General features: G+C 54.6%; 106 protein-coding genes, 8 tRNA genes and 1 other RNA gene (2 of these 115 cut by a window edge). 31 read left to right on the plus strand and 84 right to left on the minus strand.

Going from position 1 to position 115,343, the window contains the following annotated elements; translation table 11 throughout:
- From VXJ35_RS18325 to VXJ35_RS18335, 3 genes are all read left to right on the plus strand, one after another.
- On the plus strand, nucleotides 1–575 hold the 3' portion of the coding sequence (locus VXJ35_RS18325) for a DUF47 domain-containing protein (RefSeq protein ID WP_064022678.1). 67 nt of this gene lie to the left of the window's left edge; the window shows 575 of its 642 coding nt (coding positions 68–642); its start codon lies off the left edge, out of view; the stop codon is at nucleotides 573–575.
- Nucleotides 576–748: 173 nt separating this feature from the next.
- The gene (locus tag VXJ35_RS18330) at nucleotides 749–1,357 is read left to right on the plus strand and encodes a glutathione S-transferase N-terminal domain-containing protein (RefSeq protein ID WP_221053498.1); all 609 of its coding nucleotides are present in this window, start codon (nucleotides 749–751) and stop codon (nucleotides 1,355–1,357) included.
- Nucleotides 1,354–1,737, plus strand: a complete 384-nt coding sequence (locus VXJ35_RS18335) for a ClpXP protease specificity-enhancing factor (RefSeq protein ID WP_064022679.1) — start codon at nucleotides 1,354–1,356, stop codon at nucleotides 1,735–1,737. Before VXJ35_RS18330 ends, VXJ35_RS18335 begins: the two co-directional genes overlap by 4 nt.
- Before the next feature lie 302 nt (nucleotides 1,738–2,039).
- Here VXJ35_RS18335 and VXJ35_RS18340 read toward each other — a convergent pair whose 3' ends face one another.
- The 9 genes from VXJ35_RS18340 to VXJ35_RS18380 all read right to left on the minus strand — a co-directional run bounded on the left by VXJ35_RS18340 (nucleotide 2,040) and on the right by VXJ35_RS18380 (nucleotide 9,468).
- Nucleotides 2,040–2,381 carry a flagellar protein FliT gene (locus VXJ35_RS18340; RefSeq protein ID WP_064022680.1) on the minus strand — a complete coding sequence of 114 codons (342 nt, stop codon included), beginning with the start codon at nucleotides 2,379–2,381 and terminating at the stop codon, nucleotides 2,040–2,042.
- Nucleotides 2,368–2,748, minus strand: a complete 381-nt coding sequence (gene fliS / locus VXJ35_RS18345; protein WP_231914780.1) for a flagellar export chaperone FliS — start codon at nucleotides 2,746–2,748, stop codon at nucleotides 2,368–2,370. Before fliS ends, VXJ35_RS18340 begins: the two co-directional genes overlap by 14 nt.
- Before the next feature lie 21 nt (nucleotides 2,749–2,769).
- Nucleotides 2,770–4,173, minus strand: coding sequence for a flagellar filament capping protein FliD (fliD, locus tag VXJ35_RS18350; protein WP_064022682.1), 1,404 nt, complete (start codon nucleotides 4,171–4,173; stop codon nucleotides 2,770–2,772).
- A 19-nt stretch (nucleotides 4,174–4,192) separates the two neighbouring features.
- The gene (locus VXJ35_RS18355) at nucleotides 4,193–4,636 is read right to left on the minus strand and encodes a flagellar protein FlaG (RefSeq protein WP_054762674.1); all 444 of its coding nucleotides are present in this window, start codon (nucleotides 4,634–4,636) and stop codon (nucleotides 4,193–4,195) included.
- A 63-nt stretch (nucleotides 4,637–4,699) separates the two neighbouring features.
- Nucleotides 4,700–5,551: a flagellin gene (locus tag VXJ35_RS18360; RefSeq protein ID WP_054762677.1), complete on the minus strand. Its 852-nt coding sequence runs from the start codon at nucleotides 5,549–5,551 to the stop codon at nucleotides 4,700–4,702.
- Nucleotides 5,552–5,685: 134 nt separating this feature from the next.
- Nucleotides 5,686–6,738: a nucleotidyltransferase family protein gene (locus tag VXJ35_RS18365; RefSeq protein ID WP_064022683.1), complete on the minus strand. Its 1,053-nt coding sequence runs from the start codon at nucleotides 6,736–6,738 to the stop codon at nucleotides 5,686–5,688.
- A gap of 5 nt (nucleotides 6,739–6,743) precedes the next feature.
- Nucleotides 6,744–7,382, minus strand: a complete 639-nt coding sequence (locus VXJ35_RS18370; protein ID WP_054762680.1) for an acetyltransferase — start codon at nucleotides 7,380–7,382, stop codon at nucleotides 6,744–6,746.
- Entirely contained in the window at nucleotides 7,379–8,467 is a 1,089-nt protein-coding gene (neuB, locus tag VXJ35_RS18375; RefSeq protein ID WP_064022684.1) for an N-acetylneuraminate synthase, read from the minus strand. Before neuB ends, VXJ35_RS18370 begins: the two co-directional genes overlap by 4 nt.
- A 239-nt stretch (nucleotides 8,468–8,706) precedes the next feature.
- Entirely contained in the window at nucleotides 8,707–9,468 is a 762-nt protein-coding gene (locus VXJ35_RS18380; protein ID WP_157198230.1) for a hypothetical protein, read from the minus strand.
- Between the two features lie 372 nt (nucleotides 9,469–9,840).
- On the opposite strand from VXJ35_RS18380, the gene fba reads away from it, so the two are divergent.
- Nucleotides 9,841–10,848, plus strand: a complete 1,008-nt coding sequence (gene fba, locus VXJ35_RS18385; protein ID WP_064022686.1) for a class II fructose-bisphosphate aldolase — start codon at nucleotides 9,841–9,843, stop codon at nucleotides 10,846–10,848.
- Here the strand turns inward: fba and VXJ35_RS18390 are convergent.
- From VXJ35_RS18390 to VXJ35_RS18430, 9 genes are read right to left on the minus strand one after another with little or no spacing between them, the layout of a single operon-like run.
- On the minus strand, nucleotides 10,842–11,567 hold the full coding sequence (locus VXJ35_RS18390; protein ID WP_064022687.1) for a DUF2231 domain-containing protein: 726 nt from the start codon (nucleotides 11,565–11,567) through the stop codon (nucleotides 10,842–10,844). The two genes, fba and VXJ35_RS18390, sit on opposite strands and share 7 nt — an antisense overlap.
- Nucleotides 11,564–12,739, minus strand: a complete 1,176-nt coding sequence (gene neuC, locus VXJ35_RS18395; protein WP_064023591.1) for a UDP-N-acetylglucosamine 2-epimerase — start codon at nucleotides 12,737–12,739, stop codon at nucleotides 11,564–11,566. The genes VXJ35_RS18390 and neuC overlap by 4 nt, the downstream gene beginning before the upstream one ends.
- A complete protein-coding gene (locus VXJ35_RS18400; RefSeq protein ID WP_064022688.1) occupies nucleotides 12,739–13,953 on the minus strand; it encodes a LegC family aminotransferase in 1,215 nt (404 codons plus the stop codon). The genes neuC and VXJ35_RS18400 overlap by 1 nt, the downstream gene beginning before the upstream one ends.
- Nucleotides 13,946–14,926, minus strand: coding sequence for an NAD-dependent 4,6-dehydratase LegB (locus VXJ35_RS18405; protein WP_064022689.1), 981 nt, complete (start codon nucleotides 14,924–14,926; stop codon nucleotides 13,946–13,948). Before VXJ35_RS18405 ends, VXJ35_RS18400 begins: the two co-directional genes overlap by 8 nt.
- Nucleotides 14,923–15,630, minus strand: a complete 708-nt coding sequence (locus VXJ35_RS18410; protein ID WP_064022690.1) for a cytidylyltransferase domain-containing protein — start codon at nucleotides 15,628–15,630, stop codon at nucleotides 14,923–14,925. Before VXJ35_RS18410 ends, VXJ35_RS18405 begins: the two co-directional genes overlap by 4 nt.
- Before the next feature lie 12 nt (nucleotides 15,631–15,642).
- The gene (locus VXJ35_RS18415; RefSeq protein ID WP_064022691.1) at nucleotides 15,643–18,420 is read right to left on the minus strand and encodes an Hsp70 family protein; all 2,778 of its coding nucleotides are present in this window, start codon (nucleotides 18,418–18,420) and stop codon (nucleotides 15,643–15,645) included.
- The gene (locus VXJ35_RS18420) at nucleotides 18,384–19,715 is read right to left on the minus strand and encodes a TolC family outer membrane protein (RefSeq protein ID WP_064022692.1); all 1,332 of its coding nucleotides are present in this window, start codon (nucleotides 19,713–19,715) and stop codon (nucleotides 18,384–18,386) included. Before VXJ35_RS18420 ends, VXJ35_RS18415 begins: the two co-directional genes overlap by 37 nt.
- A complete protein-coding gene (locus VXJ35_RS18425) occupies nucleotides 19,715–21,031 on the minus strand; it encodes an HlyD family type I secretion periplasmic adaptor subunit (protein WP_064022693.1) in 1,317 nt (438 codons plus the stop codon). The genes VXJ35_RS18420 and VXJ35_RS18425 overlap by 1 nt, the downstream gene beginning before the upstream one ends.
- A gap of 3 nt (nucleotides 21,032–21,034) precedes the next feature.
- Complete coding sequence (locus VXJ35_RS18430; RefSeq protein ID WP_064022694.1) at nucleotides 21,035–22,762, minus strand: type I secretion system permease/ATPase; 1,728 nt, start codon at nucleotides 22,760–22,762, stop codon at nucleotides 21,035–21,037.
- Between the two features lie 718 nt (nucleotides 22,763–23,480).
- Between VXJ35_RS18430 and VXJ35_RS18435 the strand changes: the two genes are divergently transcribed.
- From VXJ35_RS18435 to VXJ35_RS18445, 3 genes are all read left to right on the plus strand, one after another.
- Nucleotides 23,481–31,061 carry an S-layer family protein gene (locus VXJ35_RS18435; RefSeq protein ID WP_064022696.1) on the plus strand — a complete coding sequence of 2,527 codons (7,581 nt, stop codon included), beginning with the start codon at nucleotides 23,481–23,483 and terminating at the stop codon, nucleotides 31,059–31,061.
- A 247-nt stretch (nucleotides 31,062–31,308) separates the two neighbouring features.
- Entirely contained in the window at nucleotides 31,309–35,517 is a 4,209-nt protein-coding gene (locus tag VXJ35_RS18440; RefSeq protein WP_157198231.1) for an FkbM family methyltransferase, read from the plus strand.
- Nucleotides 35,518–35,533: 16 nt separating this feature from the next.
- Nucleotides 35,534–38,053, plus strand: coding sequence for a tetratricopeptide repeat protein (locus VXJ35_RS18445; protein WP_082880995.1), 2,520 nt, complete (start codon nucleotides 35,534–35,536; stop codon nucleotides 38,051–38,053).
- Between the two features lie 49 nt (nucleotides 38,054–38,102).
- On the opposite strand, the gene VXJ35_RS18450 is transcribed toward VXJ35_RS18445, so the two are convergent.
- Both VXJ35_RS18450 and surE read right to left on the minus strand, forming a co-directional pair.
- Nucleotides 38,103–38,765 carry a protein-L-isoaspartate(D-aspartate) O-methyltransferase gene (locus VXJ35_RS18450; RefSeq protein ID WP_064022698.1) on the minus strand — a complete coding sequence of 221 codons (663 nt, stop codon included), beginning with the start codon at nucleotides 38,763–38,765 and terminating at the stop codon, nucleotides 38,103–38,105.
- Nucleotides 38,766–38,767: 2 nt separating this feature from the next.
- The gene (gene surE / locus VXJ35_RS18455) at nucleotides 38,768–39,517 is read right to left on the minus strand and encodes a 5'/3'-nucleotidase SurE (protein WP_064022699.1); all 750 of its coding nucleotides are present in this window, start codon (nucleotides 39,515–39,517) and stop codon (nucleotides 38,768–38,770) included.
- A 64-nt stretch (nucleotides 39,518–39,581) separates the two neighbouring features.
- Here surE and VXJ35_RS18460 point away from each other — a divergent pair, with 64 nt between their 5' ends.
- Nucleotides 39,582–40,148 (plus strand): Smr/MutS family protein, encoded by a 567-nt coding sequence (locus tag VXJ35_RS18460; RefSeq protein ID WP_064022700.1) that lies wholly within the window; start codon nucleotides 39,582–39,584, stop codon nucleotides 40,146–40,148.
- Between the two features lie 439 nt (nucleotides 40,149–40,587).
- On the opposite strand, the gene VXJ35_RS18465 is transcribed toward VXJ35_RS18460, so the two are convergent.
- From VXJ35_RS18465 to VXJ35_RS18480, 4 genes are all read right to left on the minus strand, one after another.
- The gene (locus VXJ35_RS18465) at nucleotides 40,588–41,772 is read right to left on the minus strand and encodes a DEAD/DEAH box helicase (RefSeq protein ID WP_064022701.1); all 1,185 of its coding nucleotides are present in this window, start codon (nucleotides 41,770–41,772) and stop codon (nucleotides 40,588–40,590) included.
- 135 nt (nucleotides 41,773–41,907) lie between these two features.
- Nucleotides 41,908–42,171, minus strand: coding sequence for an RNA-binding protein (locus VXJ35_RS18470; protein WP_054759316.1), 264 nt, complete (start codon nucleotides 42,169–42,171; stop codon nucleotides 41,908–41,910).
- Between the two features lie 308 nt (nucleotides 42,172–42,479).
- On the minus strand, nucleotides 42,480–42,692 hold the full coding sequence (locus tag VXJ35_RS18475; protein ID WP_064022702.1) for a cold-shock protein: 213 nt from the start codon (nucleotides 42,690–42,692) through the stop codon (nucleotides 42,480–42,482).
- 387 nt (nucleotides 42,693–43,079) lie between these two features.
- The gene (locus VXJ35_RS18480; RefSeq protein ID WP_064022703.1) at nucleotides 43,080–45,179 is read right to left on the minus strand and encodes a diguanylate cyclase; all 2,100 of its coding nucleotides are present in this window, start codon (nucleotides 45,177–45,179) and stop codon (nucleotides 43,080–43,082) included.
- Nucleotides 45,180–45,329: 150 nt separating this feature from the next.
- Between VXJ35_RS18480 and VXJ35_RS18485 the strand changes: the two genes are divergently transcribed.
- Nucleotides 45,330–46,052 carry a Tom37 metaxin N-terminal-like domain-containing protein gene (locus tag VXJ35_RS18485; protein ID WP_054759306.1) on the plus strand — a complete coding sequence of 241 codons (723 nt, stop codon included), beginning with the start codon at nucleotides 45,330–45,332 and terminating at the stop codon, nucleotides 46,050–46,052.
- Here VXJ35_RS18485 and VXJ35_RS18490 read toward each other — a convergent pair.
- Nucleotides 46,049–46,969, minus strand: coding sequence for a LysR family transcriptional regulator (locus VXJ35_RS18490; protein ID WP_064022704.1), 921 nt, complete (start codon nucleotides 46,967–46,969; stop codon nucleotides 46,049–46,051). The genes VXJ35_RS18485 and VXJ35_RS18490 overlap by 4 nt on opposite strands.
- 292 nt (nucleotides 46,970–47,261) lie before the next feature.
- On the opposite strand from VXJ35_RS18490, the gene VXJ35_RS18495 reads away from it, so the two are divergent.
- Complete coding sequence (locus tag VXJ35_RS18495) at nucleotides 47,262–47,744, plus strand: tautomerase family protein (RefSeq protein ID WP_054759305.1); 483 nt, start codon at nucleotides 47,262–47,264, stop codon at nucleotides 47,742–47,744.
- A gap of 58 nt (nucleotides 47,745–47,802) precedes the next feature.
- A complete protein-coding gene (locus tag VXJ35_RS18500) occupies nucleotides 47,803–49,209 on the plus strand; it encodes an aldehyde dehydrogenase family protein (protein ID WP_064022705.1) in 1,407 nt (468 codons plus the stop codon).
- A 16-nt stretch (nucleotides 49,210–49,225) separates the two neighbouring features.
- On the opposite strand, the gene zwf is transcribed toward VXJ35_RS18500, so the two are convergent.
- On the minus strand, nucleotides 49,226–50,716 hold the full coding sequence (gene zwf, locus VXJ35_RS18505) for a glucose-6-phosphate dehydrogenase (protein ID WP_064022706.1): 1,491 nt from the start codon (nucleotides 50,714–50,716) through the stop codon (nucleotides 49,226–49,228).
- 167 nt (nucleotides 50,717–50,883) lie between these two features.
- Nucleotides 50,884–51,348 (minus strand): hypothetical protein, encoded by a 465-nt coding sequence (locus VXJ35_RS18510; protein WP_157198232.1) that lies wholly within the window; start codon nucleotides 51,346–51,348, stop codon nucleotides 50,884–50,886.
- 497 nt (nucleotides 51,349–51,845) lie between these two features.
- Here VXJ35_RS18510 and VXJ35_RS18515 point away from each other — a divergent pair, with 497 nt between their 5' ends.
- Nucleotides 51,846–52,448, plus strand: coding sequence for a glutathione S-transferase family protein (locus VXJ35_RS18515; RefSeq protein ID WP_064022708.1), 603 nt, complete (start codon nucleotides 51,846–51,848; stop codon nucleotides 52,446–52,448).
- Between the two features lie 45 nt (nucleotides 52,449–52,493).
- On the opposite strand, the gene VXJ35_RS18520 is transcribed toward VXJ35_RS18515, so the two are convergent.
- The 3 genes from VXJ35_RS18520 to VXJ35_RS18530 are packed head-to-tail and all read right to left on the minus strand — an operon-like array spanning nucleotide 52,494 to nucleotide 57,258.
- Nucleotides 52,494–53,837, minus strand: a complete 1,344-nt coding sequence (locus VXJ35_RS18520) for a Dyp-type peroxidase (RefSeq protein ID WP_064022709.1) — start codon at nucleotides 53,835–53,837, stop codon at nucleotides 52,494–52,496.
- 11 nt (nucleotides 53,838–53,848) lie between these two features.
- Nucleotides 53,849–55,186: a hypothetical protein gene (locus VXJ35_RS18525; RefSeq protein WP_064022710.1), complete on the minus strand. Its 1,338-nt coding sequence runs from the start codon at nucleotides 55,184–55,186 to the stop codon at nucleotides 53,849–53,851.
- 38 nt (nucleotides 55,187–55,224) lie between these two features.
- Nucleotides 55,225–57,258, minus strand: a complete 2,034-nt coding sequence (locus VXJ35_RS18530) for a cytochrome P450 (protein ID WP_064022711.1) — start codon at nucleotides 57,256–57,258, stop codon at nucleotides 55,225–55,227.
- A 376-nt stretch (nucleotides 57,259–57,634) separates the two neighbouring features.
- Here VXJ35_RS18530 and VXJ35_RS18535 point away from each other — a divergent pair, with 376 nt between their 5' ends.
- The 7 genes from VXJ35_RS18535 (at nucleotide 57,635) to VXJ35_RS18565 (ending at nucleotide 64,827) form a co-directional block, all read left to right on the plus strand.
- Nucleotides 57,635–59,233, plus strand: coding sequence for an alkaline phosphatase (locus VXJ35_RS18535; RefSeq protein ID WP_064022712.1), 1,599 nt, complete (start codon nucleotides 57,635–57,637; stop codon nucleotides 59,231–59,233).
- 80 nt (nucleotides 59,234–59,313) lie between these two features.
- Nucleotides 59,314–60,552 (plus strand): glycerophosphodiester phosphodiesterase, encoded by a 1,239-nt coding sequence (locus tag VXJ35_RS18540; protein ID WP_082880997.1) that lies wholly within the window; start codon nucleotides 59,314–59,316, stop codon nucleotides 60,550–60,552.
- Nucleotides 60,553–60,729: 177 nt separating this feature from the next.
- A complete protein-coding gene (locus tag VXJ35_RS18545; RefSeq protein WP_064022713.1) occupies nucleotides 60,730–62,016 on the plus strand; it encodes an RNA polymerase sigma factor in 1,287 nt (428 codons plus the stop codon).
- 129 nt (nucleotides 62,017–62,145) lie between these two features.
- Nucleotides 62,146–64,383 carry a DNA topoisomerase IV subunit A gene (gene parC / locus VXJ35_RS18550; protein WP_064022714.1) on the plus strand — a complete coding sequence of 746 codons (2,238 nt, stop codon included), beginning with the start codon at nucleotides 62,146–62,148 and terminating at the stop codon, nucleotides 64,381–64,383.
- Between the two features lie 187 nt (nucleotides 64,384–64,570).
- Nucleotides 64,571–64,647: transfer RNA gene (locus VXJ35_RS18555), tRNA-Pro, on the plus strand.
- Nucleotides 64,648–64,653: 6 nt separating this feature from the next.
- A tRNA-Arg gene (locus VXJ35_RS18560) sits at nucleotides 64,654–64,730 on the plus strand.
- Between the two features lie 21 nt (nucleotides 64,731–64,751).
- Nucleotides 64,752–64,827, plus strand: a tRNA-His gene (locus VXJ35_RS18565).
- A 481-nt stretch (nucleotides 64,828–65,308) separates the two neighbouring features.
- Here VXJ35_RS18565 and ssrA read toward each other — a convergent pair.
- Nucleotides 65,309–65,689: a transfer-messenger RNA gene (gene ssrA / locus VXJ35_RS18570) on the minus strand.
- Nucleotides 65,690–65,934: 245 nt separating this feature from the next.
- Between ssrA and VXJ35_RS18575 the strand changes: the two genes are divergently transcribed.
- The 4 genes from VXJ35_RS18575 to trxC all read left to right on the plus strand — a co-directional run bounded on the left by VXJ35_RS18575 (nucleotide 65,935) and on the right by trxC (nucleotide 68,682).
- Nucleotides 65,935–66,879, plus strand: coding sequence for a DnaJ C-terminal domain-containing protein (locus VXJ35_RS18575; protein ID WP_064022715.1), 945 nt, complete (start codon nucleotides 65,935–65,937; stop codon nucleotides 66,877–66,879).
- A 2-nt stretch (nucleotides 66,880–66,881) separates the two neighbouring features.
- Nucleotides 66,882–67,193 carry a helix-turn-helix domain-containing protein gene (locus VXJ35_RS18580; protein ID WP_054759292.1) on the plus strand — a complete coding sequence of 104 codons (312 nt, stop codon included), beginning with the start codon at nucleotides 66,882–66,884 and terminating at the stop codon, nucleotides 67,191–67,193.
- A gap of 3 nt (nucleotides 67,194–67,196) precedes the next feature.
- On the plus strand, nucleotides 67,197–68,150 hold the full coding sequence (locus VXJ35_RS18585; RefSeq protein ID WP_064022716.1) for a zinc metalloprotease HtpX: 954 nt from the start codon (nucleotides 67,197–67,199) through the stop codon (nucleotides 68,148–68,150).
- Between the two features lie 97 nt (nucleotides 68,151–68,247).
- Nucleotides 68,248–68,682, plus strand: coding sequence for a thioredoxin TrxC (gene trxC / locus VXJ35_RS18590; protein ID WP_064022717.1), 435 nt, complete (start codon nucleotides 68,248–68,250; stop codon nucleotides 68,680–68,682).
- Between the two features lie 9 nt (nucleotides 68,683–68,691).
- On the opposite strand, the gene VXJ35_RS18595 is transcribed toward trxC, so the two are convergent.
- The gene (locus VXJ35_RS18595) at nucleotides 68,692–69,102 is read right to left on the minus strand and encodes a hypothetical protein (protein ID WP_064022718.1); all 411 of its coding nucleotides are present in this window, start codon (nucleotides 69,100–69,102) and stop codon (nucleotides 68,692–68,694) included.
- Between the two features lie 89 nt (nucleotides 69,103–69,191).
- Here VXJ35_RS18595 and cysD point away from each other — a divergent pair, with 89 nt between their 5' ends.
- The 5 genes from cysD (at nucleotide 69,192) to VXJ35_RS18620 (ending at nucleotide 75,155) form a co-directional block, all read left to right on the plus strand.
- Entirely contained in the window at nucleotides 69,192–70,100 is a 909-nt protein-coding gene (cysD, locus tag VXJ35_RS18600) for a sulfate adenylyltransferase subunit CysD (protein ID WP_064022719.1), read from the plus strand.
- 39 nt (nucleotides 70,101–70,139) lie between these two features.
- The gene (cysN, locus tag VXJ35_RS18605; protein ID WP_064022720.1) at nucleotides 70,140–71,765 is read left to right on the plus strand and encodes a sulfate adenylyltransferase subunit CysN; all 1,626 of its coding nucleotides are present in this window, start codon (nucleotides 70,140–70,142) and stop codon (nucleotides 71,763–71,765) included.
- 83 nt (nucleotides 71,766–71,848) lie between these two features.
- On the plus strand, nucleotides 71,849–73,459 hold the full coding sequence (locus tag VXJ35_RS18610; protein WP_064022721.1) for a 2OG-Fe(II) oxygenase family protein: 1,611 nt from the start codon (nucleotides 71,849–71,851) through the stop codon (nucleotides 73,457–73,459).
- Nucleotides 73,460–73,709: 250 nt separating this feature from the next.
- Nucleotides 73,710–74,762: a type I glyceraldehyde-3-phosphate dehydrogenase gene (locus VXJ35_RS18615; protein WP_064022722.1), complete on the plus strand. Its 1,053-nt coding sequence runs from the start codon at nucleotides 73,710–73,712 to the stop codon at nucleotides 74,760–74,762.
- Nucleotides 74,763–74,771: 9 nt separating this feature from the next.
- Nucleotides 74,772–75,155 carry a DNA-deoxyinosine glycosylase gene (locus VXJ35_RS18620; RefSeq protein WP_231914781.1) on the plus strand — a complete coding sequence of 128 codons (384 nt, stop codon included), beginning with the start codon at nucleotides 74,772–74,774 and terminating at the stop codon, nucleotides 75,153–75,155.
- 248 nt (nucleotides 75,156–75,403) lie between these two features.
- Here the strand turns inward: VXJ35_RS18620 and rplQ are convergent, their stop codons facing one another.
- The 52 genes from rplQ to VXJ35_RS18880 form a co-directional block, all read right to left on the minus strand.
- On the minus strand, nucleotides 75,404–75,784 hold the full coding sequence (gene rplQ, locus VXJ35_RS18625) for a 50S ribosomal protein L17 (protein ID WP_064022723.1): 381 nt from the start codon (nucleotides 75,782–75,784) through the stop codon (nucleotides 75,404–75,406).
- A 17-nt stretch (nucleotides 75,785–75,801) separates the two neighbouring features.
- Nucleotides 75,802–76,809, minus strand: coding sequence for a DNA-directed RNA polymerase subunit alpha (locus VXJ35_RS18630; RefSeq protein WP_054759279.1), 1,008 nt, complete (start codon nucleotides 76,807–76,809; stop codon nucleotides 75,802–75,804).
- A gap of 24 nt (nucleotides 76,810–76,833) precedes the next feature.
- Nucleotides 76,834–77,454, minus strand: a complete 621-nt coding sequence (rpsD, locus tag VXJ35_RS18635) for a 30S ribosomal protein S4 (RefSeq protein WP_054759277.1) — start codon at nucleotides 77,452–77,454, stop codon at nucleotides 76,834–76,836.
- A gap of 15 nt (nucleotides 77,455–77,469) precedes the next feature.
- Nucleotides 77,470–77,856: a 30S ribosomal protein S11 gene (gene rpsK, locus VXJ35_RS18640; RefSeq protein ID WP_020484822.1), complete on the minus strand. Its 387-nt coding sequence runs from the start codon at nucleotides 77,854–77,856 to the stop codon at nucleotides 77,470–77,472.
- A gap of 25 nt (nucleotides 77,857–77,881) precedes the next feature.
- Entirely contained in the window at nucleotides 77,882–78,238 is a 357-nt protein-coding gene (rpsM, locus tag VXJ35_RS18645; protein ID WP_054759275.1) for a 30S ribosomal protein S13, read from the minus strand.
- 75 nt (nucleotides 78,239–78,313) lie between these two features.
- The gene (gene rpmJ, locus VXJ35_RS18650) at nucleotides 78,314–78,427 is read right to left on the minus strand and encodes a 50S ribosomal protein L36 (RefSeq protein ID WP_081607976.1); all 114 of its coding nucleotides are present in this window, start codon (nucleotides 78,425–78,427) and stop codon (nucleotides 78,314–78,316) included.
- Nucleotides 78,428–78,442: 15 nt separating this feature from the next.
- On the minus strand, nucleotides 78,443–79,768 hold the full coding sequence (secY, locus tag VXJ35_RS18655; RefSeq protein ID WP_197495899.1) for a preprotein translocase subunit SecY: 1,326 nt from the start codon (nucleotides 79,766–79,768) through the stop codon (nucleotides 78,443–78,445).
- Nucleotides 79,769–80,203, minus strand: coding sequence for a 50S ribosomal protein L15 (gene rplO, locus VXJ35_RS18660; RefSeq protein WP_054759273.1), 435 nt, complete (start codon nucleotides 80,201–80,203; stop codon nucleotides 79,769–79,771).
- A complete protein-coding gene (gene rpmD, locus VXJ35_RS18665; protein ID WP_064022724.1) occupies nucleotides 80,204–80,389 on the minus strand; it encodes a 50S ribosomal protein L30 in 186 nt (61 codons plus the stop codon).
- A gap of 4 nt (nucleotides 80,390–80,393) precedes the next feature.
- Entirely contained in the window at nucleotides 80,394–80,900 is a 507-nt protein-coding gene (rpsE, locus tag VXJ35_RS18670) for a 30S ribosomal protein S5 (protein ID WP_054759269.1), read from the minus strand.
- Between the two features lie 9 nt (nucleotides 80,901–80,909).
- Nucleotides 80,910–81,263: a 50S ribosomal protein L18 gene (rplR, locus tag VXJ35_RS18675; protein WP_064022725.1), complete on the minus strand. Its 354-nt coding sequence runs from the start codon at nucleotides 81,261–81,263 to the stop codon at nucleotides 80,910–80,912.
- Nucleotides 81,264–81,272: 9 nt separating this feature from the next.
- Nucleotides 81,273–81,806: a 50S ribosomal protein L6 gene (gene rplF / locus VXJ35_RS18680; RefSeq protein WP_064023594.1), complete on the minus strand. Its 534-nt coding sequence runs from the start codon at nucleotides 81,804–81,806 to the stop codon at nucleotides 81,273–81,275.
- 19 nt (nucleotides 81,807–81,825) lie between these two features.
- Complete coding sequence (rpsH, locus tag VXJ35_RS18685) at nucleotides 81,826–82,221, minus strand: 30S ribosomal protein S8 (protein WP_054759265.1); 396 nt, start codon at nucleotides 82,219–82,221, stop codon at nucleotides 81,826–81,828.
- 34 nt (nucleotides 82,222–82,255) lie between these two features.
- Complete coding sequence (gene rpsN / locus VXJ35_RS18690) at nucleotides 82,256–82,561, minus strand: 30S ribosomal protein S14 (RefSeq protein ID WP_082880998.1); 306 nt, start codon at nucleotides 82,559–82,561, stop codon at nucleotides 82,256–82,258.
- 10 nt (nucleotides 82,562–82,571) lie between these two features.
- Complete coding sequence (rplE, locus tag VXJ35_RS18695; protein ID WP_054759263.1) at nucleotides 82,572–83,111, minus strand: 50S ribosomal protein L5; 540 nt, start codon at nucleotides 83,109–83,111, stop codon at nucleotides 82,572–82,574.
- 10 nt (nucleotides 83,112–83,121) lie between these two features.
- Entirely contained in the window at nucleotides 83,122–83,439 is a 318-nt protein-coding gene (rplX, locus tag VXJ35_RS18700) for a 50S ribosomal protein L24 (RefSeq protein WP_064022726.1), read from the minus strand.
- 13 nt (nucleotides 83,440–83,452) lie between these two features.
- The gene (rplN, locus tag VXJ35_RS18705; protein ID WP_054759259.1) at nucleotides 83,453–83,821 is read right to left on the minus strand and encodes a 50S ribosomal protein L14; all 369 of its coding nucleotides are present in this window, start codon (nucleotides 83,819–83,821) and stop codon (nucleotides 83,453–83,455) included.
- A 26-nt stretch (nucleotides 83,822–83,847) separates the two neighbouring features.
- Nucleotides 83,848–84,111, minus strand: coding sequence for a 30S ribosomal protein S17 (gene rpsQ / locus VXJ35_RS18710; protein WP_064022727.1), 264 nt, complete (start codon nucleotides 84,109–84,111; stop codon nucleotides 83,848–83,850).
- On the minus strand, nucleotides 84,108–84,305 hold the full coding sequence (rpmC, locus tag VXJ35_RS18715; protein WP_064022728.1) for a 50S ribosomal protein L29: 198 nt from the start codon (nucleotides 84,303–84,305) through the stop codon (nucleotides 84,108–84,110). Before rpmC ends, rpsQ begins: the two co-directional genes overlap by 4 nt.
- Nucleotides 84,305–84,718: a 50S ribosomal protein L16 gene (rplP, locus tag VXJ35_RS18720; RefSeq protein WP_026602118.1), complete on the minus strand. Its 414-nt coding sequence runs from the start codon at nucleotides 84,716–84,718 to the stop codon at nucleotides 84,305–84,307. The genes rpmC and rplP overlap by 1 nt, the downstream gene beginning before the upstream one ends.
- A gap of 20 nt (nucleotides 84,719–84,738) precedes the next feature.
- Nucleotides 84,739–85,410, minus strand: coding sequence for a 30S ribosomal protein S3 (gene rpsC, locus VXJ35_RS18725; protein ID WP_054759257.1), 672 nt, complete (start codon nucleotides 85,408–85,410; stop codon nucleotides 84,739–84,741).
- A gap of 9 nt (nucleotides 85,411–85,419) precedes the next feature.
- Nucleotides 85,420–85,752 (minus strand): 50S ribosomal protein L22, encoded by a 333-nt coding sequence (rplV, locus tag VXJ35_RS18730; RefSeq protein WP_054759341.1) that lies wholly within the window; start codon nucleotides 85,750–85,752, stop codon nucleotides 85,420–85,422.
- A gap of 9 nt (nucleotides 85,753–85,761) precedes the next feature.
- Nucleotides 85,762–86,034, minus strand: a complete 273-nt coding sequence (gene rpsS / locus VXJ35_RS18735; RefSeq protein WP_064042135.1) for a 30S ribosomal protein S19 — start codon at nucleotides 86,032–86,034, stop codon at nucleotides 85,762–85,764.
- Between the two features lie 12 nt (nucleotides 86,035–86,046).
- Nucleotides 86,047–86,874: a 50S ribosomal protein L2 gene (gene rplB / locus VXJ35_RS18740; RefSeq protein WP_054759255.1), complete on the minus strand. Its 828-nt coding sequence runs from the start codon at nucleotides 86,872–86,874 to the stop codon at nucleotides 86,047–86,049.
- 31 nt (nucleotides 86,875–86,905) lie between these two features.
- Complete coding sequence (gene rplW, locus VXJ35_RS18745) at nucleotides 86,906–87,205, minus strand: 50S ribosomal protein L23 (RefSeq protein ID WP_064022729.1); 300 nt, start codon at nucleotides 87,203–87,205, stop codon at nucleotides 86,906–86,908.
- Complete coding sequence (rplD, locus tag VXJ35_RS18750; protein ID WP_064022730.1) at nucleotides 87,202–87,822, minus strand: 50S ribosomal protein L4; 621 nt, start codon at nucleotides 87,820–87,822, stop codon at nucleotides 87,202–87,204. Before rplD ends, rplW begins: the two co-directional genes overlap by 4 nt.
- A gap of 3 nt (nucleotides 87,823–87,825) precedes the next feature.
- Nucleotides 87,826–88,476: a 50S ribosomal protein L3 gene (gene rplC / locus VXJ35_RS18755; protein ID WP_064022731.1), complete on the minus strand. Its 651-nt coding sequence runs from the start codon at nucleotides 88,474–88,476 to the stop codon at nucleotides 87,826–87,828.
- A 30-nt stretch (nucleotides 88,477–88,506) separates the two neighbouring features.
- Entirely contained in the window at nucleotides 88,507–88,818 is a 312-nt protein-coding gene (gene rpsJ, locus VXJ35_RS18760) for a 30S ribosomal protein S10 (RefSeq protein WP_020484801.1), read from the minus strand.
- A gap of 6 nt (nucleotides 88,819–88,824) precedes the next feature.
- The gene (gene tuf / locus VXJ35_RS18765; protein WP_064022732.1) at nucleotides 88,825–90,015 is read right to left on the minus strand and encodes an elongation factor Tu; all 1,191 of its coding nucleotides are present in this window, start codon (nucleotides 90,013–90,015) and stop codon (nucleotides 88,825–88,827) included.
- Nucleotides 90,016–90,041: 26 nt separating this feature from the next.
- Nucleotides 90,042–92,135, minus strand: coding sequence for an elongation factor G (gene fusA / locus VXJ35_RS18770; RefSeq protein ID WP_064022733.1), 2,094 nt, complete (start codon nucleotides 92,133–92,135; stop codon nucleotides 90,042–90,044).
- Between the two features lie 19 nt (nucleotides 92,136–92,154).
- Nucleotides 92,155–92,625: a 30S ribosomal protein S7 gene (gene rpsG / locus VXJ35_RS18775; RefSeq protein ID WP_054763028.1), complete on the minus strand. Its 471-nt coding sequence runs from the start codon at nucleotides 92,623–92,625 to the stop codon at nucleotides 92,155–92,157.
- A gap of 13 nt (nucleotides 92,626–92,638) precedes the next feature.
- Nucleotides 92,639–93,013, minus strand: a complete 375-nt coding sequence (rpsL, locus tag VXJ35_RS18780; RefSeq protein WP_013820393.1) for a 30S ribosomal protein S12 — start codon at nucleotides 93,011–93,013, stop codon at nucleotides 92,639–92,641.
- Nucleotides 93,014–93,146: 133 nt separating this feature from the next.
- A complete protein-coding gene (rpoC, locus tag VXJ35_RS18785; RefSeq protein ID WP_310750062.1) occupies nucleotides 93,147–97,358 on the minus strand; it encodes a DNA-directed RNA polymerase subunit beta' in 4,212 nt (1,403 codons plus the stop codon).
- 59 nt (nucleotides 97,359–97,417) lie between these two features.
- The gene (gene rpoB / locus VXJ35_RS18790; RefSeq protein ID WP_064022734.1) at nucleotides 97,418–101,494 is read right to left on the minus strand and encodes a DNA-directed RNA polymerase subunit beta; all 4,077 of its coding nucleotides are present in this window, start codon (nucleotides 101,492–101,494) and stop codon (nucleotides 97,418–97,420) included.
- A 126-nt stretch (nucleotides 101,495–101,620) separates the two neighbouring features.
- Nucleotides 101,621–101,992 (minus strand): 50S ribosomal protein L7/L12, encoded by a 372-nt coding sequence (gene rplL / locus VXJ35_RS18795; protein ID WP_064022735.1) that lies wholly within the window; start codon nucleotides 101,990–101,992, stop codon nucleotides 101,621–101,623.
- Between the two features lie 47 nt (nucleotides 101,993–102,039).
- Nucleotides 102,040–102,534: a 50S ribosomal protein L10 gene (rplJ, locus tag VXJ35_RS18800; RefSeq protein WP_064022736.1), complete on the minus strand. Its 495-nt coding sequence runs from the start codon at nucleotides 102,532–102,534 to the stop codon at nucleotides 102,040–102,042.
- A gap of 182 nt (nucleotides 102,535–102,716) precedes the next feature.
- Entirely contained in the window at nucleotides 102,717–103,412 is a 696-nt protein-coding gene (rplA, locus tag VXJ35_RS18805) for a 50S ribosomal protein L1 (protein ID WP_064022737.1), read from the minus strand.
- The gene (rplK, locus tag VXJ35_RS18810; RefSeq protein ID WP_064022738.1) at nucleotides 103,412–103,843 is read right to left on the minus strand and encodes a 50S ribosomal protein L11; all 432 of its coding nucleotides are present in this window, start codon (nucleotides 103,841–103,843) and stop codon (nucleotides 103,412–103,414) included. Before rplK ends, rplA begins: the two co-directional genes overlap by 1 nt.
- A gap of 97 nt (nucleotides 103,844–103,940) precedes the next feature.
- A complete protein-coding gene (nusG, locus tag VXJ35_RS18815) occupies nucleotides 103,941–104,474 on the minus strand; it encodes a transcription termination/antitermination protein NusG (protein ID WP_064022739.1) in 534 nt (177 codons plus the stop codon).
- Complete coding sequence (gene secE / locus VXJ35_RS18820; RefSeq protein ID WP_064022740.1) at nucleotides 104,474–104,854, minus strand: preprotein translocase subunit SecE; 381 nt, start codon at nucleotides 104,852–104,854, stop codon at nucleotides 104,474–104,476. Before secE ends, nusG begins: the two co-directional genes overlap by 1 nt.
- A gap of 38 nt (nucleotides 104,855–104,892) precedes the next feature.
- A tRNA-Trp gene (locus VXJ35_RS18825) sits at nucleotides 104,893–104,968 on the minus strand.
- 34 nt (nucleotides 104,969–105,002) lie between these two features.
- The gene (gene tuf, locus VXJ35_RS18830; protein ID WP_064022732.1) at nucleotides 105,003–106,193 is read right to left on the minus strand and encodes an elongation factor Tu; all 1,191 of its coding nucleotides are present in this window, start codon (nucleotides 106,191–106,193) and stop codon (nucleotides 105,003–105,005) included.
- A 35-nt stretch (nucleotides 106,194–106,228) separates the two neighbouring features.
- A tRNA-Thr gene (locus tag VXJ35_RS18835) sits at nucleotides 106,229–106,304 on the minus strand.
- A gap of 19 nt (nucleotides 106,305–106,323) precedes the next feature.
- Nucleotides 106,324–106,397: transfer RNA gene (locus VXJ35_RS18840), tRNA-Gly, on the minus strand.
- Between the two features lie 20 nt (nucleotides 106,398–106,417).
- Nucleotides 106,418–106,502, minus strand: a tRNA-Tyr gene (locus VXJ35_RS18845).
- Nucleotides 106,503–106,565: 63 nt separating this feature from the next.
- A complete protein-coding gene (gene pth / locus VXJ35_RS18850) occupies nucleotides 106,566–107,123 on the minus strand; it encodes an aminoacyl-tRNA hydrolase (RefSeq protein WP_064022741.1) in 558 nt (185 codons plus the stop codon).
- Nucleotides 107,124–107,139: 16 nt separating this feature from the next.
- A complete protein-coding gene (locus VXJ35_RS18855; RefSeq protein ID WP_064022742.1) occupies nucleotides 107,140–107,736 on the minus strand; it encodes a 50S ribosomal protein L25/general stress protein Ctc in 597 nt (198 codons plus the stop codon).
- A gap of 44 nt (nucleotides 107,737–107,780) precedes the next feature.
- On the minus strand, nucleotides 107,781–108,734 hold the full coding sequence (locus tag VXJ35_RS18860) for a ribose-phosphate diphosphokinase (protein ID WP_064022743.1): 954 nt from the start codon (nucleotides 108,732–108,734) through the stop codon (nucleotides 107,781–107,783).
- A 35-nt stretch (nucleotides 108,735–108,769) separates the two neighbouring features.
- A tRNA-Gln gene (locus VXJ35_RS18865) sits at nucleotides 108,770–108,844 on the minus strand.
- Between the two features lie 9 nt (nucleotides 108,845–108,853).
- A complete protein-coding gene (ispE, locus tag VXJ35_RS18870) occupies nucleotides 108,854–109,705 on the minus strand; it encodes a 4-(cytidine 5'-diphospho)-2-C-methyl-D-erythritol kinase (protein WP_064023597.1) in 852 nt (283 codons plus the stop codon).
- A gap of 20 nt (nucleotides 109,706–109,725) precedes the next feature.
- The gene (gene lolB / locus VXJ35_RS18875; protein ID WP_054762717.1) at nucleotides 109,726–110,292 is read right to left on the minus strand and encodes a lipoprotein insertase outer membrane protein LolB; all 567 of its coding nucleotides are present in this window, start codon (nucleotides 110,290–110,292) and stop codon (nucleotides 109,726–109,728) included.
- A gap of 2 nt (nucleotides 110,293–110,294) precedes the next feature.
- The gene (locus tag VXJ35_RS18880) at nucleotides 110,295–112,019 is read right to left on the minus strand and encodes a tetratricopeptide repeat protein (RefSeq protein WP_064022744.1); all 1,725 of its coding nucleotides are present in this window, start codon (nucleotides 112,017–112,019) and stop codon (nucleotides 110,295–110,297) included.
- Nucleotides 112,020–112,167: 148 nt separating this feature from the next.
- Here VXJ35_RS18880 and hemA point away from each other — a divergent pair, with 148 nt between their 5' ends.
- The 3 genes in view from hemA to prmC are tightly spaced (at most 6 nt apart) and all read left to right on the plus strand, a layout consistent with a single transcriptional unit that may run on beyond the window.
- Nucleotides 112,168–113,418, plus strand: a complete 1,251-nt coding sequence (hemA, locus tag VXJ35_RS18885) for a glutamyl-tRNA reductase (RefSeq protein WP_064022745.1) — start codon at nucleotides 112,168–112,170, stop codon at nucleotides 113,416–113,418.
- 6 nt (nucleotides 113,419–113,424) lie between these two features.
- Nucleotides 113,425–114,510: a peptide chain release factor 1 gene (gene prfA, locus VXJ35_RS18890; protein WP_064022746.1), complete on the plus strand. Its 1,086-nt coding sequence runs from the start codon at nucleotides 113,425–113,427 to the stop codon at nucleotides 114,508–114,510.
- Nucleotides 114,503–115,343, plus strand: the 5' portion of a protein-coding gene (gene prmC, locus VXJ35_RS18895; protein WP_064022747.1) for a peptide chain release factor N(5)-glutamine methyltransferase. Its footprint extends 26 nt past the window's final position; the window shows 841 of its 867 coding nt (coding positions 1–841); its start codon is at nucleotides 114,503–114,505; its stop codon lies off the right edge, out of view. Before prfA ends, prmC begins: the two co-directional genes overlap by 8 nt.

Raw genomic sequence — 115,343 nt, forward strand, 5'->3', positions numbered from 1 at the left:
TTTACCTGCTATTGCACGAGCAATGCCGCCAGGTATGCGTCACGGTCGATAACCTGGCCCGGTTCATGGCCAGCGAATGCATAGCCGCCGGCGAGATGTTGAAGGAAGACGAACACGAAGCCGACCGTCTGCGGATGCGCAATTTGCACGCGCTTAACAGCTCGTTCGCGACGCCGATGGACCGCGAAGACATTTACCGGGCGATTGCGGCGCTGGACAGCATCGTCACCTATTGCAAAAGCACTTACAACGAAATGCAGGCGCTGCAACTGGAGCCGGACCGGCATTCGCTGGCCATGGTGCAGGAGTTGCAAGTCGGCATCAACGCCTTGGAAAAAGGCTTTGCAGTGCTGGGAAAGCAACCGCGCGGCGCCGAGCCGCATGCCTTTGCCGCCCGCCATTCGGAGCGGCGCATCGAGAAAATGTACCGCAAGGCCATCGCCGACTTATTCCAGGGCGACGATTATTTGAATATGTTTAAACAACGCGAGCTCTACCGCCATCTTTCCAATGCCGCCGACAAGGTCCACGCCACCGCCAACGTAATGGAAGACATCATCGTCAAACTCGGTTGAGTTTGACCCGGACCGGACCGGCCAGCCAAGCTGAAACCGGCGAAATACGCCGCTTCCGGGCCGGGCCGCCCAACCCAAAAGCCCGATCATCCATGCTACAATCAGCCGCGATTCAAATACCGTTTCTCAAAGAGGTTCAATTCGTGGCAAACATCTCCAGCCGAAAATCCGCAATGACTCTTTTCAGCTCGGCCAATTGCATAATGAGCCACTGCGCCAGGCTGGTGGTGCATGAGAAAGGCGTACCGGCCGACATCGAATTTTTCGACCCGAACGATCCGCCGGAAGACTTGCTGGAATTGAACCCGAACGGCAACGCGCCCACCTTCGTCGAACGCGATCTGGTTCTGTACGACGCCCGCATCATCATGGAATACCTCGACGAACGCTTCCCCCACCCCGCCCTACACCAGATGGACCCCGTGTCCCGCGCCAACGCCAGGATGTTGATCAAACGCATCGACCAGGAATGGTACCCGTTACTGGAGGAAGTCCAGATTCACGGCGATAAGAAAGCGGCAAAAGCCAAGAAACTGTTGCGGGAAAGCTTGATCGCGGCGGCGCCGGTCTTCGAAGCCACGCCTTATTTTATGAGCGAAGAATATTCCCTGATCGATTGCGCGATGGCGCCGTTTTTGTGGCGCCTGCCGAGCATCGGCATCGACATCGCCGGACTCGGCAAAGGCATCACGGCCTATGCCAATCGTTTATTCGGCCGCAAAGCCTTCCAGGAAAGCTTGAGCCGCGAAGAAAAAGACATGATGCAACTTGCAAGCAAATGACCCCATTAAAACCTTATCTGATCCGCTCCATTTACGAATGGATCGTCGACAACAGCCTGACTCCGCATTTATTAGTTAATGCCGAATATCCCGGTGTCGTGCTACCGACCGATTTCGTCGAGGACGGCCGCATCGTGCTGAACATCCGGCCGGAGGCCATTCAAGGGCTAAATTTGGGTAACGACGAAATACAATTCAACGCCCGCTTTGCCGGCAAAGCCATGCGTATCGTCGCCCCCTGCAAAGCCGTACTGGCGATTTACGCCAAAGAAAACGGCAAAGGCATGATCTTCGATCCGGACGATACCGACGACGAAACCCCACCGGCCCCCACCGAACCCAAACCGCCGCAAAAACCGCAACTGCGCGTTGTGAAATAAAACGATACTGGTTCAGGCAATAAAGCTTGGATCGGCATCCGCTAGGGCTTTGGTTGTGCCGTAGCCGGTTTCCGAACGGCCGATCCGGCTGCGCAAGTTTTCGCCGCGCAGCAAAACTTAGCCGAAATCGATTGAATCGCAGCCCAACCCTTACTGGTATTCGCTTGGATGTTGCCGCTAGATGCGGACGGCAGGCGCCCGGATTTCCGGGGAATATTATTTTTTGGGGCGGGACTCTTTAGTCGCTCCACTCTCTCAAAGGTCCGAGCCTGCGAGAAATCAGTGGCGATTCAACGGGGATGTCAGGTGCTTTTGTAAGCTTGGGTGGCGCGGATTCCGCGTTCCAGCGATTGCTGTTGTTTTGCCATCGCCGATTTGTCGGCTTCGACCTTGCTCAAGAATTCGGCATCGTCGGCTAATGTGGACAAGGCAATTTGCTTGACCCATTCCCGACGCTCGTCGGGTATCGGCTGGCTGGCGATGTGCTCCAAGTAAGCCTGCCTGGAAGCCAAAATGCCCGGAAGCTCGTCCCATTCGGCTTTTGCCAGGCATTGTTGGATCCGGCTTTTGAAATCCAGCAGCACCGCCGCGTAATTGTCGATGCTGCGGTCGGGTTCGTCGCCTGCCGCCTCAGCCGATGACATCCCACGCCTCTTTGATATCTTTCATCAATGACGCGACTTCGTCCAAGATCTGCTCGCTATTCTCGCCGCTGGCTTGCAATAAACGCAGGTTGATATAGTTATACAACTGATTCAGATTGGCAGCGATATCGCCGCCCTGTTCGATGTCGACCGCCTCGTTCAAGCCGCCGATGATGCCCATGGCTTTGGAGATGTAGACGCTCTTGGCTTCCAGATCGCCGTGGGCAATCGCGCCTTTGGCGGAATTGATTCGAGCCAGAAAGCCTTCCATCAGCATTTGTATCAACCGGTGCGGAGACTCCTCTCCCAAACCGCTAGAGGTATGCACATCCGCGTATTGCCTTGCACCGTTTCGAGTTTTCGCCATTGCGTACATGTTATTCCCCTATTACAACGAGTTAATCCAATTGGTCAGAAAAGAACCCGTGCTCTTAAATTGCCCGACCGCACTGTCCATTGCGATAAATTGTTTCTGTAAAGCCGCCTGCACCCGCTGGAACCTGACATTGACGTCGTCTTTTTGGTCGTCCAGCTTGGAAATGGTTTTGTTCAACGAGGTTTGCTGGCTGTCTATCGAGCCGCCGGATTGCAACAGCCCCGACAGCTTGCCAGCCAAGCGGGTCGCGACGCCGTCGGTAGACGAAAACACATCGCTGACCGATTGAAAATTCGCAGCCAAGGCGGTTTTCAATTTGGCACTGTCCAACGACATCACGCCGGCTTTATCGATGGAAACCCCGATCATCGCCAACGAGTTGAAATTGCCGCTGGCGGAAGAAACCGTTCCGGTCGTATTCTGCCGGATTTGAGTCGCTACGTAACGCAAAGTCGAATCGCCGATCAATGCGCCATTGCCGCTACCGCTGCCATCGGTGCTACCACCGTATTTGCCAAGGTTTTTCACCGTGGAATTCAATTTGTTGTACGCGGTGACGAAGGCATTGATGCTATTCGCTATCGCATCGTTATCGACTCCAACATTGATAGTCACCGGAGTATTGACCTCGGTTTGCGCCGCCAAATTTAATGTGACGCCGGGCAATACATCGGTAATGCTATTGCTGCTTCTGGTAGCAACTTGGCCGTCGATGGAGATCACCGCGTCCTGCGCCGGGGTTTTTATATCCAGGTTAGCGTCGGAAAGTTGGGACAGGCTGACGTTGCCGCCGATAGTACCGTCATCGGTGCCGCTTACGGTAAAGCCGCTTGCGGTACCGGTATTTTTTGCGGTCAACACCAGTTTCGAAACCGTTCCGGTATGCGTCGCATTATCGACGTTGACGATACTGGCCGAGACAAAGGTATTGCCGTCGGCTTTATTGATCGCATCGCGCAGTTTTTCCAAGGTATTGTTACTACTGTCTACCGTAACATCGAAGCTATCGCCCGAGGCCGCAGAAAACGATAGCGTGCCCGAGTTCAAAGCACTCGTCACGCCGCCGGTAAACTCGACATTGGCAACCGCTTTTTTCGCTTTGGCCAACTGCGTGATTTCCAACGAATACGTTCCGGTAGCCGCATACGCGTCCGCCGTAATTTTGAGCTTGGACTCATCCGAAGACGAGCTGGTATGCGCGCGAAAGGCACTACCGTCTTTCAACGCATTGATTGCCGTTTGAAAGTCCGATAGTGCGCTCTTTAATGTCCCCAATCCACTCAGCCGGGCACTGGCCGTATCCCGATGCCGCTGTATCGCATTCAATTGCGGCTGGGTTTCGGCCGTTGCGAGTTGCGTTACCAGCGACTGAATGTCGATACCGCTACCAAGGCCAGTCGAAGACACTATGCTCATGACACTCTCCCAAGCTTGACTAGGCTCGATCCTGAATCACCGAACCCTGGTCGCCTTGCAGTTCCTGCATCCGCCTAATAAAAGCCAACATTTCTTCGGATGGAATTTGCCGCACCAGTTCTCCACTCTCGCTATCGACGATTTTGACTACAACTTCCTTGGTGTCGTCGTCGACTTTGAACTGCAAGTTACGTTGAGTCGCTTGCAGTATGGAGTTTCCCTCTTTTGCGGCTTGCCGGACCACCTCTAAAGGCGGCTTCTGATCGGCTTTGTCTTTTTTCTCGTTACCGGACAAAGCATTGGTGGCGCTTTGCTTGTCTTGAGATAAAGCGGCGACATTGTTGTCGCCCCGATCGGTTGCTGCCTTCGCGTTTTGAGGCGGTACTTTACCAGTCTCTTGCTTATCGGTTTTTACGGTAGTCACAGGAACCAGCTTCAACACATTTGTAATTTCACTGTTCATGACATTAACCCTTGTTTAATTAAACATGACGGAAGGCCGCATCAAGCAGCCTTCCTCTCAACCTTATCTAAGCAAGCTGAGCACTGTTTGCGATGATTGGTTAGCTTGCGCCAGCATCGCGGTACCGGCTTGTTGCAGAATTTGGGTACGGCTCAGGTTAGACGTTTCGGATGCGAAATCGGCATCCATGATTCTGGACCGGGCTGCACTTTGGTTTTCGATAGAAGACTGCAAATTACCGATGGTCGTGGTGAAGCGGTTTTGGATCGCACCCAGAGTCGAGCGGAAATTATCGATCTTCTTGATCGCGTTATCAATGGCGTCTATTGCATTTCGGGTATCGGCAGAAGCCGCGCCGGAACCGATCGAGACCGCATTGGTACTGAACAGCGATTGTATACCGGAAGCGGTCGCCAAATCACTGACGTTAATCGAAATCTGGTTATTGGCCGAAGTACCGGCGCCGACTTGGAAGTTAACGTTTTGCAGCGATCCGTTCAACACTTTTTTACCGTTGAACTCGGTATTTTTAATGATACGGCCGATCTCGTCGCCTAATTGTTTGAATTCGGTTTGCAGTTTTTCCCGGTCGCTAGAGCTTACCGCACCGAAGTTGGAAGCCTGGACCGCCAAGTCCCGCATCCGTTGCATGGTTTCGGTGATGGAACCCATCGCACTTTCCGCGGTTTGCGCCATTGAAATACCGTCGTTGGCATTGCGGATCGCAACCGTCATACCTCTGATTTGCGAGGTCATGCCGTCGCTGATCGCCAAACCGGCAGCGTCGTCTTTGGCAGAGTTAACCCGCAAACCGGAAGACAATCTCTCCATCGAGGTTTTCAGCGAGTTGGTTGTGTTGCTCAATAACCGTTGGCTGGTTAAGGAAGCTACGTTGGTATTGATGACCATTGACATGATGTTATCCTCCTAGTACGCCCTGCTGCATAAGCGGAAACGACTGATGTTGGTTAAGTGACTGAAGAAAAATGTTTCATTTCGAACTCGAAGGATGTATCGGCGTCGTTTTGGATAACTTTAACCCCGCAGTTTCAAAAATATTGGGCAAATTCGCCCTGGGCGCGCAAAAAATCGGCTTCGCGGCCGATGTCCAGCCAGTAGTCGTTGACCGCAAACATAGACACCGTCTCGCCTAGAGCGATTTGCTGATTGAAAAGAGTCGGCATGTCCAGCTTTTTTTGCTCGGCAATGCTCTTGATCAAACTGTGATCTAACACATAAATTCCCGCGTTAGCCAGACAGCTCTGCAGCGGTTTTTCCTCAATACCGACGATGCGTTGCTGCTCTGCCGAGACCACGCCGTAAGGAATTTGGTACTCGTATTGCCTGACGCACATCGTGGCGATTGCCTGCTGTTCGTTGTGGTAAGCCAACAGCCGGGAAAAGTCGATCTGGGTCAGAATATCGCCGTTCATCACGATCAACGGCACGTCCGGCAATTCTACCGGCAGCAAGCCGATCGCACCGGCAGTGCCCATCGGCTCGGCCTCGTCGATATAACTGATCGAAATCCCCCAGCGGCCGCCGTCGCCGAAATAGTTTTTGATTTGGTCGGCCTTGTAGTGCACCGCAATGAAAAACTGGCGAAAGCCGGATTTGACGAAATTCTCGATAATGGTCTGCAAAATTGGCTTGCCGCCGATTTCCAGCAACGGCTTCGGGCAATCGTCGGTATAAGGCCGCAAACGCTTGCCGAAACCGCCCGCCATCAAAAATACCGGATTCGGAAACGACGGTTGCTTGTACAAAGCCTGCAGCGACTCCAGCCGCACCACCCGGCCTTGTTCGTCGACCACCGGCAATTGGTAGAGGTGGTGCCCCTCCATCATCGCAATCAACTGAGTTTTGCTATCCAGCAGATTCGCCACCTTCGGCCGCTTGTTCATGACTTCGGCCACCGGATGCTCCAACGACAAACCGCGGATCAGCGCCCGGCGGATATCGCCGTCGGTGACGACGCCGACCAATTTTTCCTGGTCGTCCACCACCAGCGCAATTTGCAGCGCACCGCGGTCGATCACTTCTATTGTCGTCCGCAGGCTCGCTTCCGGCCTGATCAATACCTGTTGCCAATGTTGTTTCATCTCTTCTATAAATCCTGAATCTGAGAACGAGCCGGATACACGATCTGTTGCGCGCCGATGTCCTTTGTCACGACGCTGCCGGCACCAACGATGCTGCCGCTGCCAATATGGATGCCCTGAATCACGACCGCACCGGTGCCAATATGGGCGCCGTCACCGATTTCCACACCGCCGCTCAAAACCGCTCCCGGCGCGATATGCACGTGCCGGCCGATCCGGCATTCATGGTCGACGACCGCTCCGCTGTTGATGATACAGTTCTCAGCAATTAACACGCCAACTTGAATCACAGCTCCGGCCATGACCTGGACTCCGGCGGCCAAACGTACCTGGTCGACCACAAACGCCGCCGGGTCCAACACGCTCTGGAAGCGGTAGCCGGCGGCCGTGAAGTCGTCGAACAGCTTTCGCCGCAAGCCGCCGTCGCGCGGCAAAGAGCCCATGCCGTTGACCAATAACACTCGATCCGGATCGAAGCCGCTTACCGCCTCGTCTCCGCCCAGAATCCGGCAGCCCAGCCATTCGCTGCCGGGTACGCGCGCCGGATCGGTCACGCCGGCTATTTCGTAGCCGCAACGCTGCAACATGCCCAACAACACTTTGGCATGGCCGCCGCTACCGAGCAACACCACCGGCTTTCTCATAGCAGCTCCCGCCGATCGCCAAGCAAATCGTCGATGGCATAGTTTTGCGAGCTGGCAGTACCCAAAAAACGCCAATATTCCATCGGACTCAGTCCGGTGCCGGGACGTTTACACGCCAAATTTTCGACGCTAAACAATTCGCCCGCTGCGATGGGCGCTGCCGCAACCAGGCTCTTGCGGGCCACCTCGCGCGTTTGCAACTCGACCGGCTGCGGTATTTTTAGCGGCGAACCGAGCGCCCGTTCGATACTCCTGACCGCCGCGACCATTTGCTTTAGCTCATCCGGCTCCAGCGACACTTGATGGTCGGGACCTTTCGCCCTCCGGTCCAACGTAAAATGTTTCTCGATCAATACCGCGCCGCGCGCCGCCGCGGCAATCGGCACCGCCAAGCCCTCGGTGTGGTCGGAATATCCAGCCGGCAAGCCAAAAGCTTGGGCCAACGTGTCCATGGCCTTTAAATTTACATGTTCGGGCGGCGTCGGATATTCGCTGGTGCAATGCAGCAGCGTCACTTTTTGCCGCAACATGGCCTGCCCTGGCGCCGATGCGTAAGCTTCGCGAAACCGCGCCAAGCCCGGCCGCTCCCAGCCCAGATAACCGAAGGCCAGCACGCCCAACGCGGTTTCCACTTCGCCCAACGTCGCCATGCCTGTGGAAAGAATGATGTCTTTACCAGTCTCGGCATGCGCCAATAAGAACGGGCCGTTGGTGATTTCGCCGGACGGAACTTTCAGTTTGGCGACCCCGACTTCGTCGGCCAAAAACCGCAAACTGTCGAAATCGAAGGCAGTAGACAAAAACTCGGTATGGCGGCGGCGGCAATAATCGCGCAATTGGACATGAAATTCGTACTTCAACTCCAGCTTACGCAGCATGTCGAGCTGGCTTTCCCCGGCATCGGTGGTTTGCTTTTGGTACTCGGCTTTGGCTGCCGCTTGCGTGACCAGTTTTTCGGCCTTGAATGTCTGGAACTTAACCGCATCGGCACCTGCCGCCGCCGCCGCGTCCACCAGGCGCATCGCAGTTTCCAGACTTCCGTTATGGTTGACGCCCGCCTCGGCGATGATAAAAACCCGGCTCATGCCTTTCTTGACTCCCCGGCCGCATCCGGCCATGACTGGCTAAAGCGTAAAGGTTAGCCCAATCGGCAACGGCCTGCTGCCTCGAACGCGGAAATGGCGGCGAAGAAAGGCTTTAAACGATTGCTTGAACAGGATACAGGCGCGGCCGCACCAAGCGAAGCGGTATGGTCGAGCCGATGGGGGGTTCGGAGCGGAATTCGGTGCGGATAACCGGTTCCTGCTCCGAAACGGGATTGGGTCTAAGCCCGGCGTTTACGCTGATAGGCCAGGAAGCCGGCGATGCCGCTGGCGAAAAACCAGACCGCGCCCGGCAGCGGCACCGGCGGCGCGCATTGGTTGTCTTCGCTGCTAACGCAGACGTTCAGCGCGCCGGTATTGTCGCCGAAGATATCGTCGTTGAAACCGAACTGTATGTGGGTGGCTCCGTCCGGAATGCCGAAACTGGACCCGACCAAAAAGCCCTGTCCTTCGCCGGTATAAACCACGGTACCCAACGTCAACAATTCGATGATACCGCCGTTGTCATCGGTCAATGCGCCGAGCAAGGCCTGCAAAAACAAGCCGTAAGGCGCCGGATCGCTTGGATTCTGGGTTTTGCCCCATTCGCTTTCGTAGTAGTAACTGGGAAATACCTGTCCGCTCGCGCCCAACTCGTCGTCTTTAAAAACGCTGCCGACGTAACCGTTGTTATTGACATCGGGTATATCGCCGAACGCATTGGTCAAACCGCCGAGAAAGAAAATGTGCAGCACATCGCCCGCACCGACGCCGATATCGGACAATTTCAGCCGGGCCGGCGCGGTGTAATCCGGAATCGCGTCGCTGCCGTCCGCACCGACGCCGTAACGGTAAGCGTCGTTCAAACCGCCGACTTCCCACACCCACGGGCCGGCCGTCCCAGCCACGTTCAGTACTTGGTAAGACGCATTCGCCTGGGCGGAAGAAAACGCCAACAACCCGGCCAAACACACTCGACGTAAACAGCCAAAATGATCTTTCATAATCGAACTCCTAAAATATTTTGAATCGCGCGGCCCTTGGTTTTAAAGACCAACCGTTTTTTCAAGCAGGAAGTGCACCAAACCGAATATTGCTTTTTATTCAAAAAGTTATTCCTACTCGGCCGGCGGCGCCGCCAAGACTTGTAAAATTTTTCGACACCAACATTGGACGTTGGCTTGCCACTACCGGACTCGACCAGCCAAGCTTCGTTACCAAACGGCAACTGAAACCGTCTCTGTCTGTACCCTGCCGGGTATCGGTGTTAAACGTGTAAAATTGCGCCTGGGCAATCCGCCGCTCGAGCCGGACCGCACGCTAGCAGCCGGCCCAACGGGTAAACCCGCCATTCAGACCACTCCAGCAAATCGAATATGGCCATCATTTCACTGAAACAACTACTCGACTACGCCGCCGAACACAGCTTTGCCGTCCCGGCCTTCAACATCAGCAACATGGAACAGGTACAGGCCATCATGCAGGCGGCCGACGCTTGCGACAGCCCGGTGATCATGCAGGGTTCGGCCGGCGCCAACCGCTATGCCGGCGAAATCTTCCTGCGCCATTTGATCCAGGCCGCCGTCGAGCAATATCCGCATATTCCGGTCGTGATGCACCGCGACCACGGGCCCAGTCCGGCGATTTGCGCCCAAGCGATCCAAAACGGCTTCAGTTCGGTGATGATGGACGGCTCGCTTTTGGAGGACATGAAAACCCCGGCCTCGTTCGAATACAACGTCGCAGTCACGCGCAAAGTGGTCGACATGGCCCATGCCTGCGGCGTGTCGGTGGAAGGCGAAATCGGTTGTCTGGGTTCGCTGGAAGCCAAATCCGGCGCCGACCACAGCCGACTATTGACCGATCCCGACGAAGCCGCACAATTCGTCGAACTTACCGGCGTCGACGCGCTGGCCGTCGCGATCGGCACCAGCCACGGCGCCTACAAATTCAGCAAACCGCCGACCGGCGAAGTATTGGTGATCAAGCGCTTGAAAGAATTGCAGCAGCGCCTGCCGCACATGCATTTCGTCATGCACGGCTCAAGCTCGGTACCGCAGGAATGGCTGGAAGTCATCAACGCCCATGGCGGCGAGATTCCGCAAACTTACGGCGTGCCGGTCGCGGAAATCGTCGAGGGTATCAAATACGGCGTGCGCAAGGTCAACATCGACACCGACCTGCGCATGGCCTCGACCGGGGCAATGCGCCGCTTTCTGGCGCAACCGGAGCACGTAGCGGAACTGGATGCCCGCAAAACTTATGCCGCGGCGCGCGACGCAATGCAGGCTTTGTGCCGCGAACGTTACGAAGCCTTCGGCTGCGCCGGCCACGCCGGCAAGATCAAACCGCTGCCGCTCAGCGCAATGGCGCAGCGTTACTGAGCCGAAGCCAGCCGGTTCGATGCAACGAAGGCAAAATTCAGATAATCGAACAGTTCCCGGGCATTCGGATCGCTGATCCGATCGCTGCCGAATTGCGGCATCACACCCGGCGAGCCGTCGGGCATGCGCGGATTGCGGATAAACGCCAAAAACTCGGCGAAATCGTGCAATTGCGGCGCATTGCGCAGCGGCATGTTGGGTTCGATGATGTTTTCGCCGCGGCGGTGGCAGCCGGAGCAATGGCTGTCGAACACCTGGCGGCCGATTTTGAATTGCACCGGCGCTTCCGGCGTAAAGCCGTGATAGACCAACTGGCCGCCGAAAAAGCCCAGGCCGGCTACCGTGACTACGCTAGCAAAATACAATACCGGCAACGCTCTCGACTCAAGGCACCGGCGGCCAATCACCGCAGCGCTGGCGATCAGCAGCAGATACAGTGCAGCTAACACAGCCTTGATTTGAATCTCGAAAAACCAGGCCCCGCCGTAAAAACGCTGCCAATCGAAAATGCCGACCGGAATCGCCAACAGGGTAAACGCCAGCGCAAACACCGCCACATGGTAGGCCGTAGCGCGAAAGGCCGCCTGTTTGGTCAGCGCCGCCAATATCGAAAACCCCAACGCGCCGATTGACATACCGGCCGGTACGTGTACCAGCACCGGATGCAGCGGATGGCTGTAGCCAAGCGCCGCCAGGAAATCGTAAAACCAGTGGCTCATGCAGGCCGTTCCAAATCGTAAAACCGCTTTTTCAATAATCCATTCAAATCGGTGCTTTGCAACACCTGTTTGATCGCGGCCGATGCGCCGCCGCTACCGTAAGGATGCTGCAAATTCGCCAATACCGGCGCCAATTCGCCGGACCAGACTTGTTCCAGCGCGGTTTTGATCGCATCGGCTCGTGGCGGGCAATGCAGTACGCTGGCGGCGCACAAACGGCCGCGCTGGCGGTCGCCGATATTGACGGTAGGAATCTTGAAGGCCGGCGCTTCCAACAAACCGCTGGACGAATTGCCGACCACCGCATCGACCTGGCGCATCGCCGATAAATAACGCAGCGAACCCAACGAGACGAAGGCCACTACCCGCTGCGGCCAACGCTGGCGGTAGCCTTCGATCAATTCAGCGATGACGCGGCCGTCGGCGTCGGCATTGCTGTAGGTAAAAATGACATGAACCTCGGGATATTCGTCCAAGGCCAACAGTAGTTGGTCGAATTGCTCGGCAGCGCTAGCTTGCTCCAAGGTCGCCGGATGAAAGGTTACCAACAGATTGCGCTCGGCCAACTTGAAACCGATGGCTGCTTCCAATTCGGTACGCGACAACAGCGGCAAGCGGACAATTTGGTCCAGGCCCGGCGCGCCGACGTTGAATACCCGCTCCGGCTGTTCGCCGAGTTGAATCACCCGTTGCCGGTAGACTTCGGCGGCGGTGAAATGCATATGTGACAATTTGGTTAACGCATGCCTGATCGCGTCGTCGACCGCGCCTTCGCTGAGCTCGCCGCCATGGATATGGGCCAGCGGAATCCGTAAATTCACCGCCGCCTGCGCCGCCGCGAAAATTTCGAAACGGTCGCCTAGCACGACGACGATATCCGGCTGCAACTCGGCCAAGGCATCGGCGAAGCCGATCAAACCCAGGCCCATCGCCTTGCTGATGCCGACCGGGGTATCCGACGACAGCAGCATTTCCACCTTGCGGTTTATCGTAAAACCGTCGGCTTCGATTTGGCGCCAAGTCAAACCGAACTCCGGCGACAAGTGCATGCCGGTGGCGATCAATTGCAACGCCAGCTCGGGATCGCCGGCAATCTCTTTCATCAGCCAATACAGCAAGCCGTATTCGGCCCGCGAGCCGGTAACGACGCAGATTTTGCGTGGCTCGGCCATCAAAACACCACACTGCTGGGCACGTTAACCACACGGTCGGCCAGGCAGCGCGAATTTTCCAGACCGTCGCATTGGCAATGCCGGTACATCGGTAAGTTCGGCATCAATTCCCACAGCGGCCGGGCCATCACGCCTTGGGCGTTGCTGTATGCCAGAAAGGCGTCGCGCTGGGCAAGATCGTCGAGCATCAGAGCGTTGAGCCAGTAATTGGCACGTGCAGTTTCCGGCTCTTGCAGAACGCTGACGCCGTTCGCCGCGCCCCAAGCCAAATAGCGGGCTGCGAGTTTGCGTTTGGCTACGACGAAAGCCGGCAATTGCTCCAGTTGCGCCAAACCCAGCGCCGCATTTAAGTTCGGCATCCGATAGTTAAAGCCGATTTGGTCGTGTTCGAATTTCCAGGCATGCGCCAATTTGGCGGTCGTGGTCAAATGCTTAGCCTGCCGGGCCAGATCGTCGTCGTCGGTCAAAATCATGCCGCCGCCACCGGTGGTGATGATTTTGTTGCCGTTGAAACTGATCACGCCGAGCTTGCCGAAGGTGCCGCAGTGCTTAGGCTTGGTTAGTTCATTAGGCTGGAATAAATGCGGCTCGGCTGCCGCTGCAGCGGGCTGATTCCGGCCTACATCATGAAAAATCCCGCTACCCAACGCCTCCGCTGCGTCTTCGACCATCGGCAGATCGTGAGCCTCGCAAACCTCCAGCAAACCGGCCATATCGCAGGGATGGCCGAAGGTGTGCATCGGCAGGCAGGCGGCGATGCGTTTGCCGCTGGTTTTGTTGTAAACGCCGTCGGCGCGGCGTTCGCCGTGTTGCTCGAGAAACGCCGCCAACGCCGCGGGCGATAAGCCCAAAGTCGCGCAATCGACATCGACGAACACCGGCTCGGCGCCGCAGTAATGGATCGCGTTGCAAGTGGCGACAAAAGTCACTGCCTGGGCAATGACCTCGTCGCCTGGGCGGACACCGGCCAGCAACAAGGCGATATGCAACGCCGCGGTACCGTTGACGGTAGCGACGGCATGTTTGGCGCCGCAATACTCGGCAATCTTGTTTTCGAACTCCGTCACGTACGGCCCGACGCTGGACACGAACGTGCTATCGATCACGTCGTTCAGATAGCGTTTTTCGTTGCCGCCAAAGCGCGGTTCGTGCAACGGAATGAAGGCGTCGGTCTGGTAAATCTCGCGGACGAAACCGACGAAGCGCTCAAACATTGTAAATATCCGTTTTGTACTTTTTCAGATTGCCCGCTTCGCTAAACCAGGCCACGGTACGGCGCAGGCCCTCTTCCAACGGCACCTGAGGGGTAAAGCCGGTCAAGGCCTTGATCTTGGCGTTATCGCACCACAGCCGGTTGACTTCGGATTTTTCCGGCCGCAAGCGCTGCTGGTCGAGCAGAAATTCGACATCGCTGGCCATGATGCGCTTGATCAAGTTCAGCGTGTCGCCGACCGAAATTTCGAAATTGGAACCGATATTGACCGTTTCGCCGACGGTGTTGTCGGACTTGGCCAACGCGATAAAGCCGCGGCAAGTATCCTCGACGTAATTGAAATCGCGGGTCGGCGACACGTCGCCCAATTGGATTTGCTTCTTGCCGGCGGCGATCTGGCTGATGATGGTCGGAATCACCGCTCTGGCGGATTGGCGCGGACCATACGTGTTGAACGGCCGGGCAATCGTCAGCGGCAGATTGAAGGCATTGAAGAAACTCATCGCCATCGCATCGGCGGCTATCTTCGAGGCGCTATACGGCGACTGCGGTTGCAGCGGGTGCTTTTCGTCGATCGGCACGTATTGGGCAGTGCCGTAAACTTCGCTGGTCGAGGTATGGATCACCCGGCCGACGCCGGCATCGCGCGCCGCCTGGCAAATATTCAGGGTGCCGCGGATATTGGTATCGACGTAACTGTCCGGCGCCGCGTAGGAATACGGAATCGCGATCAACGCTGCCAAGTGGAATACGGTATCGATGCCCTGGCACAGGCTGCGGCACAACGCCGGGTCGCGCACGTCGCCGCACACCACGTCGATGCCGTTCTTGCAGGCGACGTCATCCAACCAGCCCCAGGAATTGAACGAATTGTACTGGGCCAAGGCGCGCACTTCGCAGCCGCGCGCCGCCAGCATTTCGGTCAAATGGGAGCCGATGAAACCGTCGGCGCCGGTCACTAAAACTTTATTCATAGCAAACCTTGTTTGACGAAGGCCTCGGCAATCGCCCAGTCCTCCTCGGTGTCGATATCCAGACTCTGAATGGCGTTCATCACCAACGGCACGGTCTGCGGCGGGTAAAACGACTTATGCGTCAACAAAAAATCGGTCCGGCACAAATACATCGCGCCATTCGGCGTCAGTAACGGCCGGCTTTGTTGCCGGCTGGCTTGAGTCGGTTGCCGGTTGTCCAGCGCCTGCATAAAGCCGTCGCATAATTGGAATAAGGTGGTCAGGTTGCGCTGAATTTCCTTGCAGCCGATTACCGCCGCGACGTTACCGCCGTTAGCCAATGCCATCGCCTGGCGAAGTATAGCCGGGCTGCGGAACGGCGAGGTCGGTTGCAACAACATGACCCAGGCCGGCAGATAAGCGTAATGCTGGCGAAACCAGCCCAAGGCATGTTCCACCACTTGCAGCGACGATGCGGCATCCGTGGCATGGCAGGCCGGACGCAAAAACGGCACCGCCAGTCCGCTGCCGCGGCCGATTTCGGCATACTGTTCCGAGTCGGTGGACAACACGGCCAAGGCCTTGGGCAACCCGGCCTCGCCGATGGTTTGCGCGGTCCAGCTCAATAACGGTTTGCCGGCCAACGGCCGGATGTTTTTGTCCGGCAAGCCTTTGGAGCCGCTGCGCGCCGGCACTACCATCAATAAATCCAATGCCTCCGCCATGCCGGGCTCCCCTTAAATCAACCTCAAACCCGGCGGCAAGGCTTCGCCGAAGATTTGTTTTTCCTGGCTTTCGTCGAGCACCTTGTATTCGGCAACCATCTCCTGCCAAGACGCCGGGGCTTTGGCCTGCTTCAATTTTTCCAACACTTGCTGGCGTAAGGCATCGTCGATATCGCGGACGCGGTCGTCGCAGCGCCGCGCCAGCAAGGTCGCGGCAAAGCCGGCCTGGGCCTGCTTCTTCCAATCGACCGCCAGCAACTGTTGCAACCAAGCGGCCGCCTGTGTCGGCGGAATCACGTCGTGGTTATTGCCGTGAAACAGTATCCGCGCCCCGATCCGGCCCAAGGCCCACCAGCTTTGCTCCGGTTCGCCGGCTTTGGCCAAGCGCTTTAACAGCCATTCGCCCAGTTGCAGTTTATCCGCCACGGCCAAGCGCTCCAGCGACGCCGCCAACCGCAACATATCTTCGTAACCGCGGGTGGCGATTTGTTTTGCCAGTCCCGGCTGGCGCGCCGAGGCCGGGTTGATGAACTTGCCGATGTCGTTAAAGATGCGCTGCTGCGCCTCGGCCGGCAAGCCGCCGGCGACCCGCCGCCAACAGGTCCACCATTCGGCCCAGTTTTGTTTTTCGTTGACGAACTGCAGGCCTTCCGGATACAGCTTCCACAATTGTTCGACTCGCCAATCGTCCAGCGGATAACCGAAACCGGGGCGCAGGCAAAATCCGGCCAGGCTGAACCACAACCGCTCGTGCTGCTCGCTACGCCGGCGGTATTTGCTGCCGTCCAACAAAGCATTGCACAATTCGCGCAGCAGCGGGGTTTGCCAATCGCCGCGCGGCGCAGCCAACACTTTTTCCAAATCGGCACGCAGGATTTTTACCGCCTGCGGGTCGACTTGTTTGGATTTGGCACCGAACACGGCCTGAATTTTTTCCAAAGCTTGCGGCAGTTGTACAGGCAAATCGGCGTTCACCAGCGCGGATTTGGCTTTGCGGATCTGAAACTCGACGTCCCAACGCTGGCCCTCGCCGTCGAGCGCGACGCATTGCAAACGCAGGGTGCCGACTTCGGTATAGGTTGCCGACAACTGCACGGCGACTTCGGCTTTTTGCTGGCCTTCGAACGCCACCGCCAACGGCGGCAGGCTATGAAAACGGTCGTCGTCGAGCTCGACCAGATCGCCGGAGCGGTAATCGCCGTCGCCGCTGGCGGACAGCAAATGGAATCGCACCGGTTGGCCGACGCGTAATGCAAAGTGGCGGCCGGCCAGCAATAGCTCATGCCCCTCTTCGCTGCCTTTCGGCAGAATGCAGACGCCGCGCCGGTTTTCCCCGGCGCCGTCGATCAGTAAAAAGTAACTGCGCGCCGCGCCGCCGCCGATCCGCAATTTTTTATCGCGGCGGGCGATGGCATAGCTGACCGCACCGTAGGCGACCGCCAATTCCGGGTCCGGATTATCCAACACGGTCGGCGCCCGGCCGCCGCGCCAAGCCGACAACAACGCGGTTACCCGCTGTACCAGTGCCCGGCTGCGGAAGACGCCGCCGTTCAACAACAGCGCATCGGGCACAATACCGGACTCGCCGAGCGCCTGTTGCGCGGCATGGGCATGCGACTGCAAAAAGCCGGCGATGTGCTTGCTGATCGCCGGCTCTGCGGCGTAAGGCAGGCCGAATTCGACCACGCCGCTACGCTTCTTGTCCGGCAGTTCCTGCAAACCGGACAAGGGCAAAAAACCGTCCAGTGCAATCTGCCTGACCTCTTCCCGGCTCAAAGCCGCGCTCTTGCTGCCGCCGATCAATTTGGAGCCGCCGCCCAGCAAAGTCACGGCGACCTGCTCCGGCGCATCGTCCGCCAACAAGCGCTCTTTGGCGATCCGGCATTGCTCCAGCAGTTGCGCCAAATCGGCGCTGGACAATTTGCGTTCGGCGCCGCGCAGCCGATTCTCGGCCAGATGAGCCAAGGCCAAATCGATATTATCGCCGCCCAGCATCAAGTGGTCGCCGACGCCGATCCGGGTCAATTGCGGTTCGCCGGCGCCGTATTCGATCTTGATCAGAGTCAAGTCGGTGGTACCGCCGCCGACATCGCACACCAACATCAAGCGGCTGCCGGCCAGGCTAGGCTCAATACTGCCGGCATGGCGCCGCAACCAGTCGTAGCAGACGGCCTGCGGCTCTTCCAGCAGCCGCACGTCGGCCAGACCGGCCAATTTCGCCGCTTCCAGCGTTAACGACCGCGCCGATTCGTCGAACGAAGCCGGCACGGTGACGACGATGGTTTGTCGTGCCAACGGCGCATCGGGAAAGCGCTGTTCCCAAACGGTACGCACATGCTGCAAATAACTCGCGCTCGCCGCCAGCGGCGATACTTTGAATACCGACTCGTCGCTACCCCACGGCAAAATCGGAGCCGTGTGGTCGACCGCCGTGTGCGACAGCCAGCTCTTGGCACTGGTTACCAGCCGCCCTTGGGATTTGGCGCCCAATGCTCGGGCGGCCTCGCCCAGCACGGCGCCGTCCTCGGCCAACAGGAAACCGGCGCCGGCACTCAACTCGCCCGGCGCCGGATGGTAGCGCACCGACGGCAGCAGCGGTTTCGCCGCGACTTCGCCCGGCGCGGTCATCTGCGGTATTTCGAACAAGCGAATGGTCTTTTGCGGATCGCCGGCAGCGGCATAGGCCACTACGGTATGGGTGGTACCGAGATCGATACCGACTAAATATTGGCTGGCTGAGGTATTCAAAATCGTTAGTTCGGGCTGGTGGATTGCGGCTGGTACAGCCATTCGTTGACTTCTTGCAGGTTCTGCGGCGAGATTACGCCGACCGCGTGTAAAAATCGCATCCGGCTTTTAACGTAACTGTAACGGCCCAGCGCCAAATCGCGTTTGGCGCGGAATTCGGCTTGCTGTGCATCCAGCACATCGCCAACCGTTTCCAGACCGAATTTAAAGCCTTTTTCCTTGGCTTCGCGCGATTTTTTCGCCGACTCCAAGGCTTTAGCCGACGCGGCAATCCGCCGCACGCTGGCGTTGGAGGTCAAAAAGGCGTCGCTGATTTCCTTGACCAAACCGCGGATTTTGCTTTCGTTTTCGTTTTTTGCCAACTCCAGCCTATGCTGCGCTTCGTTGGTTTTCTCGGAAATCACGCCGCCGCTGAAAATCGGCACGCTGACGTTGATGGCGGCAGTCTGCACTTCGGTTTGCGGCGTGCGCGAACTTTGGTAGCCGGTATCGCTGTTGAAATAATTGAATTGCAAATCGACCACCGGCAAATGCCGGGCGCGTTGCATCGCCACGTCGTCGCTGGCCGCTTCGATTGCGCTGAGTTGCGCCCGCAGCAGCGGATTTTCGCTTTTCGCCACTGCAATCCAATCCTCCAGATTGCCCTCCAGCGGCCGGTACTCGATATCTTCCCGCAGCCGCGCCAAGTCTTGCGGCAGGTTATTGGTCATCTCCCGCAAATTTTCCCGGGCTTTGACCAATACGGTCTCCGCTTCGATCTGGCTGGCCTGCAATTGGTCTAGCCTGGCCTCGACTTCGTACAGATCGGTAATTTTGACCAGTTGTTTGGCAAATTGGCGTTTGATTTGTTCGTGCTGCATGGTCAGCGCTTCGGTTTCACCGCGCAGCAAATTCAATTGGTCCTCGGCTTGCAGCAGGTCGAAGTAACGTTCGACCACATCGTCGATCAGCGCGTTTTCGGCCTCTAGCTGCTCTTCGATATAGACGTTCTCGGTTTCCTTGGCCCGGCGCCAATTCCAGAATTTGGCGAGATCGACCAGCGATTGGTTGACCGAAATGTAATAGCGCTTGCCGGGATAGGTGGTGTTGACCTCGCGCGCGCCGCCGCTGATGGTCTGGTCGTTATGCGACCAGTTGCCGGTTGCGGTGACTTGCGGCAAGAACTCGCCGAAGGATTGTTCTTTTTGGGAAGTGCCGATATTCAGTTTCAAACCGGCGGCTTTCAATTTCGGATCGCCGCCCAGCGCCTGTTGATAGACGGTCAACAAATCGTCGGCAACCGCCTTACCGACACCCGATACCGCCAACACTAAGGCAAAACTCCAAGCCGATTTCATCAGTCTTCGTTGAAGGCACGCGCCACAGCGTTGGTGATCGGTTGCAGCAAATATTCCAACACGGTGCGTTCTCCGGTCGTGATCAACACCTCGGCCGGCATGCCCGGCAACAATTCCACCTCGCCCAGTTTGGCGTAACTGTCCGGGGTCAATTCGATCTGGGCCTGGTAATAGGCCATGCCCGATCTTTCGTCGCTGAGCCGGTCGGCGGACAGATTGGTAACGATACCGTCGAGCTTGGGCACTACCGATTGTTTGAACGAACTGAAGCGGACTTCGGCTTTCAGGCCTTCGTGCACCCGGTCGATGTCCATCGTCGACACCTGGGCGTTGACGATCAGATCTTCGTTTTGCGGCACCAAGTCCAGAATCGGCCGTCCCGGCCCGACCACGCTGCCGACGTTATGTAACGTCATCCCCAGCACGCGGCCGGCGCCAGGCGCCCGAATTTCGGTTCTGGCCAGTCTTTCCCGGGCCGCGGTCAAGCGCTGCGTAACGTCGAAAAGTTGGGCCTGCGCCTCGCCCAGCTTGCCGGCGATGCCCTCCTGGAATTGTTTTTCCAGTTGCAAAATCTGCAACTGGGTTTCGCCGATCTGCATTTCGTTACCGGCAATTTCGGCGGTCAGCGCGGCAATTTCGCCGGCAGACAGGGTCAGGTTGCGCTCGATATCGCGCACTCGTTGCTTGCCGGTAAAGCCTTCGGCCAGCAATTCGCGTAAATCTTTCAGCTCGTCTTTATACGATTCGACCAAAGCCTGTTTGGCGGCGCGCTGCCCGCGCAAGCCTTCCACCCGACTGGCTAACTGCGTGCTGCGTTGCTTCAGCACCGATATTTCGCCTTCGTGGGAAAGTTTTCGCGCCAGGAAAATCCGGCTCTCAGCCTGTTTGGCTTCCAGCGTACGAGCGTCGGCGTCATCCTGCAACGTATCCGGAAATTCGACGGCCGGCTTGAGATCGCGCTCTGCGCTAAGCCGGGCGACTTGGGCCGACAAAGTAATCTGCTGGCTGCGCAGGATATCCTGTTCCGCACGAATTGCGGTATCGTCGAGCCGGATCATCACGTCGCCTTCCTTGACGAAATCGCCGTCCTTAACCAGTAACTCGCTGACGATGCCGCCATCCAGATGCTGCACGGTTTTACGGTGGGATTTCACCGCAACGTAGCCCGGCGCCATCGCCGAGCTGTCGAGCGGCGCGAAATAACTCCAGACGCCGAAGATGCCGAGCGTGGCGAAAATGACGGCGTGGCCGATATTGCGGATCGGCCGGTCGTCGGTGACTAAGGAGACGGCTTCCAGTTCCGAAGATTGGCTCATCGATTAGGCTCCGGCGTGGGCTTGTTCGGCCCGTTGTTGCTGCGCGGTTTGCAACGCGACCTTTTGCAAGTGGGCCACAACCTGGTCCTTCGGTCCGTACACCGACAGTTGGCCGTCGCTGAGCAACAGCAATTTGTCGACATTGTTCAAAACGTTGTTGCGGTGGGTGATGACGATCACAGTGACTTTGTTGGCTTTGAGGCGTTGAATGGTGCGGCCCAACGCGACTTCGCCCTGTTCGTCCAGGTTGGAGTTGGGTTCGTCCAACACCACGACAACCGGATTGCCGTACAAAGCCCTAGCCAAACCGATGCGTTGGCGCTGGCCACCGGACAGATTGCCGCCATTGGCGCCGATCAGGGTGTTGTAGCCGTCCGGCAAATGCAGCACCAGTTCGTGGACATCGGCCATCTTCGCCGCGGCGACGACTTTCTCCGGATCGACGTCGCCGAAGCGAGCGATGTTTTGGCTGATGCTGCCTTCGAACAATTCGATGTCCTGCGGTAGATAGCCGATATGCGGCCCGAGTTCGTCGCGGTTCCAATTGAAAATCTCGGCGCCGTCCAGCCGAATCGTGCCGCTGGAGGTTGGCCAGATACCGAGCAAGGCTCTGGCGAAGGTCGATTTACCGGCACCGCTGGGGCCGATCACGCCGACCACGTCGCCTTTGGCGATGGCCATGCTGATGCCTTTAATGACTGGAGTTTTCGCGCCCGGCGGCGTCACCTGCGCCACATCGAGTTGAAAGGCACCGACCGGATCCGGCAAGGTCATTTTCTTCGATTCGGCCGGCATCTGCACCAACAACTCGTTCAGCCGGTTATATTGGCCGCGGGCGTTGATAAAACCTTTCCAGGTGCCGATCACGATATCGATCGGCGCCAACGCCCGACCCAGCAAGATGGAACCGGCGATCATCAAACCGGAGGATATCTCGTTTTCGATGACCAGATAGGCGCCGAGCGCCAGTATCAACGATTGCGACGACAAGCGTACCAATTTGGAAACGGCATTGATCAGACCGGCCCGGGAACTGGCGATGGCCTGTAGCCGCAGCACCTTATGCACGCTGTTCAGCCAGCGGCTCTGGATGTTGGGCAACATGCCCATCGCATCCAGCACCTCGGCGTTTCTGAGGTTTTTACTGACCAGATTGCGGGCATTCATCGCCGTACCGTTGGCTTCGCTCAACATCCTGCTGGTGGTTTTTTCCTGCACGTAAGCGACGATGACTAGCAGAATTGCCGTGACGACGCCAGCCCAACCGTACCAGGGGTGGAACATAAACATCACTGCCAAATAGATCGGCAACCAGGGCGCATCGAAAAAGGCGAACAAACCGCTGCCGGTCATGAATTGGCGTAATGAGGTCAAGTCGTCGAGCGGTTGGATGCTGGCGCGCTGGCCGTTCGAATACAAGGCCATTTTATAAGCCACTTTCAACAATCGTTCGCTGAGCAGTACCTCAATGCGAGTACTGACTCTGACCAATATCTGCGAGCGCACCCATTCCAACACGCCCATCGTTACGAACAACACCATCAAAATCAACGTCAACAGCGACAGAGTCGTCAGGTTGCCGGTCGGCACCACCCGGTCGTAAACCTGCAGCATGTAGATGGTCGGCACCAGTTGTAATACATTGATTACAAAACTAAAACCGGCAGCGGAGATAAACGCGCCCTTGCACAGCCTCAACGCTTCAACTAAATCGGATTGGGGGGTGTTCATATCCTTGGTTGCGGCTCAAAGTTCCCGAAAACGGCACAATTTTCACACACTCGCCAGCGCCCCACCAAATCCGTCGCATTTGCCGGACCGGCAAATTTCGATGCGCAACTCAGTTTTGTGTCTACACTTCGTGACAATTGGCCAAACTGTGACAAGCGTCAAACAGGGCTGATATTTAATTAGCGTAGATGCTGCTATAACTCATCGCCAGTAAAAACCGATTAAGGTTTTTTCGTCTGTTACCGATAAGTCAGAGAAAGACCTCACCGATAACGTTCGCGCTCGCAAGTTAGTCAACCGGCGCTCAGTAGCAATGAATAATTCAAAATATCAATAGGACAATCTTATGGCCGTAACAATCACTAGCACAACAGACATCACAACCTTAACCACCACGGAAATTAGCGAGCTGACAAATCCCCAAATTTCCTCGTTGACGACGACCCAAATCGCCGCCATGACGACGGACCAGATAGCATCCTTACAGACAACGCAAATTCCATCGTTAAGCGCGGCACATATCACCGCGCTAACAATCGAACAAATGCCGGCTTTCACAACCGAGGCCATCAATAAGCTATCGGCCACTCAGGTCAGCAAATTGTCCTCCGCGCAAGTTAGTGCAATGCAAACTGATGACTTCAGTGCAATATCCACAACGGCAATATCGGGATTGACGACCACTGTCCTCAGCAACCTAGCCACTTCGCAAATAGCAGTGTTGACAACAGGCCAAGTCGCCAGCCTCAGCTCGGGCAATGCCGGCCAAATTGCCGCTTTAACCACCGCTCAGGTCAAAGCACTCGACTTTAACCAGGTTGGCGCATTGACTCCCAACCAAGCCAAATACCTCAGCGGCGCCCAAGTCGCAGCATTGGATGCCGCAGATTTCGGCGCGCTAAAGGACTCCACGATTGGCCAATTGACTACCTCCGCCATCTCGTCGATCACGACGACGCAGATTCAAAACCTGACCTCCGCCCAGTCCGACGGTTTAACCAATCTGCAAGTCGCTAAATTAACCTCGGCGCAAGTGGCGCAAATCTCGACCGATGCGCTGGCGAGTATCACCACCGCCGCGATCAAAGGCCTGACAGCGTCCGCCGTGGCGGGTTTGACCGACGCTCAGGTGGCGGCGCTGACCACCGGCAGCGCTGGCCAAGTTGCCAGTTTGACCACCTTGCAAGTTGCAGCACTGAAGTCAACCCAAATCGACGCCTTGACCTCCGCCCAAGCCGCGGCCTTGACTTCGGCTCAAGCTGCAGCGCTTAACTCGACTCAAATCAGTAATTTGTCGACCTCCGCCTTTGCCGCATTGGATTCCGATGCTATCCGTGGTTTGTCGACCGCCGCAGTTGCGGCATTATCCACCGCAACCGACGGCCAAATCGTGGCCTTGTCGACGCAGCAGGCCGCTGCATTCACTTCTGCACAAATTGCGGCATTGTCTTCCAGCCAGTTTTCGGCCATGGAATCGACCGATCTAGTCGCGATTTCCAGCAGCGCGATCAAAGGCATGACCACCTCCGTGCTGACCTCGCTGAGCACTACGCAAATCCAGAAACTGACCACCGGCACCAACGGCCAAGTGGCCGGACTGACGACCGCGCAAATCGCGACGATGACCAGCGACCAAATCGTGGCTTTCGGTTCGTCGCAAGCCGGTTCTTTGACCAGCGCTCAAGCCGCGGCATTGACCTCGACCCAAGTAGCCAATATGGAAACCGAGGATTTCGCCGCCTTGACCACGGGCGCCAACGGCGCCCTGGCCAAATTGACGACCAACGCAATCACGGCACTGACCACCGGCGCCAGCGGCCACATTAGAGCTTTGACTACCGGCCAAGCCGCCTCGTTGACTGCGGCCCAAGTCGGCAAATTCAACTCCGACCAATTGAGCGACATGGAAACGGCCGATTTCGCGGCGCTGAGTTCCAGCGCAATCGCCGGCATTTCCACCACCAACATCTCGTCGTTGACCACCAGCCAAATTGCCGCACTGTCCACGACACAAGCACCGGCGTTGACTGCAGCCCAAATTTCCAAACTGTCGACCGGTCAAGTTCAAGCCATCGAAACCGCCGATTTTGCCGAATTGTCCAACTCTGCGGTAGCAGGCTTCACCACCGCACAAATCGCGGCGTTGACCACTGGCGCGACCGGCCAGATAGCAGCACTGACAACCAATCAGGCCGCTTCGCTGACATCCGCCGAAATGGCCGCATTCAGCTCAGATCAAATCACCAGTTTCGAAACCGCCGATTTGGCGAAAATCAAAGTTGCCAGCATCAAAGGCCTGACGACCGACGCCTTGGCCGCATTGACTACCTCGCAAATTCAGGCACTGACCACCGGAGCAACCGGGCAAATCGCTGCGTTGACCACCGCCCAAATTCAGGCATTGACGCCGACACAAATCGAAGCTCTGACGACTGCACAAGCGGGTTCTTTAACATCCAGCCAAGTCGCAATCTTGAGCACAGCCCAGTTTGCGTCGATGGAAGCCACGGATTTTGCCGCGATCACGTCATTAGGCATCAAAGGCCTCTCAACCGCAATCGTAGCGAACCTGACTACCACGCAATTCGCCAGTCTGACCACCGGCACTAACGGCCAGATCGCGGCACTGACCACCGCTCAAATTGCCGTGTTGACTACCGGCACTAATGGCCAAATTGCCGCGCTTACCACCGATCAAGCCGCATCGTTGACATCGACTCAAGTCGCCAAATTCACCTCCGATCAATTTGCGTCGATGGAATCCGCGGATTTCGCAAAATTGTCTCCGGCCGGCGTCAAAGGCCTATCCACCGCAACGATCGCCGGTTTGACTACCGCCCAGATTGCCAGCATGTCCACCGGCGCGACCGGCTTGTTGGCCGGTTTGTCGACCGCCCAAATCGCGGCCTTGACTTCGACGCAATTGGAAGCCTTAAGCTCCGGCCAGGAAGCTTCTCTGACATCGGCTCAGGTGGCGGCACTTAGTACCAGCCAATTCAGCGTGTTGATCAGCGAAACCACGGATTCCGCCGATTTCGTCAACTTCTCGTCCATCGGTATCAGAGGCTTGTCGACCGGGGTAATTTCCAATCTGACCACCGACCAAATCCAATTGCTGACCACAGGCAGTGCCGGCCAGATTGCCGGCATGACCAGCCTGCAAGTCGCGGCCTTAACCACTGACCAGATTGTCGCGTTGACCACCTCGCAAGCAGCATCGTTCAGTTCCAGCCAACTGACCGGCCTGACTACGACCCAAGCCGCCAACCTCGAATCCGCCGATTTCCAAAAATTGAGCAGCAATGCGATTAAGGGCTTGAGTTCAAGCGTGATAGCCTCGTTGTCTACTACCCAGATCGCCGACCTAACCACAGACCAAGTTGCCGGTCTGACCACGACTCAAATTGCCGCGCTGACGACCAGCCAATTGCCAAAATTCAGTTCGGAGCAAGCGGCTGCTTTGACATCGACTCAACTCGCCAAAATGAGCTCGGCCCAAATAGCGATCATGGAATCGACCGATTTTACGGCCATATCCACGGCGGCCATCAAAGGTTTGGCAACTGCGGTCTTGCAAGCGCTGGCTACTGACCAAATCGCGGTTCTGACCACCGGCGCGACTGGTCAAGTTGCGGCTTTGACTTCTGCGCAAATTGCCGCCCTGACCACATCTCAGATCGCTAAATTCACCTCCGCGCAGGTCAATTCTTTAACTTCGGACCAAGTCACTAAATTCAGCGTCACTCAGTTGGCGAAGATCGAGACTTCCGATATTTCGGCACTGAAAACCGATGCCATCGCCGCGTTGACCAGCACCCAATTGCAAGGCCTGACTACGCAGCAAATTGCCGCGTTGACGACCACCCAAGCCGCAGCTTTAACCGCGGACCAGGCGTCGAAATTAACCGCGACCCAAGTCGCCAATATGCCGACACCATCTTTCGCCGCACTGACCACCGGGGCCACCGGTGCTTTGGCCAAGCTGGCCACCGATGCGATAGCCGTTCTGAACGCGAATCAGATTCAAGCCCTGACTACAGCCCAAGCCGCATCGTTGACTTACACCCAGTTCAACAAGTTTACCTCTACCCAAATCGAAAACATGCAGGCGGTAGACTTTGCAGCGCTGACCACCAACGTCATCGCCAACATGTCGACCACGTCGCTGAAGGCTCTATCGACCGACAAGATTACCGAATTGTCGACGGTACAAATTGCCGCATTGACGCCGGACCAGATCGCGGCGTTGACCACTACCCAAATGCAGGCATTGACCGAAGGCACAGCCGGCCAAATCGCTAGCTTAAGCGCCGATCAGGTCCAGCAATTGAGTACGACACAGATCGCCGCTTTGAGAATTGCGCAAATCACGGCACTGGAAACCAACGATTTGGTAGCGATGAGCAAGGTTCAAATCGCCGCACTGACTACCGGCGCAACCGGGCAAATTGCCGCTCTAACGACAGCCCAAGTACAGAGCCTGACCACGAGCCAAGTCGAAGCGTTGACCTCCAGCCAAATCGCTTCGTTGAGCGATGCCCAAATTGCCGCATTGGATTCCGGCGACTTGGCTTATCTCGCTTCAACAGCGATCGGCGGCTTGTCGACCGACCAAATTTCGGCACTGACCAGCAACCAAATCGCCGGTTTGACCACCTCGCAAATCAAGGCGCTGACCTCCGACCAGTTGCAGGCATTGTCGGTCGGCACCGCAGGCCAAATCGCCGCGCTGACCACCGAGCAGATCCAAAAACTGACCACCACTCAGATTTCTCAATTGTTGCCCGATCAGATCGCTGCGATCGAAACCGCCGATTTGCAAAAACTGACGGTAGACCAAATCAAGGCCCTGACAACCGGCACAGACGGCCAAATCGCGGCATTGACCAGCACCCAAGTGCAAAAACTGACTACAACCCAGGCCGGGGCGCTGACCTCTGCGCAACTGGCGTCGTTACGGGCGGACCAAATTGCTGCGATGGAAACTGAGGATTTGGCGCAAGTAACGACCGATGCCATCAAAGGCTTGTCGAGTTCGGCGATCCAAGCTTTAACTACGGCAACCGACGGCCAAATTGCCGCTTTAACTACCCGGCAACTGACCGAACTGACCAGTAGCCAGCTCACGTCGCTGACTGCCGGCGCCGGCGGCCAGATTGCGGCTTTGACTTCAACCCAAGTGTTGAATCTGCAAGCCAGCCAGATTGCGTCGCTGACTACCGACCAAATCCAGGCATTGGAAACGGCGGATATAGCGGCGCTGAAAGCGGCTCAGATTCAAGCCTTGACCACTGGCGCAACCGGCCAAGTTGCCGCTTTGAGCTCCACCCAAGTTGCCGCATTGACCTCCGATCAAGCGGCAAAATTGAGCGGTACGCAAGTGGCGTCTTTGACGCCGGGCCAGGTAGCCGGCTTGGAAACCGCGGATTTGAGTGCGGTTACCACCACCGCAATTCAAAGTCTGACCACCGACGCGCTGCAGGCTCTGAGCACCGGCACCAACGGCCAAATCGCCTCGTTGACCACAAACCAAGTTGCAGCCTTGACCACGACGCAACTGACGGCTTTGACCGTCGAAGCCGATGGTCAAATCGCTTCTCTGACGACCGATCAAGTAGCCAATTTGACCACCACCCAAGTGAGCAAATTAACTACCAAGCAAATCCAAGCCTTGGAAACTGCCGACATAGCAGCCTTGAAGACTCCGCAAATCCAGGCGTTGACCACCGCTCAAGTCGCCGCTTTGACGTCATCGCAAGTGACGGCGCTGACTTCCGACCAAGCTGCGAATTTAAGCGGCACCCAAGTTGCCGCTCTAACCCCGGGTCAGATAGCCGGATTGGAAACCGCCGATTTGCGCGCGATTTCCGCAACGGCGCTGCAAAGCCTGACTACCGATAGCTTGCAAGCGCTGACCACGGCAACCGATGGCCAGATCGCAGCGTTGACGACGGCACAAGTTGCGGCACTGACGACAACGCAAATTCAGGCATTGACTCTGGGAGCCGGCGGCCAAGTTGCCGCTCTGACCACCGAACAAGCCGTGGCGTTAACCAGTGACCAATTGCAAAAACTAACCACCAATCAGATTCAAGCTCTGGAAACGGCAGACTTGGCGGCATTGAAAACCACGCAAATCGAGGCGTTCACCTCTACCCAAATCTCGGCGTTGACGACTTCGCAAGTGGAAAAACTGACCAGCAGCCAAGTGCAAGCGCTTAGCTCGACCCAGTTGGGTGCGCTGAGTGCCGACCAAATCGTGAAAATGGAAACCGCCGACTTGCGAGCGGTTACCACCGACGCGATCAAAGGCTTGTCGATTTTGGCTCTGCAAGCCTTGACCACGGCAACCAACGGCCAAATCGCGGCGTTGACGACCGACCAATTGCGGGCTTTGACTTCCAACCAATTGCAAGCTTTGACGCTGGGAACGGACGGCCAGATTGCAACGTTGTCTTCGGCCCAGTTCGCGGCACTGTCGGCAACGCAAATAGCACAACTGACCACACGGCAAATCGAAGCGATCCAAACCGCTGACTTGCAAAAACTGTCGCTGACGCAAATCAATGCATTGACGACAGACCAAATGGGGGCGCTAACCACAGACCAAGTCGTGGCCTTGGATACCTTGCAAGTTTCGGCGCTGACATCGGCCCAAGTGTCGGCACTGTCGAATGCGCAAGTCGCCAAAATCGAAGCCGGCGACATGGCTTTCGTCAACATGGAGGGCTTATTGGCTACCGGCGGCTTGACCGCACTGACTTCATCGCAAGTTCAGGCTTTGAATACAACCCAGTTGGCCGCGCTATCCACTACCCAGATTGCGGCCTTGTCTGCCGGCGCCGGCGGCCAAATCGCATCGCTAACCACGTCGCAAATCAGCCAGTTGAGTACCACTCAAGTCGGAGCGTTGACCTCGGACCAAATTGCCTCGATCGAAGTCGCCGATTTGCAAAAAATGACGACAACCCAAATTGCGGCGATTTCCACCAACGTGATCGATAAGTTAACGACTGCGCAAATCGACGCTTTGACAACCACCCAAGTGGAAGCGTTAACCACAGTCCAATTGCCAAAACTGACGGCAACTCAATTGAACGCGTTGTCGACTTCGGATATCCAGGCGTTGACCGAAGCGCAGTTTGCGGTACTGACCACCAGCCAGCTCGATGCGTTGACTTCGACCCAAGTCGGTGCGATCACCGCCAACCAGCTCGATTTCCTGACCGGCGCCCAGGTCACCAGACTGGCAACGCTGGGTTACAGCACGGTCGACACAGTGGGCATCGAAACTACTTCGACAGTAACGGGCACTGATGTGGCAGACGTGATTGTCGGCGGCGACGGCGCTCAAACCATTGATGGCGATGCCGGTGCGGATGACCTGTCCGGCGGCGCAGGCAACGATACCTTTGTGTTCGATACCGGCGACGTCAGTTTCGGCGAAACCATCGATGGCGGCGCAGATTGGGATGCCCTGAAAGTCGTGACCGATACCGACTTTACCGGGGCAGGTAATAGCGGTATCACTAATGTAGAGCAGTTGATTATTACCTCAGGCGAAACAGCCACTTTCACCGGTGCGCAACTGACCGGCTCGACCTTGCTGGTGAACGCCACCGCGGCTGGTGCAGCGACCTTGCAAGTCAATGTCGTCGGCGGCACCGCCGTGAGCTTGGCGGGCCTAACCTTCACCGCATTCGGCTCCGGCAATGCTTTCGATACCGGCACCGACTTGGTCAACATCAACGGAGATGCCGATGCCAACACCATTACCGGCACCAGCTTGGCAGACAAAATCACTGGAGGAGCAGGTGCTGATACGATGACTGGCGGCGCCGGCGCGGATACCTTCGTCTTCGCCGCTGGCGATAGCGGTAACATTCAGAGCGGCAGCTTCGATACGGTAAACGGGTTCGTGCTGGCAGACGGTACTGGCCCCGACACTCTGGACTTAGTCGGCACACCAACCATAATTGCAGACATTGCCGGCAAGAACGTGGTGGAAGCTATTAGCGGAGTTGACAACACGAAAGTACTGACGGCCGACAGCACGGACGGCGTCATTACGCTGGGAGGTGCCGACGCTGCCGACATCGATACTCTGGCGGAATGGGTTGAAGTAGCCAAACTGATGACCACAGCAGACGGGGAAACCAGTGCCTTCGCCTTCGGCGGCGACACATACGTGTTCCAGGAAAACACCGGCGGCGATTTGTTGATCAAATTGACCGGTGTCGCCGCGGCAGACGCGTTGGCAACCTCCGGTACCGGAGCAAACGACATCCTGATCGGGTAAGCTCTAGCCGCAAGCCCTAAAGCCGTCCCCTGCGCGAGCGGGGACGGCTTTTTTATTGGCGTTATTCGGCAAGCCTTAATGCCTGGCAAATAAAAACACTGCCGGCAGTCTATAATTTCCAGAATACGGCCGCCGTGGCAACTCAGCAGTTTTGCATGCACAGCGGCAGCCCCGAGCCGCCGGAATCGAATTTTTATTGCCTACGATTCCCGAAACTCGCAACCACAACGCAAAACAAGGTAGATACATGGAGAAAACCCCTTTTTGGCCGATCGATATCGAGAACGGCGTTAGCGTATGCGCGGCCAGCGACATCAATTTGATGACCCCCTACGTGTTGCTGGAACAGGAGGATTGGTTCGAAGACGAAATGGATTTTATCCGGAGCTACATCGAGCCGGGCATGAACAGTCTGGATATCGGCGCCAATCATGGGGTATATGCACTAAGCATCGGCAAACTGCTCGACAGCGGCAGGGTCTGGGCGTTCGAACCGACCTCGGCGCCGGGAACAATGTTGCAGCGCAGCATCGAGCTGAACGCCTTTACCGGTAAAGTCCACCTGCTGCGTTTCGGCTTATCCGATACCACCCGGCAAGCGGAAATCAGCGTATCGGCCAACAGCGAACTGAACTCGTTGAGCGGCAGCGGCCAAAATAAGGAGACCATCCAGTTACGCACCCTGGATGACAGCTTGGCCGAATATGCTCCAGGCGTAACGGTCGATTTCGTCAAAATGGACGCCGAAGGCGAAGAGGTTAATGTGCTGAAAGGCGGCCAACGCTTTTTCAGCGAACAGTCGCCGCTGTTGATGTTCGAGTTAATGCACGGCAGCCAAATCAATCACGGCTTGATCGACGCCGTCCGCCAATTCGGTTTCGGCATTTACCGCTTGATCGCCGAGCCCAACGTCTTGGTCGAGTTCGATGCCACTCAACATAGCGAGACCTTAAACCTGTTCGCCTGCAAACCGGATCGGGCGGAAATATTGCGCCAACGCGGTTTGTTACTGGATGCTATCCCGCAACCGACCGTAACGTTCGACAACTTCGACGCCGGCGCATTTTTTGCCGGTTGCGATTACTCCCGCTATTGCCTGCCGCTCGACAGCGGCGAATTGGCGCCGGATTTTCGGCAACTACTGATGCTTTGCGCCGCCTACGAATGGGGCAACCGCACTGCGGGCGAAAAGTTGAACTTGCTGCAGCAAGCCAGAATTTTAGCCGAGCCGCACAACACGCTGAACATAGCGACCGAGTCGGAAAAGACGCCCTGGCTGGTCATGCTGGTCTACGTTTACTACAAATTGGGCATGCGTGCGGCCGCGTTGTCGACCGCAGCCACATTATTGTTAAACATCAACGTGTTGACCGACTTCCACCACCCGTTTCTGCCGCCGCTGAGCCGGGACTTGAAACGCCCGGTTGTCGGGTCGGTCGGCGAATGGTTGAAATGCCTGCTGATCGAGTTCTACGAGACCAAGCGCAGTTTTTCTTCCTATTTTTTGGCCGATCCGCTGAGCGTGCTGGAATTGATCCAAAACAGCCCGAATTTATCGGTCGGCATCGCCCGCCGTTATGTGCTGGCCAGCTTGCGTCGGCAAAAACCGATTCCCGAACATATCAAGCAACTGATCGTCCAAAACAATCGCAACAACATAAGCATTTGGCGGAGCCTGTTAAACCTGCCGCAGACTTTCAACCTGCTCGACGCCTTATTAAGAACCGAAGCTCAGCCGTTGCGGGTCAATATCGTCGATATCGGCGCCAGTTCTCACGGCCAATTGACCGAACCTTACGCACCGTTGATGCAAGCCGATTTGGCGACCGTGGTCGGATTCGAGCCCGATCCGGAGGCGCATGCCAAGTTATGCGAGATTTACGCCGGCAATGAATCCTACCGCTACCTGCCCTATTTCGTCGGCAAAGGCGGTCCGGCGACTTACTACGAGACCAACTGGTTCATGACCGGCTCGTTGTACAAACCGAATAAACCGTTATTGGACGCGTTTTTCCAACTCGGCGACGTGGTGCAGTTGGTTGCCGAACACCCGGTCGAAACGGTCAGCCTGGACCAACTCAGCGACTTGGGCAACGTCGATATGGTCAAAATCGACGTCCAAGGCGGCGAGCTCGACGTGTTCAAAGGCGGCGCCAAAGCGCTGGCCGACACCTTGGTGATTTGGACCGAAGTCGAATTCGTCGAGCTATACGAAGGCCAACCGTTGTTTGCCGAAGTCGAACAATTCCTGCGCTCGCAAGGTTTTATGTTCCACTGCTTCACCGGCATCGTACCGCGCAGTTTCAAACCGCTGGTTCTGAAAGACAACCCCTACGCCGGCATCAAACAGGCGATCTGGTCCGACGCGGTGTTCGTGCGAGACTTTCAAAAACTGGACCGGCTCAGCAACCTGCAATTGCGCAAACTTGCGGCGATATTGGACAGCGTGGTGCAGTCGCCCGATTTTTGCCTGCTGGTACTGAAAGAGCTGGACCGCAGAGAAGGCTCGCAGTTGGCTGAGCTATACACCAACAACCTACCCAGCCATTTTGCGCTGACGACGCCGACCGCCACGCTGCTTAGCGCCAACGATGCCACCGTCGTCCAGCAGAAAACCATGAAAGCGTTGGAGTTGCAAAACAGCAACGACGCTCCTGGAGCCAAGCAATTGTTTTTGGAAGTGTTGCAACTGCAACCGCAAAACTTTCCGGCGCTGTACTCGCTGGCGGTGCTTGCGTCGCAAGCCGACGAACAACAGGAGGCGTTGGACTGGATCGGCAAAGCCATCGCCAGCGACACCGGTCGCAGTTATGCGCCGGCGCATTTCGTGCAGGCCGTGGTACTGCAATCTTTGGGTCGTTTCGACGAATCGTTGGCGGCCTACCAACAGGCGATTGCGCTGGACCCGGCCTACGAAAGCGCAATGATCAACCGCAGCAACCTGTACTACGAGATCAAACAACACGTCAAAGCAATAGAAAGCTTTAACGAAGCTCTAAAAGTCAATCCTAAGTCCGATAAGGCACTGGCCGGTTTGGGAATTATCCTGACCGAAATGAACCGCTACGAAGACGCGATTCCGCTGTTCGAGCAACTGTTGGCGGCCAATCCGGAATTCGATTACGGCCGAGGTTTGCTGTTTCACGCCGAACAACATTGCTGCGACTGGCGCCGGTTCGAGGAAAGCCGCGATATTATCGAAACCGGCGTCCGCGCCGGGCGCAAGGTCTGCAAAACGCTGCCGTTCATGTCCTTGTCCAACTCGCCGGAAGATTTGCTGCAATGCGTCAAGATTTTCGCAGAGCATTTGTTTCCGCCGAAAAACAAGGCGTTATGGAACGGCGAACGCTACCGGCACGATAAAATCCGTCTGGCCTACGTGTCGCCCGATTTTCGCGAGCATCCGGTCGGGCATTTGATGGCCGGCATCATTGAGCACCACGACCAATCCAAATTCGAGACCATTGCCATTTCGCTCGGTTTGGACGACAAAGGCGCATTGCGGCAACGCTTCGAAAGCGCATTCGGCCGATTTATCGACGTGCGCGGCAAAAAATCCTGGGAAATCGCGGAATTGATCCGCAGCCTGAAAGTGGACGTGCTGATCGATTTGGCCGGCTATACCGCCGACTCCCGCACCGATATTTTCAGTTACCGGCCGGCCCCGATCCACGTCAATTTCCTGGGCTACCCCGGCTCGTTAGGTCTTGATTATATGGACTATATCCTGGCCGACCGCGTCGTCATCCCGGAAGGCCATCAACAATATTACAGCGAGAAAGTCGCCTATCTGCCCAACGCTTATCTACCGACCGACTCGAATCTGAAAATTGCCGAACGTACGCCAACCCGCGCCGAAATGGGCTTACCGGAAACCGGCGTCATCTTTTGCTCGTTCAACCACGATTACAAAATCAATCCGCCGATGTTCGACATCTGGATGCGTCTGCTCGGGCAAGTACCCGGCAGCGTGTTGTGGCTGATGAAATTGAACGAACCCGCGCAACGTAATTTGCGGCGGGAAGCGGAACAACGCGGTATCGACCCGAACCGGCTGGTGTTCGCCACTCGCGTCCCGGCGGTGGAAGACCATCTGGCCCGCTATCGGCTAGCCGACATGTTTCTGGATACCACGCCTTACAACGCACACACCACCGCCAGCGACGCGTTGCGGGTGGGACTGCCGGTGGTAACTTACCTGGGCAATACCTTTTCCGGCCGCGTCGCGGCAAGTTTGTTGCATGCAATCGGTTTGCCCGAATTGATCGCACACTCGCTGCAAGAGTACGAGACTTTGGCATTGAAACTGGCCAACGACAGCGCTTATCTGGCCGACATCAAAGCCAAACTGCTCGAGAATCAAAAATCCTACCCTTTGTTCGACACCGAACTGTTCTGCCGCAATCTGGAACAGACGTTGTGCGAGATCGTTGCAAATCCGCGCGGACCGGTGTAACCAACGCGTAACGGCGATGGCCGACGACAAACTGCAGCAGACGCTGCGAGACGCCATTGCCCGGCACCAAGCCGGGCAACTGGCCCAGGCGCAAGGGCTGTACCTTCAGGTATTGCAGTTCGAGCCCGAGCATGCCGACACCCACCACAACATGGGGATTCTGGCATTACAGGTAGGCCAATTCGACGTTGCGTTGAACCACCTCGAACGCGCCATGGCGGCCAATCCGGCACAGCCCAAGTTCTGGCTGAGTTATCTGCAGGCGCTGGTTCAGGCCGGGCGTTATTCGCAAGCGCGCGAAGCATTACAGGACGCTAAACAACGTTATGGCAGCCAAGGGCCGGATATCGCGGCTTTGGAACAGGTTCTGGCCGCCCCGGCCCCGGCGGATCTGCAATTGTTGTACGCAAACTTCCAGCAAGGCCGTTATGCCGAGGGCGAACAACTCGCTCGCCGCTTACTCGCCCTGTTTCCCGAGTCGGGGATCGTTTGGAAAACCTTGGGCTTGTTCTTGCTGCAACAGCAATTTTTCCCGGACGCGCTGCAGGCCCTGGCCCGCGCCGCCGATTTGCTGCCCGACGACGCCGAGGCCCATTTGAATTACGCGTCGGCGTTGCACGGCCAAGGCCGATTTGCCGAAGCCATCGACGCCTACCGCCGCACCTTGCAACTCGAGTCGGACAACGCGGCCGCGTATGCCAATCTGGGCAGCCTGCTCTACAATTTGGGCCGCTACCGCGAAGCCGAGACCTGCTTTGCCCGCCTGACGGACTTAAATCCCGCCGCAATCGAAGCCTGGGTGCGGCTCGGCCTCTGCCAACAAGCGCAAAACCAACTCGCCGCCGCCGAGCAGGTTTTCCGCAAGGCACTGGCGCTAGCGCCGTTCCAAGCCGAACCCTATTACCAGCTAGCGCTGGTGCTGAAACGCCAAGCCAAAACAACCGAGGCTCTGGCTACATGCCGGCAAGCGCTGGAACTGAACCCGAATTATGCGGAAGCGTTTTGTCTGTTGGGTTCGCTGTATTACGAAGCCGGCGATTTGGTGCAGGCCGAAATCCAGTTTCGCAACGCGTTGGCCAGGCAAACCGCTTATCCGGAAGCGCTGAACAATCTTGGTACCACTTTACAAATGCAGCGGCGCTTGGCCGAAGCGGAAGCCGCCTACCGCCAAGCGTTCGCACTGAATCCGGCTTATATCGACGCCGTAACCAATCTTGGCATCAATTTACAAAGCCAGGGCCGTATCGCCGAAGCCGAAGCCTGCTGGCGCAATAGCCTGGCTCTGAATCCGGACCAGATCGCCACGCAAAGCGGCCTGTTGTTTCATTTGAACTACAACGCACACGACCGCAATTGCAATTACCGGGAGGAAGCGCGGAAATTTGCGGCAATGGCCGAGCGGGCGGCGCGGCCGTTTAGCGATTGGCTGTGCTCGGAAACACCGGAGCGGTTACGGATCGGCCTGGTGTCCGGGGATTTACGCGACCATCCGGTCGGACATTTTTTGTTGGCGTTGTTGCGCAACAGCGAGCCGCAGCGGGTGGAATTCATCGCCTACGCGACCCAGCCCGGATTGGACCATTATTCGCTGCGCTTGCAACCCTATCTAAGCGAATGGAAAAACATCGGCGGCTTGACCGACGCAACCGCTGCCGAGCTGATTCGCCGCGATGCGGTGCATGTCCTGATCGATCTGGCCGGGCACAGCGCCCACAATCGGCTGCCCTTATTCGCCTGGAAGCCGGCGCCGGTCCAGATCAGTTGGCTCGGATATTTGGCTTCGACCGGCCTCCCGGCCATCGATTACGTACTCAGCGACCCTTACTCGATTCTGGCCGAAGACGAAAAGCTCTTCACCGAGGCGGTCTGGCGCCTGCCGCAGACTTGTTTATGTTTTACGCCGCCGCAACAGGCTGTCGAGGTCGGATCGTTACCGGCCCTGCAAAACCGTTATATCACCTTCGGCAGCTTCAACAATCTGACCAAAATCAGCGACGATACGGTGGCGCTCTGGGCTCAAATATTGCGCGTGCTCCCCGATGCCAAACTGTTCCTGAAAGCCAGCCAGTTGAGCGAGGCCTCGGTACGGGAGCGAACCGTCGCTCGCTTTGCCGGCCACGGTATCGACGGGGACAGGTTGGTGTTGAGCCCGCCGTTTAGCGATCGGGCGCAACATTTGGCGGCTTACCGGTCAATTGATATAGCGTTGGATACGTTCCCCTATCCTGGCGTAACGACCAGCGTGGAAGCGTTATGGATGGGGGTTCCGGTGTTAACTTTACGTGGCAACGGCCTACTGGCGCGCGCCGGAGAATCGATCGCCACCAACGCCGGCTTGGCGGACTGGATCGCGGCAGACCAGCCGGATTACCTGCGGAAAGCCGTCGGTTTTGCCGCCGATCCGGGCCGGCTTTGCCGGTTACGCGCGGAGTTACGGGAACGGCTGGAGCATTCGCCGTTATTCGCCGGCCGGCAATTTGCCGAGCATTTTGCGCAAGCCATGCGGTCGATGTGGAACGCCAGGGCCAATCGCTAATCTTGCCGCTCCGCTACGGCGGCTATTTGGGCATCGGAAACAGCCGAAACTATCGGCTGACGCCCGACAAGAACGGCACGAAGCTTACCCGTTCGATGACTTCGTCTTCGAAACCGTGTTCGGTACGCGTGATCCGGTGCAACTCCTGCATGCCTTCCAGGCCGACCGGGATGACCATGACGCCGCCGACGGCAAGCTGTTCCAATAATGCCGACGGAATTTCCGGCGGCGCCGCAGCCGCCAAGATACCGTCGAACGGCGCATGCTCCGGCCAGCCCCAACCGCCGTCGCTATGCTTGAAACCGACCGTTTTTATGCCCAGCTCCCACAACGTATCTCTGGCTTTTTTCATCAACGGCGCAATCCGCTCGACCGAATAAAGCTGGCCGACCAATTTGGCCAGAATCGCGGTCTGGTAACCGCAACCGGTGCCGATTTCCAACACGTTATGCCGCGGGCCGTATTCCAGTAATAATTCGGTCATTTTGGCAACGATATAGGGCTGGGATATGGTTTGGTTATGGCCGATCGGCAGCGCCGTATCTTCGTAAGCCCGACTCTCCAGCGCCTCGTCGACAAAGATGTGCCGCGGCGTTTCCGCCATCGCCGCCAACACGCTGCCGTTAGTGATACCCTGCTGCCGCAGCCGGGCAATCATGCGCTCGCGCGTGCGCCGCGAAGTCATGCCGATGCCTTGTAGACGCCGACTCATACCTATGCCTCCAATGCCAACCATTCGCTCAGGCCTGCCAAACGCTCATAACGGGTCAAATCCAATTGTAGCGGCGTTACCGATACAAAACCGTTCCGGATCGCATCGAAGTCGGTGCCCGGACCGGCATCCTGCTCGCTACCCGGCGGGCCCACCCAGTAAATGGTATGCCCGCGCGGATCGCTGGCACGAACCACCGCTTCGGCTTTATGCCGTTGGCCGAGGCGCGTGGCTTGATATCCCTTCAATTGCTGTAACGGTACATCGGGTACGTTTACATTCAACAAGGTGTCCTCCGGCAGCGGGTGGGCCAGTATCTTCTGCATCAGCTCGACGGCAACCTGGGCGGCCGTTTCGAAATGTTTAGGATCGGCCGACGCCAACGAAATGGCGACCGCCGGCAAACCCAAAAAACGGCCCTCGGTTGCGGCCGCGACCGTTCCGGAATATAGAACGTCGTCGCCCAAATTGGCGCCGTGGTTGATACCGGCAAACACCATGTCGGGCTCGGATTTCAACAAGCCGGTGATCGCCAGGTGAACGCAGTCGGTCGGCGTGCCGTCCACACGCACGAAGCCGTTATCGCAGGCCGTAGCCCGTAACGGCATATCCAACGTCAACGAATTGCTTGCGGCGCTGCGGTTTTTATCCGGCGCGACGACCGAAATCTCGGCGTAACGGCTCAACGCTTGCGCCAGCGTGTTAATCCCTTGCGCCAAATAGCCGTCGTCGTTACTGATCAGAATGTGCATACTGCATTAAAACGCATTAAAATTGCCGCATCTTAGCAAAAAAACCGCAAAACCAGCAGCTTACGTGACAAAAAAAACCACTTCTCCGGACGACTCCGCGCTGTTCAGAAACACGGTAGGCCAAGTCAAAGCTATCGATACCAATACCGTCAATCTGCAGCCGGCCGGTAAGCCACGCCCATTTCCGAAAAGCAAACCGCTGGAACAAGTAGACCCGTTGCGAAACGATATTTCCGGCGAATTGGACACTTTGTTCCAGGAGGACCGTATAGCGTTTCTGGCGCCCGGCCTGCAAAAAAACGTGTTAAAGAAACTGCGCAAGGGACAGTACGGCCTGGATGCGGAAATCGACCTGCACGGCCTGACCAGTCGCGCCGCCAAACAACGGCTGCTGAACTTTCTACACGATTGCGTCGAAAACGGCATCAGGTGTGCCCATATCATTCACGGCAAAGGCTATAACTCGCCCGACAACCAACCGGTTTTAAAGAACGATATCAATTTATGGCTGCGGCAACACCAGGATGTGCTGGCTTTCTGCTCGGCGCCACCGAAATCCGGCGGCTCAGGAGCGGTATTCGTATTGCTCAGGCTTTCCGACAAATTTGGTTTTTCCGATTCCGACCTTTGAATGCGGCCGGGGATTGAACGGTAGCGTGTATTCGTTGCCCAAACCGATTGCAAAGCACGATATGGTTATGATGAAGTGCTTGGGTCAACTAACTTTGGAACATCCGTTCGCTTGTGACCTTGGCTATGGCCGCTCGCCAGTTACGGGATGGACTGGATTTGCAAGGAATCCGCAAGACCGCAAGCCTTGATGAAGAAAAGACATTTAGGCCGCCACGTTGCGTAGCGGGAAAACGTCGGACCGCCGAGGCCAACAACTGCGCCGGCGTCCAAGCGGTACAACAATCCCTATCCAGCTTTCCAGCGAGGTGCGCGACTGTTGCCAGAGCTTACCCCCGGCAAGTTAGATCGTAAAACAAGAGCTCGATCCCCAGCGGCGGGGAGATACGGTTCGACAATCGCCATCGCCGATAATGCCGTTTCGGTGGTAAACGGCCAGCTTATTTTCTTGCGGAACCGGATCGATTAGGCTTCGCTTCTGAGGTATTTGCGGGGACGATACCGGTAATAGCGCCGAAGGCGATTTTACTGCCAATCAGCTTTTCGACTTGGCGCAAAGCTTGGTTTTCTTCTGCGGAGACCAGCGATACCGCGAGTCCGCTCAAACCCGCTCTACCGGTGCGGCCGATGCGGTGCACGTAGTCGGCGGAAGAACGCGGCAACTCGAAGTTAACCACATGCGGCAGTTTGGCGATGTCGATGCCGCGAGCGGCTACATCGGTCGCGACCAACACCCGAATGCCGCCGGTCTTGAAATCGGCCAAGGCGCTGGTGCGGGCACCCTGGCTTTTATTGCCGTGGATCGCCTTGGCGCTGATTTGCGCGGCATTCAGTTTGTCGGTCAAGCGGTTGGCATTGTGTTTGGTGCTGGTAAAAACCAGAACTTGGCGCCAGTCGTTGCTTTTAATCAAATGCGCCAATACTCCGGCTTTAGCCGGCTTCTCCACGGCATAGGCGATTTGTTCGATGCTGTCGGCCGCTGAGTTTTCGGCTGCGATTTCGACTTGGGCCGGATTGCGCAATAGCGTTTGCGCCAATCGGCGAATGTCGCCGGAAAAGGTGGCCGAGAACAGCAGGTTCTGCCGGGTTTTAGGCAACAAGGCCAAAATCTTATTGATGTCGCGGATAAACCCCATGTCCAGCATGCGGTCCGCTTCATCCAGCACCAGCATTTCGACCTGGTTCAGCTTGACGGCATTCTGGGCGACCAGGTCGAGCAAGCGGCCCGGCGTCGCGGTCAGAATGTCGACGCCGCCGCGCAAACGCTGCATTTGCGGATTGATTTTGACACCGCCGAAAACGACATCCGATTTCAACCGTGGCTGCAGATGGACACCGTACTTGGCAACCGATTCGGCCACTTGCGCCGCCAATTCGCGAGTCGGCGTTAATATCAGCGCCCTGACCGGCCGACTTCGACCGTTAGCGGCGGGGGCCAGACGTTGCAAAATCGGTAAGGTAAAGCCGGCGGTCTTGCCGGTGCCGGTCTGGGCGGCGGCAAGCATGTCGCGGCCGGACAGCACCAGCGGAATCGCTTGTTGTTGAATCGGTGTCGGTGCGTTATATCCGGCTTCACGGACAGCGCGTATTAAAGGTTCGGCCAAGCCGAGCTTAGAAAATGGCATGAAAAATTCTCGATATGCGGGAGCGAAATCCCGTTAATAAATGGATTATGTCTAACCGGCGAAACCGATTAGCGAAAAGCGTAAGACACCGATGCATCGGTGCCTGTTTGAAGTCGGGTCCGGATAGGGTCTCGGTTAACGGCGTCTACCCTGTTTGCCGCCGGCACTTTCAAAACCGACTCTGAGCATATTGCCGCCGAATTGGAAGCCACTCAGTTTGGCTATCGCCGCTCTGGCTTCATGGCCTTCCATACCGATGTAACCGAAGCCGCGGCACTTGCCGCTGAACATGTCGATCACGAGTTCGATGGAATGCACTCTGCCAAATTCGGAGAACAGAGCGGTGACAGTGGTTTCGGTCGCGTCGCTGGGCAGATTGCCGACAAATATTCTTTTCAAAATGTGTCCTGAGTTGAGGTGGGCGTTATGCGACTGCTGTTTCGAGCAGAGCGCTAACGGAAAAGAGGTTATTGAACTTTCCGGGCCTTGATCGGACGCAGGAAAATCAGTGCGCTGGGGGAAACTGTTGGAAAACAATGGCCCTCTCAGCAGGGATACCTCAAAACTGCCGTTTTGCATGTTTGAGGTGGGGCCGGAACGGGAGCGATAACGCTTGGATTCGGTTGATTCGTGTTCCGTGCGTAATGGTTCGGCGTTTAACTACAGGTTGCCGAGTCAAGCGACTCGCAACCTGTAGAGCCAATCGATTAGATGACTTTTACGTTTTCAGCTTGCAGACCTTTAGGGCCGCGGCCGATGCTGAATTCGACTTTTTGGTTTTCTTCCAGGGTTTTGTAACCGCCGGAATTGATGATGTTTTTGAAGTGAACGAAAACGTCGGGGCCGGATTGTTGCTCGATAAAGCCGAAGCCTTTATCGGAGTTAAACCATTTTACGGTGCCAGTCGTGATTGTAGACATAAGTAAGTCCTTGAAAAAATTTAAAATATTGCCTATGAGGCAGGTGTAGCCGGTAAAATTGGAACTTACTTTATGAAATCAGAGCGAGTTGCGGCTTCGGTGGAAGCGGCATCGAAATGGTAATCAGCAGGGTAAATCTTAATTTTGGAGCTGGCAGGAGTATGGATGCCTAACCGCCCCGAGTCAAGCACTATTTTTTCCGTGTGGCGGCACCTCTGGCCGTGCCCGATACCAGGCGCGCCCTGCCGGACACTTTCGCTTTGCCCGCCACACCGTAATCGGCATCGGCCGGGATCGGATTATAAGCCGGTATCGTCTCGACAATACCGGATTTGCGAGGCGACCGGGTTTAATCCGCCGCAATCAGCACGCGAGCTTGAAAGCGGATTAGAAACGCGGACCCGATTCGCCGGCCGCGACGCAGACCCGGTTGCGCCCGCTGTGTTTGGCCCGGTACAGCGCCTGGTCGGCCCGATTCAGCAACGCATCGACACCGCCGTCGCCGGCGCTTAATGCGGCCACGCCGATCGAAACGGTGAAACTCAGCGGCATAGCCCCATCGAGCGGCACCCTGGCCTTCCCAAGCGCCTCTTTCAACCGCTCCGCCGCGTCGATTGCGTTGCCTTTATCGGTCTGCGGCAGCAAAACTGCGAACTCCTCGCCGCCCAGGCGGCCGATGATGTCCGCTTCGCGCAAGGTTTCCCGGCATACGTCGGCCAATTTCTTCAGCACTGCGTCGCCGGCCTTGTGGCCGTGTATATCGTTGACCTGCTTGAAGAAATCGATGTCCATCATCAACATCGCCAGCGGATTGCGGTAGCGCAGCGCGCTGGCAAGCTCCTGTTCGGCCTGCTCCATAAAGTAACCGCGGCTGCTGACGCCGGTCAGATGGTCGGTACGCGCCTGCCGGGTAAGTTCCGCTTCCAGCCGCTTGCGCTCGGTAATGTCGGAATGGGTACCGCTCATCCTGATCGGCTTACCAGCCGCGTCGCGCTGCATGACCTTGGCTTGATCCAAAATCCAGCGAATGCTGCCGTCCTTATGCAGCATCCGGTATTCCAATTTATGCGCCGGCGAACGGCCTTCGATCACGTCCAAAATCGACTGCCAGGCTTGCTCCCGGTCGTCGGGATGGACGAAATCGGTCCATTGCTGCGTGGTATGGCGGATTTCGTCATGGCTGTATCCCAGCATTTCCGCCCACCGCGAATTGCGCAGCACCTCGCCGGTCCGGATATTCCAGTCCCAAAAACCCAATTCGGCACCTTCCAACACGAAGCGGAGCTGTTCCTCGCTGCGGCGCAAGGTGTCTTCGATGCCCTTGCGCTTGGTAACGTCGCGGATGATGCTCAGCGCGTGCCAGGAATTTTGCAGTTTGACCGCGGAAATCGACAGCTCGATCGGAAACTCGTCTCCGCCTTTTCTCAGCGACGAGGCCTGAATGGTTTTACCTATCATGATACCCTGTCCGGTCTGCTCGAACTTTTGGTAACCGGCCCGGGCAAGATCGCGCATCGGCGCCGGCACGATCAATTCGTGCAGATTCCGGCCCAGCGCTTCGGCTTCGCTGTATCCGAATAGCTGTTCCGCCGCCCGATTCCAATGCACCACTTCGGCATCTTTGCCGATGATAACGATGGCATCCTGGGCCGCCGAGCTGATCAGCCGAAATTTTTCCATGCTCTCGGCCAATTCCGCACTTTTGCTCTGCAACTCCTCAGTGCGCTGCCGGACCAGTTCTTCCAAATGGTCGCGGTGTAGCTGCAATTCGCCGGTAGCCTGTTGCAGTTTGCCGACGACACGATTGATATGTCTGACAAACGGCTGAAAGATCAAGCCGGCTTCCAGCGCCAGCAAGGCCAACGTCAACAGCCACAACGCGGTTTCGGTAGTTTCGACCCGTCTGACATTGGCTTCACCCTCGGCTTGGTACTGTTTGACCATGGCGTCCAGAGCTGCCACCAGCCTGGTCGGTGCGGTACGGGTAATTTGAAGCAATAACGGATTGTCTGCGGTCAAAACCTCGTCGCTCAGTTGCAGCAGTTGCCGAACCGCTTGGATATACGCAGCCACTTGGGCGTCCACTCCGCCGCCAGCGTCGAAATACATGGCATGCACCTTCGGCGAATGGCTGGCGGGCAAACCCATGGCCGGATCGCCGCGCGTCAAGCCCCGATGGGAACGCTCCATCAAATCGACCGCTTCCTGCAGTTGGCTGCGGATGGCCGGCCGCCCCGGCGGCGGCGTCATCGCCAGTAAATTGGCGAACAATGCGGTACGTTGGCTAAGCATGCGCTGGCGGCCGCTGACATTGACAATCGCGGCGGTACTTTGCTGCTCCGTAATAACCAGACGTAAGCTAAACCACGCCGCGGTGGACAGCGCGGCAACCAGCATTAATGCGACAGCGTAACGTCTGGTCAAGGCGCGGGCGATGGCGCAATTTTGCGCAAAGTGAACGTCGGTCAACAACTTGCGGTTTACCATCGAAAACTCTCTCCGCTGCTTTACTTGCCGCTGTAGCGAAATTAGAAACTCGCGGTGTTTCTATACCGCCGCCGAACCCCGATAATGCCGAGTTTGCGTCAATCCGAGTTTACCCCTTTAACGGCTTGTTTGCTTAGCGGAGAAATACCGATGGTCACGTTGCATCAATTTCGCAGAGCTTGGCATATTCCGAACCCCAGCCAGTTTTGCGTCAAGCTGGAAACTTATCTGCGCATGGCCGAAATCGAGTACCGGATAGTGGAAACGCTGCCGCTTGCCGCACCGCTGGGCAAACTGCCCTACATAGAACACGACGGCCGCAAAATCGCCGATAGCCGGATCATTATCGGCTATCTGCAACAGCGTTTCAGCGACGGGCCGGACCAAACCCTCACCGCGCGGCAAAAAGCCCAAGCCCTGGCTTGGCAACGCCTGCTGGAAGAGCATTTGTACTGGGTTTGCATGTACAGCCGCTGGCAGACCGGGCCGGAGAATTGGCGCATCAACAAGCAAGCGATTTTTCAGGGCCTACCGCCGCTGCTGGCCGATAGTGTCGCCAGCCTTTACCGACTGCGCATCAAAAGCCAGATTCGCGGCCACGGCATCGGCCGCTTGCCGGCGGCACAGGCATTCGAGTTGGGCCGGCAGGACGTAGCCGCGTTGGCCGTCGCGCTGGCGGGCCAAGCCTACCTGCTCGGCGACCAACCCGCCGGCGTCGACGCTTCCGCCTACGGTATTTTGATTAACCTGCTGGCCTGCCCGGTTGCCTCGCCGGTCAAGGACTATGCGCTGGCGCAACCGGCCTTGACCGAATATTGCCGGCGCATGCAACTGCGCTATTTTCCGGAACTGGGCGAACCGCAATTCGGTTAAGCGCCCAGCTCGGCGCAGGCGGCGCGGATTTCGCCGCGCAGCCAAACATTGGCCGGCTCCTGGTCTTGCAACGGATGCCAGACCATGACCGTGGCGTAATCCGGCAAATCGAGCGGCAACGGCACCCATTGCAGAGGCTGGCTTTGTGCGATTTGCTCGGCGGTACGCTTAGGGAAGGCCATGACCAGATCGGTTTGCGCCACAATCAACGGCGCCGACAAAAAATGCGAAACCGTCAGCGCCACCCGCCGCTCCAGGCCGCGCTCGGCCAGCCAGCTATCGACCTGGCCGCTGCCGGCGCCGGTGCGGGACAGCAGGATGTGCGGCAAACCGATGTATTGCTCCAGGGTCATGTCCGGATGCACGACCGGATGGCCGATCCGCGCCACGCACACCATGCAGTCGTCGAACAAGGTCTGGCAATGCAGATGCTTGGGCGGGTTTAGCATCACTTCGAAACCCAAAACCAGATCGATTTCGCCCTGCTCCAGCGCTTCGAGCGGAAATCGGCTGCTGGTGCGTTTGAAATGGATGTTCACCCCCGGCGCCTGGCGGGCGATGCGCGGCGCCAGTTTCGGCAATAGTACGGCTTCGACGTAATCGGTGGCGGCAATCGCGAACGCGCGCCGGCTGCCAGCCGGATCGAACGGGGCCGGCGCCTTGATCAAGCCTTCCACCTCCTTCAATACCGCCGCTACCGGCTCGACCAGCGCCAAGGCCCGCGCGGTCGGGACCATGCCGGCCGGGGTCTTCACCAGCAACGGATCTTCCAACTGCTGGCGCAAGCGCTGCAACACATGGCTCATCGCCGATTGGCTGATGAACATCCGCTCCGCCGCCCGCGACACACTGCGTTCTCGCATCAGCCAATCGAAAGCGACCAGTAAATTCAAATCGAAGCTTCGTAAATCGGCCATGGCTGGATTCCCACAAAGTTTTAGCGCCGCATGTTAGCGAACACGCTTCAAAAACCGGCATCGAAAATATTCATCAGCGCATGAAAATTCGCCATTTTACCCACGGCTGCCGCCGGCCTAGAGTAAGCCCCGACGCCGCCGTTGGGCTCATATTCCTCCCAAGGGGTTCGCAAAACCCGAGCACACGGCGCGTCACCCGAGTTCGGCTCGCTGCCGGCGCCAGGCGGCCGGATTCGGATTTTAACGGCCTCAAACCGGCCGGTCCCTATGCTTCAAATTCAGGAGAATCACCATGCCTTTGTGGAAAGTCTACCATCCGACCGGCGCCTTCAGCGCCGAAGACAAACAAGAACTGGCAGAACGCATCACCGGCATATATGCCGGCGTGCCGATACCCAAGTTTTACGTCGTGATCCTGTTCGAGGAGATTGATAAGGGTAACTGCTTCGTCGGCGGCAAGCCGCATAACAAATTCGTCCGCTTCAAGGTGGACCAGATCGCCAGGACCATTCCCGGAGCTATCCTACGAGAGTGGTGGATCCGCACGCTGGATGCCGTGGTCGCGCCGTACGTCAAGGAACGTGGCTACGACTGGGAAATATCTATCGATGAAACGCCGTTCGACTTGTGGTCGTTGCAGGGCGAATTACCGCCGCCGTTCGAATCGGTCGCCGAAAAACGCTGGGTGGCGGAAAACCAGGCCAGCCCGTACACGCTGCAGGAAAAGCTGCCGGTTAACCTGATGCTGACGCCGGGCGTGACCGACCGTTCCTAAACCACGCCGCCGGCCCCGTACGGGCCGGCCTTTCGCCGTTTTCACCCAGGATTCGCCCATGACTTACCAATCCATCAACCCCGCCAGCGGCGAACTGATCGCCTCCTTTCCCGAAGTCTCCGATACCGAACTGGAGCGCGCCATCGCCGACGCGGACCGTGCTTACCGAAGCGACTGGCGCCGCCGCCCGGTCGGCGAACGCGCCGGCATCGTCGCCAAAGCAGCCGCGCTGCTGCGGGCGCGCAAAACCGAATACGCGCAGTATTTGACGTTGGAAATGGGCAAACTGATCGAGGAAGCCCAAGCCGAAGTCGAGCTTGCCGCCTCGATCCTGGATTATTACGCCGACAATGCCGCGACCTTTCTAAAACCCAAAACCTTGCCGAATGCGCCGAATGCCCAAGTGTCGATCGAACCGATCGGCACGATTCTGGGCATAGCGCCGTGGAACTTCCCGTATTACCAGGTAGTTCGCGTAGCCGGGCCGCAGTTGATGGCCGGCAACGTACTGTTGCTGAAGCACGCCGAAAACGTGCCGCAAGCGGCGCTGGCCTTGGCGCAGTTGTTCGCGGACGCCGGCGCGCCGAATGGTGTATACACCAATCTGTTTGCCGGTATCGAGCAAATCGGCCGAGCCATTGCCGACCCGCGCATTCGCGGCGTCACGATCACCGGCAGCGAACGCGCCGGAGCGGCTGTGGCCGAACGCGCCGGCCGGGCATTGAAAAAAGTCGTCGCTGAAATGGGCGGCAGCGATCCGCTGATCGTGCTGGAAGACGCGCCGCTGGCAGCGGCGCTGGACGGTGCGGTATTCGGCAGGATGTTCAACAACGGCCAATGCTGCGTCGGCTCGAAGCGGATTATCGTGGTCGGCCGCCAGCGCGCCGCGGCTTTTCTGGACGGATTCGTCGAGCGGTTAGCGGCGCTTCGGGCCGGCAATCCTATGAATCCGCAAACGACGCTGGCACCCGTGGCGTCGGAAACAGCCTTGAACCGGTTGCTGGATCAAATCGGCCAAGCCCGGCAAGCCGGCGCGCACATTGCGCTGGGCGGCAAACGCCTCGCCCGGCCCGGTTACTTTCTGCAACCGACCGTGATTACGGACATAGACGAACGCAATCCGGCGTTTAACCAGGAACTGTTCGGGCCGGTCGCAGCGTTCCACGCGGTCGACAACGCCGAACAGGCAATTGCATTAGCTAACGCCACGCCCTACGGCCTCGGCGCCTCGGTATTCACGGCCGACATCGAACGCGGCCGCACGCTTGCCGCGCAAATCGACTGCGGCATGGTATTCGTCAACCAACCGGTGTGGACCGCACCGGAACTGCCGTTCGGCGGCATCAAAAACTCCGGCTTCGGCCGCGAATTGGCCGAGCGCGGTTTCTACGAGTTCGCCAACGAGAAACTGGTCAACTTAGCGCCGGCGGGCGCCGGCCTTTGGGGACCGGTGGCATTGGACTAATGTTTTGCCGGCAGGTCTACGGATGGCACTCCGGCAGCAGAGAAGTGCGCCAATACTGGTCTTCCTTCTCGAACAGGCGCCGGCTTTCCTCCGGCCCCCAGGAACCGGCCGGATAGGTGGGGATATAGTCGCGTTCGATCGCCCAGTTTTGCAGGATGGGATCGACGATGCGCCAAGCGTATTCCACTTCGTCGAAGCGCAGGAATAGCGAGCGGTCGCCTTTCATGACGTCCAGCAGCAAGTCTTCGTAAGCGTCGACCCGACGCTCGTCGGGCTGGCGGAAGCTGGCATCCAGACTGGTGGTGCGGGTACGCATCTCCAGGCCGGCTTCCTTGACCGTCATTTCCATCCGGATGCATTCGTCGGGCTGGATGCCCATCAGCACCCAGTTTGGCGTCATGCAGTGCACCTGGGTGTCGCGGAAAAATTGCAGCGGCGGATGGCGGAAACAAATCGAAATCGACGACTGCCCCTTGGCCATGCGCTTGCCGGTGCGCAGATAAAACGGCACGCCGCGCCAGCGCCAGTTGTCGATCAGCAATTTCACCGCGGCATAGGTCTCGGTGGTGCTTTCGGCCGGGATATTGGGTTCTTCCAGATAGGCCGGGACTTTGTGGCCGCCGATGCTGCCCTTGCCATATTGGCCGCGGAAAGCGTGGGCGTGTACGGCCGACTTCGGAATCGGCCGGATCGATTTCAGGACTTTGACTTTTTCGTCGCGCAGCGATTCGGCGTCCATCGATACCGGCGGCTCCATCGCCACCAGGGTCAATAGTTGCAGCAGGTGGCTTTGCACCATGTCGCGCAAGGCGCCGGCGCTGTCGTAATATTCGCCGCGGCTGCCGATACCCAGTTCTTCGGCGTGGGTGATTTGCACGTGGTCGATGTAATTGCGGTTCCACAACGGTTCCAGCATGACGTTGGCGAAACGGAACACCAACACGTTCTGCACCATGCCCTTGCCCAGGTAGTGGTCGATCCGGTAAATCTGGTCCTCGCTTAAATAGCGGCTCAGACGTTTTTGCAGCGCTTGCGCGCTCTCCAAATCGTAACCGAACGGCTTTTCGATCACGACCCGGCGCCAGCCGTATTCTTCGTTGAGCAGGCCGACGCCGCTCAGGGACTCGATCACGTTACCGAAATCGCCGGGGCCTATCGCCAGATAAAACGCGACATTGCGGGAAAACTGCGGCCGGTTGCCGAGGGTTTCGGCCAGCGTCCGGTAGCATTCGGGCTGGTCCAGATCGCCGCGGTGGTAATCCAGGCGCTCGGCGAAGCGGGCGAATTCGGCTTCGTCCAGCGGCGTTTTCGATTGCTCCTGCAACAGGGTTTTCACTTCCGCCAACCAAGTCGCCCGGTCCCAGGGCCGGCGGCCGACCGCCACAATCCGGGTGTCGTCCGGCAGTTTTTTCTCCAGTTGCAAATGGTAAAACCCAGGCATCAATTTCAGCCGCGCCAGATTGCCGGTGGCGCCGAAGATCACATAGGTGCAGGGATCGGTATTCATAGCTTTGACTCCTTGCCGAAACGGCGCTGCTTAAAACTGTTGCCGGCAGTTTGCATGATTTCCGCGCCGGAGTCGAATCCCGAGCGTTTTACTTGGGAATGCCCACCGAGCCGGCACCGCGATTGCCGCCAAGTTCGGCCGTCGCAAACGCCGGCGGCAAATCGAGATTACCTTGCCAAGTATTTTTGCAGCTTGGCCGCGACCGGTGGGGCCGGTAACGGCGGCGGCATGTATTTCTGAATCTTGCTATCGCACGGCATCGCCGGCAAAGGCGGCGGGGGCGGCGTCGGCGAAGCAAAGCTACGTTGCCCGCCGTGTCCGGGCGGCTTCGGAATGAGCCCGGCTCGGCTGAGTTCGCCGTTTTTCACGAAAATCTCCAGATCATCGGCCGCGTTTTTACCGAGCACGACCATAATCGAATTACAGCCGCTGTAGCCGACTTTTATTTGCAAAAAAGGATTCGTCAGCATCTCGTTTAATTTTGCATAACTGACTTTTACGAACGGTTCCTTGGCTCGATTTGTCGTGAGAAATTTGGATAAGTATCCGAAGACGTCACTCTCCGGCGAATCGCGCACATCTAAAGCCAATTCGGCCACTTCCGGCCGCAGGTCGATGTAGTCGTCGGCCAACTGCGACAAAAAAATTCGCAGCGATTCCAGTACGTGCTTCACGTCCGGCCCGTCGGCGGCCAAGGAAAATAACGCTTGCACATTGTTGTGCGGATAACTGTATGTTGGCATTGCAAAACCCTCGTAGTAAATAGCGATAGCGCCGGATGCGCCGGATGCGCCGTTACGGGTCGGCCACCGCATCGCGCGGCCTTAATCCACCCTGAACTCAAGCAGTTCAATTTGCGAGCCAACGGCTGTGCTTCCGCCGAAAAAAAACTAACGATTTGTAAGTTAAAGGTTTTTTTCATGGCCGACCGCTTCGGCACAGCAACTTAGAAGTAAATCCGGCGCCGACAGCGGACGGTATTTAGTAGGCGGCACGAAATACCGTCCGTTTCTACGCCTACGCGGCATAAGCCAACCAGCGAGCCTGAACCCGTGCCACCCCGAACCCGGCGCCGCGGGGAACCGGCCAATCGTTTACAATCGCTCGACAAACGATAGGAAACGACATCATGAAACTGTACGACATGGAGTTATCCGGCAATTGCTACAAAATCCGCCTGCTATGCGGCTTGCTGGGTATCGATTACGAACGGGTACCGGTCGATCTGATGCAAGGCCAGCATAAAACCGAGGATTTCCTGCGCCTGAATCCGCGCGGCCAGATCCCGGTATTAGAGGACGCCGGCGCACTGATCTGGGATTCTTCGGCAATTTTGCTGTATCTAGCGCGACAATACGGCGGCGAACAATGGCTGCCGTTGGCGGCCAAACCGATGGCGGAGGTGATGCAGTGGCTTAGTCTGGCGCAAAACGAACTGCTATACGGCTTGGCTCGAGCGCGGGCCGCGAAAAAATTCAACCGGCCCTGGGATATCGAGCAATGCCAGCAACACGGCAGACTGGGCTTGCAAGTGCTGGAACGGCAATTGGCGACTAACGCCTGGCTGGCCGGCAGCCAGCCGACCATTGCCGATATCGCTTGTTATCCTTACGTGGCCTTGGCGCCGGAGGGCGGTGTGGCATTGGCCGAGTTCCCGGCCGTACTGGCCTGGATGCAGCGTATCCGGGAATTGCCCGGATACGTCGCCATGCCGGGGATTGGCGCAGATTAGCGGCTTGCAGGCGGAAGCGGTGTCCGCTGCCGCCTGCGGCAATGGCTAGGACGCGGCCAACATGCCCAGCGCCGTCAAGCTGGGCAGGAAGAAATAAGCCCCGCCGCGGGTCGTGACGAACTGTTGGAAGCCGCACACCCGGCGGCGTAACGGTTCGTCCTGGATCGTAAACTTGCGGTCGGTTTCCAGTGCGCTACCGATCAACGGATCGTCTTCGTCGTACAAACCGGCGAATTTGAGGTTATTGATCCAGGTGTGTTGCACGAATTCGAATTGGCGTTCGATATTGGCGTTCAGGCAGATGAACAGCAGACCGCGTTCGTCCTTGCCGGTGTCCTGGCTCGGGTCTTCGAGGAAGCTGCCGTAGCTGCGGCCGCGGCGCAAGATACGGTGGCGATTGGCGACTTTCAGCGATTCGGCCTCGTTTTCGCCTAAACCGACCCCGCGCGGATTGGCGCGGCGAATATGGGAGCCGAACGGGCAGCCGGTGCCGTCCTTGTCGTTGGCAAAAGTAAAACTGTTGTCGATTTTATCGGGGTCGGTCTTTTCCCCCGGCGCCACCACCGCCCCGCTTTTCCAGCGGCCGACAAACTTGGCCGCCAGATATTCCGGATCGATACCCTGCCGAGCTGCCTCGTCGTTGATAAATTGCCAGAATTCGCCGACGTTTTGTTTGAGCTGGCGAAACACCAGGTAAGTGCCGTTGGCGCCGAACTGCTCGCTGACCGGCATTTGGGTTTTCTTGCCGTCGTACTGGTTCGGGTAACCCAGCAAAAATTCGCCGGTCGCGATTTCGCCGGCGCCGGTCACGGTCGGAAAGCCGTCCACCACCGGATCGGAAATGCCGTCGGCAAAGCCGAAATGCTCGCGGACGAAACCGTGCTGGTTTTGCACCTTGGCGCCGGCATCCAGCCGGTCGATTTTGCTTAAGCCTGCCGCTTTGAAGCCTTTTTCGAAACTGCTGCAACTGGCGGCGTGAATCGCGTCGTCCTTGGAAAACAGTATCAGCAGAATGTCGACTTCCTTATTGCCGTTGCCCCAGCTCCATTTGCCCGGATCGTTGGGGCCGCGGTCGCCGAGTAAGGCCGAGCGGTGTTCGGAATTCATCCCTTCGCGAAACGACAGTTCGAAACTGTAACGCTTGGCTGCGTCCGCCTCCAATTTGCAGTAGCCGGGATAGCTGATCGCCAAGTTCAGGCGGTTTTCGGTGGTGTCGTCCGGTTTTTCGGCGCCGTGGCTGATTCGGCCGCTGTCGACCAGATTTTTCAACCAGGCTTTGGTTTTGCCGGCGTCTTCGATGCGAAGCAGATAGTAACTGGCATTGGCCATGTATTTGTTGTAGCCACTGAATACGATGCCTTGCACTTCGTCTAGTTTTATCGTTGTCATGGTTCGAGTCCTTATAAGCATTTCAGCCAGGCGGCCAGATCGGTGGTGGAGAACAGGCCGGCGTGGATGCGGCGGTTGTTTTCGATGTTTTTCACCGACAGATCGGTATAGGCGCTGTACCAGACCAATTCCGGCAACTGGCTGTTACGGGCGAAGTTTTTGAAACGCTGCTCGTCGCGGGAACCGCCGCGCAACGCCAACCACTGCGTATCCGGAAAACCTCTGTCCTTGGCTTGCTGGGTGTTGCTCCAGACCGCGGTCAAACCGACGCTGGCGTGGTCGATGAATTCGCCCAGGTAGTTTTCCCAACTGCCGTCGTAGTTGCTCATGAACAGCAGACGCCGGCGGCCGCCGGCATTGCCGGGCAGGATCACCCAACGGGCGAAATGGATCGTGACGATGCCGCTCAAATTGCCTTTGGTCGCCACCAGTTTGGCGACCAGATTGATACCGGCCAACACCACTTTCAACGTATAAAACCGGAAGTTGCCGGGCTTGATTTCGATGACGCTGGTCAAATGGTTTTGCAGTTGGCGGTCTTCCACGCGCTGAATCGCCTGCATTTGCTCGGACACCACCCAAGGCTTGTCGTCTTGCTTGTCGCGCATTTCGTGCCAGCGCAGTACCACGCCGAACGCCACCGCACCCAGCACGGCCAGCGTCGCCAGAAACTCGGTAAACGGCCCGAACCAGCCGAAAAAACCGCCGACCAGAACGATGCCTACCAGCGCCAGCAGCGCATTGAATAACTTGTCGCCGTACAGCGTCAAAAACGGTTGCGCCGCGATCTTGGGAATGCCGGCCGGATATACCGTCTGCAAATGCTGCACCACCGCGGCCTGGATCTGCGCTTCAGTCTGGCCGACCAATTCGCTGCGCTTGTCGTCGATGAATTTTTCGATATGGCCGCGGATTTCCCGCTGCCGGTAAATCGTATTGCGGTTCTGGCCGGGATGGGCGACGTAGAACGCATTGGCGCCCTGGTCGTTAGCCAACAGGTAAGCCGCCAACTGGCCGGCGTCGCTGCCCGGATAATCGGCGCAGCAGCTATAGACTTTGTTGACGAAATCAGGATTCCTCGCAATCAATTCGTTGACGAAATCTTTAACTTCGCCGTCGATATTGGCCTCGAACGCCAGCAAGGCCGGCGCCGGCGAACTGCCCGGCGAGGGATGGTCGCCGGGTATGACGAAGAAGGTGCAGTAATGCAGATGCTCGTAGGCGGCAAAAGATATCTCTTGGCTCTTCTTATTCTTGATATCCAGCCCGATCGGTTCCAGATAGGTTTTCAGCGCCTCCAGCTTGTCCGGCAAAATTTCCGTGATAACGGTCATCGGATTCTGTTGCATAGCAAAGTCCTCTTGAAATTATTATGGTCTGGTAGAAATTACCGATCGAACGCCAGCACGAATTGATCGGGGAACGGGCCGTCGTACAGCAGGCAACCGCATTTCCTGAGATTGTTCAATCTCAGCAAACTGCCTACGATCAACGGAATCTGGATCCGGTTGACGTACTCGCCGAAACAGCGGTGCATGCCATCGCCGAAATGCAGGTATCGGTCCAACGGCCGGTCGTCGCGGACGCTGAACGGCTCCGGCCAGGCGCTTTCGTCGAACATCGCCGACGCGGTGAAGGCGAATACTTCGCTGCCTGGCGGAATTTTGACGCCGGCGATTTCCGCGCCGTTTTTGCAATGCCGCCGCATCGCTGCCGCCATCGTGTTGAAGCGGAACACGTCGAAACACAGGTGCAGCAGCTTGTCTTCGTCGTCGACCGCTTGCTTGGCCAGCGCCAACACGTCCGGCTTGGCTAGGAATTGTTCGACGATCAGGGTACTGGCCATCGAGGTGGTGTCCAACGCACCGACGATCAGACCGGAGATATTGCGGCGGATGGCGTCGTCGTCCAGGTCGTGCTGGCCGTCCAGGCCCATTTTGATCAGGCGCGACAAAAAGTCTTCGAAAACTTCGCCGTTTTGCAGGCGCTGCCGGCGCTCGGCGATCAGATTCAACAGATACGGCCCCATTTCCCGGAAGGATTGCTCGGCGGTTTGCTGAATCCCGCGGTTATTGGCCAAGTTCAAAAACAGATCGTGAAACAGCGAGCGCATCCAGCGCATCATCGTCACTTCATCGGGGCCAGGCACGCCCAGATAATCCTCGATAAAGCGCCGCGCCGCCGGCCGCGCCAATTGCGACACCATATCGATCCGGCCCACCGGCAATGCGGCTTGCACCAATTCGTCGCAGTGGTGGCGGACGATGCGCCGGATCAGATCGGCTTCGTTGGGCTGGATCACCCGCCGCAATGCGCCCTGCTCGCGGCTGTATTGCTCGGAGCGGTCCATGCCCAGAAAGAACGGCCCGTTCAAACGCTGCATGTTGGGCGCGTTGATTTCGGCGATGGTGAATTCGGTATCGCGCGCCAGCGTCTCGCGCACGTCGGCGTCACGGGTGACGATACCGAACTTGCCCAGCACCAGCACAGGCTTATGTTTGCGCAGCAAACCGAACAGTGGCCGCTGTACCTTGGCGCCGGTCAATTGGGAGATGCCGCGCGCCAAATAGTAAGACGCCAAATTCTGCGGCGTGGTCGAAGTCGGATGGTGATCCAGCTCTGCTTGGCGCGGCGGCCGGTGTTCGCGGTACATCTTCAAGGTCAATTCGCCGCTGCGGCTGGTACGCAGCTGCCGGCAAAACGCCTGGTATTCTTCAGGCAAACTGTCTAAGGCCGGAAATTCTCCGCCGTATTGGTCCGGAAAAATCACCGGCGCCGCAAGTGCCGCCAGCGCATAATCGGCGATACCGGGTTGCGCCCCGCTCAGATAAGCCCGACCGTCGCTTAACAACGCGTCGATTTCGCCGAACAGCGCTTCGATTTTGGCGCGGTTGGGTTGGACGTAATCGGCGCCGACCGGCAGATTTTTCTGCATCGCCGTGCGGATATACGGATAGGCCTTTTCCAGAATGGCCTGTTGCCAACTAGCAATGCCGCGCCGCCAGGCCGGCAGCAAAATCTCCGGGTGCGGCAGTAGCATCGAATAGGCATAGTCGCGGGTCGCCAGACCCAGCGCATCGAGTTTACCCAGCAATTCGCCGGTGGTTTGCCGCTCTGCGGCGCCGGCCGGAAACAGGCGGCGTTCGGCCGGCAAGCGGGCATCGATGTATTCGACGATGTCGCGCCAGTTATCCAGCGTCGCCTCGCTGCTGACGAATACCGGCATGGCCTGGCCGCCGCCACCGGCCAAACGGAACGGCAGCAAATGCAATACCGGCGCGCTGCCTTGTTCGCGGTAAGCTACACCGCCGGTTTCCAAGACCCAGCGCACCAGCTCGCAAATGTGGGATGTCGGAATCGTCAGCAGCAGATTCGGTTTTTTGGAACGGGCTCCGCGCCGCGTGTCTCCGGGTTTAATCATGTTTCCTACCTCTTGCTTTTATAGTTATTGTGTCGCTTTCCCTGCCGGGCGGCGTATCTCCGCCGCAGCCTGAGACGGCCGCTATCCGCAATTTAGCGCCAACTGCCTATAGCCGCCGATTCAAGAGCGCAATAATAGACCAATCGTAACTATTTGATATAGAAAGCGAAAGAAAAATGAAGCCTAGCAACATCCATGCCGAAATGAGATTTGCATCACAAAAACCATCGGCTTCGAGCAACAGGCTTATCTAACGCTCAAAGACTTGCTCTCGACTCGCGCAATTGCAATCTTCCTGTAACCGGACCTTAACCGTCCTGTCATTGTGCCGTTCCTATAATCCCCGGCTCATCAAACCGCCTTGGGAGCCCACCTCATGCAACACTTCCGTAAATTTCGCTGTAAACCGTTGGCTTTGGCCTTGAGTCTGGCCGGCTTGTCGGCCTTGCTGCCGGTCCATGCCGAAACCGGCGACGCGCCGCAGATCGGACAAGGCATCCAGATCGGCGACTTGGCGCCGGGACGGGCGATCATCTGGAGCCGTGCCGACCGCCCGGCGCGGATGTTCGTCGAATACGCCTACAATCCAAGCTTCGCCGACTCGGTGTTGATCCGCGGCCCGTACGCGATGGCCGAGTCCGATTTCACCGCGCGCCAGGATTTGACCGGCCTGGACGACGGCAAGGATGTTTACGTCAGAGTCTGGTTCGAAGACCTGACCAACGCTCGCAATAAAAGCGCAGTCGTCAATGGTAAATTCCATACGCTGGGCAAACGCGACAACATCCGTTTTGTTTGGGGCGGCGACATCGCCGGCCAGGGCTGGGGCATCAACGAAAGCTTCGGCGGCATGAAAATCTACGAAGCGATGCGCCAGGTCCATCCGCAATTCTTCATCGAGAGCGGCGACAGCGTCTATTCCGACGGCCCGATCAAGGACAGTGTGGTTGCCGAAAACGGCCAGGTTTGGACCAACCTGGTGACGCCGGAAGTCAGCAAAGTCGCCGAGACCTTGAACGAATTCCGCGGCCGCTACAAATACAACCTGCTGGACGCCAACGTTCGCCGTTTTAACGCCGAAGTGCCGCAAATCTGGCAGTGGGACGACCACGAGGTGGTCAACAACTGGTCCGACGCCAAAGACTTGAGCGCCGACGGCCGTTACACCGAGAAAAACATTCCGACCCTGATCGCCCGCGCTACCCAGGCCTTCCAGGAATACGCGCCGCTACGTCCTCACGGCGCCGAAGAATCGGAGCGGGTTTACCGCAAACTGTCTTACGGCAAATTGTTGGACGTGTTTGTCATCGATATGCGCAGCTATCGCGGCCCCAACACCGCCAACCTGCAAACCGAGGAAAGCCTGGACACCGCGTTTCTGGGTGAGGAGCAATTGGCTTGGTTGCAACAGGAATTGGAACACTCCGATGCCACCTGGAAAGTCATTTCCGCCGACATGCCGATTGGTTTGAACATCGGCGACGGCCAATTGGCGGACGGCACGCCACGCTGGGAAGCGATCGCCAACGGCAATCACGGCCCGGCCGCTGGCCGCGAGCTGGAAATCGCCCGTTTGTTGAAATTCATCAAAGATGAGCGCATCAAAAACATCGTCTGGCTGACCGCCGACGTGCATTACGCCGCCGCGCACTTTTATGATCCAGCCAAAGCGGCGAGCAATGACTTCCTGCCGTTCTGGGAGTTCGTTTCCGGGCCACTGAACGCCGGTTCGTTCGGCCCCAACAGCACCGACGGCACCTTCGGTCCGCAAGTGGTGTTCAGCAAGGCACCGCCGGCCGGCCAGGCCAACCTGTCGCCTTACGCCGGTCTGCAATTCTTCGGCCAAGTCGACATCGACCAGCGTAGCCGCGCCATGACCGTGCAACTGAAAGACCTGAACGGTGCGGTCGTATTCAGCAAAACCTTGCCGGCGCAATCCGGCCGCGACCGTAAACACGATTGGGACCGCGACTAATTGATGTCGGGGTCGGACGGCTTGCCGTTCGACCTGTTTCGGTTTCAACGCAGCAATCGGATTAATTTAAGGAACAAACCATGCCAAAATCTTACGCATTTCGTCTATTACCGTTGGCCTTAGCCGCCAGTTTTGCCATGCCAGCACTTGCCGACGCCGATTTCAAACGCCACCACCAACCGCGCACGCAGGCGCCGCTGGTGATCGGCCATCGCGGCGCGTCAGGTTATTTGCCGGAACACACCCTGGAAGGCTACGCCAAAGCCATCGAGTTAGGTGCCGACTTCATCGAACCGGATTTGGTATTGACCAAGGACGGCAAAATGATCGCCCGCCACGAGCCGATGATAGGCGCGACCACCGACGTCGCCAGCCATCCCGAATTTGCCGACCGCAAGAGCAAACGCCTGTTGGACGGCGTCGAAGTCGAGGACTGGTTCGCCAGCGACTTTACCCTGGCCGAAATCAAAACGCTGCGCGCTGTGCAGCCTCGCGCCAACCGGCCACAGGAATTCAACGGCCTGTACCAGATTCCGACGCTGGACGAAGTGATCGCCCTGGCCAAGAGTCAGTCGCGCCTGAGCGGCCGCACGATAGGCATTTATCCGGAAATCAAGCATTCCACCTACCACGCCGATCTGCGCAACGCCAGCGGCCGCCGCCAATTCGGCCGCCATTATTTCGAAAACCGGCTATTGGCAAAATTGCACGCCGAATACGGCAACAGCGAATGCGCGCCGGTGTTTATCCAATCGTTCGAAGTCGGTAATCTGCAATACCTGAGCCAGAAAACCGACATCAATCTGGTGCAATTGATCGACGCCGACGACGTCAACGCCGACGGCTCGATCTCGTTGGTGCCGCCTTACAAACAACCTTACGACTTCGTCAAAGCCGGCGATACCCGCACCTTTGCCAACCTGTTGACCGCGGACGGCCTGGATTTTGTGGCGTCCTACGCCGACGCGATCGGGCCATGGAAACCGTATCTGGTTAAAACCGTAGCCGACAACGTCGACCGTAATGGCGACGGCGCGATCACCATCAACGACCGCCGCGTCGACGGCAGCACCGGCGTGTTGGAAATGGCCCACGCCAAAGGTTTGAAAGTCCATACCTGGACCTTCCGCAACGATGCCAGCGGCTACGGCTTCGCCGACCCGCAAGCGGAAATGACTTATTACTACGACTTGGGCTTGGACGGTTTGTTTACCGACTTCGCCGACACCGGCGTCGCCGCACGGGATGCATCGACCAATACCGGCAGCAATATCGAAGCTTGCGGCCGCCATAGCCGGCACAATCGCCAACACCGTTGATTTCGTAAGCGCCTCCGGCCGCGGGTGGCCGGAGGTGCGTTTCCGCCCTTCCGCCATCGCTCTGGTTCCGAACCGTTCTGGCAAAACCGAACCGGGGCAGTTTTTGCCGTATCCACTGATTTGGTTTGGTAGTATGTGGCACCAATCCCGACACTGCCTTTGCCTTTTCCAGCCGATATGCGCGACCCGGACCGCCAACCGCCAACCACCGTGAAGCCGACCGCCGAAACCGCCGCGGCCGTCCGCAACAATATCGATGCGCTTTACCGCGCCGAATCGCGGCGGGTGTTTGCGACGCTGATTCGGCTGCTCGGCGATTTCGACATTGCCGAGGAAGCCCTGCACGATGCGTTTCGCAGCGCATTGGAACAATGGCCGCGCGACGGCATCCCGGCCAATCCGCGCGCTTGGCTGGTATCGGCCGGCCGTTTCAAAGGCGTCGATAAACTGCGCCGGCAAAGCCGCTACGACTTATACGAAGATATGGCGCAAGTCGCCGGAACCGAATCGGCGTCGTCCGATCTCGACGGCGACGGCCTGGAAGACGACCGGCTGCGGCTGATCTTTACCTGTTGCCATCCGGCGCTGCCGGCCGAAGCCCAGGTCGCGCTGACGTTACGCGAAGTGTGCGGTTTGGCCACCGAGGAAATCGCCCGCGCCTTTCTGTTACCGACGCCGACCCTGGCGCAACGCATCGTCCGTGCCAAGGCCAAAATCCGCGACGCCAAAATTCCGTACCGAACGCCGGAACGCGACGAGCTGGCCGAACGCTTGCCGCCGGTGTTGCAAGTGGTGTATCTGGTATTCAACGAAGGTTACTCGGCCTCCTCCGGGCCGGAGTTAAACCGTCCCGACTTATCCGCGGAAGCGATTCGGCTGGGCCGGCTGTTGGTCGAATTATTGCCGGCCGCCGAAGTGCAAGGGTTGCTGGCATTAATGCTATTGCACGAATCGCGCCGTCCCGCTCGCCGCAGCGCCGACGGCGAACTGGTCTTGCTGGAGGACCAGGACCGGTCTTTATGGGCCTCGGCCCTGATTGAGGAAGGTTTGCAACGGGTGGAGCAAGCCTTGCGCCAGCCGGGTTACGGCGTCTACGCTCTACAAGCCGCTATCGCCGCAGTTCACGCCGGCGCAACCTCGGCGGCCGCTACCGACTGGCGGCAAATCGCCGGGTTATACGAGGTGTTGTTGAAGCTGGCACCTTCGCCGGTCATTGCATTGAACCGCGCGGTTGCCATCGCCATGCGCGACGGCCCCGCCGCCGGCCTGGCTTTGATCGACGCTATCCTGGCCGAAGGCAATCTGGCCGAATACCATCTGGCCCACGCCGCCCGCGCCGACTTATTGCGCCGCCTGGGGCACACCGATTCTGCACTGCACGCCTACCAAACGGCGCTGGCATTGGCAAAGCAGGAACCGGAGCGGCGTTTTCTGCAACGCCGGATCGGCGAACTCGGCGGTTAAGCCATCCGGCATCGGTTGCGGCGGCCGCTACCGCCGATTCGATTGCCGGTTCAAAGTTGCGCCGGTGTGGTATCGTAGCGCCCGCAAATTCGCCGTCCCGAGCCTCATTCCAAGGAAAGCCAGCAATTCATGGGTGCACAAGAAAACTTCGAACAACTTCCGCTAAAAGATTTCACCGAGAAGGCCTACCTCGATTATTCGATGTACGTCATTCTGGACCGGGCCTTACCGCACATCGGCGACGGCCTCAAGCCCGTGCAGCGCCGCATCGTTTATGCGATGTCCGAACTGGGGCTGACCGCGCTGGCCAAGTACAAGAAGTCCGCCCGCACCGTCGGCGACGTGCTGGGTAAATACCATCCGCACGGCGACTCGGCTTGCTACGAAGCCATGGTGCTGATGGCGCAGGACTTTTCCTACCGTTATCCGCTGATCGACGGCCAGGGCAACTGGGGCTCGCCGGACGACCCTAAATCGTTCGCGGCGATGCGTTACACCGAATCGCGGCTGACCGCCTACGCCCAAACCCTGCTTAGCGAGCTGGGCCAGGGCACGGTCGATTGGGTAGACAACTTCGACGGCACTTTGCAGGAACCGTCGCTGTTGCCGGCGCGCCTACCCAATGTACTACTGAACGGCACCACCGGCATCGCGGTCGGTATGGCCACCGACATTCCGCCGCATAATTTGCGCGAGGTCGCCGCTGCGGTGCTGCAACTGCTGGACGAGCCGGAGACGCCGCTGGAAGGCTTGTTGGAACATATCAAGGGGCCCGATTTTCCGACCGACGCCGAAATTGTCACGCCGGCCGCCGATCTGCAAAAGCTGTATCTGACCGGCAACGGCTCGGTGAAAATGCGCGCCAAATACGAAATCGAAGATGGCAACATCGTCATCACCGCGTTGCCACACCAGGTGTCCGGCGCCAAGTTGCTGGAACAGATTGCGGCGCAAATGCTGGCGAAAAAGTTGCCGATGATCGAGGACTTGCGCGACGAGTCCGACCACGAAAACCCGACTCGCTTGCTGATCATTCCAAAAACCAAGCGCACAGACTTCGATGCGGTGATGTCGCATTTGTTTGCGACCACCGATCTGGAGAAAAACTACCGAGTCAACCTGAACATGATCGGCCTGAACGGCAAGCCGCAGGTCAAAAACCTCAGACAGATTCTGACGGAATGGATCGCGTTTCGGACCGAAACCGTACGCCGGCGTCTGCAATACCGTTTGGACAAGGTGCTGGCGCGCTTGCATATCCTGGAAGGCTTGCTGATCGCCTACCTGAACATCGACGAAGTCATCGCCATCATCCGCCACGAAGACCATCCTAAACCGGTGCTGATGGCGCGGTTCGGCTTGACCGACGTGCAGGCCGAAGCCATTCTGGAATTGAAACTGCGGCATCTGGCGAAGTTGGAAGAAATGAAGATTCGCGGCGAGCAGGACGAATTGGAGCAAGAGCGCCAGGCGCTGGAAAAAACGCTGGGGTCGGCGCATTTGTTGAATCGCTTGATCCGTAAAGAAATCGAACGCGACGCCGAGAAATACGGCGACGCCCGCCGCTCGCCAATCATCGAACGCGAGGCGGCGCAAGCGCTGGACACCACCGAACTGATCGCCAACGAACCGGTCACCGTCATCCTGTCGCAAAAGGGCTGGATCAGAGCGGCCAAGGGCTACGACATCGAAGCGGAGGGCTTGAGTTACCGCGCCGGCGACGGCTATCTGTCCTCGGCCAAGGGGCGCACCACGCAACCGGCTTACGTGCTGGATTCGACCGGCCGGGTCTATACCATCACCACTCACGATTTACCGTCGGCGCGCAGTCAGGGCGAACCCTTGACCGGCCGCCTGAATCCGCCGCCCGGCAGCCTGTTTACCGCCGTGTTTACCGGCCAAGCGGACGACTGGGTGTTGATGTGCAGCAGCGCCGGTTACGGTTTTCGAGTGCAGTTGAAAGAGCTGTACAGTAAAAATAAGGCCGGCAAGGCGGTGCTGACCATCCCGGAAAAAGCCAAAGCGTTAACGCCGGCCCCGATTGCGCCGGAACGTGACTTGCTGGCAGTGGCGACGTTGCAGGGCCGGCTGTTGATCTTCCCGGTCCAGGATTTACCGGAACTGGCCAAAGGCAAAGGCAACAAGCTGATTCAGATCCCGGCGTCGGACTTGGCTAACGGTAAGGATGCCGTAGTCGCCGCCACGGCTATTTCCGCGGCCGGCGAGCTGAAGGTGGTTTCCGGCAAACGTTTCGTCACGTTGAAGAAAATCGATATCGAACAATACGCCGGAAGCCGGGCGAATCGCGGCACCGCGCTGCCGCGAGGCTTCCAAAAAGTCGATGCGCTGGAATTCGGCTCCGACTAGCGCTGAAATTCTTTTTTATCAATAGCTTGTAAACAATTGTCGCATGATTATCACAATGCCGCCGCCGAACTCAAAACGGTCATATCCGGCATAAGTAAAAAAGTAGTTGACTCATTTCGAATAAACGCCTATCATGGCGATCTTTCTGAAGCGCTAAGGCTCTTCGGGGATAAAAAGAAGGTCAATTCGGGGTATAGCGCAGTCTGGTAGCGCGTCTGCTTTGGGAGCAGAATGTCGGGAGTTCGAATCTCTCTACCCCGACCAAGATTTGCGCTTGTAGCTCAGCCGGATAGAGCATCGGCCTTCTAAGCCGAGGGTCGCAGGTTCGAGTCCTGCCAAGCGTGCCATCGCGAAAATCATCCATTATGGTGAGCGTAGCTCAGTTGGTAGAGCCCCGGATTGTGATTCCGGTTGTCGTGGGTTCGAGCCCCATCGTTCACCCCATCCAGACCAAGTCAAAAAGTTAGCCTACCACCAATAGAGATCATTAGGCTAGCCTTCTCTGTTACTCAAAAAACAACCAACCCACCACCTGTATCACTTCGATACACATCAAAAAAATCCCTCACCTGAGCATCTTTTCCGTCCTTTTATTTAGGAAAAGCTATCTCCAACAGTTCGCCGACTTCTTAATATCAGCTTGGCAACTCGCTCAGACGCTATGCGCCTGACTCAGAGCCATTCCTATGCCCGATCCACCGAAATCCATACCTCTAGCCTACGCGGTTTTTGCGCAAATTTTTCGATGTGCATTTTGGTTATGGCGCTCCCATTCGCCAATCCGCCGGAAAATAAGCGACTCAGGATGATGAGGAAATTTCACGATGTGCCAGTAAATTGGCGTTTCCTGCAATTAGGAAACGCCAATTTACTGGCAAAAACTGAAAGATAAAAAATCATTTTCTTTATCTTTCAATGGGTTGATTGGTGGAGGTGGGGGGAATTGAACCCCCGTCCGCAAGCACTCCGCCACAAGCTCTACATGCTTATCCCGCGCTTTTAATTTAACTGTTGACTACCCGTCGGGCCAAGAGGATCAACAGCGATTTCGATTGGATTTAGCGATTCAGGCTCCGAACTAAGCCCTGGCGCGATCTTATGTAATATGATCCCTGAGCGCCTCTCGAAAGAGACTCCAGACGCATAAGTACATCTGGTCAGAGAAGTGGTGCAGGTTTTAAGCTGCTAAGGCCACTGAGTAGTTTTCGTCGTTTGCGAATACTTTTTTTCAGTAGGTTTTACGAGCTGTACTGTGCTCGGCATGCACCTGAGGTTTTGCTACCCACGTCGAAGCCATGTCACCCCCGGAATCTTCATTCTACCAAAACGATAAAAGAATTGCTCTTTAAGATAGGGACTCGCTCGATAAGTTCACCCCCTTCCCCGCCCGCCTTCACCTTGATTTCCGCTTGAATCGCCGGCATTTAGCGTTACGGTTGAATTGGCCGGCCGACGCCGAACCGCATTTAGCGATTGTTCGCCCGCCGGCTATCGTCTATATAATCCCTAGCCCGATTGGGCTTGACCAACGTCAGTCACAGGAGGCATGGCGTGCAATATAAAGATTATTACCAGATTTTAGGTGTCAGCCGTGATGCGGCATTGGCCGACATCAAAAAGGCTTACCGCAAATTGGCCCGCAAATACCACCCGGATATCTCCAAGGAGCCGGATGCCGAAGCCAAAATGAAGGAAATCAACGAGGCGTACGCGGTGTTGTCCGACACCGAAAAACGCGCGGCGTACGACCAACTTGGCCGCGGCTACCGTTCCGGCCAGGAGTTTCATCCACCGCCGAACTGGGATGCCGGCTTCGAATTTTCCAGCGGAGACGCGGCCGATTTCGGCGATTTTTTTAGTCAGTTGTTCGGGCGGATGGGAGCACGCGGCCGCGGCGGCCCGTTCGAAGCGCACGCCGGCGGCTTCCAAGCTCAAGGCGAGGACCATCATGCCAAAGTGTTGCTGGACGTGGAAGATGCGTTCCGCGGAGCCACCCGCCAGATCAGCCTGCGGGTGCCAACGATGGACGCCGGTGGCCACGTTACGCTGAACACCCGTACCTTGAACGTCAAAATCCCCAAGGGCGTCTACGAAGGCCAAATCATTCGCCTGGCCGGGCAAGGGGCACCTGGGATCGGCAACGGCAAATCCGGAGATTTATTGCTGGAAGTGCATTTCAACCCGCACCCGAAACTTCGGGTAGACGGCAGTAATCTGCATCTGACATTACCGGTCGCACCATGGGAAGCGGCGCTCGGCGCAGTGTTGCCAATCAATCTGTTCGACACCGGTTTGAAAGTGCGGATTCCGGAAGGCACCCAAAGCGGCCAGCAATTACGGGTGCGCGGCAAGGGCATCCCCAGCCCGACACCTGGCGACTTGCTGCTGGATATCCAAGTGGTGCTGCCGCCGGCCAACACCGCCAAGGCCAAAGAACTTTACCAAACCATGGCGCGCGAGCTGGCTTTCGATCCGCGCGCAACGCACAGGAGTTAAACATGTCCGGATCGTTGACCGCAATTGCCCTGGACGCCGTACTCGAGGAACACGGCTTGACTTTGCAGCAACTCGCCGCGCTGTGCGCGGTAGACCACGACTGGGTCAGCCGCCACATTGAAGAAGGCTTGTTAACGCCAAGCCAGCACGGCGGCGAATGGCGTTTTTCCAGCGCCACGTTGCTGCGGGTAAGACGCATCGCCAACATCGAGCGCCAGTTCGAGGCCTTACCCGAACTGGCGGCGCTGGTCGCCGACATGCAGGAAGAAATCGACGACCTGCGCCGCCGCTTGCGCCGCGCCGGCCTGGAATAAACGATGAACCGCGCCATCCAACACAGCCACCGCTGGCTGAACTGGCTGCAAACCGTGGTATTGGTCGGCGCCATGCTGGGCATATGCTCGTTGGCCGGCAGCCTGTTATTTGGCGACGACGGCGTCTGGATGGCGTTGGCCGCGGCCGCCGGCTTCGGCCTGATGATCACGCCCGGCAGCGCCTGGCGCCTGACTTTGCATTTCTACAGGGCTCGACCGATCTACCCGCAAGAAGCGCCGGTGTTGTGGCAAATGCTGGAAATTTTGGCCGAACGCGCCGAATTGCCCGGCGTGCCGACACCCTACTTCTTCCCCAGCCCGGTCATCAACGCCTTTGCGGTGGGCAGCCGCGAGCAATCGGCGATTGCGTTGAGCGACAGCCTATTGCAACGTTTATCGCCCCGAGAGCTGGCCGGCGTCTTGGCCCACGAAATTTCGCATATTGCCAATAACGATCTACGAGTAATGGGTCTAGCCGACGTAGTCAGTCGCATTACGGCGATATTTGCCAACCTGGGCCAATTGTTTCTGCTATTGAGCATTCCGGCAATGCTGTTTGCCGGTGTCGTATTGGAATTCAACTGGCCGGCGATACTGCTTTTGCTATTTTCGCCGCACTTGGCTTTGCTGGCGCAATTGGGCTTGTCCAGGACCCGCGAATACGACGCCGATTTGAACGCGGCAATACTGACCGGCGACCCGTTGGGTTTGGCCCAAGCGCTGGCGCACATCGAACAAGCCAGCAAAGGCTGGCTGGCGGTGCTGCTTCCCGGTTGGGGCAACCCGGAACCCTCCTGGCTGCGCACCCATCCGCCGACTGCGGAGCGCATTCGCCGCCTACAAGCCTTGGCGCCGGCGGCGCCTAGCCACTGGCTAAATTACGCGCCACTCTTGGGTTATAGCGTAACCCCGGTGCCACGAGCACCACGCTGGCGAATTGGCGGATTGTGGCGTTAATTTCAGCCATCCTCTTGTTTTTATCGGCCCAGTCCCAAGTTTAAGCGGCAAACCCTTCGCCGTCGCGAAGGCTACCAGTCCACATTTAGAGGCCAACATGAGCGAATCGATTCACCTAGCCTGCCCGCACTGCGCAGCCATCAACCGCCTGCCTGCCGAACGCCTCAGCCAGCGTCCGAAATGCGGTCAATGCCACCTTCCGCTGTTTACTGCTCATCCGCTGGAATTGACGGCGGCCAATTTCGACAAGCATTTGCGCCGCAGCGATATCCCGTTGCTAGTGGATTTTTGGGCGGCTTGGTGCGGTCCTTGCCGAATGATGGCGCCCGCCTTTGCGCAGGCGGCCGGCTTACTTGAGCCTACGATGCGCTTGGGCAAGATCGACACCGAGGCACAAAACGACTTGAGCGAGCAATTCCAGATCCGCAGCATTCCGACCCTGATTCTGTTCAAGGGCGGCCGGGAGGTTGCCCGCCAAGCCGGCGCAATGACTACCCAAGACATTGTGCGCTGGGCAAAAAGCCACGCTTGAAAAAATTTGCTATAGCAATCGCTTCAGCGGAATTTGGAAGCGTTGCCTGGCAATGTCGCCGGCCCGACCGCTGTAACCGCTCAAATACAAGTCCCGGCCGCAGACGTGCGGCAAAGCCGAACAGCGGCCGGTAATTGCAAAGCGCTCGCCGGCCAAACGAAACGTCAGCGGTACGCAATCGTTACGCAGAATCGGACCAGCCACCGACAAATCGATGCGCTGTTCGCAGCGTTCGTAGAGCAGAGAATCCGCTTCCAGTACCAACTCGGCGAGAACGACCCGGTCGTTATCGCCGAGGCAGCCGTAAATCGTACAACGGCAGTCGCGCAAATCCGCCAGCAAGCATTCCGCTAACTTGGTTAGCGTCGGCCGGCCGGCTATCAGCGCGCGTAGATTATCCAAACCGTGGTATTGCCTCATAAGCTTTGCCGATAGCGTCGATAGGTGTTTGCCATTAAAATAGCCCGCTAACCTTTGCATGCAAACAGGCCGCGCGCCCCGGATAATTGATGACCGATTATAAACTGACCCACCTGAAACAGCTCGAAGCCGAAAGTATCCATATCATCCGCGAAGTGGCCGCGGAATTCGAAAAGCCCGTCATGCTGTATTCCATCGGCAAAGACTCGGCAGTGATGTTGCATCTGACCCGCAAAGCTTTTTTCCCCGGCAAACCGCCTTTCCCGCTGCTGCATGTCGATACCACCTGGAAGTTCCGGGAAATGATCGAATTCCGCGACCGGATAGCGAAAGACTTGGGCTGGGATTTGATTGTCCATATCAACCAGGAAGGCGTGGCTGAAGGCATCGGCCCATTCACCCACGGCAGTAAGAAGCACACCGACGTGATGAAAACCGACGCGTTGAAACAAGCCTTGAACAAATATCAGTTCGACGCCGCATTCGGTGGCGCTCGCCGCGACGAGGAAAAATCCCGCGCCAAGGAACGGGTTTACTCGTTCCGCGACAAGAACCACCGTTGGGATCCGAAAAACCAACGCCCGGAGCTTTGGAATATTTACAACGGCAAGATCGACAAAGGCGAGTCGATTCGGGTGTTCCCTTTATCCAACTGGACTGAGTTGGATATCTGGCAATACATTCATCTGGAGAACATTCCGATCGTACCTTTGTACTTTGCCAAAGAACGTCCGGTAGTCAACAAGGACGGCATGCTGATCATGGTCGACGACGACCGGATGCCAATAGGCCCCGACGACAAAGTCGAAATGAAAATGGTGCGCTTCCGTACCTTGGGCTGCTACCCGCTGACCGGCGCCGTCGAATCGACAGCGACCACTTTGCCGGAAATCATTCAGGAAATGTTGCTGACCACCACGTCCGAGCGCCAAGGCCGCTTGATCGACCATGACCAAGCCGGCTCGATGGAACAGAAAAAACGCGAAGGCTATTTCTAAATCGCGTTTGACCGCTCAGCAACGAATTCAGAGAACACCATGTCACATCAATCAGATTTAATCGCCACCGACATTAACGCCTACCTGGCGCAACACGAACGCAAGGAATTGCTGCGGTTTTTAACCTGCGGCAACGTCGACGACGGTAAGAGCACCTTGATCGGCCGTCTGCTGCACGACTCCAAGATGATTTACGAAGACCAGTTGGCCGCCGTGCAAGCCGACAGCGTCAAATCCGGCACCACCGGCGCCGGCAAGATCGACCTGGCGCTGCTGGTCGACGGCCTGCAGGCCGAGCGCGAGCAAGGCATCACCATTGATGTGGCCTACCGCTATTTCTCGACTTCGACCCGCAAATTCATCATCGCCGACACCCCGGGCCACGAGCAATACACCCGTAACATGGCGACCGGCGCTTCGACCTGCGACTTGGCGGTGATTCTGATCGATGCCCGCTACGGTGTGCAGACCCAGACCAAGCGCCACAGCTTTATTGCCTCGTTGCTGGGCATCAAGCACATCATCGTCGCGGTCAATAAAATGGACTTGGTCGGCTACAGCCAGGAGACTTTCGAGAAAATTCGCGACGACTACATGGCTTTCGTCAAAAACCTGGATTTGCACGACATCCACTTCATTCCGATGTCGGCGTTGGACGGCGACAACGTGGTCAACCCCAGCGCCAACATGCCGTGGTTTACTGGCTTGCCGATGATGGAACTGCTGAACAGCATCGAAATTGCCAGCGACCACAACTTCGACGATGCCCGCTTCCCGGTGCAATACGTCAACCGGCCCAACCTGGATTTTCGCGGCTTCTGCGGCACCGTCGCTTCCGGCCTGTTTAATCAAGGCGACGCGATTACCGTGCTGCCGTCCGGCAAGACCAGCACGATCAAATCCATCGTCACTTTCGACGGCGATTTGCAGCAAGCCTTCGCCGGCATGGCCGTCACTTTAACCTTGCTGGACGAAATCGATATCAGCCGTGGCGACGTAATTCTGGGTGGGCAGCAAACGCAACCCAGCGTCGCCGACAAATTCAAGGCCAATATCGTCTGGATGACCGAACAAGCCATGCTGCCCGGCCGCCAATACATGATCAAATTGGCGACCCGCAGCGTTTCCGGCTCGGTAGCGTCGATTCACCACCGCATCGACGTCAACACCCTGGAACACCACGATGCCGACGAATTGAAACTGAACGAAATCGGCCTGTGCACCGTCGCGGTCAACGCCCCGGTGGTATTCGAACCTTACAAACGCAATAAGTCGACCGGCTCGTTCATCGTCATCGACCGGTTGACCAACGTCACCGTCGGCGCCGGCATGATCGTCGGCGATGCCAGCAAGGACGAATGGGCGCCGGTGACAGCCGAAGAACGCGCTAGCCGTTTCGGCCAAACCGCAACCACCGTCGCACTATCCGGCGCCGACGCGAAAACCATGGCTTACCACTTGGAACGCCGCCTGTTCGACACCGGCCATGTCGCAACCGTGCTGGAACAAGCCGATCCTGCGCTTGCCGCAGCGATCAAACACGCCGGTTTGATCGGTTTGTGCGTGGGGCTGACAGCCAACCAAGCCGACCTGGTTTTTGATGCGGATAAACAGTCTGTCGACGACATTTACGACGAACTGAAACAGCGGGAAGTGGTGCGTTAAATCGATCTGCCGCCAAGCTTGACGAATTGGCGGCTATTCGCCGTTCAACAACCTGTATCAGCAAAAACGGGTATCGACTGACGATGAAAGCCCAGCTTAAACAGCCGCAACCGGCGGAATTGCAGGCCATCCACCAATTGTTTCAAGCCGGGCAAGTGCCGTTGGCGGAAATCCGCGCTCAGGCTTTGGCCGCGGCATATCCCAAATCGCTGCCGGCACTGAACCTGCTGGGCATGTGTCAGCAAGTACAAGGCAAATTGCGCGACGCGGCCACCAGCTTCCGCAAGATGATCGCGCTCGATCCCAACATCGCTGAAATCCATTTCAACCTCGGCGCGATTTACACCCAACTCAACGACGCCAAAGGGGCGATGGCTGCCTACCGCAAAGCGCTGCAAATCAAGCCGGACTTGACGGTCGCCCATTTCAACCTCGGCGCGCTGTTGCAACAGCAAAGCCAGTGGCAAGAGGCGGCCAAGCATTACCGGCGGGCGGTGGAACAACAGCCCGGCTACTATCAGGCCTGGGCCAATTGGGGCGCTGTATTGCAAACCGTCGGCGATTTGAAAGCCGCCGAGCACTGTTACCGCAAGGCTTTGGACGTCAACGCCGACGCGCTGGGCTATTTCAATCTCGGCACCAATCTTCACGACCAGGGCATGCTAGGTCAGGCCATCGAAGCCTTCAGGGAAGCCTTGCGATTGGAACCACAATTCGCCGATGCCTGGAACGATCTCGGCGAAATTTATCGCGACCAGGGCAATATGGAAGAAGCGGTGCGCTGTTACCGCGCCGCGCTGCAAGCCAATCCCGAGCACGGCCGGGCCAGCTACAACCTGGGCGAGAGTTATTGCCTGGGCGGCCAGTTCGAACAGGCGATTCAGTATTTTGCCGCATCGGATTTCGCCGACGCCCAGGAGCGGGTGCTTCTATGTCTGTACAAAACCAGTCAATTCGACGCCTTTAAACAGCGGCTGGACGCCTTTATTGCCGAAGACCGTCACAACTCGGTGTTGCTGGGCAGTCTGGCGACCCATTACGCCACCAATTTCCGCCAACCCGACACTTACGGTTACTGCCGTAGTCCGATGCAATTCGTCCAGCATACTTGTATCGAAGAATTGGCCAAGCCGGGCAGTGCCTTGCTGAACCAACTGCTCGACGATGTCAAACACTTGGCCATCGCCGAACGCAAGCAGGGCCGCTTGTATTACGGCATGCAATCGGCCGGCAACCTGTTGCAACGGCCGGAAGCGTCGTTTCAGCAACTGGCGGCGCTGATCCGCGCCAAGGTTAAGGCCTACCAACAGCATTTCGCGGGCAGTGACGACGCGTTGATTCGTTTGTTCCCGAAAACCCTGGAATTCGCCAGTTCCTGGTATTTACGCATGAACCAGGGCGGCTATTTGACCTCGCACATCCACGAAGAAGGCTGGATCAGTGGCTGCGTCTATCTGCAACTGCCGGACAAATGCGACCACCACGAAGGCAGCTTCGAATACGGCATCGATGGCGACGACTACCCGCGCCTGCACGACGACTTCCCGACCCAAATCGTCGATCAACAAGTCGGCGATCTGGTGCTATTCCCGTCATCATTATTTCATCGGACCATTCCGTTCAATTCCGACCAGGAACGGATTTGTATCGCCTTTGATATCAAACCGGGCAATAGTATCGGCTCGAAAAAATAAACATACGGTTAACAAAGACCCATTTTGCCGTCAGACCCGCGGACAACTGATTGGCGGTGCCGATTTAATGGATTACCACCTGCCAGCTATGCTGCCGCCTTGACTAGGTCGTGAAGTTGCTCTAGCTTTTAGCACGAAAAGGCAATTCCTTCCTCAAAACAACCACATCAGCAATGACAACTATCACCCTTTCTCCCGGTAAAAACATTAATCGATTACTAGCCGGACCTAACCGGAAGGGTATCCTCGTATGAGCTTGCGGGTTGCAATTGTCGGTCTAGGGCGTATAGGACGTGGCGTTTTGCGAACTAATTTTTCCCAGCTTAGCGGTGGACGCTACGAAATCTGCGTCGTATGTGACGTGATGACGATAGACCACGTCGCGTATCTGTTGGCAAACGACAGTACATACGGCAGGCCGCCGTTTCGAGTCGATTGCGACGGTAACGATCTGATTTTGGACGGCAAAAGAATACATTACCAGCGCGTCGACAGGCGGCGTAGCGGGCCTTCCGAGCACGGCCTGGATGTTTTGAAAGAATTCGAATTGGATGTATTGTTCGACGCAACCGGTACCGCTAGCATCAACGATTTTCAAACGATACTGGAACGGAATATCGCCCGCAAAGTATTGTGTACCTGGAACATTACCGGATGCGACATCAGCATAGTCTATGGCGTTAATCACGCGGATTATCTGCCCGATAAACATCATGTCATCTCTGCTAGCACCTGCACCGGTAATGCAATGGTGCCAATATGCTACATTTTAGACAAGCATTTCGGCATAGTTTCGGCACGGATAGCGACAATACACCCCCAACTATCCGACCAAAGGGTATTGGACGGTTACCATTCGTCTTCCCAATTAGGCCGGGGTTGTGCAGCTTCAATCATCCCAACTGGTACCAATGTCGCCAAATCGACAAGTTTGGTATTACCCAATTTAGCAGGCAAATTAGAAGCCATTTCCTATCGAGTACCGACGGCGATAGTCTCCGTTATCGATTTTACGGCTTACTTGGCTACGGATACGAGTCAACAGGAATGTATTGAATGGTTCGAACGGTACGCAGAAAACCAGTTATCTGGAATAATTTATTGCGATTACGGTGCGTGGGGCCACCAAAAAGCTAGCATAGATTACATGCGAACCGACTATTCAGCCATTCTGCTGATGGGCCAAATCACGGTCAACAACAAAAGACAAATTGGCTTAGCTTTGATGCACGATAACGAACACGCTTATTGCTGTAGAGTATTAGACGTCCTCGGAGTTCTGGAGTCGAGAACAGTAACCTGAGCTGTGCAAATGGATGCTATTACCGGCTTCCCTCCTATAGCCACAGATAAGGCGAATGTGCTTATTTTAGGCAGCATGCCCGGAATCGCTTCACTCAACGCGGGCGAGTATTATGCTCATCCTCGCAATCAATTTTGGCCCATTATCTGCCAACTATTACAAATCGACACCCTATGTTCCTACGATGCTAGGCGAAAGGCAATGAATGACCGAGGCATCGCCGTTTGGGACGTGATAAAAACTTGTACCCGTTATGGCAGCTTGGATTCCGCAATTAATAAAAAATCAATCATTACCAACGATTTCGATAGTTTTTTGAACTACACCCGTCGATCTGCCACGTATTTTTCAACGGAACTACCGCCGAAACGCTTTTTCGGAGACATTTCTTAGCAAAATTGCAGAACAAGCCCAGAAATGCGCTTATCTATACTAGGCTGCCATCGACAAGCCCCGCCCATGCAGCGTTATCGATCGAGCAAAAGCTGACAGCTTGGAAAGCCGTCACAGACGCAACAAGCGCTCAATCCAATCCTAAGCTGCAGGAGATAGAAATAAATTTAGGATCCTAAAAAAGAAAAAAGCCCAACTAACAAGTTGGGCTTTTGTTTGAGACGGTATCGGATAAAACCTAAACTGTATTATTCATCAGCCGTTGTTGGTTCTGCTCTATCCACCAATTCTACGTAAGCCATCGGGGCGTCGTCGCCAGGACGGAATCCGCATTTGATGATCCTCAAATAGCCACCATTTCTGGTTGAATAACGGGGACCCAACTCGTTAAACAACTTGGTCACGACATCGCGGTCACGCAACTCGGCGAAGGCTTGGCGACGCTTTGCAACCGAATCGTTTTTCGAAAGGGTTATCAGAGGCTCGGCAATCATTCTTAATTCTTTTGCCTTAGGAAGAGTAGTTTTAATCAACTCATGTTTAAACAGAGAGCAGGCCATGTTGCCGAACAGCGCTTTTCTATGACTGCTGTTTTTATTTAACTGTCTTCCAGATTTACGGTGTCTCATTTCTTAATGCCTTATGTTCAAATTCCAGCTTGGGATTGGTCTGCCAAATTCTCAGGCGGCCAATTCTCAAGCCGCATGCCTAACGACAGTCCTTTAATGGCCAGGATGTCTTTAATCTCTGTGAGCGATTTTTTGCCCAAATTAGGCGTCCGTAACAACTCCACTTCGGTGCGTTGGATCAAATCGCCAATATAAAATATGTTCTCGGCTTTCAAGCAATTTGCCGAACGAACAGTCAACTCCAAATCATCAACGGGCCGCAACAAAACCGGATCGAAAGATTCTTCTTCGATTGCAACTTCTTCCTGAACCTGCTCATTAACCTTCTCAAAGTCAACGAAAACAGATAACTGATCGTGCAATATCGAAGCGGCAGTTTTGATTGCGTGCTCGGGATCAACCGTTCCGTTTGTCTCCAATTCGATGACCAAGCGATCCAGATTGGTACGCTGTTCGACACGGGTACTCTCTACATGATATGCAACTTTGACGATAGGACTGAACGCTGCGTCCAACATCAAAACACCTACAGGCGCGTCGTCATACATTTCTTTACGCACGCTAGCAGGAACATAACCTCTGCCGCGCTCGACCTTAATTTTAATGTTTAATTCGATATCTTGAGTCACGTTGGCGATAACCAAATCCGGATTGGCTATCTCAACGTTGTGTGGCAATTCTATATCGCCAGCGGTTACCGTTCCGGCACCTTTTTTTGACAAAGTCAACGTGACTTCATCCCTGGAATGGACAATTACGGCCAACTTTTTCAAATTCAAGATAATATCGATGACATCTTCTTGAACGCCTTCTATCGTTGTGAATTCGTGCAAGACTCCGTCGATAGAAATCTCGGTGACCGCACAACCAGGAATAGAAGAGAGCATGACTCTTCTCAAAGCATTACCGAGCGAATGACCGAATCCCCTCTCAAGAGGCTCAATCACAATACGGGAATGGTTAGCCGATTCGTTTATAACCTCGACTAATCTCGGCTTCAGAAGGCCGCCAATAGAACTCTGCATATCTTGTTTCCTAAGGCCTGTTTACTACTTAGAATAAAGCTCAACGACCAACTGCTCGTTGATGTCCGAACCCAGATCAACACGGTCAGGCACGGATTTGAAAACACCACTCATTTCTTTGGTGTTAACTTCCACCCATACAGGAAAACCATACTGCTCTGCTACAACCAAAGCATCCTTGATACGCTGCTGAGACTTGGCTTTTTCTCTAACCTTTACCACGTCTCCCGCAGACACTTGGTAGGACGGGATGTTGATAAGGCGATCATTAACCAGTATAGCCTTGTGAGAGACCAACTGTCTTGCTTCAGCACGGGTCGCGGCATATCCCATACGATAAACTACGTTGTCCAGTCTAGACTCAAGGAAATCCAAGAGATTTTGACCGGTGGCGCCTTTTTGCAAATCTGCCGCTTTGTAGTAGTTTCTGAATTGCTTTTCCAACACGCCGTAAATGCGACGCAAGCGTTGCTTCGCTCGAAGCTGCATTGCATAATCAGAGTTTCTAGTGCGTTTAGCCCCGTGCTGACCAGGGCGCTGATCCAATTTGCACTTACTCTCCAGAGATTTACCCCGGCTCTTTAAAAAAAGATCTGTGCCTTCTCTGCGGCTCAACTTACACGCAGGACCAAGATATCTTGCCATTATTTACTCCACTACCTAAACGCGACGCTTTTTCGGGGGACGGCATCCGTTGTGAGGAATAGGCGTCACATCCACAATATTCGAAATTTTAAAACCCATACTGTTTAATGAGCGAACCGCAGACTCACGGCCAGGACCGGGACCTTTGATCATAACATCTAGGTTTTTCATACCATACTCTTGAGCGACTGCTCCGGCTTTTTCAGCCGCCACTTGCGCCGCAAATGGGGTGCTCTTTCTTGAACCACGAAACCCCGAGCCGCCCGAAGTCGCCCAGGACAAGGCGTTGCCTTTCCGATCTGTGATTGTAACGATCGTATTATTAAAGGAAGCGTGGACATGAACAATGCCGTCAGCGACTTCCTTTTTTATCCGTTTCTTAACTCGATTTTGGGTTGCCATCAAAATTGCCTATCTATTCTAATTATTACTTGGTGACCGATTTACGAGGTCCCTTTCTTGTCCTCGCATTCGTACGAGTCCGCTGACCTCTCAACGGAAGCCCCCGACGATGGCGAATTCCGCGATAGCAGCCAAGATCCATAAGCCTCTTTATGTTCATAGAGACTTCCCTACGCAGATCGCCTTCAACGGTCATACCAGAAATGACTTTGCGTATTGCCTCAACTTGATCTTCAGTCAGATCCCTGATTTTGGCAGCGGGATTAACACCAACTTCACTGCAAATATCTCTAGCAGTCTGCCTACCAATTCCGTAAATAGCGGTTAAGGCTATCTCCGCATGCTTATGATCAGCCACGTTTATACCAGCAATACGAGCCATTCAAACACTCCAAAAACGATACTATAAGGTTAAACGGAGAAGTATAACACTCCGAAAAATAAATCGCAAAAACAACTATCCTTGCCTTTGCTTGTGACGACCATCTTTACAGATGACCCTGACTACGCCATTTCTTTTTATAACTTTGCAGCTTTTGCAAATGGCTTTAATTGAAGCGCGTACTTTCACGGCTAACTCCTAATCTCAAGATTTTTTCAAATTGGCTTTTTTCATTAATCCTTCGTACTGCTGCGACATCAAATGCGTTTGCATTTGGGATATAAAATCCATTACGACAACAACAATAATGAGCAACGATGTACCGCCAAAGGAAAATGGGACATTCCAATATACAATCAAAAACTCCGGAAGCAGACAAATCAAAGTGATGTACACAGCGCCAATTAACGTTAGGCGAGTCATGACTTTGTCAATGTAACTTGTAGTCTGTACTCCGGGACGTATCCCCGGCAAGTAGGCGCCGGATTTTTTAAGGTTTTCCGCTGTCTCCTTAGAATTGAACACCAATGCTGTGTAGAAAAAGCAGAAAAAAACAATCGCTAACGCATAACACAGCACATAAACAGGCTGCCCTGGAGACAGAACGGAAGCAACATCTTGTAACCAAGAGAAACCTTCGATGTTACCGAACCAGCCCGCAATCGTTGCCGGGAACAGAATAATGCTTGAAGCAAAAATCGGGGGAATAACGCCTGCCATATTCAGCTTTAACGGTAGAAAAGAGCTCTGCCCGGCGTAAACTTTGTTACCCTGCTGCCGCTTGGGGTAGTTGATCGTTATTCTCCTTTGCCCCCGCTCAACAAATACCACTATACCCGTTACGAAAATCGATAGCGCGAACAGCAGTACGATAAACGCACCATTCATTTCGCCGGTGCGAGCCAACTCCAACGTGCCGCCAATGGCCGACGGCAAACCGGATACAATGCCGGCGAAAATCAGTAGCGAAATCCCGTTACCAATGCCACGCTCAGTGACTTGTTCACCAAGCCACATCAGGAATATAGTCCCAGTAACCAACGTGATCGTTGTGACAACAATAAACCCAATTCCAGGCTGAATGACAACAGCGAGGCCGCCGGCAGTCTGGTTTTGCAGCGCGACAGAGATACCCACCGATTGGAACATCGCTAAAATAACGGTGCCATAACGAGTGTACTGAGAAATTTTCCGCCTACCCGACTCGCCTTCCTTTTTTAACTGCTCCATTGCTGGAATGACTATGGTCATCAGCTGCATTATGATCGAAGCAGAAATATATGGCATGATACCAAGCGCGAACAAACTCAAACGCATCAAAGCTCCACCAGAGAACATATTAAACATGTTCAAAATTGAGCCCGATTGCTGCTCAAACATCGTGGACAACGCCTTCGGATCTATCCCGGGAACAGGTATATGTGCGCCGATTCGATAAACAACGAAAGCACCGAGAACAAACAAAAGCCTCGATTTCAGCTCACCAAACCGAAAACTTCCAGCAGACACTTCGTAACCTTTAGCACTCACTTAGGCCTCTACTTTGCCACCAGCAGCTTCAATCGTTAACTTCGCACCAGCCGTAACACCAACACCTTTCAATGTGAGCGGGCGAGATATAACACCGGTATTTACTACTTTGACTTTCTTCGCAAACACAGGAACCAGATTATTATCAACCAATACCTGTATATCAACCAAGTCTACATTCAATGAATTTATTTCACTTAAACGGACTTCAGCGGAGTATTTCTTAGTGCGAGAAGTAAAGCCAACTTTAGGAAGCCTTCTTTGTAACGGCATCTGCCCGCCCTCAAAACCGACTTTATGGAACCCACCAGCCCTCGCTTTCTGACCTTTATGGCCGCGGCCGCAGGTTTTACCGTCAGTAGAGCCGATACCGCGACCGACCCGCTTAGCTTTTTTTCTAGACCCGTATGCGGCTTGTATGGTGTTTAAATACATTTAGACTTCCTCTACTTTAAGCATGTAAGCGACTTTATTAATCATGCCTCTGTTCTCCGGCGTGTCGATTACTTCTACCACTTGACGAATTCTGCTCAAACCCAAGCCTTTCAGGCACAATTGATGACTTTTTAGCCTACCGTTCTTGCTTTTAGTCATCATCACACTCAACTTTCTGCCAGACATGTTCTTATCCTGTAATTTGTTCTACAGTCAAACCGCGCTTAGCCGCAATTCTCTTGGCGTCTTGCATCGCAGTTAGGCCATTGATAGTTGCTCTAACAACGTTAATAGGGTTACTGGTTCCGATACATTTGGCTAATACATTATGAACACCGACTACTTCAAAAACCGCCCTCATAGCACCGCCAGCGATGATACCAGTACCATCAGATGCAGGCTGCATATACACTTTGGCGGCACCAGTATTCGACATTATCGAGTATTGCAAGGTCCCATCCTTGAGAGCAACCTTTCTCATATTTTTACGCGCTTGCTCTAAAGACTTCTGTATAGCGACAGGAACTTCTCTCGCTTTTGACACGCCGTAACCGACGCGCCCGTCGCCATCGCCTACTACTGTAAGCGCGGCAAAACCAAATACCCTACCGCCTTTCACAACTTTCGCCACGCGACGAACGGATACTAATTTCTCTTGCAGCCCGTCAGCGCTACCTTGAGATGGTGCTGTTGCCATATTTTTCCCCTAAAACTTCAATCCGGCTTCGCGAGCAGCATCTGCCAATGCTTTCACGCGACCGTGATATTTAAAACCTGACCGATCAAACGCGACTTGTTGGACACCTGCTGCTATCGCTCTTTCCGCAATAAGCTTACCTACCTCAGTAGCTGCATCGACGTTACTGGTATTCTTTACTTTAGCCTTTATATCGGCAAGCACAGTCGAAGCGGAAGCCACTGTTAGCTTACCGTCCGCACTTAGCACTTGGGCATAAATGTGTTGGGACGTACGATGTATGGTCAACCGATTGACATTCAACTTTTTGATCTTGCAGCGCAGCTTGAGTGCTCGCTTCAGCCTGGAAGATTTCTTATCCATTTATGCTACCTATTTTTTCTTGGCTTCTTTTCGAGCCACGTATTCATCAGCGAGCCTGACACCTTTGCCTTTGTAAGGCTCTGGCGGCCGAAACGCTCGAATTTCTGAAGCCACCTGACCCAATTTCTGCTTGTCGCTACTCTTAACCAAAAGCTCTGTTTGTGAAGGCGCCTCTACAGTGACACCCTCGGGAACCGTATATTCGACTGGATTGGAATACCCTAAAGACAAAGTCAATTGATTCTCTTTGACTTGTGCTCTGTAACCGACGCCAACTAACAGCATCTTTTTTACAAAGCCTTCAGACACACCCTTGACCATGTTGTTGATCGATGCTCGAGCGGTTCCGGCATGAGCTTTTGCACCTTTTACCGAATCATCCCATTTAACGCTGATTACATTATCTGAGACTTCCAGATCAACTGACGGAGACAACTGGAAAGAAAGCTCACCAAGCTTTCCTTTGACGACCGTTTGTTTGCCTACTACTTTGATATCTACGCCCGCCGGTAAGACAATCGGCGCGTTAGCTACTCGTGACATGATATATCCTTGAACTTTCTTAGCAAACGGTACAAATAACTTCGCCGCCGTGCCCAATTGCCCGAGCCGCGCGATCCGTCATTACGCCGTTTGAAGTTGATACGATTGCGATACCGAGGCCGCCGAGCACCTTAGGCAACTCATCCTTTGACTTATATATCCTCAAACCTGGCCGACTAACCCGCTTAACACTCTCGATAACCGGCACGCCGTTGTAGTACTTAAGCTCGATAGTCATCTCAGTGTGACTACCTGTTATTTCGGTCTTGTAATCGCTGATGTAACCTTCTTCTTTCAGAACTTTCGCAATCGCGAGCTTTAATTTAGAAGAAGGCATTTTCACATTCTTTTTACCCGCAGACTGACCATTTCTGATTCTGGTCAACATGTCTGCTATCGGATCTGTCATACTCATTTTTTATTCCCCAACAACCTGAACGTAACGATGGTTACCAGCTAGCTTTCGACAATCCGGGCACATCGCCTCGCATTGTCGCTTCTCTTAGCTTATTTCTGCTCAAACCAAATTTTCTGTAGTATCCGTGCGGCCGCCCGGTGAGCTTACAACGATTACGTAATCTGGATTTGCTGGAGTCTCTGGGTAATTTCTGCAACTGAATCTGCGCGGCCTCCTTTTCTTCAAAAGAAGCACCCGGCGAACGAATGACTTCTTTCAGCGCATTTCTTTTACTTTCGTATTTTTTGATTAAACCTGCACGTTTGGTTTCGCGTGCAATCATAGATTTTTTTGCCATCTGGACACCCTTAGTTTTTAAATGGAAAATTGAACAGCTTCAACAACGCCAAACCTTCTTCATCGGTTTTCGCTGTCGTAGTAATACAAATATCCATCCCACGAAGAGCGTCTATTTTGTCGTAATCGATTTCCGGAAATATAATTTGCTCCTTGATTCCGACGGAATAGTTTCCCCTTCCGTCAAAACTCTTGGAACTCATCCCCCTGAAATCGCGAATTCGAGGTATTGAAATAGTGATGAGCCTATCCAAAAACTCATACATTCTATCGCTTCGTAACGTTACCTTGCAGCCAATAGGCATGTCGTCACGAATCTTAAAACCAGCTATAGATTTACGAGCTAACGTGATAACTGCTTTTTGTCCCGATATTTTTTCCATATCGGAAACCGCTGACTGGAGAACTTTCTTGTCGGCGACCGCACCACCGACACCCATGTTAAGCGTGATTTTTGTCAGCTTTGGCACTTGCATTACGGTCTTATAGCCGAACTGATTTATCAGAGCCGGAACTATTTCTTCTTTATATTTCTTTTCTAATCTGGACATAGCTTATTCCTCAATCTCCGATAGCGTCTTTGGTAGATTTAAAAAATCTAACTTTCTTACCATCAGCTTCAAGCCTGAAACCCACTCGATCGGCCTTCTTGGTTTTCGGGTTGAATATAGCTATGTTTGAAACGTGAATAGGCATGTTTTTATCAACAATCCCACCGGAAATACCAAGATTAGGATTGCCTCTTTGGTGTTTTTTTACCAAATTAACACCTTCCACCAAAACTCGGTCGTTCTCCAGTACTTTTGAAATCCGCCCTAGCTTGCCTTTTTCCTTTCCTACACAAACGATAACTTCGTCGCCTTGCTTAATTTTTTGCATACTCGGTACTCCGCTATAGTACTTCTGGGGCTAATGAGATGATTTTCATAAACTTATCACCTCTCAGCTCTCGTGTAACTGGCCCAAAAATACGCGTACCGATTGGTTGAAGCTGGTTATTTAAAATGACCGCCGCATTTCCGTCGAAGCGGATAACAGAGCCGTCGGCCCTACGAACACCCCTTTTTGTTCTCACTACCAAAGCGTTGTAGACGTCACCCTTTTTAACACGAGTACGAGGCATTGCGTCTTTTACACTTACTTTGATAATGTCGCCTATGCCGGCATAACGGCGGTGCGATCCCCCAAGAACTTTGATACACATGACCTTTTTTGCGCCACTGTTGTCGGCGACGTCAAGGCTAGTTTGCATCTGAATCATTTTAAATTCCCAACTAAAAATATAAATTACTTGTTAGAAGTCTCTATAACTTCCAGCAACTTGAATGATTTGTTTTTTGAAATTGGCCTGCATGAGGCAATTGCGACAATATCACCTTCCTGACATACATTATTCTCGTCGTGAACCAGCAACTTAGTTGAGCGTTTAATGTATTTGCCGTACACAGGATGCTTGACCAGCCTTTCCACTAATACGGAAGCGGTTTTGTCCATTTTGTTACTGACCACTCGGCCTGTAACTTTACGCACACTTTCTATATTTTCACTCATGACCAAGCCCTTGCCAATTCACTCAAGATAGTATTAATACGGGCTATGTCTTTTCTGACCGCCTTTACTTGACTAGGCTTAGCAAGTTGGCCTGTGCCCTTCTGCATCCGAAGATTAAATTGCTCACGAGACAATTCCAACAAAGTTTGGCTTAATTCATCCTTACTTTTACTTCTCAATTCTATTGCTTTCATTACATTATCGTCCGAGCAGAAAACGTTGTTTTTACTGGCAGCTTGGCGGCCGCGAGCTCAAACGCCTCTCTTGCCAACTCTTCGGATACACCTTCTATCTCGAACAGCATGGTTCCAGGCTTAATTTGAGCAACCCAGTATTCTACACTACCTTTGCCTTTACCCATACGAACTTCTAAAGGCTTTTTAGTGATTGGCTTGTCAGGAAAAATACGGATCCAAATTTTTCCGCCCCGTTTGACATGCCGACTAATAGCTCGACGGGCCGCCTCAATTTGTCGGGCGGTCATTCTACCACGACTTATCGATTTCAAACCGTACTCTCCGAAGCTAACAGACGACCCTCGCAACGCGGTTCCGTTGTTTCGCCCAGTGTGTTGTTTGCGGAACTTGGTTCTTTTTGGTTGAAGCATTTTATCTATTCCCCTTCAACTTATTTTTTTGATTCGGCATTGAGCGAAGCGGTATGCGCATCCATATCGAAAACCTCGCCTTTGAATATCCAAACTTTGATACCGATGATACCGTAAGTAGTTTTTGCCTCAGCCGTACCGTAATCTATATCTGCACGCAAGGTGTGAAGCGGCACGCGACCTTCACGGTACCATTCGGTCCGAGCAATCTCAGCACCGTTCAAACGTCCGGCCACTGTGATCTTGATTCCTTCGGCACCCAGCCTCATTGTATTAGTTACAGCCCGCTTCATAGCGCGACGATACATAATGCGTTTCTCTAGTTGCTGAGCGATGCTCTCGGCAACCAAGTAGGCATCCAACTCTGGCTTCCGGATTTCTTCCACATTTAACTGGACAGGAACACCCATCATTGCCGAAATATTCTGGCGCAATATATCTATGTCCTCGCCTTTTTTGCCGATAACAATACCCGGACGAGCCGTATGAACAGTGATATTTGCGTTATTGGCCGGACGATTGATCTGGACACGACTCACCGAGGCGTGCGCTAATTTCTGCTTAATATATTCCCGAACTTTCAAATCTTGCAGCAGAAGCACAGGGTAATTCTGGCTATTTGCATACCATCTCGAAGTCCAATCTTTAACGATCCCGAGACGAATCCCAGTGGGATGAACCTTTTGTCCCATCTTATACCTCTATTTCTCTGCTACTTTGATTGTTATATGGCAAGTTCTTTTCAAAATATGATTCGCACGCCCCTTTGCTCGAGCTGAGATCCGCTTCATAGTACGGCCCTCGTTAACGAAAACGGTGGACACCCTCAATTCGTCGACGTCTGCATTTTCGTTGTGCTCAGCGTTGGCGATAGCTGACTCAAGTACTTTCTTAAAAATCGCAGCAGCTTTTTTAGAGCTGAAATTCAAGACATTCAAAGCGTTTTCAACAGGCAACCCTCTAATCTGGTCACCCACCAACCGGGCTTTTTGCGCCGACAACGGAGCATTACTCAATTTTGCCGATACTTCCACATTCACTCCTTATCTCGATTTTTTGTCAGCGATATGGCCTTTATAAGTTCTCGTCGGCGAGAACTCACCCAATTTATGACCGACCATATTCTCAGAAATCAATACCGGTACGTGTTGCTTGCCATTATGAACCGCAATAGTCAAGCCCAGCATATCGGGACTGATCATCGACCGTCTAGACCAGGTTTTAATCGGTTTCCTATTATTTGTTCTCACCGCTTCTTCAACTTTCTTCAGCAAGTGATGATCAATAAATGGACCTTTTTTAATTGAACGTGGCACGTCAGATACCTCTTATTTTTGCTTACGGCGTCTGACAATCATGTTGTCAGTACGTTTATTTTTTCTGGTTTTATAACCCTTAGTAGGAGTACCCCAGGGAGACACAGGATGTCGACCGCCGGATGTTCTACCTTCACCACCACCGTGCGGATGGTCTACCGGGTTCATAGCAACACCTCGCACAGTAGGCCTGACGCCACGCCATCTCTTGGCACCAGCCTTGCCCAACGAAACCAAGTTATGCTCTGAGTTTGAAACCTCGCCGACGACACCCTTGCAGTCAGAAGGCACTTTTCTCATTTCGCCGGACCGCAATCTCACAGTAACGTATGCGCCATCTTTAGCAACCAACTGCACCGATGTACCGGCACTTCTTGCTATTTGCGCACCTTTACCAGGTTTTAGCTCTACGCAATGCAAAGTCGTACCTAATGGCATATTACGCAGAGGCATGCAGTTACCTACCTTGACAGGTGTGGTTTCGGAACTCAATATCTCTTGCCCGATTTCGATGCCTTTGGGTGCAATTATGTATCGACGCTCCCCATCCCTAAACAAAACCAACGCGATATTCGCAGTTCTGTTTGGATCGTACTCTATGCGCTCGACGATTGCTGGAATGTCTGTTTTATCGCGCTTAAAATCGATGATTCGATAAAACTTCTTGTGGCCGCCGCCGATGTGGCGCGTTGTAATCCGACCCAAATTATTGCGACCACCGGTATTGCTCTTTTTTTCTAGTAGTTGTGCAAATGGCTTACCCTTATGCAAATCATTATTTTGTACACGCACTACAAACCGAGAACCTGGAGATGTCGGCTTTGATTTTAGAATAGCCATGCTCTTCTACCGCTCCTATTTGCCTTAAAAGTTATGCTGTTGCAAGTTCGATGTTATGGCCCGACTGCAATTTCACATATGCTTTTTTCCAGTCTGAGCGTTTACCCAATGCGCGTCCGAATCGCTTAATCTTTCCCTTAACATTTAGCACGCGAACCGACTCCACTTTCACGCCGAACATCAACTCAACCGCTTTTTTGATTTGCAGCTTAGTTGCTGTTTTTTGTACTTTAAATACGAATTGGTTATTTTGATCCGCAGTGTTAGAACTCTTTTCAGAAATTATCGGTGCGTACAAAATATTAGCTAATTTTACCTTCTGATCGCTCATGCCAAACGCTCCTCGATTTGCTTCAGTGCAGTAGCGGTCGCTATCACCTGATCTGCCGCCACCAACGACACCGGATCAACGCTTGTCGGGGTAACCACAGCGACGTACGGCAAATTTCTTGCAGCCAAAATTAAATTCTCATTCAAGTCATCCGCAACAACCAACAACCGCTTAGCCTCTATGCCTTTGATCTTTGCCAAGAACTCTTTCGTTTTTGGACTCTCAGGAATGATGTCGTTGCATACAGCAATTCGGCCTTGTCTCAATAATTCGGAGAATATTGAGCGGATCCCCGCCTTATACATTTTTTTGTTCAGCTTCTGATCGAATGATCTTGGCTGCGCAGCGAAAGTCACACCACCAGTACGCCAGATCGGGCTTCTTGTTGTACCAGCGCGAGCGCGGCCAGTGCCTTTCTGCCTAAATGGCTTCAATCCACCACCACTTACCGCGGACCGGTTCTTATGTGCCTTCGTGCCCGCCCTTGCAGCTGACAAATATTTGGTTACAAGCTGATGGATTAACGTTTCGTTAAATGCTTGGCCGAATACGGCTTCTGACACTTCAAGTGCCTGTGACGAACCGCCGCCGTTGATTGCAGGTATTTGTAATGCCATAAATTAACCTTTATTAATCATTTTTACCGCCGGGGTGATAACTACATCACCACCTTTCGCGCCCGGCACGGCACCTCTGACGAGGATTAAATTCCGCTCGATGTCGATAGCATGAATCTTAAGATTCTGCACGGTGGTCTTAGCCGCCCCCATATGCCCGCACATCTTTTTGCCTTTAAATACCCGGCCCGGTGTTTGGTTCATACCGCTTGAACCCGGAACCCTGTGAGAACGAGAGTTACCGTGCGTTGCGTCCTGAGTTCTAAAGTTGTGTCGTTTAACCGTACCGGCGAATCCTTTACCGATAGAAGTACCAGCAACATCGACAATTTGGCCAGCCGAAAACAGATTAACGTTGAGCTCTGAGCCAGGCGCTAACTCGACACCCTCGTCTTCGCCTAACCTAAATTCCCACAACCCTCTACCTGCAGTGACGTTGGCAGAAGCATAGTGGCCCGCCATCGCTTTATTGACCTTAGAAGACTTTACGTCACCGGCGGCCACTTGGATTGCGCGATAACCGTCATTTTCCAAGTTCTTTACTTGTATGACCCGGTTAGAGTCGACATGAAGCACGGTTACCGGTACCGAAGAACCATCTTCGCAAAATATTCTGGTCATACCACATTTACGACCAATAAGACCTATTGACATCTGCCAATCCCTCTAATCTATAACTTCTCGTTATTTCAGCTTAATTTGAACATCAACCCCAGCCGCCAGATCAAGCTTCATCAAGGCGTCAACGGTCTTATCGGTAGGTTCGACAATGTCCAACAACCGTTTATAAGTTCTCAATTCGTATTGGTCGCGTGCGTCTTTGTTGACGTGAGGCGAGATCAATACGGTAAAGCGCTCTTTTCTAGTAGGCAAAGGAATCGGGCCTTTAACTTGAGCCCCGGTTCGCTTTGCTGTCTCTACTATCTCTCCTGCCGACTGATCGATCAGTTTGTGATCGAAGGCTTTCAATTGGATTCTGATAGTTTGGTTTGCCATATTTAATTACTCGACAATAGAAGCCACAACACCCGCACCTACGGTACGACCACCTTCGCGGATCGCGAAGCGCAAGCCGTCTTCCATCGCGATCGGTGAAATCAATTTAACGGTGACGGAGATGTTGTCGCCCGGCATTACCATTTCTACGCCTTCAGGCAGCTCAACCGCACCGGTTACGTCGGTCGTTCTGAAGTAGAACTGAGGACGGTAGCCGTTGAAGAATGGGGTGTGACGACCACCCTCTTCTTTCGACAATACGTAAATTTCCGCTTTGAAATGGGAGTGCGGCTTGATGCTGTTTACGTGCGCCAATACTTGACCCCGCTCAACATCGTCACGTTTAGTACCACGCAACAGGATACCGACGTTGTCACCGGCTTGACCTTGGTCCAGCAATTTGCGGAACATTTCGACACCGGTGCAGGTGGTTTTTTGGGTATCGCGAATACCGACGATTTCGACCTCTTCACCAACCTTAATGATGCCGCGCTCAACACGTCCGGTTACCACGGTACCGCGACCGGAAATGGAGAATACGTCTTCGATCGGCATCAGGAATTTGCCGTCGACCGCACGCTGCGGCTCTGGGATGTAACTGTCCAGCGCCTCAACCAGTTTAACAACCGATTGGACACCGATTTCGCTTTGCTCGCCTTCCAGTGCCTTCAACGCTGAACCAACAATGATTGGGGTGTCGTCGCCCGGGAATTCGTACTGATTCAACAATTCACGGATTTCCATCTCAACCAGTTCGATCAACTCAGCATCGTCAACCATATCGGCTTTGTTCAGGAACACGACGATGTAAGGTACACCTACTTGGCGAGACAACAGGATGTGCTCACGAGTTTGCGGCATCGGGCCGTCTGCAGCGGAGCAAACCAGAATAGCGCCGTCCATTTGAGCCGCACCGGTAATCATGTTTTTGACGTAGTCGGCGTGACCCGGGCAGTCAACGTGAGCGTAATGGCGGTTGGCTGACTCGTATTCAACGTGCGAAGTTGAAATGGTGATGCCGCGAGCGCGCTCTTCGGGTGCGTTGTCGATTTGATCGAATGCTTTTGCTTCGCCGCCTTGCAGTTCAGCCATCACTTTGGTCAAAGCCGCTGTCAGCGTGGTTTTGCCGTGGTCAACGTGGCCAATCGTTCCTACGTTTACGTGCGGTTTCTTTCTTTCAAATTTTTCTTTAGCCATGATTCAATACCTGATATTTAAAAAACTTAAGATACTTTTCTAATAATCGCTTCCGCAATATTTGCAGGTGCTTCGTTATATTTTTCAAACTGCATATTATAAGTAGCTCGGCCCTGAGTGGCCGAACGAAGATCGGTAGCGTAACCGAACATCTCCGCTAGCGGGACCTCACACTGAACTACCTTGCCCGCGGGCACATCATCCACTCCGTGAATCAGCCCCCTACGCCGATTTATGTCACCAACCACATCCCCCATATATTCTTCGGGAGTAACGACCTCAACCTTCATAATCGGCTCCAGCAATACCGGACACGCAGCCTTTGCTCCATCCCTAAAGCTCATAGATCCTGCTATTTTGAAAGCCATTTCATTCGAATCGACATCATGATATGAACCATCGAATAAACTAACCTTTACATCAACAACCGGAAAGCCGGCTAATACACCGTTTTCCATTTGCTCTTGAACCCCTTTATCGATAGCCGGTATGTATTCCTTAGGAACAACTCCTCCAACTATTTCATTGACAAACTCGTAACCGGAACCAAGCTCCTTTGGTTCGATGCGCAACCAGACATGACCATATTGCCCTTTGCCGCCAGTCTGCCTAATAAATTTACCTTCGCTTTCTACGGCTTTCGTTACCGTCTCCCGGTAAGCAACTTGTGGCGCGCCCACATTGGCCGCGACACCAAATTCTCTTTTCATCCGGTCCACAATGATTTCCAGATGCAACTCACCCATCCCGGATATGATCGTTTGCCCGGACTCAGGATCGGAGTTCACGCGAAAGGAGGGATCTTCTTGCGCCAACTTTGATAGCGCATTGCCTAGCTTGTCTTGATCTGCTTTCGTCTTGGGCTCGACCGCTACCGAAATAACCGGCTCAGGGAACTCCATTTTTTCCAACAACACTGGAGAACCCATCTCGCAGAACGTGTCTCCAGTTGTAACTTCTTTCAGCCCAACTAGCGCAGCAATATCCCCAGCCCTAACTTCACTTATTTCTACGCGGCTATTTGCATGCATTTGCACAATCCGGCCTATGCGCTCGCGTTTATTTTTGGTCGCGTTCAGCGCAGTATCGCCGGACTTAAGCACACCCGAATAAACCCGAAAGAACGTTAGCGTACCTACAAACGGGTCAGCTGCGATCTTAAATGCCAAGGCCGAAAATGGCTCATCATCCTTGGCATACCTAAAAATTTTTTCTCCGGCATCATTCAAACCAGAAACAGAACCGATATCGACTGGAGAAGGAAGATAGTCGATTACGGCATCCAATAAACATTGGACCCCTTTATTTTTAAAAGCCGAACCACAGAAGGCAGGAACCAATTCATTAGCCAACACCCGCGCCCTTATTCCCGCCTTTATCTCCGATTCTGCGAGCTCTCCTTGCTCCAAGTATTTCTCCATCAATGCGTCCGAGCCTTCCGCCGCCGCCTCCAGCATGTGTTCACGCCATTTGACACACTCGCCCAGCAACTCTTCGGGAATTTCTGACTCTACGAACTCCAAGCCCATATCAGCTTCGGACCAATAAATGGCTTTCATTTTCAGAAGATCAGCGACACCTTTGAACGCGTCTTCCGAACCGATCGGCAATTGCATCGGAACCACCGAAGCACCCAAACGGCTTTTTATCTGACTAACTACCCTTAGAAAGTCCGCCCCAACACGATCCATCTTATTGACGAACACCACACGAGGCACCGCGTATTTATTTGCTTGCCGCCACACAGTTTCAGATTGCGGCTCAACCCCTCCAACCGCACAAAACACCGCACAAGCACCATCGAGAACCCTGAGAGACCGCTCCACCTCGATAGTAAAATCTACATGGCCAGGGGTATCAATAATATTGATCCTATGCTGCTCGTTAGCGCGATCCATCCCTGACCAAAAGCAGGTTGTGGCAGCAGATGTGATGGTAATTCCGCGCTCCTGCTCTTGCTCCATCCAATCCATGGTTGCCGCACCGTCATGAACCTCACCAATCTTATGAGAGACGCCGGTGTAGTAAAGTATTCTTTCAGTTGTTGTTGTCTTCCCTGCATCGATATGAGCCATGATGCCTATATTACGATAGCGCTCTATAGGCGTCTTTCGAGACACAACAACAACCTACGCAGGATTACCAGCGGTAATGCGCAAACGCTTTGTTGGCTTCAGCCATTCTGTGCGTATCTTCGCGTTTTTTCGCGGCCGCACCACGCCCCTCAGAAGCATCCAAAAGCTCGCCCGCCAATTTCGCAGCCATCGTTCTTTCATTTCTTTTGCGCGCCGCATCTATTAGCCACCGCATCGACAAAGCCAACCTCCGAGCGGGACGCACCTCGACAGGAACCTGGTAAGTAGCACCACCCACCCTTCTGGACTTCACTTCCACTCTGGGCTGCACATTTTCCAGAGCCTTAGAAACCAACTCCAAAGATTCCTTATGACCCTTGCCTTCGATTACATCCAACGCACCATACACAATCTTTTCGGCAACGGACTTTTTACCATCCACCATAATCATATTCATGAACTTCGAAAGCATATCACTTCCAAAGCGCGGATCTGGATTGATTATTCTTTTTGCAGCAACTCTTCTTCTTGACATTTGTTACTAACCCTTATTTTTTCGGCCTTTTGGCGCCATATTTCGAGCGACCGCACTTTCTATCCTTAACTCCGGAAGTATCAAGGCTGCCCCTTACCACGTGGTAACGCACACCCGGCAAATCCTTTACCCTGCCACCACGAATCAGAACCACGGAGTGCTCCTGCAGATTATGCCCCTCACCCCCGATATAACTACTCACCTCTGCGCCGTTAGTCAGACGCACCCTGGCAACTTTCCGCAACGCAGAATTAGGCTTCTTTGGCGTCGTGGTGTACACCCGAGTGCAAACACCTCTTCTTTGCGGGCACGCTTCCAATGCGGGTACATTGGTTTTCTCTATTTTCTTAGCGCGAGGCTTACGGACCAACTGATTGATCGTGGCCATTCTTAACTACTCCGAATATGCAATGTTAATAAGTAATATCTTTCCGAAACGACATTACTCTGCTCAAACCGCTAGGCCGATTCGAGCAGAGCATGATACCGTTACCAAGTAACTAGGTCAAGCTTTTTTGTGGCTATTCAACGTTTAGCGCCTGCTTCAAAGCTTCTTCCACATCAACTGCTTCCATCGACTGACTTGATGCATCTGAAGTTGAAGCAAACTCGTTAGATCGTCTTTTCCGGCGCTGTTCGTGATAGGCCAATCCTGTTCCGGCTGGAATCAAACGACCTACGATCACGTTCTCTTTGAGGCCGTTCAGACTATCGCTGATGCCGCGCACTGCCGCGTCTGTCAAAACACGAGTGGTTTCTTGGAAAGACGCCGCCGAAATAAACGACTCGGTAGCGAGAGATGCTTTGGTGATACCCAATAACAACGAATCGTAACTCGCCGGGATTTTCCCTTCTCTTTCGACTTGGTCGTTCACAGCATTAATCAAGGTACGTTCGACCTGCTCGCCTTTGACAAAATCAGTATCGCCCGACGCAGTGATCTCCACTTTTCTCAGCATTTGGCGGATGATCGCTTCGATATGCTTATCGTTGATTTTTACGCCTTGCAAGCGATAGACGTCTTGAATCTCTTTGACCAAGTAATCAGCCAATTCCTCGATACCGCGCAAGCGCAGGATATCGTGCGGCGTCAACTCGCCCTCGGCGATGGTTTCGCCCTTATCGACGAATTCGCCTTCGAACACGGTGATGTGACGCCATTTGGGGATCAGCGTTTCGTATTGCTCCCCCTCGGAATCCGTGATGATCACACGCTGCTTACCTTTGGTTTCCTTGCCGAAAGACACCATACCGGTCGCTTCCGCCAAAATTGCCGGGTCCTTGGTTTTACGCGCCTCGAACAAATCGGCAACCCGCGGCAGACCACCGGTAATATCACGAGTTTTACTGGATTCTTGCGGAATTCTCGCCAATACGTCGCCGACTTTAACCTCGCCGCCGTCTTTAACCCCAACGATAGCGCCGGCCGGCAGAAAGTATTGCGCGGGTATGTCGGTACCCGGCAAATTGATCTGGCCACCTTGTTCATCGATCAGCCGTACCATCGGCCGTAGCTCTTTACCCGCCGAGGTTCTTTGCTTAGGATCGGTTACCACCCGTGAAGTCAAACCGGTCACCTCATCCGACTGCTCCTGCACGGTAATACCGTCCATAAAATCGATCAACTGAATGAAACCGTCCACCTCTGTAATAACCGGGTGGGTGTGCGGGTCCCAGTTAACAATGATATCGCCAGCGCTGACCGGCGTACCGTCGGCAACCGACAATACTGCACCGTACGGGATCTTGTAGCGTTCACGCTCGCGCCCGTAATCGTCCATGACTCCAACTTCGCCGGATCTGGATACGGCCACCAAGTTGTTTTCCCGGTTTTTCACCGTCTTCATGTTATTCAGTTTTGCCGTACCGCTCGATTTAACCTGCACGTTACTGACCGCAGCCGACCGTGATGCCGCACCACCGATGTGGAAGGTACGCATGGTCAACTGGGTTCCGGGTTCGCCGATCGATTGGGCGGCAACCACGCCGATAGCCTCGCCAATATTAACTAAATGGCCACGACCCAAATCGCGACCGTAGCACTTGGCGCATACGCCATGGCGAGATTCACAAGTGATGACCGAACGCACTAGCATCTTATCGATACCGTTCTCTTCCAGCACTATGACCAAGTTTTCGTCGATCATAGTACCGGCCGGTATTAACACGTTATTGCCGGCAGGTTCAGTGACGTCGATCGCCGCTACCCTTCCAAGCACACGGTCGACCAGCGGCTCGACAACATCTCCGCCTTCGATAATCGGCATCATGGTCAAACCGTTTTGGGTACCGCAATCGAACTCGGCGATAACCAAATCCTGTGCGACATCAACTAAGCGCCGAGTCAGATAACCGGAGTTCGCAGTTTTCAACGCGGTATCGGCAAGACCTTTACGGGCACCGTGTGTGGAAATAAAGTATTGCAATACGTCCAGACCTTCACGGAAGTTCGCCGTAATCGGCGTTTCGATGATAGAACCGTCCGGCTTAGCCATCAAACCACGCATCCCAGCCAACTGCCGGATTTGAGCCGCGGAGCCCCGCGCTCCAGACTCGGCCATCATAAAAATGGAGTTGAACGATTTTTGTTTGACGGTCTGGCCGGCTTTGTTAACAACCTCGTCTTCCCCCAAGCCTTCCATCATGACTTTCGCCACTTGGTCGTTGGCGCGAGACCAGATATCGACAACTTTGTTGTAACGTTCGCCGTCGGTAACCAAACCGGATGCGTACTGGTTCTGGATCTCGCTAACTTCGGCGTCCGCAGCCCGAATAATGTCGGCCTTTTTCAGCGGAATTTCCATGTCTTCGATACCGAACGATACGCCGGCTCGAGTCGCGTATTTAAAGCCCAAATACATGATCTTGTCGGCAAGAATAACGGTCTCTTTGATACCCAGGTAGCGATAGCTGTAGTTGATCAAACGCGAGATATTTTTCTTGGTCATATCGACGTTGACCAACTCGTACGGCATGCCATCCGGCGCAATACCCCAAATAATGGCGCGGCCAACAGTGGTTTGTTTCCGGCTGACTATCGTCTCGAACTCGCCCTGTGCGTTTTTCAACTTCTCGGTAATGCGAACCTGAATCTTGGTCTGCAATTCGACGGCTTTGCTATCCAAAGCAAGCATAACTTCCGACACATCGGAGAAGACGCTACCTTCGCCAACCGCGTTAATTTTCTCGCGGCTAATGTAATAGAGTCCCAAAACCACGTCCTGCGAAGGATTGATCACCGGCTCGCCGTTTGCAGGCGATAGAATGTTATTGGTCGCCATCATCAAAGTACGGGCTTCCAACTGCGCTTCCACAGACAATGGAATATGAACCGCCATCTGGTCGCCGTCGAAGTCGGCATTGAAAGCACTACAAACCAAGGGATGCAACTGGATGGCCTTACCTTCGATCAAGGTCGGCTCAAACGCTTGAATACCCAAGCGATGCAACGTCGGCGCACGGTTCAACAGCACAGGGTGCTCGCGGATTACTTCTTCGAGGATGTCCCAAACTTCAGCGCCTTCGCGCTCTACCATTTTTTTGGCCGCTTTGATGGTTGTCGCCAAACCGCGCAGTTGCAATTTGCTGAAAATAAATGGTTTGAACAGCTCCAAAGCCATTTTTTTCGGTAATCCGCACTGGTGCAAACGCAAGGTCGGACCCACCACGATTACGGAACGGCCGGAGTAATCCACCCTTTTCCCTAGCAGGTTTTGACGGAAACGGCCTTGTTTACCCTTGATCATGTCTGCCAGGGATTTCAAAGGCCGGCGGTTACTCCCGGTAATGGCCCGGCCGCGACGGCCGTTGTCCAATAAGGCATCTACCGCTTCCTGCAACATCCGCTTTTCGTTACGCACGATAATGTCCGGCGCGTTCAAATCCAACAACCGCGTTAAACGGTTATTGCGGTTGATCACGCGGCGGTATAAATCGTTCAAATCGGACGTCGCGAAACGACCACCATCCAACGGCACCAACGGACGTAATTCCGGCGGCAATACCGGCAGCACAGTCATGATCATCCATTCCGGACGATTATTCGATGCCAACAAGGAATCGATCACCTTCAAGCGTTTGGAAAATTTCTTGATTTTGGTGTCGGAATTGGTCGAATTGATCTCTTCGCGCAACTTGTTGATTTCGTCTTTCAAATCGATCGACTTCAACAAATCGTAAATGGCCTCCGCCCCCATTTTCGCGACGAAATCGTCGCCGTGCTCTTCGACCGCGTTCAAATATTCTTCGTCGGTCAATAACTGGCCTTTCTCCAGCGGCGACATGCCGGGATCGACCACGACAAATGTTTCGAAATAGAGCACGCGCTCGATCGAGCGCAAAGTCATATCCAGCAACAGCGCGATCCGCGACGGCAAAGACTTCAAGAACCAAATATGCGCCACCGGGCTGGCCAAATCGATATGGCCCATACGCTCGCGCCGGACTTTGGACAGGGTCACTTCGACGCCGCATTTTTCACAGATTACGCCCCGGTGTTTCAAACGCTTGTATTTACCGCATAAGCACTCGTAATCGCTAATCGGACCGAAAATTTTTGCGCAGAACAAACCGTCCCGCTCGGGCTTGAAGGTCCGGTAATTGATCGTCTCAGGTTTTTTTACCTCACCGTAAGACCATGAGCGAATCATGTCCGGAGAAGCCAAACCAATGCGTATAGTGTCAAAATCGTCTGTACGGCCTTGACGCTTTAAGAAATTCATTAAATCTTTCAAGAGCTTACCCTCTTCAAAATGTTACCGATACCGTCCGAAATCTAGTCGCGTGAGGCCGACTACTCTTGTTCCATCTCGATATTGACCGCCAAGGAACGTATCTCTTTGACTAATACGTTAAACGATTCCGGCATACCGGCTTCCATGGAATGGTTGCCGTCGACAATGTTTTTGTACATTCGGGTCCGGCCTGTGACGTCGTCCGACTTGACCGTCAACATTTCCTGCAATGTGTAGGCCGCGCCGTAGGCTTCCAGAGCCCAGACCTCCATCTCACCGAAGCGCTGACCACCGAATTGCGCTTTACCGCCCAACGGTTGTTGCGTGACCAGACTATATGGACCTGTGGAACGCGCATGCATTTTGTCATCGACCAAGTGGTTCAATTTCAGCATGTACATATAACCCACGGTAACTTCCCGTTCGAACGGTTCGCCAGTCAATCCGTCGTAAAGCACGGTTTGACCATGCTCAGGCAAATCGGCCAAACGCAGCATGGTACGAATATCTTCTTCTGAAGCGCCGTCGAATACCGGAGTCGCCATCGGCACACCGCTGACCAAATTGAGCGCCAACTCCAAAATCTCTTTATCGCTGAACAGGCTCAGATCTTCTTTTTTACCGCTGCAGTTGTAGATTTTTTCCAGGAAACCGCGAATTTCGGCGACCTTGGCTTGCGCTTCCAACATTTTTCCAATCTTGATACCCAAGCCTTTTGCCGCCCAGCCCAAGTGGGTTTCCAGCACCTGGCCCACGTTCATCCGCGACGGTACGCCGAGCGGATTGAGCAGAATGTCGACCGGATTACCGTCCGCGGTATAAGGCATGTCTTCGATCGGCACGATCTGTGAGATAACACCCTTGTTACCGTGGCGACCTGCCATCTTATCGCCCGGCTGGATACGTTTTTTCACGGCCAAATAGACCTTGACCATTTTCAGCACGCCTGGCGCCAGGTCGTCGCCCATCGTGATTTTTTTCTTTTTCTGCTCGAAACGCTCGTCAAATTCTTTGCGTTGCTGCTCGACTTGTTCGGCAACGGTTTCCAACTGAAGGTTGGCATCCTCGTCCAAGGTTCTGATTTTCAACAACTCGGAATGGGTCAATTGATCCAGATAATCGGCGCTGATTTCTTCGCCTTTTTTAAGACCATTCGGCCCTTTTTCGGCTTTCTTGCCGGTCAGCAAGGTTTTGACCCGCGCAAAAATGTCGTGTTCGACAATTTTCAACTGATCGTCCAAATCTTTGCGATAACGCTTGATTTCGGCTTCCTCAATCTCCAGCGCTCGTTTGTCTTTCTTAACGCCATCGCGAGTGAAGACTTGCACGTCGATCACAGTACCGCGGACGTTGCCGGGCACCCGCAAAGAAGTATCTTTCACGTCGGCAGCTTTTTCGCCGAAAATCGCCCGTAACAGTTTTTCTTCCGGCGTCAGTTGAGTTTCGCCTTTCGGAGTCACCTTACCGACCAGAATGTCGCCACCTTTGACTTCGGCACCGACATACACAATACCCGACTCGTCCAACTTGGAAAGCGCTTCCTCGCTGACGTTTGGAATATCGGCAGTGATTTCTTCCGGACTATGTTTGGTCTCCCGCGCGACACAGGTTTTTTCTTCGATGTGAATCGTCGTAAAACGATCTTCTTTCACGACCCGCTCTGACACCAGGATCGAGTCTTCGAAGTTGTAACCGTTCCAAGGCATGAAAGCGATCAGCATGTTCTGACCCAGCGCCAACTCGCCTAAGTCGGTAGACGGTCCATCGGCCAAAATATCGCCTTTATTGACGATGTCACCCAGCTTGACCAAAGGTTTTTGGTTGATACAGGTATTTTGGTTGGAGCGGGTATATTTGATCAGATTGTAAATATCCACACCCGGTACGCCGGCAACGGTTTCGTCATCGTTGGCGCGAACCACGATACGGCCCGCGTCGACGGCTTCGACCCTACCGCCGCGGGTAGCAACTACCGTTACCCCGGAGTCTTTAGCGACAACCCGCTCCATACCGGTACCGACCAACGGTTTCTCCGCACGCAAAGTCGGAACCGCTTGGCGTTGCATGTTTGAACCCATCAAGGCGCGGTTGGCGTCGTCGTGCTCCAAGAATGGAATAATGGAAGCCGCTACCGAAACAATCTGCTTGGAAGACACGTCCATATATTGCACGGTGTCCGACGACGCCAGGGTAAATTCGTCCTTATAACGGCACGACACCAAGCCTTCGACCAGCTTACCGTTTTCGTCGACAGCCACGCTGGACTGAGCGATGACGTATTCGCCTTCTTCAATAGCAGAAATGTAATCGACTTGGTCGGTTACTTTGCCATCGACCACTTTTCTGTATGGCGTCTCCAGGAAACCGTATTCGTTGGTTCTGGCATATACCGACAACGAGTTAATCAAACCGATATTCGGCCCCTCTGGCGTCTCGATCGGGCACACCCGGCCGTAGTGCGTGGTGTGAACGTCGCGAACCTCGAATCCTGCACGCTCTCTGGCCAAGCCGCCTGGACCCAACGCGGAAACCCGGCGTTTATGTGTGACCTGCGACAGCGGATTGTTTTGGTCCATGAACTGCGACAACTGGCTGGAGCCGAAAAACTCCTTCACCGCAGCTGACACCGGTTTGGCGTTGATAATTTCCTGCGGCATATAGCCTTCCGAATCGGCCAGGGTCAAACGCTCTCTGACCGCACGCTCAACCCGCACCAAACCGATACGGAATTGGTTTTCGATCATTTCACCGACTGAGCGGACGCGGCGATTTCCCAAGTGGTCGATATCGTCCACGGTGCCGTTACCGTTTCTGATTTTGATCAATTCTTTCAGGACATCGATAATGTCTTCTTTGCTGAGCGTTCCCGGACCGTCGGTTTCTTCTCTGCCCAACCTGCGATTAAACTTCATGCGTCCAACGGCAGACAGGTCGTAACGTTCGTCGGTAAAAAACAGGTTCTCGAACAAGTTTTCGGCCGACTCCACGGTGGGCGGCTCGCCCGGACGCATCATCCGGTAAATTTCGACCAGGGCTTCCAGCCGGTTGGTCGTCGTGTCCAAGCGCATGGAGTTGGAAATGTACGGACCGCGGTCGAGATCGTTCACGTACAACGTGTTGATTTCGGACACACCGGCGTCGATCAGTTTTTGCAACAGGTTATCGGTAATCTCGTCGTTGACGTTGGCCAATAACTCTCCGGTCGATTTATCGATAACGTTGTGGCCAAGAATTTTGCCGCACAAATAGTCGCGCGGCACTTCAATTTCGGTGACACCGGCTTTTTCCAACTGGCGGACATGCTTCGCGGTGATTCTGCGGCCCTCTTCAATCACAACCTTGCCGTCGTGTTTGATATCGAATACCGCCATCTCGCCGCGCAAACGTTCCGGGATCACATGGAACATCAATTTGTCGGCATTCAAAGAGAACTTGTTGGTGTCGAAGAAAATCTTGACCATCTCTTCGTTTTCGTATCCCAGCGCTCTCAGCAGAATCGTGGCCGGAATTTTCCGGCGTCTGTCGATACGTACGTAAACGGCGTCTTTATGGTCGAATTCGAAATCCAACCAAGAGCCGCGGTACGGAATCACCCGGGCATTGAACAGCAATTTTCCCGAAGAATGGGTTTTACCTTTATCGTGGTCGAAGAATACGCCGGGCGATCTGTGCAATTGCGAAACGATGACACGCTCGGTACCGTTGATCACGAATGTACCGTTGTCGGTCATCAACGGCAGTTCGCCCATGTAAACTTCCTGCTCACGGATATCCTTGACAACTTTAGTATTAGCCGGCGCATCTTTGTCGTAAATCACCAGGCGCACCAACACTCGCAGCGGCGCCGAAAACGTCGCGCCGCGTTGCTGGCATTCTCTCACGTCGAAAGCGGGCTCTCCCAAGCGATACTTAACGTATTCCAATACGGCGTAACCAGAGTGGCTAACCACCGGAAATACGCTGGAGAATGCTGCGTGCAATCCTTGGTTGCGCCGTTTATCGGGCTCCACACCGGATTGCAGGAAATTCGCATAGGAATCTATTTGTGTCGCTAATAGATATGGGACGTCGAGTACCTCTGTACCTTTCCCAAAATTATTACGGATACGCTTTTTTTCGGTAAAAGAATAGGCCATATTGCTTCTATACCTTCGTCGTCAGAGAATATTTGTACTGCTTTTTACAAGCAGTAAAAGGCCGACGGCAAGATGCCGTCAGCCCGGTTTGGTAGGCTTACGCCAGATATGTAGCAGTCAAGATACTTATTTGATTTCGGCGGTTGCGCCAGCTTCTTCAAGTTCTTTTTTGGCCGCTTCGGCTTCAGCTTTGCTGACGCCTTCTTTCAATGTGGTTGGAGCGCCTTCTACAGCGTCTTTTGCTTCTTTCAGACCCAAGCCGGTCAAACCGCGAACCGCTTTAATGACAGCAACTTTATTGTCGCCGAAGCCTGTCAAAATTACATCGAACTCGGTTTGTTCTTCAACAACTGCAGCAGCGGCAGCTGGAGCGGCAACAGCGACCGCAGCAGCCGCAGAAACGCCAAATTTTTCTTCCATCGCAGAAATCAGGTCAACGATTTCCATCACAGTCATATTCGCAACTGCTTCAAGGATGTCTTCTTTTGAAATTGCCATTTTTTATTCCTCTAAATATTTAAAGTTGTATATCGTAGGTCGCGAATTTATGCCGCTTCTTTCTCGTCTCTGATAGCCGCCAACGTACGAGCCAATTTCTCGACAGGGCCTTTCATGACCGACATCAGCATGCTGATACCTTGATCGCGAGTCGGCAATCTCGCCAGACGTTCCAATTCCGATCCGCCGAAAGCTTGACCGCCAATTGCCACAACTTTGGCGATTAACTTGTTGTTTTCTTTCGCGAAATCGCTTACCAAGCGCGCAGCAGAACCAGGATCCTCCATCGAAAAAGCTAAGATCAGAGGTCCAACCAACCCATCTTGCATGCATTCGAATTCGGTTCCGGCGACGGCACGTTTTGCGAGCGTATTTTTTACAACGCGCAAATAAACACCTGTTTCTCTCGCAGTTTTCCTGAGCTTGGTAAGTTCAGTAACGGTCAATCCACGATATTCTGCGGCAACCGCAGAAAGGGCTTTGGCGGCGAATTCAGCAACTTCCTCTACGACAACTTTTTTGCCATCTAAATTGAGTGCCACATCTATCTCCGGTGTGTTTCTGAATTTTCATCAGAATCAATAAAACGCATCTTTGCGATGCCCCTTACGGGTATCTTTCACCTTTTGGTTCCAGCTCCCGTCTGCGTAGGATAATTAAGCCTGAGCCCCTACGGTCTTTGACGGTTGCCGGCTTAGTCCGGCAACCCAAAGTTTTTTGAAAATTAAATATCGATGCTTGTTTGATCGATCCACAGGCCTGGACCCATGGTAGAAGACAGCGAGATTTTTTTCAGATAAATACCTTTGGCAGCAGTCGGCTTGGCTTTTTTCAAGTCGCCAATGAGAAACTCAAGGTTTTGTTTGAGCGCATTTTCGTCAAACGAAACTTTACCGATCGAGCAATGGATAATACCTGCCTTGTCAGTACGGTATCTGACTTGACCGGATTTGGCATTTTTCACTGCGGTTGCAACATCGGGGGTAACTGTACCGACTTTTGGGTTAGGCATCAGACCTCTTGGACCTAAAATCTGGCCCAATTGACCTACAACACGCATCGCGTCGGGAGAGGCGATAACAACATCGAAATTCATTTCGCCACGTTTGACCTGCTCGGCAAGATCGTCCATGCCAACGACATCGGCACCGGCCTCACGCGCGGCATCGGCGTTAGGCCCCTGCGTGAACACGGCTACTCTAACGGTTTTCCCGGTGCCATTAGGCAAAACAGACGCTCCGCGTACGTTTTGGTCGGATTTACGCGGATCAACGCCGAGGTTGACACTGACGTCTACAGATTCGTCGAATTTACTATTAGCAAATTCTTTCAACAAACTGACCGCTTCGCTGACAGAATATTGTTTGCTGCGCACAACCTTTTCTTTGATGGCTTTTGCTTTTTTCGAAATTTTAGCCATTACACGCCCTCCACGTTCAAGCCCATGCTGCGAGCGCTTCCCGCAATAATTCTGATGGCAGCTTCCATATCGGCTGCATTCAAATCTTCCATTTTGGTTTTGGCAATTTCTTCCAACTGGGCTCTGGTTACGGTACCGACTTTATTGGAGTTTGGCTTAGCGCTGCCACTTTTTATTCCGACCGCTTTTTTCAACAATATCGAAGCAGGTGGAGTTTTGGTAATGAATGTGAAGCTTTTATCGCTGTAAACGGTGATCACGACGGGGAGAGGCAGCCCTTTTTCCACGTCCTGGGTTCTGGCGTTAAACGCTTTACAGAACTCCATGATGTTAACGCCACGTTGACCTAAAGCAGGACCTACCGGCGGACTCGGATTCGCCTCCCCCGCTTTGACCTGTAACTTGATATACGAATCAATTTTTTTTGCCATTTTATACTCCCAACGGGTTATAACGCTTTATAAGCTCCCCAAGAAACAAAAATCCCGGCCACGCGAATGGCAGGGATTTCTAAAAACCTACATTTGGTTAAATTTTTTCGACTTGGCCAAACTCAAGCTCGACTGGCGTTGAACGACCAAAGATCAGCACAGATACTCTCAGGCGGCTTTTCTCGTAATTTACTTCTTCGATATTGCCATTAAAGTCTTTAAACGGACCGTCTATAATTCTGACAACCTCACCTACTTCAAACAGAACCTTAGGCCTTGGCTTGTTGACGCCCTCTTCGACGCGACTCAATATCGCCATCGCCTCTTTTTCTGAAATCGGTGAAGGCCTATCTGAGGCGCCGCCAATAAACCCCAACACTCTAGGCACATTACGGACCAAATGCCAGGTTTCGTCATTCAACTCCATCTGGACCAGCACATAACCAGGAAAAAACTTTCGCTCACTTTTCCGTTGCTGACCCATCCTCATTTCAACAACTTCTTCTGTTGGAACAAGGATTTTACCGAAGTATTCTTGCAAACCTTCTCGCTTGATTCGCTCTTCAAGAGCCTGCTTTACTTTATTCTCAAAGTTCGAATATGCATGCACAACATACCAGCGAAGCGCCATTACTTAACTCCCTGGCCCATCAATAGCTGGACACCCCAAAACAGGAACATATCGAGCAACCAGAGTATCAAGCCGACGATAAAAACCATCAAAAAAACCATCAGCGTGGTGCGCACAGCCTCATCTTTTGTCGGCCAAACAATCCGCTTGAACTCTTGCTTAGACTCCAGAATGAAGCCCCACAAACCGCGACCTTTTGCTGTAGCAAAACAAAGACCGGCAGATGCAGCCAAAACCGCCAACAGCGACAGAACCCTGTATAGAAGCGGAATATCGGAGAAATAATAAAACGCTACAACGCCCGCAACAGCAACCACCAAGGACAAAGACAGCTTAACAATATCACCTACAGAGGTGACTTCTTCCGCGTGTGCGTTCATTTATCAGGACTTGAAATTAATTGAAACGATTTTCTGAGTGGCAGGCCAGGAGGGACTCGAACCCCCAACTTGCGGTTTTGGAGACCGCTGCTCTACCAATTGAACTACTGACCTAATTCAGAAAATAAACCTTCAGCCAAAAGCGGCGTTACTCGACGATAGAAGCCACAACACCCGCACCTACGGTACGACCACCTTCGCGGATCGCGAAGCGCAAGCCGTCTTCCATCGCGATCGGTGAGATCAATTTAACGGTGACGGAGATGTTGTCGCCCGGCATTACCATTTCTACGCCTTCAGGCAGCTCAACCGCACCGGTTACGTCGGTCGTTCTGAAGTAGAACTGCGGACGGTAGCCGTTGAAGAATGGGGTGTGACGACCACCCTCTTCTTTCGACAATACGTAAATTTCCGCTTTGAAATGGGAGTGCGGCTTGATGCTGTTTACGTGCGCCAATACTTGACCCCGCTCAACATCGTCACGTTTAGTACCACGCAACAGGATACCGACGTTGTCACCGGCTTGGCCTTGGTCCAGCAATTTGCGGAACATTTCGACACCGGTGCAGGTGGTTTTTTGGGTATCGCGAATACCGACGATTTCGACCTCTTCACCAACCTTAATGATGCCGCGCTCAACACGTCCGGTTACCACGGTACCGCGACCGGAAATGGAGAATACGTCTTCGATCGGCATCAGGAATTTGCCGTCGACCGCACGCTGCGGCTCTGGGATGTAACTGTCCAGCGCCTCAACCAGTTTAACAACCGATTGGACACCGATTTCGCTTTGCTCGCCTTCCAGTGCCTTCAACGCTGAACCAACAATGATTGGGGTGTCGTCGCCGGGGAATTCGTACTGATTCAACAATTCACGGATTTCCATCTCAACCAGTTCGATCAACTCAGCATCGTCAACCATATCGGCTTTGTTCAGGAACACGACGATGTAAGGCACACCTACTTGGCGAGACAACAGGATGTGCTCACGAGTTTGTGGCATCGGGCCGTCGGCAGCGGAGCAAACCAGAATAGCGCCGTCCATTTGAGCGGCACCGGTAATCATGTTTTTGACGTAGTCGGCGTGACCCGGGCAGTCAACGTGGGCGTAATGGCGATTGGCTGACTCGTATTCAACGTGAGAGGTTGAAATGGTGATGCCGCGAGCGCGCTCTTCGGGTGCGTTGTCGATTTGATCGAATGCTTTTGCTTCGCCACCTTGCAGTTCAGCCATCACTTTGGTCAAAGCCGCTGTCAGCGTGGTTTTGCCGTGGTCAACGTGGCCGATTGTCCCTACGTTTACGTGCGGTTTCTTTCTTTCAAATTTTTCTTTAGCCATTTCGAAACACCTACAACAATACGATCAAAATAAACTGGAGCTCATAACCGGATTTGAACCGGTGACCTCTTCCTTACCAAGGAAGTGCTCTACCTACTGAGCTATATGAGCAAAAACAACCTACTCAGAATGGAGCGGGTGATGGGAATCGAACCCACGCAATCAGCTTGGAAGGCTGGAGTTCTACCATTGAACTACACCCGCAGGATTCCTCAAAAACAAGGTGGTGGAGGGGGGAGGATTCGAACCTCCGAAGGTAGAACCGGCAGATTTACAGTCTGATCCCTTTGGCCGCTCGGGAACCCCTCCGTACTTATTCGATCAATTTTCCTCTTCTTTCCCAAAGAGGTCAAGCTTTTTTTAAACCACTCCTTACGACAGCGAATTAACAACAGTTAAATCACCCGCCAGCAAAGCATCAACATCCTTCAGCAAAATTTCAAACAAATCGGAGAGCCGTGCCAACGCATCCCCAGAAAAACCGGACAATACATAATCAGCAACACCACCCACCAGAGGCCGACTTATTCCGATTCGCAAACGATAAAAATCTCTAGTTCCGATATGATCAATAATGTCGCGCAAACCGTTGTGCCCCCCATGCCCCCCGTCCCGCTTAAGCCTAACCAAACCTTCCGCCAACTCAAGCTCGTCATGCACCACCAACAGCTCGCTAGGGTCCAGCTTGTAATACCGCAAAACCGCACCAACCGAAGCACCGCTTCTGTTCATAAATGCCATTGGCTTCAACAACAAAACCTTGCCGTCACCAACAAAACACTCAGCAACATCCGCTTGAAATTGCCCAGCACGAGACCACCCGCCACCACAAAATGCAGCCAAACGATCTACAAACAAAAACCCGGCATTATGCCGGGTTTTTTCATACTGCTGACCAGGATTACCCAGACCAACAATTACCTTAATCATTCGCCCTTTCGGATAATCATTCAGACTCTTCCGAACCCCTGGTTTTCACAACCTGAGCCACCGGATGATTATGCTCAGCACCATGAGCCAAAGCAGGCAACTCGACACCCGCCGGCAACACCAAATCAGACAAGTGAATGGTCGCCCCGATATCCACCCCAGCCAAATCCACTTCGATGAATTCCGGCAACGCCGAAGGCATACACACCACCTCGACATCAGTCATGGCGTGAGTCACGACACCGCCCTTCTTGACACCAACGCAGACAGCTTCATTAACAAAGTGCAAAGGAACATGGACTTTCAGCCTATGAGAATCATCGACACGCATGAAATCCATATGCAAAATCTGAGGCTTTGCAGGATGACGTTGAATGTGCTTCAAAACCGCTTTCTCAGTTTTACCGTCAACAGTCACATCCAGGACGTGGGAATAAACCGCCTCATGCGTAAGGTGCTTGACGATCTCGTTATGATCCAATACCAGCATTTGAGGAGAAGCAGAGCCGCCGTAAATAACCGCTGGCACCTTACCTTGACGACGAACAACTTTCGCAGAAGCACTCCCCACGCCAACACGGGCCTCCGCAACAAATTCAAACACGTTTGCCATTATTTCTCCTCACGCTTGCCATTCAAGCACTACTTTAATTCTTGTTAATCAACATATAACGAACTCACGGACTCTCCAACCGCTATTCGCCTTATAGTTTCAGCCAGCATTTCAGCGACGCTTAACTGCCTAATCTTAACAACCCCCACCAACTCTTCAGTCAGCGGTATCGTATCGGTCACAACCAACTCATCAAGCAAGGACTGCCTGACATTCTCTGCCGCAGGCCCGGACAACACAGGATGCGTACAGTAAGCAACGACTTTTTTCGCACCATGCTTCTTCAATGCCGCAGCCGCGTGACAAAGCGTTCCCGCCGTATCTACTAAGTCATCGACCATTACACAGGTTCTGCCGTCGACATCACCGATGATGTGCATGATTTCGGAGACATTTGGCCTAGGCCTGCGCTTATCTATAATCGCCAAATCCGCATCACCCAACCGCTTGGCAATCGCCCTCGCCCTCACTACGCCGCCAACATCAGGAGAGACGACTATCAAATCCGGATATTCTTGCCGCCAGATATCACCCAACAAAATCGGAGATGCATACACATTATCGACCGGAATTCCGAAAAACCCCATAATCTGATCAGAATGCAAATCGACCGTAAGCGCCCGATCCGCACCAGCATTACCAATCATGTCAGCCACCAAACGCGCCGTTATCGGAACCCGCGCCGATCGCGACCGCCTGTCTTGTCGCGCATAGCCATAGTATGGCATCACCGCAGTTATCCTTGCAGCAGACGCACGCCGAAGCGCGTCAATCATCACCAACAATTCCATCAAGTTTTCATTGGTGGGCGAACAAGTCGGCTGAATAACAAACACATCCCTTCCGCGGACATTCTCTTGAATCTCCACAAAAATCTCGCCATCGCTAAAACGACCGACGCTAGCCATGCCCAGACGCATATTCAGCTTCTTTACGATACCTTCAGACAAGGCCTTATTGGCATTGCCGGAGAATACCATTACCGAAGCTTCGCGCATTCAAGCACTCCCAAGGGATTTAAATTTGGAAATTATGGCTGGGCTGCTAGGATTCGAACCTAGGTATGCGGGGATCAAAACCCCGTGCCTTACCGCTTGGCGACAGCCCAATAATTGAATTAAAACCTTCCTTGTCCTAACTTAGCGTGAAGAGGCGACCTATCGACGCCTTTGGCGAGATAAACCTGCCACACCTCACTTAATTCGAAGAACGCGCACCTTGCTAAATCTTCGGAATCAAATTCCGCAAAAACACAAGCACCCGTCCCGGTCAGCCTAGCCACTCCGAATTGCGACAAGGCTTCGACAGCCTCTGTGATTGTAGGATATAAATCACTCACAACCGGAAGGCAATCGTTTCGTGCATCCCCTGCAAGAAAGTCCGTCATTGTGATGGGTTTGCTATTCCTTGTCAACCCATCAGCCAAAAAAATTTGCCTCGTGTCGACATGGCAATCCGGCTTAACTACCACGACCCACCGATCAGGAACGCTAACTGCGGAGAGCTTCTCTCCAACACCCTCTGCCCAGGCAGTACGACCAAACACAAACACAGGAACATCAGCCCCCAAGCGCAACCCCAGCTCCATCAGCGTTTCCAAGGAAAGCCCCAACCCCCAAAGCCGATTCAACACCAACAACGTTGTAGCCGCATCGGAACTCCCACCGCCCAAACCGCCGCCCATCGGCAAATTTTTCTCGATCTCGATCCACACACCCTCAGCGCAACCGGTATATTCTTTGAGCAACCTAGCCGCCCTTACGGTCAAATCGTCGCTCTCGGGCACCCCAGGGATTGGGTTCCGTAACCTAACCCTGCCATCCGTGGACGGACTGAAACTAATCCAATCGCATAAATCGATAAATCGAAAAACGGTTTGCAATAGATGGTAACCATCCGCTCGGCGACCGGTTATTCTCAACATCAGATTCAACTTTGCCGGAGCCGGCCACTTCTCGCCCCACCCCATCGAATTCAATTGCCCCTCAGTCACGACAAATCCCACTGATCCACTATTAACTTAATTTTTGTCCTGTCTTTCTCGATATTGATTTTCTTGGGCAAAGACGCCGCCTCGATCCGATGCGAATCTTTAAAAGTAACCCGCCAGCCGGCTTGCATAAAACCGGCATCCAACTCGACATCCGGCAAATCGGGATCGATAATACCGAACACCCAATATTTCAGCGACTTGACCGGCATCGCCACACCCAACCGCTCGGACAGGACCTGCTCTGCAGAACCGAAGAACTCTTGCTGATTTTCGCCGTCGTCAATAGTAACGGTACCGTCGGCCACACTGATCGCCAACCGGCCTTGCGCCAAGGGTCCAAGCAGCTCTATATCGTCTCTGACTCCGCGATGCCGCCAGTTCACGGACGCGGAAAACGACTCCCGCTCATCCGCAACCGCCAGCCTGCCGGCAAAAGCCCATTGCTCATGCGCCTGCAATGCCTGGGTTTCGAAGGGACGGTAGACGGACACGCCGGATTCGTTAACCAGCGAACAAGCCGACAACGCCAAAAAACAAGTCAATCCCAACCCACGAAGAAGCATAATCACTGGCCGTTCTGCAAAAAGCGTTTTTTGAATTCGAGCAGATATTCGTCATCCGGAGATTTTTTAAACGCGGCATCGAACAATTCCCTCGCCTGCTTTTTGTCGCCCATCTCCCAGAGCACCTCGGCAATATGGGCGGCAATCTCGTTTTCCGGTTGTTTCTCGTAGGCCTTGCGCAAATATTCCAAGGCCAACGCCAACTTACCCTGCTTATACAGCAACCAACCGTAGCTATCGACGATCACCGGCTCATCGGGTTGCAACTCGATGGCCTTGCCCAAATATTTTGCCGCCTCATCGTAGCGTTGCGTTCTATCGACTAAGGTATAACCCAGCGCATTCAACGCCGCCACGTCGTCCGGTTTCTTCTCCAAAATCTTCAACAAGTCGGCTTCCAGAACGTCAAGCTTATCCAAACGCTCAGCAACCAGCGCACGGGCGTAAAGCACATCGCGATTATCCGGAGCCTCCTTAAGCGCCAAACTTAATGCATCGAAAGCTTCCTGATACCGGCCGGACTGGTTGTACAACTCCGCCTTGACCATCAGAATCCGTAGACGCTGCTCAGGATATTTGACCTCCATCCGCTTGACGCGCGCCTCGACGTCATCTAAACGCTTCTGCCCCATCAACAACGACACTGCCGCCATATCGGCGTCGAACGCATAATTGCCCTCTTCGACCCGATCGAACCAAGCCAAGGCTTTTTCCGGTCGCTGCTGGTCCAGCTCTATCTTGCCCAGATAAAAACTGGCCTGGCCTTCCCATTCCGGATTGGACAAAAGCTTCTCCAAAGTATTTTCGGCTTTGTCGACCTGGTTTTGCTGCATGTGAATCAAAGCCAGCGTAAACAGTGTCTCGGGATCGTCGGGCTTATCGTCGAGCACCGACTGGCAAAGCTTGATCGCGTCGTCGTAATCGCGATTACTGACCAAAACCTCCAACAGCATTTTGCGCAGCTGCTTGTCATTCGGCGCTTGTTTGACCGCTTTTTCCAGATACTCTCTGGCCTTGGCCAAGTCGCCTGCGCGCCCGGCCAACTGGGCTTGAAAGATAACCGCCTTGTTCCAGTCGGGCTCCAATAACAGCGCTTGGCTGATTTTTTGTTGGGCCAGTTCGTTTTGTTGCAGTACCGAAGCCAATACGGCCTGGACGAAGAAGATGCCGGCATGCGCCGGACGCATTTGCGCCAACTCATCCAACACGTCGTAAGTAAACTGAGTCCGGCCCTCTTTTTCCAACAGTTTGCTCATCTCCAGCAACCCGGCTTCGAAACCGGCAGGATCGTCGGCCAGCATAGCATCGAGATTATCCAGCGCAGCCTTACGGTCCGAATTCTTAATCGCCAACAGCGCCGCGAATTTTCTGGCCGCCAAATTTTTGCCGTCTTTAGACAGCCATACCGTCAACGCCTCCCGCGTCCGCGTTTCGTCCTTCAAGAACAAACCGATTTTCACCGCCCTTTCGGCGATGCGCGGATCGTCGACCCGTTTTGCGGCCTGCAAGTACGCATCCATCGCCAAATCGTATTGGTTGCGCTGGCCTGCCAACTCCGCCGCCATCAGCAAATACAACACCTCTTCGTCGATCACGGTGTTGCGGTTAACCCGGCTCTCCAGGCCGTCGACCTTTGCCGGCCGCCCCTCGACCGTTGCCTCCTTTTCAGGCGCAACAGCACATCCGGCTAAAGATAAAACTATTGCTGTGGCTATCCATTTGTTCATGCAATCAATCGACCCGTGTTCAGAAAATTGTTTTAAATAGATTACCAGAAAAACCCCGGCGAGTAGGGCCGCTGTTTGATTGGATTTGGACAAAAACAGCGCATTACTTAAAATATAGGAATTTTCTTAAGTGATTACGCTTAAACCAATGACTCTTCTTGCCGTAGGGATAAATTACAACACAGCGCCGGTCGCCGTCCGCGAACGGTTAGCGTTCCCGTCGGAAGCCCTGGAAAGCACGCTGAAAAATTTGTGGAGCATCCGCGAAATCAGCGAAGCGGCAATACTTTCTACCTGCAACCGTACCGAATTTTACTGTCAGGCCGATAGCGACGACCAAAGCTCGCTGGTGGAATGGATTGCCGATACCAAGCGGATCAAACCCGCCGAGTTCACGCCCTACCTATACAGCTATAAAGACAGCCAATCGATTCGCCACATGTTTCGCGTCGCCTGCGGCCTGGATTCGATGATACTCGGCGAACCGCAGATTCTAGGCCAGATGAAAACCGCCTACCACGCCGCCTCGCAAGCCGGCACGCTGGGCCGCAACCTCAGCAAGCTATTCCAGCACACCTTTTCCGCCGCGAAAAAGGTGCGTACCGATACGGCGATCGGCTCCAGCCCGGTTTCCGTGGCCTTCGCCGCGGTGCAACTGGCGCAGCAAATCTTCGACAAGCTGAGCGACCAGACCGCACTGTTGATCGGCGCCGGCGAAACCATAGAACTCACCGCCCGGCATTTGTTCCAACACGGCATCGGCCGGATTATCATCGCCAACCGCACTTACGATAAAGCGCACGCGCTCGCCGCCCAATTTAACGGCTATGCCATCTCGCTGGCGGAACTGCCCAACCATCTGGCCGAAGCCGATATCGTAGTTTCGTCCACCGCCAGCCAGTTGCCGATTTTAGGCAAAGGCCGGGTCGAGAGCGCGATCAAAATCCGTAAACACAAACCGATGTTCATGGTCGATTTGGCCGTGCCGCGCGATATCGAGGCCGAAGTCGGGCACTTGCGCGACGTTTATCTGTACACGGTCGACGACCTGCAGCACACCGTGAACCAGAACATGGACTCCCGCCGCCGCGCCGCCGAACAAGCCGAAGAGATCATCGACACCCAAGTCGAACATTTCCTGGCTTGGCTGCGCTCGCAAGGCGCCCAAGAAACCATTCGCGATTACCGTGCCCAAGCGGAGCAGACCCGCGACGAAGCCTTGCAACGAGCGCTAGCCCAACTCAACAGCGGCGCCAGCGCCGAAGACGTGTTGCAACGCCTGGCCCATACCCTGACCAACAAACTCATCCATACCCCATGCGCGCAACTGCGCGATGCCGGCGCCAACGAACGCCACGACCTGATCGCCGCCTCCCGCGAAATTTTCAAATTAAGATAACTGTTAATGAAACCCTCGATAAAAACCAAGCTGGAAAACCTCGGCGAGCGCTTCGAAGAAATTACCGCGCTGCTAACCCAACCGGAAGTGCAAAGCAACCAAAACCAATTCCGCAGCCTGAGCCAGGAGTATGCCCAGCTCGAACCCATCGTCGCCTGCTACAAACAATACCAAGATAACGAAGCCAATTTGGCAGCGGCCAAGGAAATGGCCAAAGACAGCGACCCGGAACTGCGAGAGATGGCCAAGGAAGAAATCGCCGCGGCCGACAGCCGGCGGGAAATCCTGGAGCAGGAATTGCAAATCCTGCTGCTGCCGAAAGACCCCAACGATAACCACAACGTCTTTCTGGAAGTCCGCGCCGGTACCGGCGGCGACGAAGCGGCGATTTTTTCCGGCGACCTGGCGCGCATGTACCAACGCTATGCCGAGCGCCAAGGCTGGAATGTGGAAATCATCAACGAAAACCGCGGCGAGCATGGCGGCTACAAAGAGATCATCATGCGCGTCGCCGGCCAGAACGTCTATTCGCAATTGAAATTCGAATCCGGCACGCACCGGGTGCAGCGGGTGCCGGAAACCGAATCGCAAGGCCGCGTCCATACCTCGGCTTGCACCGTGGCGATCATGCCGGAAGTCGACAGCGTCGACGAAATCGAGATCAATCCGGCCGATCTGCGCATCGACACCTACCGCGCCTCCGGCGCCGGCGGCCAGCACGTTAACCGCACCGACTCGGCGATCCGCATCACCCACATTCCGACCGGCGTCGTCGTCGAGTGTCAGGACGAGCGCTCGCAACACAAAAACCGGGCGCGGGCAATGTCGGTACTGCAAGCGCGTTTGCTGGCCGCCGAACAAGAAAAAATCCATGCCGAACAATCGGAAAGCCGCAAACTGCAGGTGGGCAGCGGAGACCGTTCCGAGCGCATCCGCACCTACAATTACCCGCAGGGCCGCCTGACCGACCACCGCATCAACCTGACGCTGTATAAATTGGAAGACATTATGGAAGGCGCGCTGGAGCAAGTCATTCAACCCTTGATCCACGAGCATCAGGCCGAATTGCTGACCCAGCTCGGCAATGTCTGACGCCGATCGCGGCCGACCGGCAAGCATCGCCGATTTGCTGGCTTCCGCCGCCCGCACGCTAGCCGAAAGCTCCGAAACCGCCTGGCTCGACGCCGAAGTTCTGCTTTGCCATTGCCTGGATAAGCCGCGCTCATATCTGCGCGCCTGGCCGGAGCACCGGCCGGATGCCGAACCGGTCGCCGAATTTCGCAGCTTGCTCGAACGCCGCCGGCAAGGCGTTCCGGTGGCTTATTTGACCGGCTGCCGCGAATTCTGGTCGCGCGACTTTCTAGTCAACGCCGACGTACTGATTCCGCGACCGGATACCGAGTTACTGATCGAACTCTGCTTGAGCTTGCTGCCGGCCGATAGTCCCGGCAAGGTCATCGATCTGGGCACCGGCTCCGGGATACTGGCGATTACGCTGGCCGCCGAACGGCCGCTGGCCCGAGTCACCGGTACCGATGTCAGCTTGGCGGCACTGAAAATCGCCAAGCGTAACGCTGCGCAGCTCCGGGTAACTAACGTCGAATTCGCCGCATCGAATTGGTTTGCGGAAATTACCGAATCCGTTTTCGACTTGGTGGTCAGCAACCCGCCGTATGTTGCCGACGACGACCCGCATTTGCAGCAGGGCGATGTCCGTTTCGAACCGGCCGGCGCTTTGGTCAGCGCCGAAAACGGCCTGAAAGACATCCGCTTGATCGCCGAACAAGCCCGAGCCCACCTGAAGCCACAAGGACACCTGCTGCTGGAACACGGTTACAATCAACAAGCCGGCGTCCAGGCGATTTTGGCGGCGCTCGGTTACCGGCAGATCGCCACGCACAACGATTTAGCGAATAATCCTCGCG

The sequence above is a fragment of the Methylomonas sp. DH-1 genome (assembly GCF_046097555.1).
Lineage (GTDB): Bacteria > Pseudomonadota > Gammaproteobacteria > Methylococcales > Methylomonadaceae > Methylomonas > Methylomonas koyamae.

Bases quoted from the DNA above. Each gene is read 5' to 3' on its own strand.
- VXJ35_RS18330 (WP_221053498.1), top strand. From the start codon at position 749: ATGACTCTTTTCAGCTCGGCCAATTGCATAATGAGCCACTGCGCCAGG.
- VXJ35_RS18335 (WP_064022679.1), top strand. From the start codon at position 1,354: ATGACCCCATTAAAACCTTATCTGATCCGCTCCATTTACGAATGGATC.
- VXJ35_RS18340 (WP_064022680.1), bottom strand. From the start codon at position 2,381: ATGTCATCGGCTGAGGCGGCAGGCGACGAACCCGACCGCAGCATCGAC.
- fliS (WP_231914780.1), bottom strand. From the start codon at position 2,748: ATGGCGAAAACTCGAAACGGTGCAAGGCAATACGCGGATGTGCATACC.
- fliD (WP_064022682.1), bottom strand. From the start codon at position 4,173: ATGAGCATAGTGTCTTCGACTGGCCTTGGTAGCGGTATCGACATTCAG.
- VXJ35_RS18355 (WP_054762674.1), bottom strand. From the start codon at position 4,636: ATGAACAGTGAAATTACAAATGTGTTGAAGCTGGTTCCTGTGACTACC.
- VXJ35_RS18360 (WP_054762677.1), bottom strand. From the start codon at position 5,551: ATGTCAATGGTCATCAATACCAACGTAGCTTCCTTAACCAGCCAACGG.
- VXJ35_RS18365 (WP_064022683.1), bottom strand. From the start codon at position 6,738: ATGAAACAACATTGGCAACAGGTATTGATCAGGCCGGAAGCGAGCCTG.
- VXJ35_RS18370 (WP_054762680.1), bottom strand. From the start codon at position 7,382: ATGAGAAAGCCGGTGGTGTTGCTCGGTAGCGGCGGCCATGCCAAAGTG.
- neuB (WP_064022684.1), bottom strand. From the start codon at position 8,467: ATGAGCCGGGTTTTTATCATCGCCGAGGCGGGCGTCAACCATAACGGA.
- VXJ35_RS18380 (WP_157198230.1), bottom strand. From the start codon at position 9,468: ATGAAAGATCATTTTGGCTGTTTACGTCGAGTGTGTTTGGCCGGGTTG.
- fba (WP_064022686.1), top strand. From the start codon at position 9,841: ATGGCCATCATTTCACTGAAACAACTACTCGACTACGCCGCCGAACAC.
- VXJ35_RS18390 (WP_064022687.1), bottom strand. From the start codon at position 11,567: ATGAGCCACTGGTTTTACGATTTCCTGGCGGCGCTTGGCTACAGCCAT.
- neuC (WP_064023591.1), bottom strand. From the start codon at position 12,739: ATGGCCGAGCCACGCAAAATCTGCGTCGTTACCGGCTCGCGGGCCGAA.
- VXJ35_RS18400 (WP_064022688.1), bottom strand. From the start codon at position 13,953: ATGTTTGAGCGCTTCGTCGGTTTCGTCCGCGAGATTTACCAGACCGAC.
- VXJ35_RS18405 (WP_064022689.1), bottom strand. From the start codon at position 14,926: ATGAATAAAGTTTTAGTGACCGGCGCCGACGGTTTCATCGGCTCCCAT.
- VXJ35_RS18410 (WP_064022690.1), bottom strand. From the start codon at position 15,630: ATGGCGGAGGCATTGGATTTATTGATGGTAGTGCCGGCGCGCAGCGGC.
- VXJ35_RS18415 (WP_064022691.1), bottom strand. From the start codon at position 18,420: ATGGCTGTACCAGCCGCAATCCACCAGCCCGAACTAACGATTTTGAAT.
- VXJ35_RS18420 (WP_064022692.1), bottom strand. From the start codon at position 19,715: ATGAAATCGGCTTGGAGTTTTGCCTTAGTGTTGGCGGTATCGGGTGTC.
- VXJ35_RS18425 (WP_064022693.1), bottom strand. From the start codon at position 21,031: ATGAGCCAATCTTCGGAACTGGAAGCCGTCTCCTTAGTCACCGACGAC.
- VXJ35_RS18430 (WP_064022694.1), bottom strand. From the start codon at position 22,762: ATGAACACCCCCCAATCCGATTTAGTTGAAGCGTTGAGGCTGTGCAAG.
- VXJ35_RS18440 (WP_157198231.1), top strand. From the start codon at position 31,309: ATGGAGAAAACCCCTTTTTGGCCGATCGATATCGAGAACGGCGTTAGC.
- VXJ35_RS18445 (WP_082880995.1), top strand. From the start codon at position 35,534: ATGGCCGACGACAAACTGCAGCAGACGCTGCGAGACGCCATTGCCCGG.
- VXJ35_RS18450 (WP_064022698.1), bottom strand. From the start codon at position 38,765: ATGAGTCGGCGTCTACAAGGCATCGGCATGACTTCGCGGCGCACGCGC.
- surE (WP_064022699.1), bottom strand. From the start codon at position 39,517: ATGCACATTCTGATCAGTAACGACGACGGCTATTTGGCGCAAGGGATT.
- VXJ35_RS18465 (WP_064022701.1), bottom strand. From the start codon at position 41,772: ATGCCATTTTCTAAGCTCGGCTTGGCCGAACCTTTAATACGCGCTGTC.
- VXJ35_RS18475 (WP_064022702.1), bottom strand. From the start codon at position 42,692: ATGTCTACAATCACGACTGGCACCGTAAAATGGTTTAACTCCGATAAA.
- VXJ35_RS18480 (WP_064022703.1), bottom strand. From the start codon at position 45,179: ATGGTAAACCGCAAGTTGTTGACCGACGTTCACTTTGCGCAAAATTGC.
- VXJ35_RS18485 (WP_054759306.1), top strand. From the start codon at position 45,330: ATGGTCACGTTGCATCAATTTCGCAGAGCTTGGCATATTCCGAACCCC.
- VXJ35_RS18490 (WP_064022704.1), bottom strand. From the start codon at position 46,969: ATGGCCGATTTACGAAGCTTCGATTTGAATTTACTGGTCGCTTTCGAT.
- VXJ35_RS18495 (WP_054759305.1), top strand. From the start codon at position 47,262: ATGCCTTTGTGGAAAGTCTACCATCCGACCGGCGCCTTCAGCGCCGAA.
- VXJ35_RS18500 (WP_064022705.1), top strand. From the start codon at position 47,803: ATGACTTACCAATCCATCAACCCCGCCAGCGGCGAACTGATCGCCTCC.
- zwf (WP_064022706.1), bottom strand. From the start codon at position 50,716: ATGAATACCGATCCCTGCACCTATGTGATCTTCGGCGCCACCGGCAAT.
- VXJ35_RS18515 (WP_064022708.1), top strand. From the start codon at position 51,846: ATGAAACTGTACGACATGGAGTTATCCGGCAATTGCTACAAAATCCGC.
- VXJ35_RS18520 (WP_064022709.1), bottom strand. From the start codon at position 53,837: ATGACAACGATAAAACTAGACGAAGTGCAAGGCATCGTATTCAGTGGC.
- VXJ35_RS18525 (WP_064022710.1), bottom strand. From the start codon at position 55,186: ATGCAACAGAATCCGATGACCGTTATCACGGAAATTTTGCCGGACAAG.
- VXJ35_RS18530 (WP_064022711.1), bottom strand. From the start codon at position 57,258: ATGATTAAACCCGGAGACACGCGGCGCGGAGCCCGTTCCAAAAAACCG.
- VXJ35_RS18535 (WP_064022712.1), top strand. From the start codon at position 57,635: ATGCAACACTTCCGTAAATTTCGCTGTAAACCGTTGGCTTTGGCCTTG.
- VXJ35_RS18540 (WP_082880997.1), top strand. From the start codon at position 59,314: ATGCCAAAATCTTACGCATTTCGTCTATTACCGTTGGCCTTAGCCGCC.
- VXJ35_RS18545 (WP_064022713.1), top strand. From the start codon at position 60,730: ATGCGCGACCCGGACCGCCAACCGCCAACCACCGTGAAGCCGACCGCC.
- parC (WP_064022714.1), top strand. From the start codon at position 62,146: ATGGGTGCACAAGAAAACTTCGAACAACTTCCGCTAAAAGATTTCACC.
- VXJ35_RS18580 (WP_054759292.1), top strand. From the start codon at position 66,882: ATGTCCGGATCGTTGACCGCAATTGCCCTGGACGCCGTACTCGAGGAA.
- VXJ35_RS18585 (WP_064022716.1), top strand. From the start codon at position 67,197: ATGAACCGCGCCATCCAACACAGCCACCGCTGGCTGAACTGGCTGCAA.
- trxC (WP_064022717.1), top strand. From the start codon at position 68,248: ATGAGCGAATCGATTCACCTAGCCTGCCCGCACTGCGCAGCCATCAAC.
- VXJ35_RS18595 (WP_064022718.1), bottom strand. From the start codon at position 69,102: ATGAGGCAATACCACGGTTTGGATAATCTACGCGCGCTGATAGCCGGC.
- cysD (WP_064022719.1), top strand. From the start codon at position 69,192: ATGACCGATTATAAACTGACCCACCTGAAACAGCTCGAAGCCGAAAGT.
- cysN (WP_064022720.1), top strand. From the start codon at position 70,140: ATGTCACATCAATCAGATTTAATCGCCACCGACATTAACGCCTACCTG.
- VXJ35_RS18610 (WP_064022721.1), top strand. From the start codon at position 71,849: ATGAAAGCCCAGCTTAAACAGCCGCAACCGGCGGAATTGCAGGCCATC.
- VXJ35_RS18615 (WP_064022722.1), top strand. From the start codon at position 73,710: ATGAGCTTGCGGGTTGCAATTGTCGGTCTAGGGCGTATAGGACGTGGC.
- VXJ35_RS18620 (WP_231914781.1), top strand. From the start codon at position 74,772: ATGGATGCTATTACCGGCTTCCCTCCTATAGCCACAGATAAGGCGAAT.
- rplQ (WP_064022723.1), bottom strand. From the start codon at position 75,784: ATGAGACACCGTAAATCTGGAAGACAGTTAAATAAAAACAGCAGTCAT.
- VXJ35_RS18630 (WP_054759279.1), bottom strand. From the start codon at position 76,809: ATGCAGAGTTCTATTGGCGGCCTTCTGAAGCCGAGATTAGTCGAGGTT.
- rpsD (WP_054759277.1), bottom strand. From the start codon at position 77,454: ATGGCAAGATATCTTGGTCCTGCGTGTAAGTTGAGCCGCAGAGAAGGC.
- rpsK (WP_020484822.1), bottom strand. From the start codon at position 77,856: ATGGCAACCCAAAATCGAGTTAAGAAACGGATAAAAAAGGAAGTCGCT.
- rpsM (WP_054759275.1), bottom strand. From the start codon at position 78,238: ATGGCTCGTATTGCTGGTATAAACGTGGCTGATCATAAGCATGCGGAG.
- rplO (WP_054759273.1), bottom strand. From the start codon at position 80,203: ATGTATTTAAACACCATACAAGCCGCATACGGGTCTAGAAAAAAAGCT.
- rpmD (WP_064022724.1), bottom strand. From the start codon at position 80,389: ATGTCTGGCAGAAAGTTGAGTGTGATGATGACTAAAAGCAAGAACGGT.
- rpsE (WP_054759269.1), bottom strand. From the start codon at position 80,900: ATGGCAACAGCACCATCTCAAGGTAGCGCTGACGGGCTGCAAGAGAAA.
- rplR (WP_064022725.1), bottom strand. From the start codon at position 81,263: ATGGATAAGAAATCTTCCAGGCTGAAGCGAGCACTCAAGCTGCGCTGC.
- rplF (WP_064023594.1), bottom strand. From the start codon at position 81,806: ATGTCACGAGTAGCTAACGCGCCGATTGTCTTACCGGCGGGCGTAGAT.
- rpsH (WP_054759265.1), bottom strand. From the start codon at position 82,221: ATGAGTATGACAGATCCGATAGCAGACATGTTGACCAGAATCAGAAAT.
- rpsN (WP_082880998.1), bottom strand. From the start codon at position 82,561: ATGGCAAAAAAATCTATGATTGCACGCGAAACCAAACGTGCAGGTTTA.
- rplE (WP_054759263.1), bottom strand. From the start codon at position 83,111: ATGTCCAGATTAGAAAAGAAATATAAAGAAGAAATAGTTCCGGCTCTG.
- rplX (WP_064022726.1), bottom strand. From the start codon at position 83,439: ATGCAAAAAATTAAGCAAGGCGACGAAGTTATCGTTTGTGTAGGAAAG.
- rplN (WP_054759259.1), bottom strand. From the start codon at position 83,821: ATGATTCAGATGCAAACTAGCCTTGACGTCGCCGACAACAGTGGCGCA.
- rpsQ (WP_064022727.1), bottom strand. From the start codon at position 84,111: ATGAGTGAAAATATAGAAAGTGTGCGTAAAGTTACAGGCCGAGTGGTC.
- rpmC (WP_064022728.1), bottom strand. From the start codon at position 84,305: ATGAAAGCAATAGAATTGAGAAGTAAAAGTAAGGATGAATTAAGCCAA.
- rplP (WP_026602118.1), bottom strand. From the start codon at position 84,718: ATGCTTCAACCAAAAAGAACCAAGTTCCGCAAACAACACACTGGGCGA.
- rpsC (WP_054759257.1), bottom strand. From the start codon at position 85,410: ATGGGACAAAAGGTTCATCCCACTGGGATTCGTCTCGGGATCGTTAAA.
- rplB (WP_054759255.1), bottom strand. From the start codon at position 86,874: ATGGCTATTCTAAAATCAAAGCCGACATCTCCAGGTTCTCGGTTTGTA.
- rplW (WP_064022729.1), bottom strand. From the start codon at position 87,205: ATGAGCGATCAGAAGGTAAAATTAGCTAATATTTTGTACGCACCGATA.
- rplD (WP_064022730.1), bottom strand. From the start codon at position 87,822: ATGGCATTACAAATACCTGCAATCAACGGCGGCGGTTCGTCACAGGCA.
- rplC (WP_064022731.1), bottom strand. From the start codon at position 88,476: ATGTCAATAGGTCTTATTGGTCGTAAATGTGGTATGACCAGAATATTT.
- rpsJ (WP_020484801.1), bottom strand. From the start codon at position 88,818: ATGGCAAACCAAACTATCAGAATCCAATTGAAAGCCTTCGATCACAAA.
- tuf (WP_064022732.1), bottom strand. From the start codon at position 90,015: ATGGCTAAAGAAAAATTTGAAAGAAAGAAACCGCACGTAAACGTAGGA.
- rpsG (WP_054763028.1), bottom strand. From the start codon at position 92,625: ATGTCAAGAAGAAGAGTTGCTGCAAAAAGAATAATCAATCCAGATCCG.
- rpsL (WP_013820393.1), bottom strand. From the start codon at position 93,013: ATGGCCACGATCAATCAGTTGGTCCGTAAGCCTCGCGCTAAGAAAATA.
- rpoB (WP_064022734.1), bottom strand. From the start codon at position 101,494: ATGGCCTATTCTTTTACCGAAAAAAAGCGTATCCGTAATAATTTTGGG.
- rplL (WP_064022735.1), bottom strand. From the start codon at position 101,992: ATGGCAATTTCAAAAGAAGACATCCTTGAAGCAGTTGCGAATATGACT.
- rplA (WP_064022737.1), bottom strand. From the start codon at position 103,412: ATGGCTAAAATTTCGAAAAAAGCAAAAGCCATCAAAGAAAAGGTTGTG.
- rplK (WP_064022738.1), bottom strand. From the start codon at position 103,843: ATGGCAAAAAAAATTGATTCGTATATCAAGTTACAGGTCAAAGCGGGG.
- nusG (WP_064022739.1), bottom strand. From the start codon at position 104,474: ATGGCGCTTCGCTGGTATGTTGTGCATGCATATTCGAACTTTGAGAAT.
- secE (WP_064022740.1), bottom strand. From the start codon at position 104,854: ATGAACGCACACGCGGAAGAAGTCACCTCTGTAGGTGATATTGTTAAG.
- tuf (WP_064022732.1), bottom strand. From the start codon at position 106,193: ATGGCTAAAGAAAAATTTGAAAGAAAGAAACCGCACGTAAACGTAGGG.
- pth (WP_064022741.1), bottom strand. From the start codon at position 107,123: ATGATTAAGGTAATTGTTGGTCTGGGTAATCCTGGTCAGCAGTATGAA.
- VXJ35_RS18855 (WP_064022742.1), bottom strand. From the start codon at position 107,736: ATGGCAAACGTGTTTGAATTTGTTGCGGAGGCCCGTGTTGGCGTGGGG.
- VXJ35_RS18860 (WP_064022743.1), bottom strand. From the start codon at position 108,734: ATGCGCGAAGCTTCGGTAATGGTATTCTCCGGCAATGCCAATAAGGCC.
- ispE (WP_064023597.1), bottom strand. From the start codon at position 109,705: ATGGGGTGGGGCGAGAAGTGGCCGGCTCCGGCAAAGTTGAATCTGATG.
- lolB (WP_054762717.1), bottom strand. From the start codon at position 110,292: ATGCTTCTTCGTGGGTTGGGATTGACTTGTTTTTTGGCGTTGTCGGCT.
- VXJ35_RS18880 (WP_064022744.1), bottom strand. From the start codon at position 112,019: ATGAACAAATGGATAGCCACAGCAATAGTTTTATCTTTAGCCGGATGT.
- hemA (WP_064022745.1), top strand. From the start codon at position 112,168: ATGACTCTTCTTGCCGTAGGGATAAATTACAACACAGCGCCGGTCGCC.
- prfA (WP_064022746.1), top strand. From the start codon at position 113,425: ATGAAACCCTCGATAAAAACCAAGCTGGAAAACCTCGGCGAGCGCTTC.